The organism is Larkinella sp. (assembly GCF_965227735.1).
Taxonomy (GTDB): Bacteria; Bacteroidota; Bacteroidia; order Cytophagales; family Spirosomataceae; genus Larkinella.
In genome coordinates, this window is sequence record NZ_OZ245776.1 from 2,075,918 (window position 1) to 2,191,260 (window position 115,343).

At 51.9% G+C, this 115,343-nt stretch carries 94 protein-coding genes and 1 CRISPR repeat array (2 of these 95 running past the window's edge); of the genes, 52 read left to right on the forward strand and 42 right to left on the reverse strand.

The annotated features are described in order from the left end of the window. From ACO064_RS07860 to ACO064_RS07890, 7 genes are all read left to right on the forward strand, one after another. Positions 1-767, forward strand: the 3' portion of a protein-coding gene (locus ACO064_RS07860) for a proline iminopeptidase-family hydrolase (protein ID WP_421826839.1). Its footprint begins 292 nt before the window's first position; 767 of the gene's 1,059 nt are visible here — the last part of the coding sequence; the start codon falls outside the window, past its left edge; its stop codon occupies positions 765-767. A 28-nt stretch (positions 768-795) separates the two neighbouring features. Next, positions 796-1,299: a RidA family protein gene (locus ACO064_RS07865; protein ID WP_421826840.1), complete on the forward strand. Its 504-nt coding sequence runs from the start codon at positions 796-798 to the stop codon at positions 1,297-1,299. Positions 1,300-1,408: 109 nt separating this feature from the next. Continuing rightward, a complete protein-coding gene (locus ACO064_RS07870; protein WP_421826841.1) occupies positions 1,409-2,653 on the forward strand; it encodes a DUF1624 domain-containing protein in 1,245 nt (414 codons plus the stop codon). A gap of 29 nt (positions 2,654-2,682) precedes the next feature. After that, the gene (locus tag ACO064_RS07875) at positions 2,683-3,219 is read left to right on the forward strand and encodes a GNAT family N-acetyltransferase (RefSeq protein WP_421826842.1); all 537 of its coding nucleotides are present in this window, start codon (positions 2,683-2,685) and stop codon (positions 3,217-3,219) included. Between the two features lie 83 nt (positions 3,220-3,302). Continuing rightward, on the forward strand, positions 3,303-3,707 hold the full coding sequence (locus tag ACO064_RS07880) for a hypothetical protein (RefSeq protein ID WP_421826843.1): 405 nt from the start codon (positions 3,303-3,305) through the stop codon (positions 3,705-3,707). A gap of 22 nt (positions 3,708-3,729) precedes the next feature. Further along, positions 3,730-4,239, forward strand: coding sequence for a YybH family protein (locus ACO064_RS07885; RefSeq protein ID WP_421826844.1), 510 nt, complete (start codon positions 3,730-3,732; stop codon positions 4,237-4,239). A gap of 28 nt (positions 4,240-4,267) precedes the next feature. Further along, the gene (locus tag ACO064_RS07890; RefSeq protein ID WP_421826845.1) at positions 4,268-7,564 is read left to right on the forward strand and encodes a histidine kinase dimerization/phosphoacceptor domain -containing protein; all 3,297 of its coding nucleotides are present in this window, start codon (positions 4,268-4,270) and stop codon (positions 7,562-7,564) included. A 258-nt stretch (positions 7,565-7,822) separates the two neighbouring features. On the opposite strand, the gene ACO064_RS07895 is transcribed toward ACO064_RS07890, so the two are convergent. From ACO064_RS07895 to ACO064_RS07925, 7 genes are all read right to left on the reverse strand, one after another. Then, positions 7,823-9,193 carry an FAD-dependent oxidoreductase gene (locus tag ACO064_RS07895; protein WP_421826846.1) on the reverse strand — a complete coding sequence of 457 codons (1,371 nt, stop codon included), beginning with the start codon at positions 9,191-9,193 and terminating at the stop codon, positions 7,823-7,825. A 13-nt stretch (positions 9,194-9,206) separates the two neighbouring features. After that, complete coding sequence (locus ACO064_RS07900) at positions 9,207-10,451, reverse strand: Gfo/Idh/MocA family protein (RefSeq protein WP_421826847.1); 1,245 nt, start codon at positions 10,449-10,451, stop codon at positions 9,207-9,209. 109 nt (positions 10,452-10,560) lie between these two features. Then, the gene (locus ACO064_RS07905; RefSeq protein ID WP_421826848.1) at positions 10,561-12,015 is read right to left on the reverse strand and encodes a SusD/RagB family nutrient-binding outer membrane lipoprotein; all 1,455 of its coding nucleotides are present in this window, start codon (positions 12,013-12,015) and stop codon (positions 10,561-10,563) included. A 16-nt stretch (positions 12,016-12,031) separates the two neighbouring features. Beyond that, positions 12,032-15,418 (reverse strand): SusC/RagA family TonB-linked outer membrane protein, encoded by a 3,387-nt coding sequence (locus tag ACO064_RS07910; RefSeq protein ID WP_421826849.1) that lies wholly within the window; start codon positions 15,416-15,418, stop codon positions 12,032-12,034. Positions 15,419-15,632: 214 nt separating this feature from the next. After that, complete coding sequence (locus ACO064_RS07915) at positions 15,633-16,709, reverse strand: FecR family protein (RefSeq protein WP_421826850.1); 1,077 nt, start codon at positions 16,707-16,709, stop codon at positions 15,633-15,635. Between the two features lie 146 nt (positions 16,710-16,855). After that, positions 16,856-17,464, reverse strand: coding sequence for an RNA polymerase sigma factor (locus ACO064_RS07920; protein WP_421826851.1), 609 nt, complete (start codon positions 17,462-17,464; stop codon positions 16,856-16,858). A 146-nt stretch (positions 17,465-17,610) separates the two neighbouring features. Next, positions 17,611-18,045 (reverse strand): DUF1810 domain-containing protein, encoded by a 435-nt coding sequence (locus tag ACO064_RS07925; RefSeq protein ID WP_421826852.1) that lies wholly within the window; start codon positions 18,043-18,045, stop codon positions 17,611-17,613. Positions 18,046-18,155: 110 nt separating this feature from the next. Here ACO064_RS07925 and ACO064_RS07930 point away from each other — a divergent pair, with 110 nt between their 5' ends. Beyond that, positions 18,156-18,470, forward strand: a complete 315-nt coding sequence (locus ACO064_RS07930) for a hypothetical protein (protein WP_421826853.1) — start codon at positions 18,156-18,158, stop codon at positions 18,468-18,470. A 41-nt stretch (positions 18,471-18,511) separates the two neighbouring features. Here ACO064_RS07930 and ACO064_RS07935 read toward each other — a convergent pair whose 3' ends face one another. Beyond that, the gene (locus ACO064_RS07935) at positions 18,512-18,682 is read right to left on the reverse strand and encodes a hypothetical protein (protein WP_421826854.1); all 171 of its coding nucleotides are present in this window, start codon (positions 18,680-18,682) and stop codon (positions 18,512-18,514) included. Positions 18,683-18,927: 245 nt separating this feature from the next. On the opposite strand from ACO064_RS07935, the gene ACO064_RS07940 reads away from it, so the two are divergent. From ACO064_RS07940 to ACO064_RS07980, 9 genes are all read left to right on the forward strand, one after another. Continuing rightward, positions 18,928-20,931: a TM1802 family CRISPR-associated protein gene (locus ACO064_RS07940; RefSeq protein ID WP_421826855.1), complete on the forward strand. Its 2,004-nt coding sequence runs from the start codon at positions 18,928-18,930 to the stop codon at positions 20,929-20,931. Positions 20,932-20,951: 20 nt separating this feature from the next. Continuing rightward, positions 20,952-21,956, forward strand: coding sequence for a type I-B CRISPR-associated protein Cas7/Csh2 (gene cas7b / locus ACO064_RS07945; RefSeq protein ID WP_421826856.1), 1,005 nt, complete (start codon positions 20,952-20,954; stop codon positions 21,954-21,956). A gap of 8 nt (positions 21,957-21,964) precedes the next feature. Then, complete coding sequence (cas5, locus tag ACO064_RS07950) at positions 21,965-22,735, forward strand: CRISPR-associated protein Cas5 (RefSeq protein WP_421826857.1); 771 nt, start codon at positions 21,965-21,967, stop codon at positions 22,733-22,735. Continuing rightward, positions 22,732-25,188 (forward strand): CRISPR-associated helicase Cas3', encoded by a 2,457-nt coding sequence (cas3, locus tag ACO064_RS07955; RefSeq protein WP_421826858.1) that lies wholly within the window; start codon positions 22,732-22,734, stop codon positions 25,186-25,188. Before cas5 ends, cas3 begins: the two co-directional genes overlap by 4 nt. A 13-nt stretch (positions 25,189-25,201) precedes the next feature. Further along, positions 25,202-25,891, forward strand: a complete 690-nt coding sequence (locus ACO064_RS07960) for a CRISPR-associated endonuclease Cas6 (RefSeq protein WP_421826859.1) — start codon at positions 25,202-25,204, stop codon at positions 25,889-25,891. Positions 25,892-25,943: 52 nt separating this feature from the next. Continuing rightward, complete coding sequence (gene cas1 / locus ACO064_RS07965) at positions 25,944-26,951, forward strand: CRISPR-associated endonuclease Cas1 (protein WP_421826860.1); 1,008 nt, start codon at positions 25,944-25,946, stop codon at positions 26,949-26,951. Positions 26,952-26,955: 4 nt separating this feature from the next. Further along, positions 26,956-27,246: a CRISPR-associated endonuclease Cas2 gene (gene cas2, locus ACO064_RS07970; protein ID WP_114405117.1), complete on the forward strand. Its 291-nt coding sequence runs from the start codon at positions 26,956-26,958 to the stop codon at positions 27,244-27,246. A gap of 36 nt (positions 27,247-27,282) precedes the next feature. Beyond that, positions 27,283-27,855, forward strand: a complete 573-nt coding sequence (gene cas4, locus ACO064_RS07975) for a CRISPR-associated protein Cas4 (RefSeq protein WP_421826861.1) — start codon at positions 27,283-27,285, stop codon at positions 27,853-27,855. Between the two features lie 197 nt (positions 27,856-28,052). Beyond that, positions 28,053-29,845: a CRISPR direct-repeat array (repeat unit 37 nt; unit sequence CTTACTGAGTACCATCCAGTTGAAGAAGGATTGAAAC). A gap of 219 nt (positions 29,846-30,064) precedes the next feature. Further along, positions 30,065-30,940, forward strand: a complete 876-nt coding sequence (locus ACO064_RS07980; protein WP_421826862.1) for a DUF808 domain-containing protein — start codon at positions 30,065-30,067, stop codon at positions 30,938-30,940. A 63-nt stretch (positions 30,941-31,003) separates the two neighbouring features. Here ACO064_RS07980 and ACO064_RS07985 read toward each other — a convergent pair whose 3' ends face one another. Beyond that, a complete protein-coding gene (locus ACO064_RS07985; protein ID WP_421830998.1) occupies positions 31,004-32,167 on the reverse strand; it encodes a glycoside hydrolase family 43 protein in 1,164 nt (387 codons plus the stop codon). A 366-nt stretch (positions 32,168-32,533) separates the two neighbouring features. On the opposite strand from ACO064_RS07985, the gene ACO064_RS07990 reads away from it, so the two are divergent. From ACO064_RS07990 to ACO064_RS08000, 3 genes are all read left to right on the forward strand, one after another. Beyond that, on the forward strand, positions 32,534-36,397 hold the full coding sequence (locus ACO064_RS07990; protein ID WP_421826863.1) for a hybrid sensor histidine kinase/response regulator transcription factor: 3,864 nt from the start codon (positions 32,534-32,536) through the stop codon (positions 36,395-36,397). A gap of 293 nt (positions 36,398-36,690) precedes the next feature. Then, positions 36,691-39,993 (forward strand): immunoglobulin domain-containing protein, encoded by a 3,303-nt coding sequence (locus tag ACO064_RS07995; RefSeq protein ID WP_421826864.1) that lies wholly within the window; start codon positions 36,691-36,693, stop codon positions 39,991-39,993. Between the two features lie 97 nt (positions 39,994-40,090). After that, entirely contained in the window at positions 40,091-42,928 is a 2,838-nt protein-coding gene (locus ACO064_RS08000) for a putative Ig domain-containing protein (protein ID WP_421826865.1), read from the forward strand. Positions 42,929-42,947: 19 nt separating this feature from the next. Here ACO064_RS08000 and ACO064_RS08005 read toward each other — a convergent pair whose 3' ends face one another. Continuing rightward, the gene (locus tag ACO064_RS08005) at positions 42,948-43,370 is read right to left on the reverse strand and encodes a response regulator (protein WP_421826866.1); all 423 of its coding nucleotides are present in this window, start codon (positions 43,368-43,370) and stop codon (positions 42,948-42,950) included. 206 nt (positions 43,371-43,576) lie between these two features. Here ACO064_RS08005 and ACO064_RS08010 point away from each other — a divergent pair, with 206 nt between their 5' ends. The 7 genes from ACO064_RS08010 to ACO064_RS08040 all read left to right on the forward strand — a co-directional run bounded on the left by ACO064_RS08010 (position 43,577) and on the right by ACO064_RS08040 (position 54,291). Next, a complete protein-coding gene (locus ACO064_RS08010; RefSeq protein ID WP_421826867.1) occupies positions 43,577-44,014 on the forward strand; it encodes a response regulator in 438 nt (145 codons plus the stop codon). 478 nt (positions 44,015-44,492) lie between these two features. Next, positions 44,493-47,855: a SusC/RagA family TonB-linked outer membrane protein gene (locus ACO064_RS08015; protein WP_421826868.1), complete on the forward strand. Its 3,363-nt coding sequence runs from the start codon at positions 44,493-44,495 to the stop codon at positions 47,853-47,855. A gap of 18 nt (positions 47,856-47,873) precedes the next feature. Beyond that, on the forward strand, positions 47,874-49,661 hold the full coding sequence (locus tag ACO064_RS08020; RefSeq protein WP_421826869.1) for a RagB/SusD family nutrient uptake outer membrane protein: 1,788 nt from the start codon (positions 47,874-47,876) through the stop codon (positions 49,659-49,661). A 23-nt stretch (positions 49,662-49,684) separates the two neighbouring features. Further along, positions 49,685-50,476, forward strand: coding sequence for a glycoside hydrolase family 16 protein (locus ACO064_RS08025; RefSeq protein WP_421826870.1), 792 nt, complete (start codon positions 49,685-49,687; stop codon positions 50,474-50,476). Between the two features lie 291 nt (positions 50,477-50,767). Continuing rightward, on the forward strand, positions 50,768-51,172 hold the full coding sequence (locus ACO064_RS08030; RefSeq protein ID WP_421826871.1) for a T9SS type A sorting domain-containing protein: 405 nt from the start codon (positions 50,768-50,770) through the stop codon (positions 51,170-51,172). Between the two features lie 192 nt (positions 51,173-51,364). Further along, complete coding sequence (locus ACO064_RS08035; RefSeq protein WP_421826872.1) at positions 51,365-52,591, forward strand: PQQ-dependent sugar dehydrogenase; 1,227 nt, start codon at positions 51,365-51,367, stop codon at positions 52,589-52,591. A gap of 410 nt (positions 52,592-53,001) precedes the next feature. Beyond that, entirely contained in the window at positions 53,002-54,291 is a 1,290-nt protein-coding gene (locus ACO064_RS08040) for a GAF domain-containing sensor histidine kinase (RefSeq protein WP_421826873.1), read from the forward strand. Positions 54,292-54,342: 51 nt separating this feature from the next. Here ACO064_RS08040 and ACO064_RS08045 read toward each other — a convergent pair whose 3' ends face one another. Further along, positions 54,343-54,747, reverse strand: a complete 405-nt coding sequence (locus ACO064_RS08045) for a hypothetical protein (RefSeq protein WP_421826874.1) — start codon at positions 54,745-54,747, stop codon at positions 54,343-54,345. A 121-nt stretch (positions 54,748-54,868) separates the two neighbouring features. Beyond that, positions 54,869-57,736 (reverse strand): PVC-type heme-binding CxxCH protein, encoded by a 2,868-nt coding sequence (locus tag ACO064_RS08050; RefSeq protein WP_421826875.1) that lies wholly within the window; start codon positions 57,734-57,736, stop codon positions 54,869-54,871. A 471-nt stretch (positions 57,737-58,207) separates the two neighbouring features. Here ACO064_RS08050 and ACO064_RS08055 point away from each other — a divergent pair, with 471 nt between their 5' ends. From ACO064_RS08055 to ACO064_RS08080, 6 genes are all read left to right on the forward strand, one after another. Next, on the forward strand, positions 58,208-58,891 hold the full coding sequence (locus ACO064_RS08055; protein WP_421826876.1) for an MCP four helix bundle domain-containing protein: 684 nt from the start codon (positions 58,208-58,210) through the stop codon (positions 58,889-58,891). Between the two features lie 170 nt (positions 58,892-59,061). After that, a complete protein-coding gene (locus ACO064_RS08060) occupies positions 59,062-59,799 on the forward strand; it encodes an OBAP family protein (RefSeq protein WP_421826877.1) in 738 nt (245 codons plus the stop codon). A gap of 108 nt (positions 59,800-59,907) precedes the next feature. Further along, positions 59,908-60,801, forward strand: coding sequence for an ROK family protein (locus tag ACO064_RS08065; RefSeq protein ID WP_421826878.1), 894 nt, complete (start codon positions 59,908-59,910; stop codon positions 60,799-60,801). Between the two features lie 61 nt (positions 60,802-60,862). After that, on the forward strand, positions 60,863-61,423 hold the full coding sequence (locus tag ACO064_RS08070; RefSeq protein WP_421826879.1) for a D-sedoheptulose-7-phosphate isomerase: 561 nt from the start codon (positions 60,863-60,865) through the stop codon (positions 61,421-61,423). A gap of 422 nt (positions 61,424-61,845) precedes the next feature. Continuing rightward, entirely contained in the window at positions 61,846-63,621 is a 1,776-nt protein-coding gene (locus ACO064_RS08075) for a 7TM diverse intracellular signaling domain-containing protein (protein ID WP_421826880.1), read from the forward strand. Positions 63,622-63,737: 116 nt separating this feature from the next. Continuing rightward, on the forward strand, positions 63,738-64,010 hold the full coding sequence (locus ACO064_RS08080; RefSeq protein ID WP_421826881.1) for a hypothetical protein: 273 nt from the start codon (positions 63,738-63,740) through the stop codon (positions 64,008-64,010). 64 nt (positions 64,011-64,074) lie between these two features. On the opposite strand, the gene ACO064_RS08085 is transcribed toward ACO064_RS08080, so the two are convergent. Further along, the gene (locus tag ACO064_RS08085; protein WP_114408835.1) at positions 64,075-64,785 is read right to left on the reverse strand and encodes a sulfite oxidase-like oxidoreductase; all 711 of its coding nucleotides are present in this window, start codon (positions 64,783-64,785) and stop codon (positions 64,075-64,077) included. A gap of 72 nt (positions 64,786-64,857) precedes the next feature. Between ACO064_RS08085 and ACO064_RS08090 the strand changes: the two genes are divergently transcribed. Both ACO064_RS08090 and ACO064_RS08095 read left to right on the forward strand, forming a co-directional pair. Then, entirely contained in the window at positions 64,858-65,733 is an 876-nt protein-coding gene (locus tag ACO064_RS08090; protein WP_421826882.1) for a LytR/AlgR family response regulator transcription factor, read from the forward strand. A gap of 111 nt (positions 65,734-65,844) precedes the next feature. Continuing rightward, entirely contained in the window at positions 65,845-66,585 is a 741-nt protein-coding gene (locus tag ACO064_RS08095) for a hypothetical protein (protein ID WP_421826883.1), read from the forward strand. A 282-nt stretch (positions 66,586-66,867) separates the two neighbouring features. Here the strand turns inward: ACO064_RS08095 and ACO064_RS08100 are convergent, their stop codons facing one another. Further along, complete coding sequence (locus tag ACO064_RS08100; protein ID WP_421826884.1) at positions 66,868-69,402, reverse strand: YfhO family protein; 2,535 nt, start codon at positions 69,400-69,402, stop codon at positions 66,868-66,870. Positions 69,403-69,489: 87 nt separating this feature from the next. Continuing rightward, a complete protein-coding gene (locus tag ACO064_RS08105) occupies positions 69,490-70,398 on the reverse strand; it encodes an LEA type 2 family protein (RefSeq protein WP_421826885.1) in 909 nt (302 codons plus the stop codon). Between the two features lie 70 nt (positions 70,399-70,468). On the opposite strand from ACO064_RS08105, the gene ACO064_RS08110 reads away from it, so the two are divergent. After that, a complete protein-coding gene (locus ACO064_RS08110) occupies positions 70,469-71,059 on the forward strand; it encodes a Uma2 family endonuclease (protein ID WP_421826886.1) in 591 nt (196 codons plus the stop codon). Positions 71,060-71,064: 5 nt separating this feature from the next. On the opposite strand, the gene ACO064_RS08115 is transcribed toward ACO064_RS08110, so the two are convergent. Then, positions 71,065-73,488, reverse strand: a complete 2,424-nt coding sequence (locus ACO064_RS08115; RefSeq protein WP_421826887.1) for an endonuclease MutS2 — start codon at positions 73,486-73,488, stop codon at positions 71,065-71,067. A 179-nt stretch (positions 73,489-73,667) separates the two neighbouring features. Between ACO064_RS08115 and ACO064_RS08120 the strand changes: the two genes are divergently transcribed. Further along, positions 73,668-74,549 carry a hydroxymethylglutaryl-CoA lyase gene (locus ACO064_RS08120; protein WP_421826888.1) on the forward strand — a complete coding sequence of 294 codons (882 nt, stop codon included), beginning with the start codon at positions 73,668-73,670 and terminating at the stop codon, positions 74,547-74,549. 12 nt (positions 74,550-74,561) lie between these two features. On the opposite strand, the gene ACO064_RS08125 is transcribed toward ACO064_RS08120, so the two are convergent. Next, positions 74,562-75,086 (reverse strand): hypothetical protein, encoded by a 525-nt coding sequence (locus ACO064_RS08125; protein ID WP_421826889.1) that lies wholly within the window; start codon positions 75,084-75,086, stop codon positions 74,562-74,564. A gap of 207 nt (positions 75,087-75,293) precedes the next feature. On the opposite strand from ACO064_RS08125, the gene ACO064_RS08130 reads away from it, so the two are divergent. Further along, positions 75,294-75,587, forward strand: coding sequence for a HesB/IscA family protein (locus ACO064_RS08130; protein WP_421826890.1), 294 nt, complete (start codon positions 75,294-75,296; stop codon positions 75,585-75,587). 82 nt (positions 75,588-75,669) lie between these two features. Next, on the forward strand, positions 75,670-79,410 hold the full coding sequence (locus ACO064_RS08135) for a sensor histidine kinase (protein ID WP_421826891.1): 3,741 nt from the start codon (positions 75,670-75,672) through the stop codon (positions 79,408-79,410). Positions 79,411-79,439: 29 nt separating this feature from the next. On the opposite strand, the gene ACO064_RS08140 is transcribed toward ACO064_RS08135, so the two are convergent. Beyond that, on the reverse strand, positions 79,440-80,027 hold the full coding sequence (locus tag ACO064_RS08140; RefSeq protein WP_421826892.1) for an HNH endonuclease: 588 nt from the start codon (positions 80,025-80,027) through the stop codon (positions 79,440-79,442). A gap of 359 nt (positions 80,028-80,386) precedes the next feature. On the opposite strand from ACO064_RS08140, the gene ACO064_RS08145 reads away from it, so the two are divergent. Then, positions 80,387-80,749 (forward strand): CoA-binding protein, encoded by a 363-nt coding sequence (locus tag ACO064_RS08145; RefSeq protein WP_421826893.1) that lies wholly within the window; start codon positions 80,387-80,389, stop codon positions 80,747-80,749. A gap of 93 nt (positions 80,750-80,842) precedes the next feature. On the opposite strand, the gene ACO064_RS08150 is transcribed toward ACO064_RS08145, so the two are convergent. The 7 genes from ACO064_RS08150 to ACO064_RS08180 all read right to left on the reverse strand — a co-directional run bounded on the left by ACO064_RS08150 (position 80,843) and on the right by ACO064_RS08180 (position 86,672). Next, the gene (locus ACO064_RS08150) at positions 80,843-81,844 is read right to left on the reverse strand and encodes a 3-oxoacyl-ACP synthase III family protein (protein ID WP_421826894.1); all 1,002 of its coding nucleotides are present in this window, start codon (positions 81,842-81,844) and stop codon (positions 80,843-80,845) included. Between the two features lie 21 nt (positions 81,845-81,865). After that, on the reverse strand, positions 81,866-82,117 hold the full coding sequence (gene purS / locus ACO064_RS08155; RefSeq protein ID WP_114408823.1) for a phosphoribosylformylglycinamidine synthase subunit PurS: 252 nt from the start codon (positions 82,115-82,117) through the stop codon (positions 81,866-81,868). A gap of 50 nt (positions 82,118-82,167) precedes the next feature. Continuing rightward, positions 82,168-82,851: a CDP-diacylglycerol--serine O-phosphatidyltransferase gene (pssA, locus tag ACO064_RS08160; protein WP_421830999.1), complete on the reverse strand. Its 684-nt coding sequence runs from the start codon at positions 82,849-82,851 to the stop codon at positions 82,168-82,170. 125 nt (positions 82,852-82,976) lie between these two features. After that, on the reverse strand, positions 82,977-83,966 hold the full coding sequence (locus ACO064_RS08165; protein WP_421826895.1) for a 2-hydroxyacid dehydrogenase: 990 nt from the start codon (positions 83,964-83,966) through the stop codon (positions 82,977-82,979). A gap of 153 nt (positions 83,967-84,119) precedes the next feature. After that, positions 84,120-84,971, reverse strand: a complete 852-nt coding sequence (locus tag ACO064_RS08170) for an aldo/keto reductase (RefSeq protein WP_421826896.1) — start codon at positions 84,969-84,971, stop codon at positions 84,120-84,122. A gap of 124 nt (positions 84,972-85,095) precedes the next feature. Continuing rightward, positions 85,096-86,091, reverse strand: coding sequence for an alpha/beta fold hydrolase (locus ACO064_RS08175; RefSeq protein WP_421826897.1), 996 nt, complete (start codon positions 86,089-86,091; stop codon positions 85,096-85,098). Continuing rightward, positions 86,088-86,672 carry a hypothetical protein gene (locus ACO064_RS08180; protein ID WP_421826898.1) on the reverse strand — a complete coding sequence of 195 codons (585 nt, stop codon included), beginning with the start codon at positions 86,670-86,672 and terminating at the stop codon, positions 86,088-86,090. The genes ACO064_RS08175 and ACO064_RS08180 overlap by 4 nt, the downstream gene beginning before the upstream one ends. A 198-nt stretch (positions 86,673-86,870) precedes the next feature. On the opposite strand from ACO064_RS08180, the gene ACO064_RS08185 reads away from it, so the two are divergent. Both ACO064_RS08185 and ACO064_RS08190 read left to right on the forward strand, forming a co-directional pair. Continuing rightward, positions 86,871-87,557, forward strand: coding sequence for a flavin reductase family protein (locus tag ACO064_RS08185; RefSeq protein WP_421826899.1), 687 nt, complete (start codon positions 86,871-86,873; stop codon positions 87,555-87,557). After that, positions 87,558-87,698, forward strand: coding sequence for a DUF2256 domain-containing protein (locus tag ACO064_RS08190; RefSeq protein WP_114408815.1), 141 nt, complete (start codon positions 87,558-87,560; stop codon positions 87,696-87,698). Between the two features lie 12 nt (positions 87,699-87,710). Here the strand turns inward: ACO064_RS08190 and ACO064_RS08195 are convergent, their stop codons facing one another. From ACO064_RS08195 to ACO064_RS08205, 3 genes are all read right to left on the reverse strand, one after another. Beyond that, positions 87,711-88,355, reverse strand: coding sequence for a DUF2306 domain-containing protein (locus ACO064_RS08195; protein WP_421826900.1), 645 nt, complete (start codon positions 88,353-88,355; stop codon positions 87,711-87,713). Positions 88,356-88,419: 64 nt separating this feature from the next. After that, complete coding sequence (locus ACO064_RS08200; RefSeq protein WP_421826901.1) at positions 88,420-88,821, reverse strand: group III truncated hemoglobin; 402 nt, start codon at positions 88,819-88,821, stop codon at positions 88,420-88,422. Positions 88,822-88,843: 22 nt separating this feature from the next. Next, positions 88,844-89,191: an ArsC family reductase gene (locus tag ACO064_RS08205; RefSeq protein ID WP_421826902.1), complete on the reverse strand. Its 348-nt coding sequence runs from the start codon at positions 89,189-89,191 to the stop codon at positions 88,844-88,846. Between the two features lie 165 nt (positions 89,192-89,356). On the opposite strand from ACO064_RS08205, the gene ACO064_RS08210 reads away from it, so the two are divergent. Together ACO064_RS08210 and ACO064_RS08215 are read left to right on the forward strand one after the other, a co-directional pair. Continuing rightward, entirely contained in the window at positions 89,357-90,640 is a 1,284-nt protein-coding gene (locus ACO064_RS08210; protein ID WP_421826903.1) for an alpha/beta hydrolase family protein, read from the forward strand. Positions 90,641-90,725: 85 nt separating this feature from the next. Continuing rightward, positions 90,726-92,615, forward strand: a complete 1,890-nt coding sequence (locus tag ACO064_RS08215; protein WP_421826904.1) for a YgiQ family radical SAM protein — start codon at positions 90,726-90,728, stop codon at positions 92,613-92,615. 306 nt (positions 92,616-92,921) lie between these two features. On the opposite strand, the gene ACO064_RS08220 is transcribed toward ACO064_RS08215, so the two are convergent. The 4 genes from ACO064_RS08220 to ACO064_RS08235 all read right to left on the reverse strand — a co-directional run bounded on the left by ACO064_RS08220 (position 92,922) and on the right by ACO064_RS08235 (position 96,616). Continuing rightward, positions 92,922-93,095, reverse strand: a complete 174-nt coding sequence (locus ACO064_RS08220) for a DUF2264 domain-containing protein (protein WP_421826905.1) — start codon at positions 93,093-93,095, stop codon at positions 92,922-92,924. Then, on the reverse strand, positions 93,092-93,970 hold the full coding sequence (locus ACO064_RS08225; protein WP_421826662.1) for an IS982 family transposase: 879 nt from the start codon (positions 93,968-93,970) through the stop codon (positions 93,092-93,094). Before ACO064_RS08225 ends, ACO064_RS08220 begins: the two co-directional genes overlap by 4 nt. 41 nt (positions 93,971-94,011) lie before the next feature. After that, positions 94,012-95,130 (reverse strand): DUF2264 domain-containing protein, encoded by a 1,119-nt coding sequence (locus ACO064_RS08230; RefSeq protein WP_421826906.1) that lies wholly within the window; start codon positions 95,128-95,130, stop codon positions 94,012-94,014. A gap of 265 nt (positions 95,131-95,395) precedes the next feature. Beyond that, positions 95,396-96,616, reverse strand: a complete 1,221-nt coding sequence (locus ACO064_RS08235; protein WP_421826907.1) for an NADP-dependent isocitrate dehydrogenase — start codon at positions 96,614-96,616, stop codon at positions 95,396-95,398. Positions 96,617-96,785: 169 nt separating this feature from the next. Between ACO064_RS08235 and ACO064_RS08240 the strand changes: the two genes are divergently transcribed. Then, entirely contained in the window at positions 96,786-98,450 is a 1,665-nt protein-coding gene (locus ACO064_RS08240) for an amidohydrolase (protein ID WP_421826908.1), read from the forward strand. A gap of 6 nt (positions 98,451-98,456) precedes the next feature. After that, complete coding sequence (locus ACO064_RS08245; protein WP_421826909.1) at positions 98,457-99,044, forward strand: Crp/Fnr family transcriptional regulator; 588 nt, start codon at positions 98,457-98,459, stop codon at positions 99,042-99,044. 64 nt (positions 99,045-99,108) lie between these two features. On the opposite strand, the gene ACO064_RS08250 is transcribed toward ACO064_RS08245, so the two are convergent. Next, the gene (locus ACO064_RS08250; protein ID WP_421826910.1) at positions 99,109-99,345 is read right to left on the reverse strand and encodes a hypothetical protein; all 237 of its coding nucleotides are present in this window, start codon (positions 99,343-99,345) and stop codon (positions 99,109-99,111) included. A 242-nt stretch (positions 99,346-99,587) separates the two neighbouring features. Between ACO064_RS08250 and ACO064_RS08255 the strand changes: the two genes are divergently transcribed. Both ACO064_RS08255 and ACO064_RS08260 read left to right on the forward strand, forming a co-directional pair. Further along, positions 99,588-100,376: an alpha/beta hydrolase gene (locus tag ACO064_RS08255; RefSeq protein WP_421826911.1), complete on the forward strand. Its 789-nt coding sequence runs from the start codon at positions 99,588-99,590 to the stop codon at positions 100,374-100,376. Between the two features lie 189 nt (positions 100,377-100,565). After that, entirely contained in the window at positions 100,566-101,030 is a 465-nt protein-coding gene (locus tag ACO064_RS08260; protein ID WP_114408801.1) for an Lrp/AsnC family transcriptional regulator, read from the forward strand. On the opposite strand, the gene ACO064_RS08265 is transcribed toward ACO064_RS08260, so the two are convergent. The 5 genes from ACO064_RS08265 to ACO064_RS08285 form a co-directional block, all read right to left on the reverse strand. Beyond that, positions 101,024-101,641: a trimeric intracellular cation channel family protein gene (locus ACO064_RS08265; RefSeq protein WP_421826912.1), complete on the reverse strand. Its 618-nt coding sequence runs from the start codon at positions 101,639-101,641 to the stop codon at positions 101,024-101,026. The two genes, ACO064_RS08260 and ACO064_RS08265, sit on opposite strands and share 7 nt — an antisense overlap. A 72-nt stretch (positions 101,642-101,713) precedes the next feature. Next, complete coding sequence (locus ACO064_RS08270; protein WP_421826913.1) at positions 101,714-102,679, reverse strand: nitrilase family protein; 966 nt, start codon at positions 102,677-102,679, stop codon at positions 101,714-101,716. Positions 102,680-103,129: 450 nt separating this feature from the next. After that, entirely contained in the window at positions 103,130-105,151 is a 2,022-nt protein-coding gene (locus ACO064_RS08275) for an SUMF1/EgtB/PvdO family nonheme iron enzyme (RefSeq protein WP_421826914.1), read from the reverse strand. 467 nt (positions 105,152-105,618) lie between these two features. Further along, entirely contained in the window at positions 105,619-106,590 is a 972-nt protein-coding gene (locus ACO064_RS08280) for a dihydrodipicolinate synthase family protein (protein WP_421826915.1), read from the reverse strand. A 136-nt stretch (positions 106,591-106,726) separates the two neighbouring features. Continuing rightward, complete coding sequence (locus ACO064_RS08285) at positions 106,727-108,325, reverse strand: sodium:solute symporter (RefSeq protein ID WP_421826916.1); 1,599 nt, start codon at positions 108,323-108,325, stop codon at positions 106,727-106,729. Positions 108,326-108,526: 201 nt separating this feature from the next. Here ACO064_RS08285 and ACO064_RS08290 point away from each other — a divergent pair, with 201 nt between their 5' ends. From ACO064_RS08290 to ACO064_RS08300, 3 genes are read left to right on the forward strand one after another with little or no spacing between them, the layout of a single operon-like run. After that, positions 108,527-109,393 (forward strand): AraC family transcriptional regulator, encoded by an 867-nt coding sequence (locus ACO064_RS08290; protein WP_421826917.1) that lies wholly within the window; start codon positions 108,527-108,529, stop codon positions 109,391-109,393. 54 nt (positions 109,394-109,447) lie between these two features. After that, positions 109,448-110,818: a DUF3748 domain-containing protein gene (locus ACO064_RS08295; RefSeq protein WP_421826918.1), complete on the forward strand. Its 1,371-nt coding sequence runs from the start codon at positions 109,448-109,450 to the stop codon at positions 110,816-110,818. Positions 110,819-110,872: 54 nt separating this feature from the next. After that, entirely contained in the window at positions 110,873-111,400 is a 528-nt protein-coding gene (locus tag ACO064_RS08300; RefSeq protein ID WP_421826919.1) for a hypothetical protein, read from the forward strand. 214 nt (positions 111,401-111,614) lie between these two features. On the opposite strand, the gene ACO064_RS08305 is transcribed toward ACO064_RS08300, so the two are convergent. After that, positions 111,615-111,974: a hypothetical protein gene (locus tag ACO064_RS08305; protein WP_421826920.1), complete on the reverse strand. Its 360-nt coding sequence runs from the start codon at positions 111,972-111,974 to the stop codon at positions 111,615-111,617. Next, entirely contained in the window at positions 111,971-112,747 is a 777-nt protein-coding gene (locus tag ACO064_RS08310) for an HNH endonuclease (RefSeq protein ID WP_421826921.1), read from the reverse strand. Before ACO064_RS08310 ends, ACO064_RS08305 begins: the two co-directional genes overlap by 4 nt. 279 nt (positions 112,748-113,026) lie before the next feature. Between ACO064_RS08310 and ACO064_RS08315 the strand changes: the two genes are divergently transcribed. Beyond that, entirely contained in the window at positions 113,027-113,380 is a 354-nt protein-coding gene (locus ACO064_RS08315; protein WP_421826922.1) for a hypothetical protein, read from the forward strand. A gap of 6 nt (positions 113,381-113,386) precedes the next feature. On the opposite strand, the gene ACO064_RS08320 is transcribed toward ACO064_RS08315, so the two are convergent. After that, positions 113,387-114,211 carry a glycosyltransferase family 2 protein gene (locus tag ACO064_RS08320; protein ID WP_421826923.1) on the reverse strand — a complete coding sequence of 275 codons (825 nt, stop codon included), beginning with the start codon at positions 114,209-114,211 and terminating at the stop codon, positions 113,387-113,389. A 33-nt stretch (positions 114,212-114,244) separates the two neighbouring features. Continuing rightward, a protein-coding gene (locus tag ACO064_RS08325) for a TlpA family protein disulfide reductase (protein WP_421826924.1) crosses the window boundary here: on the reverse strand, positions 114,245-115,343 show its 3' portion. 575 nt of this gene lie beyond the right edge of the window; only the last 1,099 of its 1,674 coding nucleotides appear in the window; the start codon falls outside the window, past its right edge; its stop codon occupies positions 114,245-114,247.

Genomic DNA, 115,343 nt, shown 5'->3' on the forward strand with positions numbered 1-115,343 from the left:
TGTTCGAGAGTTTTCTGCCTAAAGAAGGCATCGAGTTCATTTATTACGACCAACTCGGCGCGGGTAACAGCGACCGCCCAACCGACAAGAGCTTGTGGGTGCTACCCCGTTTTGTCGACGAACTGGAGCAGGTTCGGGTCGCATTAGGGCTAAATAAAGACAATTTCTACCTCTACGGCCACTCATGGGGCGGCATTCTGGGCATAGAGTACGCACTCAAATACGGGCAAAACGTCAAAGGCTTACTTATCTCAAACATGATGAGCAGTGCGCCCGCCTACAGCCGCTATGCCAACGAGGTACTGGCCAAACAAATGGACCCAAACGTGCTGGCCGAGATCAAAGCACTCGAAGCCAAAGGCGACTTCGCCGACCCGCACTATATGGAACTGTTGCTGCCCAATTATTACGAAAAGCACATCTGCCGTATACCAGCTTCGCAATGGCCCGAACCGCTGAACCGGGGGTTTGCCAAAATCAATCAGGAGCAGTATGTGACCATGCAGGGACCAAGCGAGTTTGGCATGGCGGGCAATGCCAATCTGAAAGACTGGGATCGTAGCAAAGACCTGCCCAAAATCACCGTGCCGACGTTGGTTATCGGGGCCACCAACGACACAATGGACCCCAAACACATGGAGTGGATGGCCGGGCAAGTGAAAAACGGCACGTTTCTACTATGCGCCAACGGTAGCCATTTCTCCATGTATGACGATCAGCAAACGTATTTCACGGGGCTGAATTCCTTTCTGAAAAAAGGGAATTGAACCGAATCAATAAGCCAACCAAATCCCAATGAAAGCCAACCAATTCACCATGATGCCGGCCGCTTTTGCCGCCCTGATTCTGTTTGCCGTCGGTTGTAATACCGCTCCCCAAAAAGTAGATGAGAAACCAGCGGCTCAATCCGATGCGCCGGAGTATTTTCTGTTACGCCCCGAACTCGAGAAAGCGTATGGCTATTCCCATGCCGTTCGGATTGGCAATGAACTCAAAATATCGGGTGCGGTCAGTATGGACGAGAAAGGAAACCTGACGGCGAAAGGTGATCTGGGACAACAAATGAAAAATTGCTACGCCGATCTGGACAAAATTCTGAAGCACTATGGCTACACCTGGGACGACGTTGTGGTTGAGAATATTCTGACCACGAACATGCCCGAATTTGTGAACCAGTCGGCTTACCGAAATACGATCTACAAAAAGCAGTTTCCGACCGGGTCGTGGTTTGGCGTAAAGGAATTAGCCTTGCCCGGTCAGTTGATTGAGATTGAGTTAGAAGCCTATAAAGTGCGCTAATTCAGTTAAGCGGATTCGATGATGAGCCTCATTCTTTTTTTCAGATTCCTGCCTGGGGTTAGCCCAAATCTTCCATGACACATAGACGCGTTTTAGCCGCTAGACCGAAATGACTTTTGCGCTCCCCCATAAATCGGCAACCGCAGCCTCCCTCAATCCAGCGCCTTCATTCATCAAAAACCGTATCGAGTCCATCGACGTACTGCGGGGGCTGATTATGATCATTATGGCGCTTGACCATACGCGCGATTTCTTCCACGGCCAGGCCTATACCGACGACCCGCTCAATCTCGATACCACCACGCCGGTCCTGTACGTCACCCGCTGGATTACCCACTTCTGCGCCCCGACGTTTGCCTTGCTATCCGGTACGTCTATCTACCTGCAGGGGGTACGAAAATCGCGTAGGGAGTTGAGTCTGTTCCTGCTGAAACGGGGTCTATGGCTCATTGTAGCCGAGGTACTCCTGATTGCGCCAGCGGACACGTTTACCCTGTTTAATCCCATCACGCTGGCCGTTTTCTGGTCGCTGGGCATCAGCATGGTGTTCATGGCCGGGCTGACGTGGCTACCGTTCCGGGCCATACTGAGCCTTGGTTTAGCGATCGTTTTAGGCCATAATCTGCTGGATGCGGTGGAACAGGCACCGGGTTTTACATCGGGTTTTTGGTGGGCGCTGTTTCATGGGGGTAGTCACCGTGTGTTCGAATACGCGCCAGATCGGGTCATTAATGTACTGTACCCGTTTTTTCCCTGGCTGGGGCTAATGATGCTGGGCTACTGCCTGGGCCGGTTGTTTGCCCCAGCAGTTTCGGCCACGAAGCGTCAACGGTGGCTGGTTTATCTCGGTGCCGGAGCCATTGGGTTATTTGTGGGGCTGCGTTTGCTGAATGAATACGGCGACCCCTTCCCCTGGAGCGTCCGGGAAGATGGTCTCACCACGCTGTTCTCGTTCCTGAAGGTACATAAATACCCCCCATCGCTGCTGTATATGTGCATTACGGTAGGGCCGGGACTGCTGGGACTGGCGTTGCTGGAGAATGTACACAACCGCGTTACCGGCGTGCTGCGAACCTACGGACGAACGGCCTTTTTTTATTACACGCTCCATTTTTATCTCCTGCATACCCTGCGCATGATTGTCTTTTTTGCCGCTGGCCATACCATGACGGAGGCCGATAAATCACTGCAAACCATACCGATGCGGTTTGTGCTGCCCGGCGATGGAGGCTACAGTCTTGGCGTGGTTTACCTGATCTGGATAGCCGTTGTCGCATCGTTGTATCCCCTGTGTCGCTGGTATGATGCCTACAAGACTACACATGAAGAGCAGTGGTGGCTGAGCTATCTGTAGAAAGTAAACAATCAAAACCCAGTCAGGAAATGAACAAAAGTGAAAAAGTAAAAACAAGAACGGTTGTCATTCCTGACGACCTGGAAGCCGTAAAAAAATTATGGTTTGACTATTTAGTTTGGGGGAACGACAAAATGCAGGAACTCTACGGCGTGCATCCCCATAATCCCCAGGAAGCGGTTGAACAGGACATCCAACAGATTGGCAAGTTTCAACCGCCTTACGGACAGCTAATCCTGGTTAGTTATGACGGTAAACTATGTGGACTTGGAAGCCTGAAACGGATCAACTCCGATATCGGTGAAATAAAACGAATGTTTGTTGATCCAGCTATCAGACGAATTGGGGCTGGACGAGCGATCCTCCAAGAACTTCTACTTGAAGCGAAAAAAGTCGGTTATAAAAAACTTCGGCTTGACAGTCCCAAGTTTATGGAAGCAGCTCATTCCTTGTACAGAAGTGTTGGATTCCGTGACATTGAAGCGTATCCGGAAATGGAAATTCCCGCCGAATTTAAAGACTATCTGTTGTTTATGGAATTGGATTTAACCGACGGCACTACATAAATCCGAATATATAAACATAGAGAAGGCCAGCCTATGCGGCTAATGAATCGATCTTAAACCAGTCAAACCAAACAATCAAACCCATGAAACAACTCCTGATTACCCTATCTTCTCTTTGGCTGCTGGTTAGCCTCGGCATGTCGGCCTCTGCACAGGCTCAGCAAACGTCAACGACTCAACTCAAAAGTATCCACCTTTTCGATATGCCAGCGGGTGTAACGGAGGCCCAGCTGTCGACGATGATTGGCGAGATGAACACGGTCATTAAACGCCTGGGCTACAGTAACGCCGGATACACACTCTACAAAGTAGAAGGAAAAGGAGCCGACAAATACCGCTACTACTTCGAGGGCAATTGGCCCAATACCAACGCGTACCAGAAAATCCACGACGACAAATCGTTTCAGGAAGCAGATAAAAAACTGGGTACGGTGTACGAGAAAATTAAAGCCGTTGAAATCTACCGTCGCTTGGTGAGGGTGCCTTAATCGTCTAACCATCAAAAACCCAATGAAAACAAATCCATTTACCCTACTTCTGGCCGTTGTTGCCATGACATCTGTCTGCGTTACTGGTTGCAACGCCCCCGCCAAAAAAGAAGCTACCACTGAGCAGGTAGCTGCTAAACCCGATATGGCCGCCATCAAAACGGAGATTCAAGCCATTGAAACCGAATGGGCCAATGCCACAACCGTCAAGGACATTGACAAAATAATGGCACTCTATGCAGACGATGCCATAGAAATGGCCGATGACGAACCCATGTGTGTGGGAAAGGCTGCAATCCGGCAGGTGTTGCTCAAAAGTATGAAAGCGCGCAAGGCCGGGACAACGGTTTCCTACGAGACGATGGACGTATACGGCGATGACAAACTAGTGACCGAAGTCGGTAAGACAACGATCAAAGACGCGGCTGGTAACGTAGTGAGCACCGGCAAGTACATGGGAATTTTTGAAAAACGCGACGGAAAATTCATCTGCATCCGCGATATTAACAACGAAGATCAGAAGGACAAGTGAAGTAGAATGGGCTAACAAACCGGTCAACATGAATGGATACGTTGTATTTAGGTGGCTCCTCCTGCTCTTGTGCCTGTCCGCGTCCGTCGGGCAGGCACAATCCACGGTACTTTACTTCAACGAACCACCCAAAGAGACGCTGGGCCGCAACCGAAATCAATTAACCATCCATCGATTCTTTACCGACCGCGACGATTTTCTCTGGTTCGTCAGCGGCAATGGCCTCAGCAGGTACGACGGCCATGAGATCGTAACGGTGGGCTCCAATCCGGTGGATTTGAACTCCCTCTCCTCGGCGCGGGTGGCGGATATGGTTCAGGACGAGCGTGGCACGTTCTGGATAACCACCCGCGACGGGGGCCTGAATGCCTACAATCAGCAAACGGGCAAGGTGGCCCATTTTCACCACCTGCCTACCAACAAAACCAGTTTATCTTCAGATAAGCTCCGATTTCTTCAACGCGATGAATCCGGTTATCTCTGGATCGGGAGCGATTGGGGCATGAATCGGTTCGACCCCAAAACGGGCCTTACTGTCCGTTTTTTGCCCAAACCAGGCGAGTCAGGGCAGTTGCAGGGCAATCCGCTGTCGCCTATTCTGGTGGAATCGCCGGGCCGGGCCACGCCGGGCCAATCCAGGCCGGGCGATGTTTACGTTTGCACAACGGCCGGGTTCGAGCAGTTTGACCGAACCAGTAACCGTTGGCGGTGCTTTCCGACTGTAAATAAATTAGGGGTGCCCGTCATTAACGCCACTGACGGTCTCAATGTGATTAATGGCCTCTGCAAAGATCGTCGGGGCCTGATCTGGATGGGTGTTCCGGACCAAACCGGGTTGCGGGTTTTTAATCCTAAAACCGGGCAGATCAATTGGTTCGATAGGCGAACGGCCGACGGCAAACCCATTCCGTTTCCAAAAGTGATTCTGGAAGATCGGGCGGGGCGGCTTTGGCTTTGCTGCGACAACGACATCTTCCGCATATCAGCCGACCGGACCGTCGTGGAGCAATGCACGCCCGTAGCCATCAGCAATGGGGAACAACTCAAAGAATTGGTAACGCTGTATGAAGATAAACAGGGGTTAATCTGGCTGGAGAGAACAAGCGACAAAAATCCACTTTTTTTCGACCCCCGCCAGGAAAGTCATCCCAATATTCAACTGCCGACGTTGGACATCCCCTCCGGCGCGTCTGCCGGTGCAGTACCAGCCCGGCCCGTGACCGAGGGTCTGATGCCCGACTCGGTCGGTTTCATCTGGATTAGTACCGATCTGGGGCTGATTCGCTATAATCCGGGCCACGTCAGGCCGGGCCAATCCAGGCCGGGCCAGGAAGCGATGAAGATTGTACTGAAACAACCCTTTACTTATTTCACCTGCCCACTGCCAGCTGCAACCGGAACCAGCTCCGATCGCTACCTGCTTGTAGGCGCGGAGGCTGGCCTGTTCGTTTACGACAAAAAAACGGGTCGTCTCACACCCGTCCGTTTAGATAAGACTGGTCGTAATACGATCCCGAATGCCATCGCTTCGGCCCTTGATCGGGATGATGACCTCTGGATTTCAACCTGGGGGAAAGGACTTTTCCGCATTCCAAAGGGCAGCTTATCGGTCGAGACAGGGCTGGTGAGTACCTATGAACAGTGGAAAAACGACCCTACCAATGCCAATAGTTTATTGTCGAACACGCTGCAAAAGATTGCGGTCGATGCGCACAACACGGTGTGGGTGTGCGGAGCCGCTCACGGCCTTAGCCGGGTAAACAAACGAACCCGGCAAGTACAGCGGTTTGTGCTCCGGCAAGGCGACCCCTATGGACTGGCCAGTAACTACACCTTTGCGCCCCTGATTGATAAGCAGGGCGATGTGTGGGTAACGAGTGGGTATGCAGCTCCCTTACAGAAGCTGTCGGTCAAAACGGGGCGATTCAAAAAATATGGCATCACCAACGGGTTTACGGATGATTATTTTGCCCACGCTACCCTCGACAGGACTGGCAAAATCTGGTTCAACCAACATCAGGTGGTATCCTGTATTGACCCCCTTACGGAGCGCGTAACCACGTTTCCGCAGTTTGTCGGCAACTCGGTTTACTCAACGCCCATTATAGCACTGCCTAAAACCGGCGAAGTATATTACGGTTGTCAGACCTATTTACGGCGGTTTGGGCCAAACGTCACCGCCCAGATCATTCCCAAAGCTTCGTCGCCCCTGAGGCTGGTTGGAGTCTCCTGCTTCGACATCGACGGGACGCAAACCATGCGTCTTCTGCCCCCGGATCGCTGGCGAGCCAATGAGCTGGCATTGTCGCACCGGGAAAACACCTTAGAACTAAAGTTTGCGCTGCTGGATTACCGTAACACCAGCAGTCGTGACTATTCCTATTCCCTGACCGGACCGAAGGACGAACCACAATGGGTAAGCATCGGCCTGAAAAACACAGTCAATTTTGCCCAGATGAAGCCAGGAACGTATCTGTTTCACCTGAAAGCCCGCAACAGCGACGGGGTCTGGAGTGAACTGGCAATACCCCTGCGCATCGGTATCAGCCCGGCCTGGTGGCAAAGCCCCTGGGCTTATGGGGTTTATGCACTGTTTCTGTTACTCGGTTTTTGGTACCTGATGAAGGCCCGTCTACGGGAACAAGCTCGTGAGCTGGCCTTGCAGGAAGCGGTAGTCATTAAACAGCAGCGCGACGAGATTGCTCAAAAAAACGCCCAGAACGAACTCCTGCTGAAAGAGATCCATCATCGGGTCAAGAATAATCTGGCCGTGGTGTCGGGTTTGCTGGCGTTGCAGTCGGCTAAAGTTACTGACCCCAACGTAAAGGAAGCCATGCAGACCAGTCAGAATCAGGTGCAGAGCATGGGTATCATCCACCAGAAACTTTATCAGGGAAACCAATTAGGGGCGATCGAAATGCACGATTATTTTAACAACCTGAGCGAAAGCATCCTCCATTCGTTCGATGCTGCCGGCCGCATTACCATCGATTGTTCGATGCCTGAACTGGTGCTTGATATTGACACTGCGATTTCAGTAGGACTCCTAACGAACGAGTTACTGACTAACTCGCTTAAATATGCGTTTGTCGGCAAGAACAACGGCACCATTCGCATCAGTCTGACGCGGATGGACAACGATTCATTGCTGCTGCAAGTGGCCGATAATGGTATTGGCAAACAGCCCGCCGAGGCCGCTAAAGAAACGGGCTTCGGGAAACAGTTAGTGGACTTGCTCGCCATCCAGCTCGGTGGTATTCTGACCTACGAACACCAGGACGGGACGCTAGTCAAACTCCACTTCAAAAGGTCGGCCTCTGTCTGATTTCAGCCAAATCCGGACCTTGGCCTGGATCCTTTGACAATCAGGTATACAACGGCAATTATTTGGGCTACAAAGCCGTGCTTCGTACCTGCTTATGTGTTGGCATCCACCGCCATTTTCATCCCACTCATAATTAAGATTACACGAACATTGGGCGCTAGACAATCAATTAATGGATACCGTCTCAAAAACCATCAACTTCTAGAAGTCATTTAATCTTCGAAACGGTACCAACAAAAGTTTACAATCCTCTCTGTTTTAGGCCTTGTTTACTTCCTTCCATTGCACTTCATGCGCCAATCGATTGGTGAGAGATGCCTTCGCGGCTACTTTTCCGGCGGCTTCCCCCATAGCGACGGCGTTGCCCGTTACGCGATAGCTGGCGTGGGCGAAAAAATCCCCGCTGATACATCTACCAGCCATCATTAATCCGCCTACTTCGCTGGCAATCAGCGAGCGCAAGGGAATGTCATAAGGCTGCACTTTTATTCCCTCACTGCCGTACCCTTTATCACCCTTCCCATCCACAGAATGGATGTCCACGGCAAACTTCACCCGACAAACCGCGTCGTCAAAACGCGAGCCTTTGATAAGATCCTCCCGATTGACCGTGTATAAACCTTTGATCCGCCGTCCTTCTCGCAGGCCAATTTGCTCCGACGTGGCCACGATTCGTAAATCACTCCAGATACCGCCTTTTTTTCGAAGTTTGTCGACCATGTTATAGACCTCCAAACGAGACTCTATGGTTGCCTGGGTGATGTCCTGTGCATCCAGCGAATTCATGTTGTACTGATGATTCGCCATCATCGCAAACAAATCATCACGAATCAAAAACAGGGTGGGCATTCCATACGAGGGGTCCATGCCGACGCTCCTGATCTCTTCGCGAAGATTGATTTTATGTTGCGAACCCTTTACCCCCGCCTGGCTAATCAGGTTACTACGCACCATGTCGTACTTGGTGATTCCGGTCAGGATGGCCATCATGGATGCGGGTTGCGCCAAACCGGTGCTTGGATGCCCTTTCACAAAACTACATCCGGCCTGGGCCGCCAAATCGCCATTTCCGGAGGTATCAATGAACGTCTTGGCCCGCCAGGCTTCCCGTCCCGACTGGCTTTCGGTAACAATCGTTTCCAGCCTTTTTTTACTGTTGGTATAAGCCGCTACGACACGGGTGTGCAGTCTGACGTCAACTCCCGCATCCTTGCACAACTGGTCAAGAATTACTTTCATCGCTTCGGCGTCATAGTTGGTTGCCGATACCTGCGCGCCGGACTGAGTCAGTGCATCGAGGATTTCCTGCATTATTCCGCCCTTATTTTCATGTTCGATCAGGTTGCTCAGCAAACCCACCGTCCAGATTCCACCCAGGCACCCGTGGAACTCAATGAGTCTCGTTTTTGCTCCGTTCCGGGCCGAGGCAATGGCCGCAGCCACGCCGGCCGGGCCACCGCCACAGACAATCACGTCAACGTCTTCCACCACGGTTAATTTTTTGGAAGGTTCCTGAAAAACGGACGCACCTTTTTTACCCGATTCGTGACCCCAGGTTAGTCCGGTAGAGGATGCTACCGGCAGCATTGAGCCCATGATGCCAAGGCCCAACAATTCTCTTCTTTTCATGCTAGCAAGCTGTTTAGTTATACGAATCTGACCACTTTATGATTGCGTTTTTTTGGATGGCTTCATTGGCCATGTCGACTGATACCGCTGATCGATGCCCGGTTTCTGCGTTGGAGAAAGGTTTTTTCCCTTCGCGGATGCACATCGCAAAATGCGCCAGGGCTCCTTCCGTGGGAAGTGTATCGTCTCTGGCCGGATTTTTTACGCGGATGGGAACGCCTTCGTGATTATCCCAGGCCAATTTGGTAGCGCCCGACACCCCGTCGACCGCTTTTTCCGTCTCTGTATTCTCCGCATAGATCTTCGCCCGATGCCCATCCTCTCCCATCACCTCTATCGACCCTTTATCGCCCAGAATCCGGATGGAGTACCCCTGCCACGCATTCGTCGTCAGGGACGTAAAACTCGCCTTTACCCCTTTGGTATACTGCACCAGTAAATGCACATTGTCGTAGGTGTCGCGCCCATCCTTCCAATAATCGATGCCGCCAAGGCCGGTGATACGATCCGGTTTGTCGTCGAGCAGCCAGTTGAGGATGTCCATCTGGTGCGAGCAGAGTTCCGCCACCAGCCCACCCGAGTATTTTTGATACATGCGCCAGTTGATCAAATGTTCCAGGTCCGGATAATCGGCATTGCCCCGAAACGACACGTCGGCGGGCAAGGGCCTTCGCCAATCACCGTGACGGTTCCAGGTGCATTCCACCCGCTCGATCCGGCCACAATATTGTTTTTCCAACAGGAACTTGATTTCGGCATAAACCGGGTTGAACCGATGCTGGTAACCGACCTGAAAGACGGACGGTGAGTTGGCCGCCAGCTTCCTTAAGGCGAACGAATCGGTTCGGTTGTGCGTCATGGTTTTTTCACAGTACACGTGTTTCCCGGCCTGCAAGGCGGTTTTGGCCATTTCAAAATGGAGAAAAAGTGGCGTCGCGATGATAACCGCCTGCACCTGTTTATCGTCCAGCATTGGGCGGTGGTCGCCATAAACGGCGACTTTTTTCCCCATTTCTTTCTGGCAAGCTTCGCTATTGGCTTCCAGAAGATCGCAACAAGCGACGACATCGAATGCGGGCAGAGACGACGCGATTTTGGCAAGCCACTTCCCCCGGGCACCGGCACCGATGAGACCCACACGAATCCGATCATCGGTGTTCGGAACGACAGACGCGTTGGCGGATGGCCAGTTGTGCGCCACCAAACCGGCCCCCACGCCCATTTTTTTGATAAAAGATCGCCGGTTCAATTCCATCATGATGTTGTTTCATCCATTTAACAACTGGTATTCATCCGTTTCATTGACCGGTTTTATGAACACTTATTGCCCAGACTTCCGGCCCGCCCCTCCTTAAAACCGCTTCTGCTCATTTTGCCCAAAACAATTTGGTTGAGGAGTCAAAAAGCGTCGTGAGGTTGACATTCCTGGGAACTTGCGGGTTTCTGGTAATTTCCGAATCCGGATAGGGCACCCGGTTGGCTAAACCGCTCGGATCCGTAATCGTCATAAACAACTCCCGGCGAACATCATTATAGGCCTCCAGGGGCTGATCGTAAAACAGATAAATGTACTTCTGCAACAGGATGTGCCGGAGCGTCAATTGGGCGGCCGTTGGCGACACCTTCGGCAAAGCCAGGTACGCATTGATTTTTTCGGTGGAAAGAGCGGTTGCCGGATTGAAAAGCGACGCTTGTTTCAAGGCCGTCTGCACGGCGGTTTGATAGGCGGCATAAGCGGCTGTTCGGTTGTTTAACCGCAACTGGGCTTCTGCTTCAATGAATTTCAGTTCGGCATAAGTGGCCAGCGGCTGTGGAGAATTCAGCAGTTTTAAAACGGCGGGCTTTGAATAAAACCGGCCATCCAACCGGGGCTCCCCAAAATCGCCACCGGCGAGTCCGTTCGGCGCCGGTTTTATGGCTCCGCTGATTCGTGAAAACCAGATAGCGGTTCGCGGATCATCTTCCACATTCGTGCCCGAACTGAACCACGCCAGCGCGTTGTAAATACCGTTGCCCATCGCAAATTCGGGTTGTGACTGCTGGGCCCCGGAATAGGGATTCTCGTAATTGCGGTTATCGGCATACTGCTTAAAAACAAAGCCTTCTGTATCATTGGCAAATGACTTATCGAGATGACTCAACACGTTGTTGGCTGACCCGGCGGGGTCGATATTGCTCAACCGGTTGAACAGCCTGATTTTTAACGCATAGGCGGTTTTTTTCCAGGAAGCCATATTACCGGCAAAAACCAGGTCGTCGCTGCCCGGCCTGACCGGGGCGGCTGCTCCTTTGTCCAGATTGGCAACGGCCTCATCCAGAATAGCTTGCAGGTTTTTATAGACCTCCTGGGCGTTGTCAAACTTCGGCTGACGAATGACCCCGGCCTGCAGCGCTTCGCTCATCGGAATGTCACCGTACAAATCCACCAGGTTAGCGTATGAGTAAGCCGTCAGAACGTCCGCGATACCCGCATAACCCCAGGCCTCTGCGGCCACCGCCTTCTCCTTCAGCAGCTTCATGTCGTTCAGAGCCGCATAAGCCCCCGACCAGCCTCCCGAGTTGTAGGAGGTCATGGTGTTATAAATGCCGCCCATGCCCAGAACATTGGTATGGTGCTCAATGTAATAAGAGGTCAAACGATTGGACGAACTCCCCGCGACGGCTTTGACGTAACCCATCGTTGCCTGCGGTAAACGCGTGTTGAGCGGGGCGTCATTCACCTGGTTGGGGTTTTTGTCAATTTCATTCATGATGCTCTCCGAACAGGAACCCATCGTAGCCAGTAGCATGGCAATTGCAATCACTAGTCTGTATAATTTCATGGCGTCCGGTTTTTAATTATAGGGAAATTTTAAGGCCTCCACCGAAGCTTCTGGTCTGAGGAGTAATACCGCTGCGACCGTATCCGGCGACGTTGTTTCCTCCCTCACTGAAATTCACTTCAGGGTCCGAGAAAGCGTCGGAAATCAGGAATACATTTCGCGCTGACAAATAAACCGACAGGGATTTCGCCCATTTCAAGCCTAATTTCGACACTGGTAATGCATAATTCAGCGTCAACTCGCGCAACCGTACAAAGGAAGCATCCGATAACTGTGACTCATAATTGGTCCACAACTGGCTGTAATAAGGATATTCTTTCTTGATCTTAATGGTGTTGGGGCCTTCTACTACCAATTGGGTTCCGTTCCAGCGTCCCTGCACACCCTCCAGCACGACATCCTGCTCCCGATCCAGTGTTCCCGCCGATAGCCCCCGCCAGTTGGCTTCGGCCAAACCGTGGTTCCAGAAAACGCCCCCCTGCCGCCAATCGAGCTGCGCACTCAGCGACAAGCTCTTGTACCGTAAGCTGTTGGAAAAATTCAGTTCAAAATCCGGCACCGTGCTCCCAATTACCTTCAGGTTGTTGTCGGTCAATGGAAAACCGTAGGTCGACGACCTGGGGTCATTGTTGATCACGAGTTGCCCGCTGGCGGGGTCCCGCAGGTACGACCGGCCGTAGATGGAAGGATAGGCGTAACCGGCTTCGGCTACGATCGGGTCAGACAAAACGATCCGATTGACACCCTCCGCCAGACTTTGTACGGTGTTATCAAACGACGTAAAGTTAATTCCCAGATCCCAGGTAAAGGCAGACGTCGTGACCGGGGTGAGGCCTAACACCACTTCGTGACCTTTGGACAACATTGATCCGGCATTGCGGATTTCCGCCGAAGCACCGGTGGAAAGCGGCACCGGAACGCTGTAGATTTGTCCATCGGATTTGGAATTGAAATAGGTGTATTCCAGCGAAATCCGGTCATTGAAAAACTTCAGATCGGCACCCAGCTCGATGGTTTTTGTATTCTCCGGTCTCAGGTTGGGGTCAATCCGCGTCGAACTTTGGGTGAGACCCGTCAGCCCGTTAAAGGGAAAAACAAAACCGCCCGGACTCCCTTTTACAAAACCGGCATTGTTGACAAAAACCGGCCCCACCTGCCCTACTTCGGCGTAGGAAGCGCGTAATTTAATCAACGAAACCGTCCGTTTTTGAAGGGACAAGGCATCAGACAGGATGAAACTGCCGCCGATGGACGGATAAAAAAACGAGCGGTTGCCGGTGGGCATGTTGGAGGCAACATCGTTCCGGCCCGAGGCATTCAGGAAAAGAAGCTTGTTCCACCCCAGATTCAGGTTTCCGTAAAACCCCACTACCCGTTGTCTTGATATGGAGTTGCTGCCGACCACATTGGTGGCATTATTGAGATTGGCCCAACCACCGGTTACAAAATCCGATCCTGCCGTCCGGTCATTGCTGCTGTTGATGTCATAGAGTTCATTCCCCACAATGACATTCAGATTCAGTTTTTCGCCAATATTCCTGTCGTAGGTCACAAACAGGTTGGAATTGATCTGGTTCTGGCTGCCGTTATTGATGGTCACGCTACCGCCACTCGGCGGAAGGGTGCGGCCCCGCGTTGCTGTCCCCAACTCCTGAAAATCGACCTCCTTGGTGCTGAAGTAATCCATTCCAACCCGATAGGTAACCGACAGTTCCGGCAGGATGTCATACTGAAAAAGCAGGTTACCAAAGGTCCGGTTGGTTTTGTTCTGGCGCGAGTTGTGGTTTACCACCCAGTAGGGATTGTTTTGCCCAGCCCGGTAATACACCTGCTGATACGGATTGGCAGGGCTTGCATACCGTTTCCCTTTCAGGTTGTAGGAGGGCGGCACGTCGGTGAGTCCCCGAAAATAATTGTCGTTGCCTCCCAGCTCCGGGTAATCATCCACCGTTAAATCCGAATAGTTCAGGGAAAGTCCTACGGTCACCTTTTTGATTTTGGTCATCTCTCCATTGAACTTGATGTTGTAGCGTTTCAGCCCCGAGCCTTGAACAATGCCGGTTTGACTGGTCTGCCCGGCTCCGATCATGAAATGGCCATACTCCCCACCGTCGGCCAGTGACAGGTTATTGGAAACCGTATGGCCGCGCTGATAAAAATCCCGGTCGTTGTCATACGCACGGGCCACTTCCTGCTCCCCGAACTCATTGGTATAAGTTCCGATTCCATCGATTTTGGCACCCCAGGTCCAAATCTGGTTCAAATCGAATTTTCCGTTTAAGCCCTGGGAATATACATCCTGCATTTTAGGTAAACGGGCCACCTGGTCCACATTGAAATGCGTGTCGAAACTAAGGGTTGGCTTGCCCGAGCGGCCACCACTTTTCGTTTTGATCACCACCACACCATTCGAAGCCCGCAAACCGTAGAGTGCCGAAGCCGCCGGTCCCTTCAAAATATTCATGGATTCGATGTCGTTGGGATTCAGGTCATTGACCCGAACCCCGCCCGCGACGGGAAGGCCATCAATGACATACAGCGGCTGGTTGTTGCCCGTAATGGAGCGATTCCCCCGGATCGTGATTTGGGGTGCTTTGCCGGGCATCCCGCTGTTCAGACGGACCGATACCCCGGCCACTTTTCCCTGAAGACTATTCAGCACATTGGGATTCCCCACTGAGGTGAGCTGGGCACCTTTTACCTCCTGGGTGGCATAAAACAAGGCTTTCTTTTCCCGTTCAATTCCAAACGACGTCACCACGACCTCCTCCAGCGATTTCGCGTCTTCTTTCAGCGTCAGGTTGATGGCGGTTTGATTGCCGACGGTTATCTCCTGACTGACGTATCCGACGTACGAAAAAACCAGAACGGCGTTACCATCCACGACCGATTGGCGGAATTTACCGTCAGCATCGGTCGTGGTACCCTGTTGGCTTCCTTTGACCAGAATACTGACGCCCGGTAATGCCTCGCCTTTCTCGTCCGTCACCCGGCCGGTAATGATTCGGTCCACCTTCTCGGGATTCGGAAATTCAATTGAATTCGTTGTTTCGATCTTACCCTGCTCACTCTTCACCTCCCCAACACGCGTTAAAATTACCTGGTTGTTATTGATAACCCTATAGTGTATACGTCGAGGTGTCAAGACCTGTTTCAGAACGTTATCGACCGTTTCTCCCTGGATCGTCAGGTTTAGTTTTTCGTCTAATTCGATCACGCCTTTCTGGTAAGAAAAAACGACGTCGACCTGCTGTTCGAGGCTTCGCAGAAATAACCGGAGGTTACTGTTTTTTAAGCTGACCGTAACCCGCTCCTTCAGTAGCTCCTGGGCTACAACGGGATAGGCGAGTGCATTGCACGCAATCACCCCTACGAGAATTAATTGGGCTAAAGTGATTTTCATGAGCGTGAAAACCTCTTTTTTGGTAAAAGATTTTGACATACTTTTGACTGGTTTTGTTCTAATCAGGACATGACAATTGCAATCAGCTACTGGATAAGTGCTGGTAAATTCCAGAGAAGGTGTGGCAGCATCTTCTCTTTTTTTTGTAAGTGGGATTGGAATGCTTTATCGCATAAGATTTCAGGGTTTAGGATGCCATTAGGTGGTCGTATAATTACGGACAGCCCGTAGCCTCAATGACTAACTGAGCGTCCATTTCTGTATAGGTAGCCCCTATTGTTTGACAGATTACTTCTAACTGGTCTTTCAGGGGCTGGTTACTGAGTGTGGTCGTAATAATACAGTGGGAAAGCAGCTCTTCATCGTATAATATATGAACGCCGTAGCGTCGCTCCAAGGTCTTTAAAACCGTCGTAGCCGGAACTTCCTCAAAGTATTGCTTTTCACTCGCAGCAAGCGGTTGAACGGGCAGGGGCTCTGCAACCAATTGCTTCGAAAGCCTTTCGGTTTGGCGATTGAAGATGACTTGTTGATTGGGCAACAGAACGAGGTTCTGCCGTTCGTCACTGACTAATCGAATCGGTTTCTGGTTGTAAACCGACACGCGTCCGGTGCGTACTTTGACCTCAACCTGCTGGTCGTCATCAAAGGCTTTAATGTCAAAACTCGTTCCCAGGACCTGGGTCACCAACTCATTGGCGTAGACATAGAACGGTTTTTTAGGATTGGGGGCAATTTGAAAAAAGGCTTCCCCACTTAAAAAAGTTTCCCGCGATTGGGCCGTAAAATGGGCCGGATAGCTGAACCGGCTATTCTTCTTCAGGTAAACGACGCTTCCATCTTCAAGCTTGATTTCCAGGGGAGTATCATTCCGATTAACCTTTTCGATCAACGTGTTTTTTTCGGCAGCTTTTGTGATGAGCTTCGTGTAAACGGTTTTTGAGGTAGATTGATCAACCCAGTTCCAGATGATAAAAACCAAGGCCAGGGTGCATAAAACCGCTACCCCGGTCCACTGACGTTTTCGGGGCCATCCCACCAACGGATCCGCATCGAGGGTCGCTGAACGGATTCGCTTCCAGGTCTTCTCTTCATCGACGGGTAAACTGCGGTTGACCTCCGCCTGTTGAATTTGCTGAATGAGCTGAACCGCTCCCTGAATGATTTCCTGTTTGGCCGGATAATCCTGCCGCACCTGCTGCCAGTATGCGTCCTGCTCATCATAGAGAACCCACCTGACAAACGCGTCATCGTTCAAAAAATCCTGCAATGTAAACTCGTTGTACAGCATGGTTCACCAATTAGGTCCCTCTCTACTATACAGAGTCGCATTTTTATAGAAATTAATCACCTGAATTGAAATATTTCCCTCTTTTCTATAAAAAAACTCTTCGGACACTTTTTACACCTGAACTGGAATAATGCGTTAATGCGGTTTTACGGATATAAAGGAGAAAGAAGTAGGGTCAAGAGAGAAAACACGCCTTTCAGAATGATCCGTAACATCGAATAGGCTTTAAAGAGGAGATTGCTGACAACCTGTTTGGAAACGCCCATCAGTTCTGACGACTGATCAAGGTTCATCCCGTGAAAAAAGCGAAGATTCACGGCCTCCTGTTGACGTGGACTTAATCGCGCTATCGCACCCTGTATTTGTCGGGATCGGTCAAAAACCGTTTCCTGTTCAACGGTTGTTTGTTCGTCTGAGAGGGAAACTAAGCAGTCCAGAAATTCATCAATATCTTCAGCTTCATCAAAAATGCTGTTTCGGGTATTTCGCTTCAATTGATTTCGGAGGGCGGTCAGCAGATAAAATTTGGGTTCAGCAACAGCAGCTAATTGTACTTTTCGGCGCCAGAGGTAGGTGAATAAGTCCTGGATGGCATCTTCCAATAACAAGGAATCGGATGTTAATCGGGAGCCGTAATTAACCAATATTTTAAAATAATGGCGGTATAGAATTTCAAATGCCTGTTGATTTCCCTGGGCCAGTGCCTCCCAAAGCGCTTTCTCATCGTAGTTCTTGAACAAATCAGCAGCAGGCATACAATACGTTCCGGTTTAGGTATAGCCATACGAATTGGCGCTAAATTAAATAAAAATAATAGAAAATATGATTTTATCGACCCAATTTTACAATTTTGGTTGGGCTCGCCGTCTCCGATTTGTAATAAGAAACGCGCCGGTGACTGCTATCCTTCGCTGGCCTGAATCCGTTCCAGGGTTCGGGGATCCCTCAAGCCGCTAAAGTACTTGTCCAAAACCTGCTGAAATACCGGGTTGGTGTTTTTCGGCAAACTGAATAAGGTCATACTGGATCGAAGTTTCAAATCATCCGGACTGCCCAGCATCTGGTTAGCGGTTTTTCCTACAATTCCCAGCAGGGCGTTGGAAATTTCAATAAGCCGACTCCCCAAAACGGGATGATCCAGATACGCCCGGGCTTCTTCCAGGTTGTGAATCGCGTAAAACCGGGCCATTTCACTAAAGCCCAGGCCCGAAAGTTGAGGAAAAATGAACCACATCCAGTGTCCTTGCTTCCGGCCAATTTTGATTTCGTTCAGGGCCTGGAAATAAACCGGTTGTTGAGCGTCCAGAAACCGTTTTAAGTTGTCATCAGCTTTCATCGGGATCAGTATTTTGGCCGACAAATCGGGTCAGGTGTGGAAGCTGTCCCGTAGTTATTCATGCCTATTGTCATCCTAAATTTAAATATACATGAATAAAGTAAATTCAGGTGGACACGGTTTGTCACTACCGGGGTGCCGGTGAACCGCTGGATTTGTTCGGCTGGGCGGGGCCGCAGAAAAAAACCGTCGAATTGTCGCTCACCCATCGGGCCTATCGCCTGTTAATTGAAGACTACCCGTTGGCACGTGCGTATACAGGTAAGCGTAACGATACCGGTTTCCCCTATTTTTTCAAAGGTGAAGTCCGGGATTTTCGGGGGATCGGGCGGTTCGTACTCGGGATTCCGGGAGAGGTCCGAATCGATGAACCGGAGGAGTTTCGGGGGTATTTGCGGGGGCGGATTGGGGAGTTTGGGGTGTGAAGTTAAAAAGTTGAATGAAAGATAATCAACACCATGCGGGATTACTTTTTATGCTTTGCTTCCAGATGGGCTTCTTTCATTCGACGCAGGGCTTCCTCTTGCGACAGTCGTTCCGTGGGCAAGCCTAGAATTTCCTCCCAGGTCATTTCACGGATGGTTTTTCCGGTGATGGTGTTTTTGATAGTGCTGAAATCTTTTGATTTCTTGTTCATCGGCTATTTTGACCAGAAATGGTATATGTATGGGGTCGTAATTCAAAGATATTAGCAAAAACCGGGATTTGTTGTTCTAGCAAAATACATTCACTCCTTTCCCTTAGTTCTACAGTTAGATGTCCCAAATTTGACAGTCAATTTTCGGGCAAAAACGCACTTTTGCCCAGTTGACAAGGGCATCTGATCCTCTCACCATAATCTTACTGCCATGCTCATTCATATTTTTTTATAAGGCAAAACATATGTTACAAACTCTGATTCGCATAGGCCAGCAACTCAGTCAAAATCGGGGTGACTGGGATGATATTCTGGACAGTCCAAAGATTGAAACGGAAACCAAGAAAAGAGACCCTATTACCAACTATGTAATACCGCTCATTTTCAATCTGGATGAGCGCCGGGTTGAAGTTGGCGGTCTATTAGAGTATGATCCTGACGAATCTCCTGAACGGTTTTTCAATATTAAAATTCAGGGCGGCAATAACAAAGCCGTCTATACGTGTGCAGAATGGAAAAAAGTGGAGCAACTGCGCAAGACGTTCTTTGGGATTCCCGATAAGAGAGGTACAGAACCAGATCGGGGGCAGTTTACGGATGCCATCGAAACGGGTTTTTCTGATTTACGGACCACACCTCTTTACGAAACACTCAACGAAATTTTCACACTTCGTACTGAATTCGAAAACCGGTTTGATTTATTGAATAACACCAAGTTTACTGATGCCGACAAAGAAAAGCTATCGGACGATGAAAAGCGGTTTTTGAAAGCAATCACCTTACGCCCATCAGAGCGGTTTGCATTGGTCGTGGCACAGGTAATATGGACAGCAAAAGGGTGGGCAAAGCCCGTATTATTTAGCCAAATTGATGGCTATAAGACGTTTCTGAAAAGAAAATTCATCGGCGAATCTGTAGAAAATAAAACTGATGAGCCAATTGAAAAACTTTGCTATGCCACAGGTCAACGCACTATGGAAGTGGGCGAATTGGATATTTCGGCTCGCTACAGTTTGAATAAAATGTTCGTTACGACGACTGTCAATTACGCTAGTAATTGGGAAAACGGAGCATTTCAGAAAAACTATCAGGTTGATAAACAAACACAGTCGTACCTGGAACGGGGGTCGAAATACCTGCTTGATAAGTATAAAACGCGGATTGCGGGTATCGATCATTGCGTGATTCCTCAATTGCTCAGTCAAGACAATACTGATATAGAAACGACCCTAAAAGGACTAATCCGGAAATCCGATCTACTTTTTCAGTTCAATACATATCAGGAAATTGTTGGTGATATCAGTGTGGAAACTGAAAATCCTTACTGGATCACTTTTTTAGGATTTGAATCAGACGGTAATTTCTTCAAGACTATTAGCGTAATCAAAGACGTCAGCCGAACGCACTTTGAGCAATTAATTGGTGCTTTCCGCAAGCTTACTACTGATTGGAAAACCGTACCGGGCGTCAATTGGACAAGTATCATGAGTATGGGTAAAGAACAGATTCCGCTCGACTTTAACTTGTTCACGGTTTATTCAATGATACCGGTTCGGAGAGACAAAGAAAAGAAAAATGAAGCACTCAATTTGTTCAAACAGGTACTCGAAAAACGTCCAGTTGAGCGAGCAAAACTCTTTGGCTATTTTAAAGAATTGATCCTATGCCATTACTACGGGAGATACGCCGGTTACACCAATATTCGTGAAAATACCGAGTTCGATTTTGCCATTCGTAATGCGGTATTTCAGTACCTCGCCTTTATCCAGATTCTTAAACAGTTTAACCTAATCAATCCAATGGAAGAGGATCAACTTGATGACCTTGAAGAGATTACCCTTGATGCTGCGCCGGAAGAGCAAATTTTACCCGACTATCAACAAAAAATAGAGGAGTTTTTTGGACGCATGAGTTACAAACCGGAGCATAAAGCTCTTTTTTATTTAGGGCGTGTACTCAATACGGTAGCGCAAACGCAGTACAAAAAAGAACACAAGACAAAGCCGGTCCTCAAAAAACTGAACTACAATGGCATGGATCGGGATGACATCCGGCGGTTGCATCGAGATTTGGTCGAGAAGACGCAACAGTATAGCATTCACCGATTGACCGAGAGTACATTAAGCCGCTTTATGATGCTCTTTAATCACGAAAACTGGACAATGAAACCTGACGAAGCTCTTTTTTTCATTCTGTCGGGCTACTCATTCTTTGCCGGTTCCAAGAAAAAAATGATAACCAACGAATAACCTAAAACTCTTTACAATCAATGGCAACTCTTATTACGAATAATGCTGATTTTTTGTTTCTATATGATGCAACACAGTGTAATCCCAACGGTGATCCCGATCAGGAAAATAAGCCCCGTATGGATTATGATACTGATACCAATTTAGTAACAGACACCCGCCTGAAACGCTACATTCGCGACTATCTGAAAATGACCGGCACTGAAATTTTTGTTGATATGGAGGATGGACGTAAAGTAAATCCAGAACAAAAGTTGGAAGCTGTTGTAAAACGTGCATTAGCGAATGACGAAACGATTGGCGAACTGTTTGCCGAAAACGAATCGATGGGAGATGCGCTGGCGAAAATTATAGATACCGAGAAAACACCGGAGAAGATTTTTAAGAAGCTACAGGACAAGGCAAACCGGTCATTGAGCGTCTATTTATTGGCGCAGATGGTTAAGCAAAAATTTGTAGACATCCGCTTGTTCGGAAGCGCATTTGCTGTTGAGGGATTTTCCCGAGCCTATACGGGACCTGTTCAAATCAACTGGGGGTATTCGCTGCATAAAGTTCAATTGATGGAGTCGAGTTCGATCGTGACGACGATGAACGACGATAGCAGCACTTTCGGTAAAGATTATCGGGTTCATTATAGCCTGTTGGCTTTCAATGGGACCATTAACAAGTTTGCGGCTCAAAGTACCGGCCTGACTGATGCAGATATTGAGACGTTCCGAGATGCGGTTTGGAAGAGTGTTCCTGCTATGCCGACGCGGTCAAAACTGAATCAGTATCCTAAACTCTACGTCGAAATCACGTACAATGACGGTTTTTTCAACGGTAATTTCGGCGACTTGCGCAATTATGTCAAGGTATCTCCAACCGATCAATTAGAAGAAAAGCAGATTCGGCGTTTTGAGGATTTGACGCTGGATGTGTCAGCCCTCCAAAATTTGTTAACTGAAAATACGGGCCAAGGAAAACCCATTAAATCGGCCTATATCAAAGCAGCTACCGGTATTACACTATCCGCCAACTAACCGGTTATATGGAAGTACTGCAAATCGATGTGGGTGGTAAACTCGCCCACTTTCGCAAATATTATGCGAATAATACCGCCATGAGTTTCAGCATACCGCCCCGTACGACCTTGATGGGTATGCTGGCCGGTATGTTGGGTCGATCCCGCGACAGCTACTACGACGAACTGGCTTCGGAGCGTATTAGGATTGGCGTCCGCGTGATGCAGCCGATCAAGAAAACGTTTCATCGGCTTAATCTGCTGAAAATTGTCGGCAAAGGTGATTTTGACGGATCAAATGGTCGAATTCAAACACCATTTGAAATCGTAAGTGGATTAAGTATCAGCCGCGACATGGTGGTCTACCGGCTTTATGTTGCCTGCCACGAAATTGGTGATGAGACTTTCCAGTCGTTGAAGCAGGCAATATTAGAACGTCAGTTTCAGTATGCCCTCACATTTGGCACTGCGAATTTTACGGCATCCCTACTTTCGGCAATTCTTATTTCAGATGTCCAACTGACAGACTCGGATGACTGGGTGCTCGTGCATTCGGCCATGCCTTCAGAAGCAGTTGATGAACTGGATTTTGACCGGCAACGAACGGAAGATACGCTTCAATCAATTGAAGAAGAACTGCTACCCGGTGACTTTGCGGCAAATTTCGACCGCGAACTCCGGCGGATGGATCGGATGTTATTTTCGACTACTGCATCGGGAGTACGGGTACGGCTAAACAAACCGCATTACAGATTGATTCAGGCTGGCGAAATCCAGCATATCCTGTTTATGGAATGACTATCTTCTACTCACATAGCAAGCAGAATCCAGACGGTACAACGTATGGCTCTAAGCATCTTGTCGACCACACAATGGCCGTAACCGACAAGGCCTTACGGTCATTTCACACACACATAACGATGCAAACTAACCAGCCACTGACCGATGTATTACGGCTGGTTGGTTTGTATCATGACCTCGGTAAGTATACCACTCACTTCCAAAACTATCTGCTCAAATCGGGGGGATTCAATCAGGAGTTGAAGCAACACGCCAAGTTTGGCGGTTTTGCACTTTATCAGAAGTACAGTTCGCTGGGTCTCGATAATGTAGCTCTGTGGGCGGCCTACCTGATTTTTCACCACCATAAAAGTCTGACAGATATCAATGATTTAAAAGGCTATGCAGTGGAGGACAGTACTGAAGAATACATTTTTAATCAGCAAGCTAAAACGATTCAATCCGCATTAGAGCAGATTGCGGTTGAGTTGAACGAGCCCGCTTTAGAAAGTTATCTTAAATACCCCGATAAAAAACTGATCAAAACCGTTCGGGATTTAGAGCGAAAACCGAATATTCAGAATTACTTTCTAATAAGCTACTTGTTTTCATTACTCATTGAATCCGACAAGTTAGATGCTTCTGACACAACACTCTACACCCGCAAACCACTCCCTTCAACCTTGGTCGATCTGCGGCTAAAACCAGTATTGTTTCAGCCGTATACCCCAGAAGAACTGACAACCCTGGGCCAAAATGAGTTGCGCAGTTATGTACGCGGGGCGGTAATGCAGCATTTAGAGAAGTCGGATATTCTCGAAAAGCGGTTGTTCACTCTGACTGCCCCAACCGGTATAGGTAAGACGCTAACAGCCCTCGACTTTGCGCTCCGGCTTAAAGCGAAAATACGTACCAAGGAGCAGTATGAAGCCCAAATTATTTATGCGTTGCCCTTTATCAACATCATTGAGCAAGCCATTGCTGAATACAAGCAGGTGATCGGCGATTACGGGCAAATATTGGCTCATTATCAATTTGCAGACGCTCTTGAGCAGTTATCGAATAAAAAAGATGATGAAGAAAATCAGGGTTGGAATCAGAAAACGATGCTACTTGATACGTGGCAAAGTGATATAGTTATTACGACGTTTGTGCAGTTTCTACAAACACTGATTGGCAATCGGAATAAATTATTGAAAAAGTTTCACCACTACGCCGGTGCCATTGTCATTCTGGACGAAGTGCAAACAATCCGGCTGGAACAGTTACCGCTAATTGGAGCTGCGCTGTTTTATGCCACCAAGTTTCTGAATACGCGAGTTATCCTAATGACGGCCACAAAGCCTAAAACATTTGAACTGGCTAACCGTGAAATCATTGCGAAGGAAGGTGATGTACTTAATGTAACAGAATTGCTGACTGAACACCAGGCCGTATTTGCCGCATTTAAACGAACGAAGATCATACCTTTGATTAGTGATCCTATTGCTGATGAAAACGAATTTGTTGAAGACTATTTTACCCCTAACTGGTCAGTGAACAAATCCTGCCTGATCGTCTGCAATTTGGTCAAACGATCAGTAGATTTGTTCACAGCCATTCGGGAGTACTTAGGTGATAGAGGCTATCAGAATAAAATCTATTATTTATCGACTAATATCGTTCCTTCCCATCGTCTCCGCGTCATCGACCAAGTTAAACTCGATCTTAAGGCCGGTTTTAAACCCATTCTTATTGCTACTCAGTGCGTTGAAGCGGGCGTTGATCTGGATTTCGATATGGGTTTTCGGGATGTCGGCCCTATTGATTCCATCGTGCAGGTAGCTGGCCGTATTAACCGGGAAAATTCGGCAGATCGCAACCACTCACCTTTATATGTAATCGATTTTAACGATTGCGAAAGTATCTACGACCGAACAACGGCTACGCAATCACGGCAGGCGCTAACAAAAAGTGCCATTGAAAATAACGGTCAGATTCCTGAAGAAAAATACCTGACCCTAATCGGCGAATATTATGACAATCTATCTGCCGACGGTATCAAGTCTTTTAAAACAGCCCGTGAGATTTTTGGTAGTATGAAGCGCCTGAATTACGATAATGATGATAAAAACACCCACCCGGTTTCGAGTTTTCAGGTAATTGATCAGAAAGGTTTTGCCGTGTCTATATTCATTGAAATTGATGAAGAAGCCTTAAGTGCTAAAAATGCTTTTTTAGCACTTATTTGTAGAAAGATGAGTAAAGAAACTTTTGACACCAACTATAAACTAGCTTTCAATCAGAGAATTATAACCGTACCGAAGTATTTATCAAAAGTAAAAGAACTGCAGATGGACAAAAATTACAATCAATTAGTCGAAGGCTTATTAATTGTTAACCGAGGTGAAGTGCAGAACTATTACGATGAAATAACCGGCTTTGACCGGCGCAAAGAAGGTGCATCCGCAAACGAAACTTGTTTTTTCTAATCGACATAATTGTATGACCCCCACCCTCTCCCAAACCCTCCTCCCCCTCACCACCGTCACCTTCCCTGAAATCGCGCTGCGCACCCGCGACGGACACAAACTCCGGGGGTATTTCGGCGAACTGTTCCGCGAACACTCGCCCATGCTGCACAACCATTACGAAGACGGCAGCCTGCGGTATGCCTACCCGCTGGTGCAGTACAAAGTCTTGCAGAAAGTGCCCACACTGGTCGGACTCCAGGACGGGGCCGCGCTCCTGGCCCGGTTGTTTCTGCAGATGCGGGAACTTGATCTGGACGGGCAGCGCATCCCGGTGCTCAGCAAGCACATCCGCCACGAGCAGGTTGCCCTTGGCATGAGCGACGATTTGCACCAATACCGCTTCGAAACGCTTTGGATGGCCCTCAACCAGGATAATTACCGCGACTACCGCAACCGCAACGAAGCCGACCGGAAAGCCCAGCTCAAACGGGTGCTGACCAACCAGATTCTGATGGTGTTCAAAGACCTGGGCCTCTGGCTCGAACCGACCGACCGGATTATGCTCGCTCTTTCGGTTCAGGAACGCACCACGCAGTTTAAAAACCAGACGATGGTGGCCTTCGCCGGGGCGTTTACCGCCAACGTCCTCCTGCCCGACGGCCTGGGCCTCGGCAAGCAGGTCGCCCGCGGCTTTGGGTCCATTGAGCGAATGAGTGATTGAGCGATTGAGTGCCAATTCACACATTCACTCAATCACTCATTCGCTCCATAAAATGCAGCTTCACATCAATACTTACGGCACGTATGTCCACGTCAAGGACCGGATGTTCGATATTCGGTTGCGGGAGAAAGACGGTCAGATAAAAAGTACGCCCTATTCTGCCCAGAAAGTGACGCACATCATCATGAGCACCGGCACCTCGCTCAGTACGGATGCCATCCGGCTGGCGATGCAGCATAACGTCGATATTGTTTTTGTCGAACAAGACGGCGATCCCATCGGGCGGGTGTGGCATTCGAAACTGGGCAGCACCACCAAAATCCGGAAAGCGCAACTGGAAGCCAGTTTGTCGGCCGTGGGTGTGCGCTGGATCAAAAGCTGGTTGCTGACGAAGATGGACAACCAGCTTTCGCTGGTAAAAGACCTCAAAAAACACCGCCCGCAACATGCCGATTTCCTCAACGACAAGCTCACCCGCGTGGAAGCCCTGTGTGTGTCGGTCAACACGCTGGACGCCGGGCGCGTGGCCGACATCGCCGAAACGCTGCGGGGTCTGGAAGGAACCGCCGGGCGGCTCTATTTCGAAACCCTCAGCCATGTGCTGCCCGCCGAATACCGGTTTCAGGGTCGCAGCAGCCGACCGGCCCGGGATGCCTTCAACGCGTTTCTGAATTACGCCTACGGTATTCTGTACAGCAAAACCGAGAAAAGCCTGATCATTGCCGGAATTGATCCGTACGTAGGCTTTCTGCACCGCGACGATTACAACCAGTTGAGCATGGTCTACGACTTTATCGAACCGTACCGCATCTACGCCGACGAGGTGGTGTTCCGGCTGTTTTCGGGCAAGAAAGTCAACAAAGCCCACACCAGTCCGCTGGCGAACCGGAACGGCGAGCCGGGGGCCACCCTGAACGCGGAAGGCAAGGCCCTGCTGGTGACGGCTTTCAACACATTTATGGACAACGACCCGATCCGGCACCGGGGCCGTAACCTGTGCCGCAGTCACGTGATGCAGTTGGACGCTCATCAGTTTGCCAACAGCCTGATCGAACCTTAAGACCATGATTATCTGGGTACTATACGACATTGAAAAGGACAAAGCCCGCACCAGGGCGAGCAAGCTTTGTTTGCAGGCCGGATTATACCGGGTGCAGTTTTCCTGCTTTCTGGGGTCGCTCACCCCAAATGCCAAAGACACGCTCCGGCTTCAACTGGAAGAGTTGATCGACGAGACGAAAGACCGGGTCTACATTTTCCCGATGAGTCGGGACGAATTGCAGCAAACGGATTTACTGGGACAAGCCTTCGATAAGAAGCTGGTGACGGACGAAATCCGCGCCCTCTTTTTCTGACCCCACCCAACTCTTAACTCTTAACTCTTCATTCCCGTGACGCTCACGCCTTCGCATCTGATCGAATATTTGTTCTGTCCCCGGTTTACGTACTTTGAGTATGTTTTACAGATTTCGCAGCACGAAGAAAAGGATTACAAAGTGATGCGGGGCCGTCACCTGCACGACGAGAAACTGGAGCAGAACAAAGACTACCTCCGAAGGCGGTTGGGCGTCGTCAACAAGTATCTGGACCAATACCTGACCAACGACCACATCCGGGGCCGCATCGACGAGGTACTGGAGCTGGCCGACGGCACGATGGCGCCACTGGATTATAAATTTGCGGAATACAAAGACCGGATTTACGAAACCTACCGGACGCAGTTGTATTGTTATGCCTGGCTGATCGAAGAGAATTTTAATCGAAAAGTGACGCGGGGGTATCTGGTGTATACCCGGAGTCGGAACAAGGTAATGGAGGTTCCGATTGGCGAGACGGAGTTGGGCGAGATTCGGGCAGCGGCCGAGTCGGTTTACCGCATCATCGATCAGAATTTTTATCCGAAAGCGACCAAATACAAAGCCCGTTGTGTAACTTGTACGTATCGGAATGTTTGTATCCGGTAAAAGGCGTTCCGGCGGGGAATTTATTTAACGTTGGCGCAAAAAAGGCCGTAAGCATCTGATTATTTACCGTTTACGTTTTCGGAAAAACCTATTATTTATGTACAAAACCCGTTATTTGACGTCCTGTGAAACTAAAAAAGAGCAAAGCAGATTTGCACCTAACCTGCTATCTATAAGCGGCTTAGCCAGCCAGACGACTTACTGAGTACCATCCAGTTGAAGAAGGATTGAAACATGATGAAATAAAGACCGATCAAACCAATTGCTATACTTACTGAGTACCATCCAGTTGAAGAAGGATTGAAACATTGGCTCAATTGCCTTACTGAATGATACGTAATGCCTTACTGAGTACCATCCAGTTGAAGAAGGATTGAAACACGTCGATTCAGACCGCTTTTTCTTCTGCCTGGACAAACTTACTGAGTACCATCCAGTTGAAGAAGGATTGAAACGAACTCATGTTTGAAAAAATGCTGGTCAGGGCTTGCCTTACTGAGTACCATCCAGTTGAAGAAGGATTGAAACAAGACCATTATTTCAACCATTATTCACCCATTCTACTTACTGAGTACCATCCAGTTGAAGAAGGATTGAAACGATTAAAAATACCTTGTAACCTGTTGATATTCTTTCCTTACTGAGTACCATCCAGTTGAAGAAGGATTGAAACAAGATCGCCCGGCATCCGCCTGCCAGTGCCCACTTGCTTACTGAGTACCATCCAGTTGAAGAAGGATTGAAACTTGACCATGAAAGTCAGGTTCAGAATGCGAACCCGCTTACTGAGTACCATCCAGTTGAAGAAGGATTGAAACTCGACAAAAAAGCGTGTGTATCGTCGGTTCTTTTTCTTACTGAGTACCATCCAGTTGAAGAAGGATTGAAACACGACCTCAAGGCTGTCCTGTCTCTTTTGCTCGGGGCTTACTGAGTACCATCCAGTTGAAGAAGGATTGAAACCCTGATTACTAGGTAATTATTACACTATTTCGTAAATCTTACTGAGTACCATCCAGTTGAAGAAGGATTGAAACAGACTCCCGGTCTATCTCCCGGAAAAGGGTACAGAACTTACTGAGTACCATCCAGTTGAAGAAGGATTGAAACTCGGTGCGTTTCTCGGATGGGATTTCAAAGCCGATCCCTTACTGAGTACCATCCAGTTGAAGAAGGATTGAAACTTCGGTACGGCGGAGAGTTGGTTAGTTCTTCGGTTTCTTACTGAGTACCATCCAGTTGAAGAAGGATTGAAACACGCGAAACACCCCCTTTTTGGCTTGATTCGGCTACCTTACTGAGTACCATCCAGTTGAAGAAGGATTGAAACGAGTCGGCATCTTTGATCTGGCACGGCGCATCAAAGCTTACTGAGTACCATCCAGTTGAAGAAGGATTGAAACCATGAGCTACCGCGACAAAATAGCCTTCACCCGGACTACCTTACTGAGTACCATCCAGTTGAAGAAGGATTGAAACCCGTAGGGCTCACCGCGCCCGAGTTCGACGCGTTGACTTACTGAGTACCATCCAGTTGAAGAAGGATTGAAACGCATTGTAATCAATGCGTTTAGGGTAGTCGTTTGCGCTTACTGAGTACCATCCAGTTGAAGAAGGATTGAAACCGATCTTTCGGGTTACAGCTTCCAATTCGGGACTGTCTTACTGAGTACCATCCAGTTGAAGAAGGATTGAAACTTGATCGTTTGCTCTGTAACCCCGAAGAAAAGACCACTTACTGAGTACCATCCAGTTGAAGAAGGATTGAAACGATGTTGACTTTTGCCGGTACTGCTTTCGGGTTTTCTTACTGAGTACCATCCAGTTGAAGAAGGATTGAAACAACCAACGATAGCAATGCCTCTCACCAAACAGCAGTTCTTACTGAGTACCATCCAGTTGAAGAAGGATTGAAACGTCGCTATCCAGGACATGATCAGCACGACTCCACCGCTTACTGAGCACCACCTGATTGAAGAAGAATTGCAACCTGACCTCCCCGCTGAAAACCAGCCCTTTCTGAAGTAGATGGTTGGGGCAATTTCCCGGTACTTCACCCACCTCCCAATCGCTGTGACGAACGCCAGGTTACCGCCGGATGGACTTAGTTTTTATCCAAACAATCAGATAATGGATGCAGGCGGTACTTTAGAGGCAATCTATCTCTATCTTTCAGCCATAAAAAGTTTTCGTATAATCCACTCTACAAATGGCCTCTGGTTTTTTTGCAATTTTAGATGATATTGCTGCCTTAATGGATGATGTTGCTTTAGCAACAAAAGTAGCCACGCGGAAAACCGCCGGGATATTGGGCGACGATCTGGCGGTAAACGCGGAAAAAGCGACGGGATTCCTGGCCGACAGAGAATTGCCCATCCTGTGGTCTATTACGAAAGGCTCATTCATCAATAAACTCATTATTGTTCCGATTGCCCTGCTGCTGAATGCCTTCTTTCCGGTCGCCATCACCGTCATCCTGCTGCTGGGCGGTTGTTACCTGGCCTACGAAGGGGGCGAAAAAATAATCGACTACTTTGGTAAAGAAAAAGCACCCAAACACCAGGCAACCCCGGATGACCAGCAAGCTACTCCTCCTGCCGACCAGGAAAAAGTCAAAGTAAAATCCGCCATAACGACGGATTTTATCCTTTCTGTAGAAATTGTTATCATTGCGCTGGGGTCGGTTGCCGGACAGCCCTCCATGATACAGATTTTGACGGTGTCCGTGGTAGCCCTGCTGGCGACGGTTGGCGTCTATGGCCTGGTAGCGCTCATTGTCCGAATGGATGATGCCGGTTACAAGTTGATTAAAAGATCGAACCATACGGGTTTCCTTTCCAAACTGGGCCATGTTCTGGTTGGCGCGCTACCAATTATCGTCCGTATTTTAAGCGTGGTGGGGACGTTGGCTCTTCTGCTGGTTGCGGGCGGAATATTTGTGCATAACATCCACTTCCTGCACACCTTATTTCCCAACCTTCCGGCCATACTGAAAGAATTTGGGGTTGGTTTGGTAGTCGGATTGGTGCTGGCCGGTCTTGTGGCCGTTTTCAAGTCGCTTCGGCGTTCCTCTAAAGAAGGATAAGCTCAATCGGCGTCTACGTCGGTTTTGTGTCGGGGTCGCCCACCCATAAAACGACAAATGCGTCTACTCTTTTAACGCTTTTGCTACGCCGGAAGGGCGTTTCTGGGGCGTCGTGGTAGGCCCGAAAATGGTGATTTTTCCGTTTTTTACCGCCATGCGGTCGATGCAAACCACGCGCTCTCCCCCGGTTTTGGCCGTTCTGGCGTGGTATACGCAAAACATTTCCCGACCGTCCGGCGAATAGGCGATGCTGTTATGCCCGGTGCCTGTAACCGAACCTCCCTGGTCGGTATTTTTCTGCAATACCGGATTGTTAGCGGCTTTTTTGAAGGGCCCCAGGGGAGAGTTGGATGTGGCGTAACCAATGGCGTAAAACTGACCGCCGAAATGGTTGGCCGAATACATCATGTAATACGTATCGTCTTTTTTAAACGTAACGGAGCCTTCCGTCCACCGACGGTTTACTTCGCGGGCCGTCACCGAGCGACTTTCCCATTCGGCCTGCTTGTCGTTGAGCTGAACCGGGGGACGCAGCAACAAAACCGGTTCGCCAACGACACCGGAAAAATCCGCTTTGAGTTCGACCCCATACACCCAGCTTTCTTCAATTTCATTGTACCACCCTTTTTTTCGGGCGAAATCGGCTACTTCGCTCTCGACCGGGTGTTTATAGCAGCAACGCGAATAATAGAGATAGGCTTTTCCGTTCGGATCGAAAAACACATTGGCATCGATGATGGGATACCCCGGATCAAAAATGGGCTGGTCGGTCAGATCAATGAAAGGCCCCGTAGGTTTGTCGGCAACGGCCACGCCAATCCGGAAATTTTCCACTTCCCGCGTGGGGTTTACCTTCCATTGCGCACTGTAAAACAGGTAAAATTTCCCCTTCACCTCGTAGACCTCAGGAGCCCAGTACGCCCCGCCCCAACTGGCTTTGGGATCACTCCAGCCATTTTTGTTCGTGTGAAAATACACCTGCCCCTCGGCTTTCCAGGAAACCATATCGGTTGATGAATAGGCGGCAAACCCCTTATCCGCTCCACCGCCCGTGCCGTACATGTAGTAGGTACCCTGGGTGTATAAAATGTAAGGGTCTCCAAATTGGATCGGCAGGGGATTGGAAAAAGTAGCGCTTGCCGGGCCAGCGGCCGGGACCGTCTGTGCCCGTGCAACGCGTAAAAAGAGGGTACTAAAAAAAAGGAGCAGGAGGAATACGGGTTTCATGGGATTGATCTTTTTGACACAAGTCAGGACCTGATGAACGAATACCGGATTGTGCATTTCTTCATGCAAACCGGAAAGCACGAAGGTAAACGGTAAATCTAACATTCCATAAACGCCCCTAAAACGGCCGTCCAGCGAACCCGGTTTTTCAAAACCAGCTTCGTTCATACTACGTTCAGTAAAAAGTATGTCTACGAATAGTAACATATCGAAAAAGAATTCTTATTTCGTGGTGAGGGTAATTCAAAGGTGTGAATGAAACAGATTGACAGTCACTTGATTCTGTTAAGGTGGTTGATTTGGGGATGGCTTTTCAACCCTTGTCCTTTCTTATTTGCACAACCTAAAAAACTCTCCGCGCCCGAGTTGATCACCGACCGGCAAGGGCTGCCCCAGGCGTTTGTACCGTCCATCGTGCAGGACAGGCAGGGGTTTATCTGGATGGCAACCCGCGACGGCCTGGCGCGCTACGATGGTAACCAGTTCAAAGTGTTTCAGCCCGATCCAAACGGACGCCCCTCGCTCTCAACCGCCGAAGTAGCCCAGATTCAGGTAGATTGGCACGGAAAGCTCTGGATTTCCAATGAAATGAACGATCTGGATATTTTCGATCCGGTTACCGAACAGTTTACAAACCTCTCAAAACAGCCTTATTTCCAGCCTCTTAAGTCGAAAGAAGTTCTCTTGGCGCGTTATTATGTCGATCGACATGACCAGCTCTGGCGATCGTCGATGAATAACGGGTTGATTTGTTTAGACCTCCGAACCAGGCAGATCCGTCGCTTTCAGCATGATCCGCAGCAGCCTCAATCCCTCAGTCACAATTATGTGATTGGAATTCGGGAAGGGCACAACGGTAACCTTTGGGTAACAACCGGTAAAGGACTCGACTGTATTGACTGGAAAACGCATTCCATCCGGCATTATTTACAGCAGCCGGTCTTAGAATCCACTATAAGCGGATTTTGGGTCTGCCACTCCGGTGACGTTCTGCTGACGACCGATCATTGGTTGTGGTTGGTAAGGCATGATTCCGGACAAATTCGCAAATACCCGCTCCCTGCTTCCTATACGCCTGGAGGCTATTCGCATTTTACGGAGGATCGACACGGAAATATCTATCTTGCCCATCATGGTGCTATTTTTGGGTTTAACGATCAGCAAGGCCTTCAGTTGCTCGAAGCAGACAATGGTCAGATCCAGAGCACGAGTCAGTGCTTGTTTGTGGATCAATCGGATGTGCTCTGGGTAGGGACGTCCGGTATGGGCGTCAGAAAATACGATCTTCGAAGCAATCCTTTTCAAACGGCCCCATATCAAAAAGAATTCGTCCAGGATTTGCTATCGCCAACCTGGCTGCGGATACCCTCCCAATCCGTATCTCTCCGCATGGCAGGCCTGAATAGTTACAATTTTCGCTACACGCTCGATCAGGGAGGCCGTCTGTGGTATAACCTGGGTAGCTCCGACTTCAATCGCCTTGATTTTCGAACAGGGAAAACCAACCCGATCCCGTTCCCAATTCGTTTCCGGAGTGAGACCATCGGCTATCTAACCTGCCCAATGGCTACGGATCCGAAAGGACGGGTGTGGGCAGTGTTCGACACCACCGCGTTCTGGTACGACGAGCGGCAGATGCAGTGGCGGACATTTCCCTACGCCGTTCCGCACCAGCCGAATAATACCCATCAGATGCTGGTCATCGATAACCAGGCGCTCTGGCTGTCCACATCATCCAGCGGTTTGGTGCGGATCGACCTTGCCGACGGACAGACGAAAACCTACACCCACATTCGCAACAACCCGGCCACCCTCAGCAGCAATGCCCTGCTCTCTATGGCTTCCGATCCTGATAACCCCGATCTGCTCTGGATCGGAACCTTTGGCAGTGGCATTTGTATTTTCAACAAAAAGACCGGTTTGACCAAGCGATTGTCGGTGGTCGACGGCCTGCCTAATAACGTTATTTATTCGGTGATTCCCGATCAGCACGGCGACGTGTGGGCGGGCACGAACAAAGGCCTTTGCCGCATCAACCGGCGAACCCTGCACATCCAGATCTACACGACCGAAGACGGCATTCTGGCCGATGAGTTCAACCGGTTTCACTTTTTACACTTACCCGGACGAGGGACCGCCGACGACCGCATCCTGATGGGTGGACTGGAGGGCATTACGGCTTTTTATCCGGATCACATCCGCCCGGATTCGTTTCAGCCCGCCACCGAGATCACCACCCTTTCCATCAACAATAAACCGGTCGTTCCGGGCCCGGATTCTCCCCTGGGCGAATTACCCGTTCAGGCCATCCACGAACTGCATTTACCCGACAACCAGAACTTCCTGACCATCGGGTTTGCGGTTTTGCAGTTCAACAAACACGACAAAAACCGGTATCGCTATCAACTGGTCGGCCTGGACCCCACCTGGGTTGAAAGCCAGCGGCCCGAAGCGGTTTTTACAGATTTAAGGCCCGGCACGTATACCCTGCGCCTGAACGCAACCAATTTGACCGGCGTCTGGAGCCCGAAAATCCGAACCCTGCGCATTGTCATTCATCCGCCCTGGTGGGCCACCTGGTGGGCATACGCTTTCTACACCATCGTCGGGGTCGGAATGGCCTACGGCCTGTTTCGGAATTACGTCAACCGGCTCAAAATGCAGCAATCGATGGCACTGAAAGAACACGAAGCTGCAAAACTCCGGGAACTGGATGAAATGAAAAGCCGGTTTTTTGCCAACGTCACCCACGAGTTTCGAACGCCCCTGACGCTGATCCTGTCGCCCGCCGAACAGTTGCTGCAACAGCCGCTCGAACCCGGAATTCAGCGCCGGGTTTCGATCATGGAGACCCAGGCGCGTCACCTGCTGCGGCTCATCAACCAGTTGATGGACTTCTCCAAACTGGAAGCCAACCTCATGACCGTCAACGCGTCGCTTGGGGACCTGGGCCAGTGTGTTGATCAGTGGCTGCTGCCGTTTCGGGAACAGGCTTCGGGGCTGGGCATCCATCTGGTTTTCGAAAACAGTCTGGTATCCCACTACTGGTTTGATGCCGATAAGCTCGAACCGATCGTCTATAACCTGGTGTCGAATGCCCTGAAGTTTACGCCAAAGGGAGGGCAGGTTCGGGTGCAGGTTTACCCCCTGCAAGGAACGCAGGAAGGAATCGAACTCGTGGTGAGCGATACGGGTATTGGCATTCCACCCGTTAGTTTACCATTGATCTTTGACCGGTATTATCAGGTGGAAACGAGACCAGAATACCTTCCAAACCGACCGTCGGGAACGGGCATCGGGCTATCGTTGGTCAAAGAACTGGTGGAAAGCCAGCAGGGGCAGATCACGGTGGAGAGCCGGGAAGGACTGGGCACGCTTTTCCGGATATGCTTGCCGGTTCGGGTGGCTCAACCCATTGAAAAAGGCCGATTGACCGATGAGGGACAGGCAATCGCATCCAATGAAAACGGGCAGGACGAACGGGTTCGGGTTTTGGTCGTAGAAGACCACGCCGAACTGGCGCAGTTTATCACCGAGAGCCTGCCCGCCGGGTATGAAGTGGATCAGGCCCGCAACGGACAGGACGGGTTGAATCTGGCTCTTGAACGGATGCCGGATGTCATCATCAGTGATGTCATGATGCCGGTGATGGATGGCCATACGCTGTGTGACCACCTGAAAAGTGACCTGCGGACCAGCCACATTCCGGTGGTGCTGCTGACGGCCAGGGTCGCCTATGAGGATCGGATTGAAGGTTTGACGCGGGGAGCCGATGCGTACCTGACCAAACCGTTTCATGTGCAGGAGTTACAGTTGCAGGTGCGGAATCTGCTCGAGAACCAGCGTCGGCTGCGGGAGCAGCTTCAGGTCGGGTTGGCGCAGCCCGAACTCCCGCAACCGGCACCCGTCGATCGGTTGCTGGCCGACATTACCCAACTCATTGAAACCAATCTGGACAACGCAGCCTTTCGGGTCGAAGATATTGAGAAGTATACAAACCTGAGCCGGATGAGCCTCTACCGGAAGATGAAAGCGGTGGCCGGGGTAACGCCCGGTGATTTCATTCGGGTACACCGGCTAAAGCGGTCGGTTCAGTTGTTGAAAGAGGGAAAAGCAGTGTCGGAGACGGCCTATCTGGTGGGCTTTGATTCTCCGGCGCATTTCACCAAGATGTTTCGGCAGCACTACCAGGTGACCCCGAGGGAGTATCAGGCGAAAGAAAAATCATAGCCTGACAGGAAACTCCCTGACACTGCGCCGGTTTTCCCCCGCACGATCCAAAACCCGCCCCAACCAGGCGGGTTTTGGATTTTTGTCGGGTTTACCCTGCTTTTTGGAAAGATGGGAAGATCGCTATACTAATTGGGAAAAATGCGATAGTCCGATTGTAAATCGGAAACTACGTTTGGGGCGTATCTGACCCGGCATCAGACCGGGCAGGTGTAACCTGTATACGCACGAATCCAATTCCCATTATGAAAAAACCACTACCCCTTCGCAGACCGACCCCCAACCCAATTGGTTTGCGCCTATTCGCAGTCAGTATGCTGCTGCTCTTTCGGGTTCTGACCGCTTCGGCTCAGGTGTATGTCACCCCGACGGGGGGAAGTCCCCAGAATGGCAATTCCTGGGCGACGGCCTACGATGGTGCAGCCTTGCAAAATCTGCTGGCAACCTCACCCGCGGGTACGACGGTTTTGATCGGCCAGGGATTGTATAAACCCACTGCAAGTGCTGACCGCACCCAGTCGTTCACCATCGCATCCGGGGTCCAGGTCTACGGTGGTTATAACCCTTCAAACGGAAGCCGTACTACCAACCCCTCCAGCACAACCCTCTCGGGCGACATCGACAATAACTCTACGCTGGATGACGGCAACAGCTACCACGTCGTGCGGTTTTACGGTGTCAATGACCAGACTCGCCTGGATGGTTTCGTTATCACCGGTGGGCGGGCCAACGGAACAGATTCGGATGGATGGGGAGGGGGTATTCTCAATCTGGAGCTGACGGACAACGAACAGCCTTCAGACCCGACCATTGCCTATTGTACGTTTACACTAAACTCGGCGGCTGCTTTGGGCGGAGCAATGATGAACAAAGCCTTCCTGCCCGGGAGCAATCCGGTTATTACCCATTGCGACTTTACCGAAAATAAATGCGATGATCGCGGTGGAGCCATCTTTAACGATCGGGCCGGTGACGCCACAAACCCCATTGCCATCAGTCATTGTACTTTTACCAGCAATTTGGCTTCAGCCGGTGGGGCTCTCTACAACAATTCATCGGGTGGTGGAACCAGTAATGCGCGGATTAGTGACTGCACTTTTTCACAGAATTACGCCAATTTAAGGGGCGGAGCTATCTATAATTCGGGTTCAAGTGGCGGAACTTCCAACCCCCGCATTGAACGTTGTGATTTCAGTTTGAATAAAGCGGAAGTTCATGGAGGTGCCATCGTCAATGACGGAGAATACGGTACCAGTAGTCCTGCCATTATTTCCTGTCGTTTCAGTCAAAACGAAATTCCCACAACCGGCAGAGGTTTTGTTAAAGGGGCGGCAGCCATCCAAAATAACGGAAGAAGTGGTAATTCGAATCCGACCATTACCAATTGCAGCTTTACCAAGAATAAATCCATTGGGTGGGGGGCTGCTATGTATGTCGACGCTGAAAATGGTGGCACCAGTACCCCCGTACTTACCAATTGTAGCTTTAGCCAAAATAGCGGAAAAGATAACATTGGTGCCCTTTTTGTCGATTGCGGTGGACCCTATACCCAAATTGGCATCGCTACCCTGACAAACTGCATCCTGTTTGACAACGGAACCAATCCGATTGCTACTTTTTACGGTATCGTCGTTGCAACCAACAGCCTGTTCGATGCGCCGTATGCTTACACCACAGACCCCACCAACCTGACGGCAACCACCTCGCCCTTTGTGGATGCCGATAATGAGAACCTGCAACTGGTGGCCTGCTCAATACCGGTCAATACCGGCAGCAGCAGCGCCAATGGTCTGACGGGTATCACCACTGATCTGGCGGGCAATCCGCGATTTGTCAACACTGTGGACATGGGAGCCTATGAATATCAAGGCATTACCATTACCGGCCAACCTGCGTCGGCTTCCGCTGTGTGTGCCGGAAGCACGATCAATCTACCGGTTTCCGCTACCGGCCCCGGTGCTTTAACTTACCAGTGGTTCAAAGAGGGCAGCCCCCTCAACCCGCCCCAGACCACTGCAACACTCAGCCTAACCAATGTGCAGGCAGCCGACGCGGGTAGTTATCAACTCGTTATTACCTCAACCTGTAATTCTCTGACCACCAATGCCTTTTCGCTCAGCGTCAATACCGGACCGGCTCCGGTACTGACGCTGAATCCGGCAGTTACCCTGCCCATCTGGCAAAACACCCCTTATGTAACCGTCAATGTCACCGGCTGTGAAGGCGGATCGGTCAACTGGAAAGGGTCCAACGGAACCAGCGGCAGCGGCACCGTCATCAACGTTCCGACAGCCACCGTGACAACAATTGGGTATTCGGCCACCTGTACGGTCGGCAGTTGTGTTTCCCAACCCGGTAGCACCTCCGTCACCATCAGTGCTTCGGAGGTAACCGGTTCCTTCGACGGTTTTGTCAATGGTGCCGACTGCGCCACCTTCCGCGGATGGGCCTGGGACCGCAACAAACCCAACACCGCCATTTCGGTCGATATTCTTGACGGCCCCAACGTCATAGCGACCCTGATGGCCGATGTCTTGCGCCAGGATTTACTCGATGCCGGCAAAGGCAATGGCCGACACGCCTTCCGGTTCACCATCCCTGATAATCTCAAAGATGGCTTGCCCCACAACCTCTCCGCCCGCGTCAGCGGCAGCAGTTTCATCCTCAAAGATTCCCCCAAAGCCCTCATCTGTCAGGGAACCGGAACGCCCGCCAACAAAGCCCCCGTCCCTCCCTCACCCACCATCCTCATCGCTCCCCTGACGGCCCAGGTTGGGGTACCCTTCGCCGGAACACTGGTGGCCTTTACCGATCCGGAAGGCCAGCCGCTGACCTACGCCCTGAGCGGTTTACCCGACGGTTTAGCCATCAACATGACCAGCCGGGTCATTGCCGGTACTCCCACCCAGGCGGGAACCTTCGTGCTGATCTATTCGGCCAGCGACGGCGTGTTGACCAACTCCGTGAGCTTCCCCCTCACCGTCAATCCACAATCCACAACCACGGTCACGGGCAACTTCGAGGGCTATCTCGACAAGCTCGACTGTGGCGGTATTCGCGGCTGGGTCTGGGATCGGAACAAACCCAACACCCCGCTGACGGTCGAATTCTATCTGGACGGATCGGGGACGGTTTTAGGCAGTACGGTGGCGAACATCTACCGGCAGGACCTGAAAGACGCGGGCAAGGGCAACGGCGCCCATGCCTACAACTTCAGTCCGCCGGGCAGTGTGACCAACGGCACGTTGATCCGGGCGCGGGTGCTGGGCAGCACCTACGACTTGAAAGGCTCACCGAAAGCCTACCAGTGTGCCCCGGCGCGGTTGTCGGCCGAAACCGCTTCGCAGCTTGAGGTGACGGTGTTGGGCAACCCGGTTTCGGATCAGGTGGCGGTCGAAATCCGGGGGGCGGAGGGCCAGCCGCTGCGGTTGCAACTGACGGATGCCAGCGGGCGACTGATCGGCCAGCGGCACATTGAAGCGGCAAAACCGGTAGAGCGGCAGACCGTATCGGTTCTGGGACAACCGGCAGGCTTACTGTTCTTACAGGTCAGTAGTGGCCCGAAAAAGGTCAGTCTGAAAATCCTGAAGCAGTAATCGGATAAGTGATCAGATCGGTAAGGGAACGGGTTTCTGTTCGGTGCCAGCGCCCGACAGCCCGTTCCCATTGATCAAAACCAACTACTATCGTATCATGAAAAACGCTCTATGGATGCCGTTTAATCGCCGGTGGTTGCCGGTGCTGTTCTTCTTCGTAAGCATCGGCCTGCAGGCACAGGTCACCAAAGTTTTTGATAAAACCATCGGTGGCAATGAGTTTGACGAGGCCAAAGTCATTCTTCCAACCGGCGACGGCGGTTTTCTGCTGGGCGGAAATTCGTCCTCCTCGATTAGTGGTGACAAAACCGAAGACAGCAAGGGTGCTAATGATATCTGGCTCGTCAAAGTCAATGCCAGTGGTGGTAAGCTCTGGGATAAAACCATCGGCGGCAGCAATTACGAGTCCTTAATGACCATCGTGGCTACACCCGATGGCGGTTTTCTGCTGGGCGGTTCCTCCGACTCGAATGCTGGCGGGGATAAATCGGAGAACGGCCGGGGTTACGTCGACTGCTGGCTCGTAAAAATCGATTCGGATGGCACCAAACGCTGGGACAAGACCTTTGGGGGGGAAATGCAGGATCAGATTATGGATATTGCCGTGCTTCCGAACAATCAGGGATATCTGCTGGGGTGCCTGTCGTCATCGCCCCCGGGGCCGGATAAGACGGCACCTCTGAAGAGCGCTGGCGATTACTGGGTGATTCGGGTTGATCTGGACGGAAACAAAATCTGGGATAAAACATATGGCGGATCCGAATTTCAGTATTTGACGAATATTATTCCAACTTCGGACGAAAAATTTGTGCTGTTCGGTTCGTCATGGTCCAATGCCGGGGGCGATAAAACCGATAATGTTCGCGGGACCAATGATTACTGGCTGGTCAAGATTGACGCCGACGGGAACAAGATCTGGGATAAAACCATCGGGGGAGACCAGGACGATAACGCACTATCCGGTACGGCCACTACGGATGGCGGAGTGGTGGTGAGCGGAGCGTCCTCGTCCACCAAAAGTTTTGATAAATCGGGAGATTATTTCGGGGTTTCCGATTATTGGGTGGTTAAGGTCGATGCCGACGGTCACAAAAGCTGGGATAAGACCCTGGGAGGAATATACGGCGATTACCCCACCAAAATCATCGCTACTGCTGACGGCGGTTATTTGGTCGGGGGATTCTCCAATTCAAATCGCAATGCCCTCAAGTCGGAAGATAGCCGGGGAGACCGCGATCTCTGGGTGGTTAAACTGACTTCGCAAGGGGAATGGTCGTGGGATAAGACCCTGGGGGGCACGGATTATGATGAACTGGCCGGGATTAGCCAAAGTGCCACTGGCGACTTTTATCTTCTGGGTAGCTCGTATTCAAACGCCGGTGGGGATAAAACCGAGAATGTAAAAGGCATATTGAACTACTGGCTGGTTGTCTTGCGGGAGACGCCATGCACCACGCCAGCACTGACCTATCAGCTCAATAGTACCACCACTCCCATCCTCCAGAATACCCCGGAAGTTATGCTGACGGTCAATGGCTGTGAATCCGGGCAGATCAGTTGGAGTGGCCCCAATGGGGTTTTGGGCGCTGGTCCCTTCATTCCCCTACCGACTTCCATCATTGGTACAAAGATGTATTCAGTCACCTGCACCCGAGGTAGTTGTTCGGCGACAATTACGCCGACCGTCGAGGTTGTCGGCTCATCGGTTTCGGGCGCGTTCGATGGCTATGTGTACGGAGCCGACTGCAGCACCTTCCGGGGCTGGGCCTGGGATGGCAACAAACCCAACACCCCCGTTTCGGTCGAGATTCTGGACGGACCCAATGTGATCGGGATGTTGGTGGCCGGTGAATTTCGGGCCGACCTCCAGAAGGCGGGCAAGGGTAATGGCAACCATGCCTTCTATTTTTCCATTCCGGAACGGCTGATCGATAACAATCTGCACCTTTTAACAGCCCGCATCCGTGGGAGTAACTTCATCCTGAAAGGCTCACCGAAGGCGCTGGTATGTCGCCAGGGGGATTTTCCGGAAAACAAACCTCCCGTTGCACCGACACCAACCGTTCTGATTGCGCCCGTGGTGGCCCAGCTAAACGTTCCCTTCTCGGCCACGTTGGTGGCCTTTTCGGACCTGGAAGGTGCCGAACTATTTTACTGGCTGGATAATTTGCCCAACGGCCTGTATTTCGACCCGTTCGAACGGATTATCTACGGTACTCCCAAAGCCGAAGGTACGTTTGTTATCGCTTATCAGGCTTCGGATGACTACGGCAATACCAACAGTGTCAGTTTCAACCTGACGGTGCTTCCGGCATCGACGAGTGCGGTAACGGGCAGTTTCGATGGCTACCTGGACAAGGTTGAGTGCGGCACCATTCGGGGCTGGGTCTGGGACCGCAACAAGCCGAACACCCCGCTGACGGTCGAATTTTATTCCGAGAACAGCCCGGGGGATGTCACCGTCTGGGGAAGTACCTTGGCCAATATCTACCGTTCGGATCTGAAGGACGCGGGCAAAGGTAACGGGGCGCATGCCTTCAGTTTTGAAACACCGGCGGCCCTGAAAGACGGTACCCAGCGTGTCATCCGGGCGCGGGTTCAGGGGTCGGGTTACGAGTTGAAATGGTCAGGCAAACCGTTGACGTGTAACGCTCCCGGGCGCTTGTCGGCCGAAAGTACGTCAGAGCTTCAGGTGCGGGTGTTGGGCAACCCGGTTTCCGATCAGCTTCAGGTGGAGATCCGGGGGGCAGAAGGCCAGCCACTCCGGCTGCAACTGACGGATGCCAGCGGGCGACTGATCGGCCAGCGGCACATTGAAGTGGCTCAAAGGATTGAGCGACAGAGCCTTTCGGTTCGTCAGCAACCGGCGGGGCTCCTGCTGTTACACGTAACGAACGGATTAAAAAGCGTGACAATCAAAGTGGTGAAGCACTAGCCGATCAACAAACAAAGCCTCACCCGATGCAGCGACCGATCAGCCATTGTTTTCGCAACGTCAGGATTAGCTGGTTATATTCTTTCAGTAACAGAGGTTTGGTTACAAACCCGTTTGCGCCCAGTTCCAGTGCCCGCTGCTGGTCAACGGCCTGGTTGGAGGTTGTCAGGATGACTATTGGCAGGCTATCATATTTTGGCTCTTTTCGAATCAACGCCAGGGCTTCCAGGCCGCCCATAACGGGCATGTTCAGATCTAACAACACCAGAGCGGGCAACACCTCGGCCGTTTCCAGGGCTTCCAGTAGTTCAACCCCATTGGTGATTACGTTAATCCGACACTCCGGGCTATGGTGGATAAAGACGTGCTGAATCAGAAACTGGTCGTCTTCATCATCATCGACCACAAAAACACAGGGATTTTCACAAACAGGATATTTCAATGTCTATGGTTTAAATCTTGAGCAGCTACATAACCCCTTTCAGGGGGTAAAAAATTCCCGGCCAGGGCAAGAAATCGTTCGGGATGTAACCGGATTGTTCCTTCAATAATCGTTCCGGAAAGGCCGTATACTCGAACCGCAGGTTTTATCAAACACTTGGGCGGCCCCTCAGTTATGTTCTGGTAAAAACATACGAAAAGGAAAGCATGGAAACGAAGGGGCCAATTGTATTAATCGATGATGACGAAGATGACCACGAAATTTTAGTACCAATCCTCAAACAGATCGCTCCCCATAATCCGGTCGTGGTTTTTACCCGGGGGCAAAACGCCATCGATTTTCTGCGCACCACCGATCAACGCCCTTTTCTGATTATCTCGGAAGTGACGATGAACACCATGACGGGTCTGGAACTTCGACGGCAGATCGAGCAGGACAAGGTTTTGCGCAAGCGGGCGATCCCCTTCATCTTTTTTACCCACCCGGTTTACAAGCACCTCGTCGAAGAAGCTTACGATCTGACCATTCAGGGTTTTTTTGAAAAAAAGAACAACATGGCCGACATCACAACGCAACTGCAAGCCATCATCGATTACTGGTCAAACTGCCTGCACCCCAACCGGTTTGCCTCCCGGGACCTTTGAACCGGGTTATACACCTATTCAGTGATCGCGTGTAATCGCGGTTTCTCGGGCCGATAAACCCGCGCCATATAGGGGCGTTGGCCGAAGGCCTGTACCGTCCACCCGTGCCATTCGCGGGTGGACGTTTTTTTTAAAGAGCAATTTGCTATTCAGGAATAGTTAAAATAGAAAGTTGCAAATTAAACGACAAATTCTGCAAATTTTTTGTCAAAAAAATGCTTTACAATCATCGTATTTTGCTACTAAGATGCGGAATCTGAATGTATTTTCGGAGGCCGCACCGACTACGCACCCTTCAACCCTGTCCGTATGAACCGCCGTCCGTTTCTCAGTCGGAGCCTGCACGCTTCGATGAGAATTCCAACTGACTTACCCCGATTGTGCCTTGCTACGGTGCCCCGCCAGTCTGAACCCGCCGATTTGTAGTGAACCAGTGACCTAATTGACCTAATACCTTTAACCAATCAACCCATCCAGTATGAAGCGATCTATACGTTCTCTGATTTTGCAGTATGGCCGACCGATCGGCTTGCTGTGCCCCCTTCTCGGCCTTTGCCTGGCAACCGGGTCGGTTGTGGCGGCTCCGGCGGGAAATGGCCCGTTGATCCTGCGGTCGTCGGCCGCGGAGGAAACCATCACCGGCTCCGTGACCGACGAAACCGGGAAAGGACTCCCCGGTGTCAGCATCCAGGTGAAAGGCACTACGCGCGGCACCACGACCGACGCCGACGGAAAATACCGGATTGCTGTCGATCAGGGGGCCACGCTCGTCTTCTCATTTATCGGTTATACCCTGCAGGAAATTGCCGTGGGCGCGCAAACAACCGTTAACGTGACCATGGCCCCCGACATGCAGGCCCTGAGCGAAGTCGTCGTGGTGGGGTATGGCACCCAGAAAAAAGTCAACCTGACGGGTTCGGTGGCCACGGTGTCGGCCAAAAGCATCGAAAGTAGGCCGGTCACCAACGTTTCGTCGTCCCTAGCGGGTCTGGCACCGGGCGTCTTTGTGCGGCAGTCGTCCGGAAAACCGGGTTCCGACGGAGCCACCATCCGGATTCGGGGAACCGGTACGCTCAACAACAGCGACGCCCTGGTCATCATCGACGGGGTACAGGGGTCGATGGACGCCGTCAACCCGAACGACATCGAATCCATGTCGATCCTGAAAGATGCGGCTTCGGCGTCCATCTACGGGTCACTGGCCGCCAACGGTGTTATTCTGATCACGACCAAAAAAGGGTCGGCCAAGAAAACGACCGTCACCTATACCGGCATCCTCTCGTCGGCCCGCCCGAGCAACGTGCCTGAATTTATCTCGGACTACGTTCGTTACATGCGGTTATTCAACGAAAGCAACCGGAACGTGGGCGTGGCGGAAGTCTATTCGGCCAACACGATCCAGACCTGGGAAAACGCCAACAAGGACCCCAACGGCATCAGCGCGGGGGGCGTTCCCAACTACGTGGCCTATCCCAACACCGACTGGGCCAGTTGGGTGTTTCGGAATGAGATTGTTCAGAACCACAACATTGCGGTCAGTGGCGGGGGCGACAAATCACTCTACAACATGTCGCTCGGCTACCTCGACAACCGGGGCGTGATGCAGAATACGGGCATCAAACGCTTCCAGCTTCGGGCCAACATCGAGTCGAAAGTAGCGAAGTTCCTCACCCTGGGCGCACAAACGTTTGCCTCGACGCAGTCGGCCGGAAAAGCCAATACCGATCTGGCCTTCCAGTATTTGTGGCAAACCAATCCCGGCATTTATCCCTATTACAACGGGAAATACGGTTTTCCGGTAGCGGTGGAAGAACCGACCACGGTCAACAACATCTTCTCGTATCTGGACGGCACCGGCGGACTCGACCGCACCACCCGGTTCAATACCACCCTCTATGGCATCATAACCCTGGCCAAAGGGCTTACGCTGGAGCCAAAAGTCAACTACCAGACGCGCTTCAACGAAGGCAATTCCTACGCGCTGGCCGGGCCAGCCGAACGCTGGGATTTTTCGACCAATACGCTGAAAGTGCAGTTGACCCCCGCCGACCAGTTGACGACCGGTTATTCGTTCAACCGGGATTACCTGCTGACGCTGGACAACGTATTGCGCTACAGCACGACATTCGGAAGCGACCACGATTTTGGTGCTCTGGTCGGTTACAACCAGTTCAACTTCCGGTATTATGATTTCAATGCCTCAAAACGCGGGCTGATCGACTACTCCACGACCACGCTGGGCTCGGCCGGTGAAACCTCGAACACGGCTGGTGGACAGGAATATAACCGCGCCATGCGTTCGTATTTCGGGCGGGTCAACTACGCGTACCAGTCGAAATACCTGTTTGAAGCCAATTTGCGGTACGACGGTTCGTCGCGTTTTGCACCGGAAAGCCGCTGGGGGGTCTTCCCTTCCTTCTCGGCGGGCTGGCGGCTTTCGGAAGAACCGTTCCTGCGCGGGCTGAATGAAAAAATTCAGGGCCTGAAACTGCGGGCATCCTGGGGTAAACTCGGAAACAACGGCGCAAACAACAACGTCATCTATGCCGCCGGGGCATCGGGCGATTACGACTACCAGGCGGTTTATGGCAAGGTACCCTATTCATTCAACGCAGTTGCCACCACCGGTTTGGTGCAGGCCAAATATGCCAACCCGCTGCTGCTCTGGGAATCGACGAGTGTTACCGACATCGGTCTGGAAGGTGCCTTGTTCAAGGGCCGGATGAATTTCGAACTGGACTGGTACCACAAACTGACCGACGGTATTTTGACGACCCCGCCCATTTTTCTCACCGCCGGGACGAAAGGGGCTCCCACCCAGAATACGGCAGGCGTGCTTAACAAAGGGCTGGAGTTGACGCTCGGCTGGCGCGACAAAATTGGAGAAGTCGATTTTTCGGTGAGCGGCAACGTGGCGTATAACATCAACCGGGTGACCAATTACCGGGGTGCTCTGGCCGAAGGCTACACGACCGATGCCGCCGGTAACAAAGTCTATAGCTCCAACATCGGCCAGGTGTCGAGCGGGGGAGACACGCGCATTCTGGAAGGCCATCCGATCAACGAATATTACCTTCTCGATGTGTACAAGGGCGATGGCAGCCATTCCAATTCCGACGGAACGGTCAACATCAACGGCGGACCAACCGACGGCATGATCCGGACGCCGGATGACCTGGCGTGGGTGCAGGCGATGATCGCCAAGGGGTATAAGTTTCAGCCAGTCGGCACCATCGGAAAAGGACAATTGTACTACGGAGACCTGATTTATGCCGATATCAACGGCGACGGCACCTACGGAAACAATTTCGACAAGCGGTTTTCGGGCGTGAGCAGCACGCCGAAATTTATCATGGGTCTTTCACTCAGTGCATCCTGGCGCGGGTTCGATTTCTCGATGCTCTGGGCCGGAAGTGCGGGCATGAAATACCTGTATAACCAGACGGGTGTCAACGGAACGCGCACGACGCTGACCAATTCGATCGGCACCCGGATTGCCGATGACCACTATTACTACAACGACGCCAATCCGAGCGACCCGGCCAACAATACCGGCGGCACGTTTCCGCGGTTGAAATACAACTCGGACAGTCAGACGAATATCCCCAGCAGCTACTGGTTGTATGATGCTTCGTACGTGAAGCTGAAAAACCTGCAGATTGGTTACACGATTCCGACGGCCTGGGGTGCTAAAATCGGGATGAGCCGCGCCCGGGTGTTTTTGTCGGGCGAGAACGTCTTCATGATCACCAAGTATCCGGGCCTCGATCCGGAAGTGGGGGCAAACGTCTCCTACCCGACCATGAAACAGTATGCCGTGGGCCTGAACGTAACGTTTTAATCGCTACCCTCCAAGACTATGAACTTCCTTCAATTGATAAAAAATATTGGCAAAAGGGGCATCAACAAAGCAGGCCTGGGCCTGATAGTGGTGCTCAGCCTCGGCAGTTGTGAAAACGATCTGCTGGACACGACTCCCTACGGCTCGATCAGTTCGGCCAACATGTGGGTGAGCGATAACCTGACCGACCTCGGCGTTACCGGGGTGTATAACGCCCTGCGGCTGGGCATTCAGACCGGGGGGGCTTCCGACCGGGAGTTGTACCAGATGGACGGCATGGGCTTTACCTCCTCAAGCCGCGGGGGCAACGACATGATCAATGCCACCTCGACCACGTCGAGCGGGCGGTTTTTGAACACCTGGAAAGAACTCTACGAAGGCGTCCACCGCGCCAACGACGCCATTACCAACATTGCGGCCAAGTCGCCCTCGGCGGCTGAAAAAAAGGCACGGCTGATTGCGGAGTGTAAATTCCTGCGGGCCTATTTCTACCTCCGCCTGAATCAGCTCTATAAGGGCGTTCCGGTGTACCTTGAGCCCGTTACCGTTCCCGAAATGAACCGCCCCCGCGAAACGGAGGCCAAGGTCTGGGAAGTGGTGATTCAGGACCTGACCGATGCCATCAACGAACCGAACCTACCGGCCAAATACGCGGCCAAGGCGGCTAATTACGGACACGTCACGAAGGGCGCGGCCTATGCGCTGCGGGGCAAAGCGTACCTCTACCAGAAAAAATACGCCGAAGCCGCGGCCGATTTTGCCAAAGTGAAAGATGCCGGGTACAAACTCTTTGCCGACTACAGCAAGCTCTTCAAGGAGGTCAACGAACAGTCGGACGAAATGATTTTCTCGATCCAGAACACGGGTGTCGACACCTACGGTTCTACCACCCAGTGGTATTGCGGAACGCGTTCGTCGTTCGGTTCGTGCTGGAACAACTATTACGTTTCGACTTCGGTGGTGGATCTGTACGAAAACAAGGACGGTTCCAAATTCAACTGGGACGCCATCATTCCGGGTTTCAGCAGCATGCCTGCCGACAAACGCGAGGTGTTCTTTTACCGGAACGGCCTGACGGCGGCCGAAATCACCACCGGCACCAACAAGGGCCTTAACATGGCGCTGTATCTGCCGAACGGCAACGAGGAGCGGATTGCGAAAGCCTACCAAAACCGCGATCCCCGCCTGCTCAGCAACGTCATTGTGCCTTACGCAACCTACCTGGGCCGTCCGCAAAACGGAGCCGATCAGGTGTATACCAACCGCTGGCCGTCGCGGAGCGAAACCCCGCCGGTGCTTGACTTATTCACCGACTCACGGAGTCAGTTCTTTTACCTGCACCGCAAGTTTGTCTACGAAGGCTCGACCGAGTTGCTGAACCGCCAGTTTGGCCCGATCGATTTTCCGATCATTCGCTACGCCGACGTGCTGCTAATGTGGGCCGAAGCCCTTAATGAGCAGAACAAAACAACGGAAGCCGTGGCGCTGGTGAACGAAGTACGCGCCCGCGCCGGGGTTGGTTTGCTGAATTCTTCGGCGGCCACGACGGTAGCCGGACAAGCCGATTTGCGCGAACGGATTCGCAACGAACGCCGGGTCGAGTTTGTCAACGAAGGCGTCAACTACTTCGACGAACTCCGCTGGGGATCGCTGAAAGACAAGGTGTTTACGCCGGGCAGCGGGGTAAATCAGATCTGGGGCAGCATCACCATTCCGTATACCTGGAAAGACAACATCACCGTCTGGCCCATTCCGCAAACGGAAATTGAAATGAATCCCAAACTGATCCAGAATCCGGGCTGGTAAGCCCCCGGCTGGTAAACGATACCGTGAAAAAAATCATCCTTTTGGCGCTCTTGGGGTGGTCTTGTGCGAATCCTGGCACAAGACCACTGGTTTCCGGCACGTCCGTTGAAGACAGTCCGCTGGCCCAAACGTTTCTGAACCAGGGCTATCAGGCGGTTTGGCGGGATGAATTCAACGGCGCGTCGCTGGACCTCACCAAATGGGAATACCGTCAGTTGGGCGTGGTGCGCAATCGGGGGCGGGTGGCGAAAGAAACCGTCCGGCTCGACGGTCAGGGAAACCTCCTCATCGAATTACAAAAAGTGGGGAATGAATACAAAATCGGCCAGTTGGGTACGGAGAAATTCTACAAAACGAAGTACGGTTATTTTGAATCCCGCGCCCGAATGAACCACGAACTGGGGCCACACGTGGCTTTCTGGCTGCAAACCCCGACGATGGGCAAGGTCATTGGCGATCCGGTGAATTCCGGCGTCGAAATTGATATTTTTGAATACCACCGCAAAGAACCCGCCACGATTCACCACAACCTGCACTGGGACGGCTACGGCAGCGACCACAAAACCGTAGGCAAAAAAGTAACCGTGCCCGCAATTGCAACCGGTTTTCATACCTTTGGTCTGCTGTGGACGGAGAAAGAATATATTTTTTACGTGGATAACCGGGAAACCTGGCGCACCACCACCGCCGTTTCCCAAACGGAAGAATACCTACTCCTGAGCCTGGAACTCACCGGCTGGGGTGGTGACCCCGCGCTGGCCACGCTCCCCGACGATGTGGCCTACGATTACGTCCGGGTTTACCAGAAAAAATAACCGGGTTATTTCGATTAGGAATTACATCTGACAATTCTGTTACACTCACGAATTGCCCCTAAATCCCCTAAAGGGGACTCGGACGCAGTTTAATCCAGATGCTAAAAGTCCCCTTTAGGGGATTTAGGGGCAAAAAGCGAAAGTCCTATCGTTGTTGAAATCCTCCCTTTCTCTAATTCCTCCCCTTTTCCCAAAAATAGCAGCTATCGACTCATTTGTGACAGTCTTTTGTGCCGTTGATGCCGACCTTTGATTCATTCAAACAGAAACAAAAATCAAACATCATACGCCATGAAAACGCTCATCAAATCCCTGCTCGTTGCCTTTACCCTGACCGCCGTAACCGTCTCGGCTTCTGTAGCTGACACCAACAAGCCCGCTGGAAAACCCAAAACCGCAGCCGCCTTCAAAAGCAGCATGTACAAAACGACGGAAGGCAAAATCCAGATTGCCCTGCAAAAAGAAACCGGCGGAACGGTGTTCGTTCGACTAACCAACAGCGCGGGCAAGGAGTTCTTCGTGCAGCAATTCGGCAAACGCCAGGAAGCGGCCCGGGTGCGTCTGGACGTCAGTGCGTTGCCCGACGGCGTCTATCAGGTCGCCATCAGCAACGGAGTTGAAACCACCACGCAGGAATTAACGCTGGCCACAACTCCGCAGACCCAGGCGGCTCCCCGACTCGTCGCTATCAACTAAGAACAAACCCTCTCTTCCTAAACCTGAAAAAAACCGGCTCCAATGGGGTCGGTTTTTTTCAGGTTTAGGGGAGATTCCGGGCCGTACGCTCGCTATTCTCCCCTTTTCAGATCATACACATTGGCTTTTCAGGTTAGCATGATCAAAGGATGATAATTCCCTATTCACGCAACGTTCACAGCCCATTTGAAAATGAAGAATCTACATTTCACGTCTTTGCTGGCCGGCCTGGTCGGATTAGCCTTCGCCAGTTCCTGCACCAAGGACCATCTCATTGATGCCAAAATTCCCGAAACCAACAAAGAACCCACGTCGGCCAGTATTCAGGGGAATGTCTTTGAACCCGCATTGGTCGACGCCACCGACGCTCGCGTGGCCCAATTGAAGCTCCCGGCGGGTTTCAGCATCGCCAAGTTTGCCGACCAGCTCGGCAAGCCCCGGATGTTGGCCGTCAGTTCGTCGGGAAATGTGTACGTCACCAGCCGCGAAGCGGGAACAGTTACCCTCTTGCGCGATACCACAGGTGATGGAAAAGCGGATCTAAACCAGGTGGTCGCCAACATCAAGGCCGTGCATGGCCTGACGATTCACATGGATAAACTGTATCTGGTAACGGTGAAAGAAGTGTACCGGGCCGATCTGAATTCGGATGGCACGCTGGGCACACCACAGCAACTCATCAACAACCTGCCCGATGGCGGTCAGCACCCGAACCGGACCATTGGGTTTGGTCCCGATGGGTTGATGTATATCACCGTCGGCAGCACCTGCAATGCCTGCGCCGAACCCAATGCTGAGCATGCGACGATTCTGCGGGCCAATGCCGACGGCAGCAACCGCATCATTTTTGCCAGTGGACTGCGCAATACCATCGGTTTTGGCTGGCATCCCGAAACCAAGGAACTCTACGGTTTTGACCACGGCATCGACTGGCTCGGCGACGAACAACAGAAAGAAGAGCTGAACCAGATCAAACAGGGTGCTTTCTATGGCTGGCCGTACATTTACGGGGATGGCAACTACAACCCGCATCCCCGGCCGATGGGCGATACCACCTACGCGCAAATCCTGGCCAAAACGACCTTACCGACACTCTCCTATGAAGCCCACGCGGCTCCCCTGGGCATGGTGTTCTACACAGGTGGTACCAACGGTTTTCCAACGGACTATCAAAATGATGCCTTTGCCACGATGCGCGGCTCCTGGAACCGGTCCCAACCGTCTGGTTATAAAGTGGTACGAGTCCATTTCGAGAACGGAAAACCAACACGCATCGATGATTTTGTAACGGGTTTTCTGGTTAACAACAACCAGGCACAGTTTGGCCGCCCGGTCGGTATTGCGACGATGCCGGATGGCTCACTCCTGTTCACGGACGATAACAACGGCGTCATTTACCGCGTGAGTTACAAACCGTAAGGCAAAGTCGGTCAGCTTTTATCCAAAACCTGCTTTCCTGAAGGGTACAAAAAAGTGATAGCACTTTTTTGTACCCTTCTTTTTTCTCCAGGTAACCCTATAGTTAACGCAAACTGTGAGATTATTAACCCCGGAGGGGTCCAATGTTACCAGCAAATGATTATTTTAATAGTTCCAAAGCGTGCCGATACGTACGCAACTAAGCCTATAATCTTGCGGTTTAAAACAAACCGGTTGAAATGCTGGTTAGGTGCTGAAGACAAAGCCTAAATTTGTTCATTAATCGATTCATTCATAGAAAATATCCTACCAAAACGCTACCAGACTGCTATTTACTGATGCCACCGACTTTTTCGCCTGAAGAAATCAACCGAATTAATGCGTTAAAAGCATACCATATCCTGGATTCTTTGCCCGATAGTGACTACGATGCCATTACCAATCTGGCTTCCCAAATCTGTCAAACGCCCATTTCCCTCATTAGCCTGATCGACGACAAAAGGCAGTGGTTTAAATCCAACCACGGGCTCGATGTGCGGGAAACACCGCGTGAACTGGCGTTCTGCACCCACGCCCTGCAAAATCCGCTGGAAACCTTCATTGTAACCGATTCCAGAACAGACGAACGTTTCGCGGGCAATCCGCTGGTTACCGGCGAACCGCATGTTATTTTTTACGCGGGCGTTCCCCTCGTGGAATCAAACGGTTTTGCCCTCGGTTCGCTGTGCGTCATTGATCACGAACCGAAAGTGCTGGATGCGCACCAACTGGATGCATTGAAGATTCTGGCGAAACAGGTGGTGAACCTGCTGGAATTGAGAAAAGCAAACCACGAGCTGAGGGAAAACGAGGAGCGTTTTCAAACGCTGGTCAGCAACCTGGAGGAACAAGTTTATGAACGCACCCGCGAACTGGAAGAGGTCAACAAGGAACTGGCGGCTTCCAATAAAGAACTGCTGAAATCCAACGAGCGGTTGCTCCAATCGAACAACAGCCTGCAGGAGTTTGCCTATGTGGCATCCCACGACCTGAAAGAACCGCTGCGAAAAATTCAGTCCTTCAGCAGTATGCTATCGGATCAGTACGGTTCGGTGCTGGAACCTTCCGGTCTGGATTTGCTGAACCGGATGAAGATGGCGGGCGAACGGATGTCTACTTTGATCACGGATCTGCTCAACCTCTCCCGTTTGTCGACCCAGCGGGAGGTCGATATTCCCGTTTCGCTCACGGCTCTGGTGAATCTGGTGATGACGGATCTCGATGGCGTTATCTCGGAATTGGGGGCCAAAATAGACCTCGATCCACTGCCGGTGGTGCTCGGCGATTCCCGGCAGCTCCGGCAACTCTTCCAGAATCTGCTCAGCAATGCGCTCAAATTCCACAAGCCTTCCGATCCCCCGCAGATCCGGATCAAAGCCCGCTGGGTTGCGGAGGAGAATCTGCCTGATGGCGTTCAGACGCGTGGAAAAGCCATTGCTTACCATTGTATCGATGTCATCGACAACGGCATTGGTTTCGATGTCCGGTATGCGGAACGGATTTTCCAGGTTTTCCAACGCCTTCATGGCCGCAAAGACTATGCCGGCACCGGGATCGGTCTGGCCATTTGTGATAAGGTGATCAAAAACCACGGCGGAGCCATTGTGGCCACCAGCCAGGTGGGTCAGGGCGCTACATTCAGCGTTTTTTTGCCCGTTTGAGTTATTCTTCTGCGGCCAGCCGGAATCGTCATCAGACTTACTACTTCCACATTATAGACTCACTTTCAGCCATTTCAAAGTTTGCATCCCTCCATAGGCCACCAGCAGACCAAGGAGTGATCCAACACCGCCCCAACCAATATCGGCCCAGCTAAAGTGCCGGTGTGGCATCGTGATCTGTCCCGCTTCCGCAATGGCCGCAATACCGGTGAGGCCCACCAGCGTTGCCAACCACCAAACCGGCGATTTCCGTAGGCGAAAGAGCCAGATACCCGTGATCAGCCCCAGAAACACGAAGGGAACCGCCGTGCGTAAATCGCCATTGGCCCGGGCGTCGGTCCAGTTCGCGATCCAGTCCGGTACAAACCAGACCAACGCCATATCCGGATTCGGTACCCAACTCAAATAAAAAACCAGGGCAACACCAAGCGCAACCAATAGAAAGACAACCCGCATACGTTCAAATGAAATTTATGATGAATGTAGGCGGTATATTTTACTTTTCCACTCCCGGTAAATCGCGAATTGATCCAGTCAAAGAAAACGCTGGTAAAGTACCATCGGTTTTTGGATGGAATTAATCCTCCAGTGCCTTCGCCAGCACCTGCTGAATTTCGTGATTCTCGTGCGAATGCTCCATTTTTCCCAACCGCCCGTTCAGTTCTTTCAGCACTTTTTTCGAGTCATTCGACCCAATGGCACCAATGCGTTGAACCGCATACGGCATGATTTTCGGGAGCTTGGCTTTCTCGGCCATCTGCAGCAGCCGTTTGGCGTCCACAATAGCCAGCGGTTCGGCGGCATACCACACCATCAGCGGCAGGTTAGGATCGTCTTTATCCTCGGTTTTTTGAACGAGGGCTTCCAGCACGTCCCACCGCTGCGCCGGTTCCAGACGCAGCATCGCCGAGGTCAGGTATAGCCGCACCAGGGCCGAATTGTCATTCCGGGCCAGGGTCGCAAAGCGTTTCAGGGTTTCCGGCGACACGGTTTTGTCCTCCGCCAGCAGTTGAATCGCCCAGCTTCGGACGTACTCGCTCTCATTGGCAAGCAGGTCTGCCAGCTCTTTTTCGGTCAGCCCTTTCGTGACGTGCAGCGCCCACAGCGCCCGGAGTTTCCGGGTAGCGTCCGGGTTTTTAGTCAGTATTTCCTTCAGCGCTTTGTGTACTTTCTTGTTGGGGCCGCGCTCCTGCAAAATCGTGCGCGCCTGTCTGACATACCACTCGTTCGGATTGAGCTGCTGATTTACCAGTTCCAGATCCGACGCTTTCGACAGATCGACCTGCACCCATTTGTCATTCTCGTGGGTAATCTTGAAAATCCGGCCCATCGTTTTGTTGTGCACATCCGGGTTGGCGCTGTGGCACTGGTTCTTATCATACCAGTCGATGGCAAAAACCGATCCGCTGGGGTCGTATTTCATGTTCAGCCACTGCGACCACGAATCGTTCATGGCCAGAAAATCCGGTTTGTGTTTCACCACATAGCCCGATCCGGAGCGGGTCGGATGATCCTGGTTCAGCCGGGCGCCGTTGATGTTGTTCATAAAAATATCGTTGCGGTATTCCTGCGGCCAGCTATGGCCGAGGTAGATCATGGCCCCGGCGTGGGCGTGCCCCCCTCCCGCTGCCGCCGACCGGAAATTGCCGGCATGAGGTCCCCGTTTGCCCAGCCAGTGAACGTGATCGGCGTGGGTTTTGATGTCGTCGTAGGTATACGGATTGAAATGTTTACCGGCCTGCCGGAAATACCGCCCGCCCTGAATCATGTGATACATGTGCGGAATGACGCAGGCCGTGATAAAGGCATGTCCGTAGTCGTTGAAGTCGATACCCCAGGGGTTGCTGGTGCCTTCGGCAAACAGTTCAAACTGGTGGTTGGTCGGATGATACCGCCAGACCCCGGCGTTCAGTTTGGTCCGCTCCGAATCCGGTGCGCCCGGTTTTCCGACGTTCGAGTGCGTAAAGACGCCGTGGTTGCCATACAGCCAGCCATCGGGACCCCAGCGCAGGCTGTTGAGGGTTTCGTGGGTATCCTGCGTACCCCAGCCGTCGAGCAGTTTCTGGACCGGACCGGTTGGTTTATCGGTTTTGAAATCCGCCGGAATGAACAGCAGATAGGGTGCCGCCCCCAGCCATACGCCCCCCATGCCCACTTCCATCCCACTGACGAGGTTCAGTCCTTCGGCAAAAACTTTTTTCTTATCCAGCGTTCCATCGCCGTTGGTGTCTTCAAAAATCAGGATGCGGTCCCGGCCCTGGCCTTCGGGTGCCGGAACCGGATACGTGTGGGATTCGACCACCCAAAGCCGCCCCCGCCAGTCGATGGTGAAACAGATCGGTTTGATGATGTCGGGTTCGGCGGCTGCCAGCGTAATTTTAAATCCTTTCGGCAGGGTCATCACCTTAGCCGCTTCCGTACCGGACAGCCCGGCGTGTAGGACGGGATCGAGGGGTGGCAGAATGATGATGTCCTTCTGATCCAGCTCGTTCGGAAAGGTGGGACGGGTGGGATAAAACAGAAACGCATCAAAATTGATGTGCGCCCACTTGTCGTTCGGAATATACGGAATCTGGGAAATACCGGTTTCATTGTCGATAATCCGAATGAAAATATCCTGGTTCAGATACGGCTGCAGATCCACGACGGCGGGTTGGAGCGTGGCCCGGCCCTGTCCGGTAATGTGGTAAATAATCTTGTTGGTTGCCGCCTGAACGAGTTCGACGCGCGTATCCTGCAACGCCCCGCCCGACACCCGGAAAGCCGCAAACGGCTGGGTCACTTTGAACGGTACGGAAGTCAGCGTGCCGGTTTGTTTGTAGTTCGCCGTTCCTCCGCTGCTTAGGAAATACTTGCCTTCAAAACCGATGTTCATTTCCTTTTCGTGCACCGGCGACGGATCGGCGTCAAAGAGTGGGTTGGCAAATGCGTCGCCCGTGGCCGTCCAGTCTTTCAGCGTGCCGGTTTCAAAATTCAGGTTGAGCGGCTGGCCGTCCTTCATCGGCACTTGTCCGGCAATGGTGGCGTCCGAAATCACGCCCTCCACCACCTCGATGGCTCCCACCATTCCCGCGGCCCGGTGGCCCGGAACGGAGCAGTAATACGTATCATTCTGTCCGGCCGTAAACGTGATGCTGGTGCTGGATCCTTTTTCGAGGATCGTCTTGCTTTTCACCTTGAGTTTTTCCAGCGCAATGTCGTGCGTCATCGTCTCGCCGTTGGTAATCGTAATGCGAACCCGGTCGCCTTTGTTGGCCCGTAAGGTGGGATTTCGGGCGCCGTTTTTGCTAAAAAAACCGGTCATGTTCGCTTCCAGCGCATACTCACGGTCAATCTTCGTGGTGTCCTGAATGGATGAAGTGGGCGAAATTCGTGCCGCAGGATCCGGTTGGGTTATGGCAAGAATGGCAAAAACGAAAGGGATGAACAACAGGAGTTTGTACATGAGAACAAATCATAAGGGTCTAGGAATCTATACGTTAAAAGTAGGAGAAAATCCAATGTCTCCAACGTTCTGTCTCCACCAAATTTAGGCCCGTTGAAACAGAATCAGCGCTCAAACTTTGTTAGCGCTTTGACTTTTTACTCCTCAATCCCCTCATTGATTTAAACGAAATAACCGCCGGATTCACGTTGTGGCTTATCAGCCCACCGCTAAAGCGGTGGGCTGATAAACATTTACTTCGGCGGTTATTTATTCGAGAACTTTTAGCATCCGAATTAATCCGCGTCCAAGCCCCCTTTCAGGGCAGGGCTGTTAAGTTCTGTAAATTAGGGGGTTGGGGACAAAAAGCGAAAGTCCTATCAATGACGCCCTACAGCAAGGATGAAAAAGTATATAGAAAAAATCTTATTTTCGTTAATTAGTAGAGAATAGGGGAACGGTATTACCCTCAAAATTTAGTCTGTACGGGATATGAAATGGTCATTTGTTATTCAGCAAAAAATGAAGGCCGCACTTCTTCTGAGCGGAATTATGGTATTGATTGTCCTGAGCACGTTTCTTTCCCGCAGCAACATCAACGACATCGATAAATCCTTCTCTTCCATCTACAAGGATCGGCTTATTCCGGCAGTCGATATGGTTCATTTAATCGAAAATCTGTACATCAAACGGCTTGTGGTGGAGAAACACCTCATGGCATCCACTCCTTCCACTCCGGCCGAAATCAAAGCCCAACTTAAAACACAAAACCAGTCGATCGATTCACTCATCCGGAATTTTGAAAAGACTTTTCTGATTACGGAAGAAGCCAAAAGTCTGCACGATTTTAAAAACCGGGTTAGTGACTATGCGATCCTCGAAAACCGTATTCTTCACCTGAGCGAATCCGGAAATAAAGAAGCGGGCCGTAAATTGTTCAACGGCAAAGGCTCCCAAACGTTTCAACGGGCCATTGCTTGTCTGAATGAACTAACGCAAATCCAATATACTGAGGGTCAGAGCCTGGTTAAGGAATCAAAAACAGAATCCTCGCAATTTAACCTCATCTCCTCTCTCCAGATTGCCGTCGCTATTGTGATCGGTTTGCTGATACTGGGCCTGATTTATAACTCTAAAATCATCCAGCAGGACCGACAACCTTTTCATTTAAACTAGTCACAATCGATTTTATATACAAACAACAACCTCCTCATATAAAAAATTAAACCGCCCTGGCAATCGCATATCTTTTCCAAAAAAGTAACTTCCCCGGCAAAATTACCTCGAACAAATCCTGCGAACGAAAGTTGTGATGTTTGTAGAGGAACGCATTTTTTTCTGTCACAATGATCAAATTGGGGTTTTATGTACTGGGAGCGGTCCTGCTACTGGCTTGTGGAGGAGACGATACGTCATCCGGTGCACCCTCAACCCCTTCGTCCGAAACAGGTCGGGCCAAGACTAAAACCGCACAAAAACCGACGAACCCCGCACAGCAACTGGCGCTTTATCTCAACAAATTTCAATTTTACAACGGTCGGCGGGCCAGCCAGTTCGAGGCCCATCACTATTGCAGTACGCTCAGCGAAGACCTGACGCAATGCGTTATTTTTGACGGCAACGGGGCGAATGCCAAATTGATGGGTGTGGAATACGTCATTTCGGAGCGCCTGTTTAAAACCCTGCCGGACGATGAAAAAAAACTCTGGCATAGCTACCGCTACAACGTGAAAAGCGGGATGCTGGTGGCTCCCGGTTTAAGCCCAAAGGCCGAGCACGATCTGATGAGTACGCTGGTTACGCGGTATGGCAAAACCTGGCAACTCTGGCACACCGATCAGGACTCGTCGCTTCCCTTCGGTGGCCCGGCGCTGGTGATGGACTTTACGAGAGACGGCCAGATCGACCCCGGCCTGCTGCAAACCCGCGACAAGCGATTGAAGGTCTCAACGGCAGAAAAGCGGCAGTTGCGATCCGACATTCTGGGACGCCCGCCCGTTTCGGGGGCCGACGCCTGGCAAAATGGCCCCGGCATCCAGCTTCCGGCGCTCACCCGACGAAATTATCCCCATCTTCAGAAATGATACCCTCCGGTAATTTTTTTCTTCTTTACTTTGCCGGACGACTGTGTTTCTGACACATCGCCTGACCATCTATTCCTACGCATGGCGGATTGAGTTTCGCCCAACAGAATGAATCTTGGCATTGAAATTGGCGGTACCAAACTGCAACTTGTAGCGGGTGAAGCAACCACCCTTCGACACCATTTCCGGTTTATGGTCGATCAGTCCCGCGGGGCCGCCGGAATTTTAGCCCACATCGACGACACCCTCCAGCAACTTCCCGAACCCATTCAAACCATTGGCGTTGGGTTTGGCGGACCAGTCGACACCCAAACCGGCCGGATCGCGACCTCCCACCAGATCGAAGGCTGGGCCGGTTTTGGTCTGGGCGAATGGCTGCGGCAACGGACATCGGCCCCACGGATTCGGGTGGAAAACGACGCCAATGTGGCGGCTTTGGGCGAGGCCCTGCACGGTGCCGGACGCGCATTCCGGCAGGTTTTCTACGTAACCCTCGGCAGTGGCGTTGGGGGTGGCCTGGTGATCGACGGGCAAATTTACCACGGAATGCCACCGGGCGAAACCGAAATCGGTCACATTCGGCTCGATAAAACCGGCACCACCCTGGAGTCGGTCTGTTCCGGCTGGGCCGTTGACCGCGAAATCCGCGAAGCGCTGACCAATCTGCCCCCGGACTCGATTCTGAAACAAATGGTTGGCCCGGCACAAACCGGTGAAGCCCGGTTTTTACGGGAAGCATTCGACCGGGGCGACCCGACGGCCCGGCGAATCTTCGGGCGACTGGCCGACGATCTGGCGTTTGGACTCTCACACGTCGTACATCTGTTGCATCCGGACGTCATCGTGCTGGGTGGTGGCCTGTCGCTGACCGGTGAACCCCTGCGGTCGGCGGTCGAGAAACGGTTGCCCGCCTATTTGATGGGCGCTTTTCAACCCGGCCCGGCGATCCGGCTGGCGGAACTGGGCGAAAATACCGTGCCCATTGGCGCATTGAGCTTATAAATGACTAACCGGGCGTTCGTTCGGTTCAACAACCCTCTACTATTTCAATCTTATACTTGGTATGCAAACGTATTTTGAACAGTATCTTGCTCATCATCAGGCCGCTATCGATTCCATTCCGGTTGCGCGCGTGGAGCGCATCGTCAAGCTGCTGAAAACCTGCTGGGAAGAAGACCGCCAGTTTTTTGTTTTTGGCAACGGCGGTAGTGCGGCCAATGCCTCCCATTTCATTACGGATCTGGGAAAAGGAGCCTCCGACCGGCTCGGCAAGCGGTTTCGCTGCCTGTCGCTGAACGACAATACCGCCTGGATTACGGCCCTCGGCAACGATTATTCCTACGATGATGTGTTTGTGGGGCAGTTGCAAAACTACGCCCGGCCCGGCGATCTGGTGCTGACGATGAGCGTCAGCGGCAGTTCGCCCAACCTGGTGAAAGCCGTGCAGTGGGCCAACGAGCACGAACTGACGACGGTGGCCCTCGTTGGCGGCAAACGCGGCACCCTCGCCGACCTCGCCCACGAAGTGATCGCCATTGACTCGGTTCACTACGGCCGCGTGGAAGACGCCCACATGACGATCTGCCACATGCTGTGTTACGCATTTATGGAGAATAGCATTTGAAGAAAGAAAGCGGTTTTGCGGAGTTGAACGGAGAAAACCGCTGCGGACTCCGGACTGATAAAACCCTGCGGTTTTGTTGTGCACAGACGACAAAACCGCAGGGTTTTCGGTTTTAAATTGCGGACAATAGGCTGGTTACATTAAAGGTCGGACGTGTTGCCCGTTCGTTGATTGTGTCACAAACCTTCTCTCTGGCGCAAACCGGCTATAGGTACCCTTTTAAATTTATCAGAAAATAGTTGGACTTTTCATTGTGTCCGGCGTTAAGTTTAGGGGCAATTCCGTTTAAAAGCGGTTCTGTCAACTTTAGCACCGTCACAAGCATGTCTTTCAGGCGTACCAATGGGTTCAACAAGGCGTATGAGACCGCTTTCCGGGCAACTGACTCAGTGGCTTTTCGGGAGTTGACAAATCAGCTATCCTTGAAGAACAGGTTTCTGTTTGTTGTTTTTTTATTCAGTACCGAGTGCGTCCTGGCCCAGCCGCCCTACACCCTGACCAATCGCTCTGCTGCCCAAATTACCAGCTACGCGGTTTTGCCCGATCAGGGGTATTCATTGGATGAAATCCGTACCGATACGACACTTCGCTTCATAACCGGCGATTCGCTCCGCCCTTCGACTTCCCCTCAATACTGGCTTAAGTTGGTCATAATCAACCCTTCTTATTACGACGAACCGTATAACCTGACCGTAATTCCATCACTGAACAATACGCTGTACTATTTTGACGCCAATGCCGGGCAGTGGATTTCCCACCAGGCCGGGGTCACTATTCCCTATCCGAAACGCCGGAACCGGAGTTTGCTAGCCTTCTTAGCCACGGGAAAAACCGCAACGACTCTGTATATAAAAGTTGATTTAACCTTATTTCAGGCAGTGCCGAAGGCAATCAAACCGGCGATACTCCTTGAGAAAAAGGCGACAACCGACCGTCGGTACAACCTGATGCTCATCACCTGGATTACGTCGCTGACGGTGTTGTTTCTGTTTTTTTTAAACAACCTGTTTATCTACTTTAACTTCAGGGATAAAATCGTTCTTTATTACCTGCTTTCGCAGGTGGGCGGGATGGTTTATCTTACGGATTTCAAACAGTTTTTTCAACTTCTTTTTCCCTGTCCGGTTTTCACCGTGGGGTTTTCGGCGGAGGGTCAATTCAACTATTTTGATCTGGGTCATTTGCTGCAGCATCTTGGCATTGTTTTGATTCTGTATGGCCAGGTGCAACTGACACGAGCTTACCTGAATACGTCCATTGCATTACCGCGACTGGATGCTGCTCTCAAATACGGTTTGTATGGCTACAGCCTGTTGTCGCTTGCCATTGTGATCATCAACAGTTGCTGGGTTTATCTAGAAAACTATACCTTGTGGTACCATAATATTGTTTCACTGCTGGTAATTGGCGGAATCATGAGCGCCTGTATCCTCGGCTACGTCCGCGGACTCCCGGCAGCCCGGCCTTTCCTGCTGGCCAATATTCTTCCGCTCGCGTTCATGCTGGGCATTGCCTTATACCACGTCTTTGTCACTTACTCGAACACCGATGCGTTGTTTCTGCCGGATTTGGCCATTCTTTCGCAGGCTCTCGCCTTCTCGATAGCCCTCATTGCCCGAACCAAAACCATTCAGAAAGAATTAATTGCCCGGAAAATCGAAACGCAACAGCTTGGGTTCGATATGCGGGAAATGGAATTGAAGCACCGGTTGAGCGAACTCGAAAACCAGAAAATCAGTGCGGATATCCGGCACGAAAAAACCAGAAACGAATGGCTACAGGAAAGGCTGGATACCAACCAACGGGAGCTAGCCTCCACGACCCTGTATCTGGTTCAGAAAAACGAGTTACTTTCTGACCTCAAATCGCAGCTCTTGAAACTGAATAAACAGTTTCCGACGGGAAGCCAGCAGGGGCTGAAAGGGATCGAGTCGATCCTGCAAAGCAGCCAGTATCTGGATGCCGACTGGGCGAAATTTAAAATTCATTTTGAACAGGTTCACCCGGATTTTTTTGAAAACCTGCTGGCGAAACACCCTTCTCTGACTAAGTATGAAATCCGGCTCTACGCCTATTTCCACATCAATCTCTCGACGAAAGAAATTGCCGCTTTACTCAACATTGATCCGGCCAGCGTGCGCCGGGCCAAAACCCGCCTGTACAAAAAAATGGCGATTACGTCTTCAGTAACCTCCTGACAGTAAAAATAGTACAACCCCTGTACACACTTTGTCTACGGATCATTTTAGGACATTGGCCCGACAAAGGGTTAGTTTGTCGGACTAACACATCTGTCCATACTAACCCAAAGCCCATGTATATTTCACCGGAAGACTACGATTTGCAACCCTTGCTCATTAAACAGGGTGCCTTGATTTTGTGGGGAGTATCGCTACTCCGTTGGGCAGACCGTGGTTACGTTCATCATCTTTACCAGCTCAATGATTTCTATGCTGAAATGTGTTATGATGAAACTACCGGCCACCTGACGGAAATTGCCACCTTCAGAAGCAAGCACCAGCTAGCCGCGCATCTGGACCTGATGACCATTCAGCGATTGACTGTCAGTTCGGAAGCTAAGGGCTAACAAAACCGGCCTCTTTCCGGGTGGTAACGATCCGTCGACCCCGTGCAAAGCCGCCGGATCGTCTTTAACTATACCGATCATTCCGCCACGGATAGGCCGTGTTGGAATAGCCACGTTCTTCCCAGAAGCCCAGGCGGTTCCCGGCCAGAAACTCGATGCGTTTGATCCATTTGGAGCCTTTCCAGGCGTAAAGCTGGGGCGTAATCATGCGAACCGGCCCGCCGTGTTCGAGCGGAAGCGGCTCCCCCTCAACGGTGTGAACCAGCAGCACGTCGGATTTGAGGGCTTCTTCCAGCGCGATGTTGGTCGAGTACCCATCAAAACCGTAACACATGACGTGCGTAGCGGTTTCTTTCGGCATCACCAGCGCAGCCAGATCCGCAAACCGGACGCCCACCCACGGCACATCCAGCTTCGACCAGGTCGTTACGCAGTGAAAATCGCTCACATCCTCCGTTTGGGGCAGCGCCATGAAATCTGCCCATTTCAGCCGAATCGGCTGCTCAACTTCGCCGTCGATGGCCAACTGCCACTTGTCCAGCGGAATGTTTGGTTGGTAGCCCAGGTCGAGAACCGGCCATTTTTTCGTAACCGTCTGGCTTTTTGGTATCTTCGGCATCCCGTGGCGGTTCGGCGGTCCGGACCCCAGCGGTTTTTCGTCGGTCATCGACGGGGTATTCTGAATGGCTTCCTCAAACCGGCGTTTCAGCTTCATGCGGGCGTCGATGATGCGGTCGAGTTTATCAGCATTCGGGGCGGTTTCGTTCGGCTCCATGCGTTTTTAGTTTGATGATCAACGGCCGTGAGCCGTTCTGTTTTTATAGTACAAAAGACAATTGAAACCATCATGGAGCCGTTAAGCCGCCGACAACACGGTTTTTTGCTGCTGATTCTGGTCCCGCTTCTGGCAACGATCGCGTCGCACGTCGTTTTTTACCGGCATTTTCCGTGGCAGTCGGCCTATCGCTTTCCGACGGCTTATTTTCTGACGGTTGCCACCGTCATGCTGTCGTGCTGGTCGGTCAATGTACTCATTTTCCGGCATTTCGACCGCCGGTTGCCGTTTTCCTACAACCCGGCCCGACGCATCGGGCGTCAGTTTTTGGTCGGCGGTTTGGTCACGTTGCTGACGTTTTCGGTGGTTTTCCCCGGCGCCATCCGGCTGTATTCCGGTTTCTGGCCCAATTCGGTTCACCTCACCTCCGGTATATTTGTCTGCATCACCATTGCCACACTGGTCAACGGCGGCTACGTCGGGCTGTATCTGCTCCAGGCATTCCGGCTCGAAAAACAATCGGCGACGGAAGCCATTAATCTCCGATTAAACCACGTGCAACCGCCTGTTCAACCGGTTTTTGATGCTGCCCTTTTGATCGATGCCGGTTCCCGCCAGTTCCGGTTGCGCCCCGACGAAATTGCCTATTTCTTCTCGACGCAGGGCGTGGTGCTGCTGGTCAAAACCGATGGACAGCAACTGACTACGAATTACAACTCTTTTTCCCGGCTGGAAAGTTTACTCCCCGAAGGCTATTTTTTCCAGTTGAACCGCCAGTTTATCGTGTCGCTGGCGGCCATCCGAACGGTGCAGGACGACAGCAACCGCAAGCTCCGGGTGACGCTGACCCCGGCTTTGCACCGGAACCAGCCCGAAGAAACCGTGACGGTCAGCCGCTACCGGAACGCCGAGTTTAAGAAGTGGCTGCAACCGCTGACCACGGGCTGACCTTTCATCCCCGGTTTCCGTACCATTCGTTGAATCGGGCTCGTAAACCGTTCCAAAAACCGTTTTTGCCGCCTTGCTTTGCAGCATCCAACCAAAAAATGGTCATCAACGATGCTACGCAATCTGTCACACCTTTCCGACAATCCGCCCCTCTGGCTGAGCCTCTGTTTCGGCGGAATTCTGATCCTCACCTTAGCGGTTTTCTATACCGCCCTTCGCCAAGCCGTCCCGACCAAAGCCGGTTTTATCCTCATGGGTATGCTATTCTGGCTGACGGTTTTGCTGGTGCTGGCCCACCGTCAGTTTTTCCTGAACATCGACGCCGTGCCGCCCCGGTTTTTGCTGGCGATTGGCCCACCGCTGCTGGTCATTCTGGGGTTGTTTCTCACGAAACCCGGACGTGCTTTTCTGGATCGGTTGCCGCTTCCAACGCTGACGTTTCTGAACACGGTCCGGATTCCGGTGGAACTGGCGTTGTACGGTTTATTCGTTTATCAGCAAATTCCGGAAGTCATGACGTTCGAGGGACGCAATTTCGATATTCTGGCGGGCATCACGGCTCCACTGGCGGGTTACTGGGCTTCGAAAAACCGACCAGCCGACCACCGGAAGCTCCTGATTTGGAACCTCCTGGCGCTGGTTCTCCTGTTGAATATTGTCGGTCATGCCATCGTTTCGGCCCCCACCCCCTTTCAAAAACTGGCCTTCGATCAACCCAACGTTGGCGTATTGAAATTCCCGTTTGTGGGTTTGCCCGGCCTGGTGGTGCCACTGGTTTTGCTCGGGCATCTGGTTTCGATCCGTCAGTTGACCCAAAAAATGAAGAATGCTTCAGCCATCATTGCCGTTTAAACCGGCCAAAAATACCGTAAGGCATGACCATTTTGTAGAAAAGATGGTCTAAACTGATCAGAAATGCCGGTAGGCATGACCATTTTGTAGAAATTGCACTACGTTACCAAATAGTAAGTTCCGTAGGAACGATTCATTTGACTAGTGCACTAAATGGGCCGTTCCTACGGAACTTGCAGGTTTTTCTTCCAGGCCTCTGCTACAAAATGGTCATGCCTAACGGCATTTCTGATCGGTTTAAACGGTATCGAAAAGCGTTTTAAACCGACCTCGCTCCGATTTTTATACCGGTTTTTTCCGGTTTTCGATAAAAACCGCCGTTCCGATAAACGCGATGATCAATAACGAACACACCAGATCGACCACTTTACCGACGCGGATCGAAACCGGATCAAATTTGAAAACAATCGTGTGTTTTCCGGCCGGAACGCGCATCGCCCGCAACACGTAATTCGCCCGCAGGTGCGGCACTTCCTTGCCATCGATGGTGGCCTGCCACTCCCCGCGAACGTTGTAATAGATTTCGGAGAAAACCGCCAGTTGCTCGCTGGTTGCGTTGCTTTCGTAGATCAGTTCGTTGGGTTTGTAACTGGTCAGGCGAATCGAATTGGCCGCCGAATCGGGCTGGATTTTCAGCCCGGTCAACTGTTCGGCAAACCGCTGATCGACCACGGCGGCTTTGGCGGTATTCAGGCTATCGAGGGCTTTCATTTCCTCGTTGGCATTCGGTACCAGCCGGTAAGTCTCCACGAACCAGGCATTGCCCAGCGCCCCCGGATTCCGTTGCGCCACCGGCGGCCCCGGTGCCTGCTGCGGGTTAGCGGTTTGAAGCTGGGTGATGAAATACTTCGTATTCAGCATGTTGATGACGTTCATCGCATTGGGTGCCGACTGGGGTTCCCGCAAATTCCGGTAAAGCTGAAACTCCGCCAACTCCTGGTACCGGCGCAGTTTGGCCGCGTGATAGCCCCCCAGCGACTTGTGGAAATACGACGCTTTGGCGTCGCTCATGAAACTGGCGGTGAGGTCGAGCACCCGGAAATCGAGGGCTTTGTCGGCCAGAATCTGCTCGTCGGCGGCCGTTGGCGTAATCGTTTCCTGAATGGCCTGTTTGCTCACAAAATCATCGTTATTGAAATACCGCTTGTCGACGTTGAAGAGGTCAAAAATCATCAGCGCCAGCAAAACCGGGTAGAAAACAAGCGGTTTGATGCGATCCCGGACAAACAGCCAGATCAGCCCGCCCACCAGCAAAATCAGAATGGCTGACCGGAACGCGTCGGAACGCAACATACCGATGCGGTCGTCGACCATCGCGGCAATCACCTGTTCGGCCAGTGGTTTACTTTGCAGACCCTGTTCCAGATTATTCAGCATCATCTCGTCGTTGTTTCCCCGAAAGCTTTGAAAAACCGTGGGTGCCAGGGCCATCAGCAGCGAGAAACCGGCGGTTGCGCCCAGACTGATCAGCAGCGGGCGGTTGAGTTGAGCCGCTGAATATTTTCTGTCTACAATCTCTTTCAGGGCCAGAATGCCGAGCAGCACCAGTGGCAACTGCGCCAGCGTGAGCGTCATCGTGACCGCCCGAAACTTGTTGAAAGCCGGGAAATAATCGAAAAAGGCGTAATTGAAGGCTGGAAAGTTTTTGCCCCACGCCCAGGCGATGTACAGAAAAGCGATGCCGAGCGCCCACCATTTCAGCCGACCGGGAACAATCAGCAAACCGAGTACGAACAGAAAAATGACGATGGCACCCGCATAGGCCGGGCCGCTCTGGCTATACAGATTTCCGTGATACATCGGCAATTGCTGCACAAACTGTTGCGCATTGCCCGGATCGACGCCGATGCCGGTCATTTTTTTGTAGGTCTCCGAGTCCGTCGTGAGCGAACTGACGGAAGGGCCACCGGCATAATTGGGAATAAGAAGCGTGAAGGTTTCGCCAATGCCATAGCTGTACTGAAACGCGTAGTCTTTCCCCAAACCGTCTTCCGGCGTCGTGGATGCAGCCGCAGGGGCACCGGGTTCCGCTTTGGGTGTTATGGTCAGTTCGGATTTTCCACGCGTGGTGACGGTCACATAATCAGCGGCATTCCAGAGCCGGGTGGTATGCGTCCCAACGGCAAGAATTGCCGCAACGCCCAGTGCCGACAACGCCAGCAGCAGTTGGCGGATGCGCCCTTCGCGGATGGCGACCACGCTCTCGATCAGGACGTAAATGATGATGCCAAACGCCAGATAATACGTAATCTGCACGTGGTTGGCGTAGAGTTCAAGCCCCAGAAACAAAGCTGCCAGCGCAGCCCCGGCGAGGTATCGGCCCCGCAAGGCCAGGATGACGCCCCCCAGAATGCCCGGCGCGTAGGCCAGGGCCAGGATTTTTGAAACGTGACCCGCTTCCAGACTCAGCAGGGTATAAGACGCAAAACTATAGGCAATGGCTCCCAGGGCCGACAGCCAGACGTTGACGCCCAACGCCAGCATGAGCACAAAACCGCCCACCATCATCAGCCAGATGTAATTAGCCGGATCGGGAAGCAGCAAATTGATATATTGACCGAGTTTGTGGGTGAGGCTGGTGGGATAGTCGCCGGAAATCATGTAGGCGGGCATTCCGCCGAACATGCTGTTGGTCCACCAGGCCCATTCGCCGGTTTGTTTGTGGTAGTCGACCACTTCGCGACCGGCCGCAACGGACTGAATGATATCGTGTTGGTTCAATCGTTTGCCCTTTAAAACGGGCGAGCAATACAGGACGGCCAGAACCGCAAACCCAATGACGGCGACTAAATGAGGAAGAAAGCGTTTGAAATTCATACAATCGTTAGGAATACGAAGCGCAGCGCAGCGATGAAATAACGAGTAAAGAAACGCTTTTTTCCAACACGGCGGAAACTCCGCCCGTCACTTTTTCAGTTCCTTGAGGTCCGCCAGGGTGCCTTTGATGCGGTTTACGATTCGGCTATCGTCCAGGGCGCTGTTACCATCCGGGCTAATCAGCTTACTCCGGAAGACTACCAGAAAGGTGGTATTTTTCTTGTCGAACAACGCCTTCAGGGCGACGTTGTCGAATTTTCCGGGTTTGAGCGTCACCGGAAAAACCACGGGCGTAACGGACTGTTCCTTGATGAGGATGGGTTCGGGCTGGCTCCCTTCCGCAATGACATCGCCATCGATGCTGACCACATACTGCGACTCTTTGAAACTGAACGGGATTTTGTTGCGGTTACTGATGTCGGCTTTAACGGCCAGCTCAGTTTCTTTAAAACCGATTTTACCAAACCGGATGTCAGTTAGTTGAACAGTTGGAATATAGAGCGTTGGCAGTTTTTTGTCAGTTTTGACCGAAAACGTCCGCTGTCCCAACACCGGCACGTCCAGATCGAAGGTGGACCGAATCGTATACACCGTGCTATCGACGTTTTGCCGGTCCAACTGCTTCAGAATATTCGTAAACCGCTTGTAGAGCAGCTTGACCGGAAGCGTAACCAGGGTGCTGTCACCAGCCTCCAGTTCGACGGTTTTGCGGTAGCTGTCTTTCATCACCAGTGCCGTGTCGATATACACTTCATAATCGACGCGCTTTGCTTTGAAACCGACCGGCAACGGATTGTCGATCAGCAGCTTCATGTTCATCGTAAGCTGATCGTCGTCGATGTCGGTAATCAGGAAAGAGGCCAATTCCAGCCGGGGGACCAACACGGTTCCGTGGGGTTCATCGGCCGCCCGTTTCTGCTGACGCTGGTACCAGATATAGGCACCGATAAAGCCGATCAGCAGCAGGCCCAGCGCAATCAATCCTCCTTTTTTCATCGTGTTGCGTTACTTGTCGGGTACTAAACCGTCCTAGTATGAGACTGTTTACCAAGTATTCATTATTTTTATGGAAGCAAGAAATTACGAATTTTCGATGGTCACGGGGACAGAGAAGAAAATATACACCTTCGAGGAATACGAAGCACTGGAAAGAGAAGAAGGCATTCGCTATGAATACGTTGATGGCGAAGTCTTTGCGATGGCCGGAACGACCAAAAGGCACAACACGATCGTTCAAAATGCAACCTTTGCATTACGAGCCGTTGCAAAAAAGAAAGGATGCAGTGTTTACTCTGAAAGCGTTAAGCAAAAACTGAAAACCGGCGAAAAATACGTCTATCCTGACGTGATCTACACCTGCGAACCCGCCGATCTGGCCGATGATTCAGAAACCGTTGTGCAATCGCCCAGCCTATTGATCGAAGTAGTTTCCGAATCTACACAACGGTACGACATCCGCGAAAAACGACTTGAATACTTCAAAATCCCGTCACTCCAGTATTATTTGCTCGTGTCTCAAAAGCACTACTGCGTTGAACTCTATGAACGCTCGGCCGATTTCTGGAAATACACGATTTATGACGGTCTGGACGCCAAAATCGAGTTGGAGAAATTGGGGGTTACAATGTCGCTGGCAGAGATCTACGAAGGTATCTGAACGTATCATTTCATCTTCACCACCGTCACCCCAGCCCCGCCCCGGTCGACGTGCTCGTCCTGCATGGACGTGACCTGCGGGAAGGTTCGCAGGTGATTCCGCACCAGCGTCCGCAGAATACCGTCGCCTTTGCCGTGCACGATCCGGAGTTCGGCGTAGCCCAGCATCAGGCCGTTGTTGATAAAATTGTCCAGTTCCACCATCGCTTCTTCGCCCCGCTGCCCCCGAATGTCGAGGTTGAAGCTAAAGTTCATCATCTTCTCGTTCAGGTCGATTCCCTGCATTTTAGGCCGGGCGGTTTCGCCAACGGCTTCGCGGTAGACTTTCCGGCTGACTTTCTCCAGCCGGTTGAGCTTGATGGTTGATTTCAGGTCGCCAATCCGAATTTCGACGTCTTTTCCGCGCAACGCCAGCACCTCGCCAATGGTCGATTGCCCTTTGATCTGCACGAAACTGCCCACGGCGATGGCCCCGGATTCGGGCAAAAATTCCTCCGGCTCGACCTTTTCCGGTTTTTTACGTACTTCCTCCACCAGCGTTTCCGGCTTCAGTTCTTTTTTGTCAAACTGCTCCAGTTCCTGCCGAACCAGCCGCGTCATGTCCCGCTCGGCTTTGTTTTCCTTGATTTCCCGAATGGTGTTTTCAATCCGCTGATTGGCCTCGGCCACCAGGGCTTTGGCTTTTTGCTTGGCTTCGTTCAGCAACCGTTTCTGGTCGTTGTCGAGCCGGGTTTTCAAGGCGTTGGTTTCGGCCAGTTGCTGGGCCAGTTTGCGCTGATTGATGCCGACTTCCATGTTTTTTTCGGCAAACACCCGCTTCTCGATGTCCAGCTCTTTCAGCAGTTTTTCGAGGTTCACCTGCTGCGAACCCAGCTTTTCCTTGGCCCGGTCGATCAGCGGTTTGGGCAGTCCGATTTTCGAGGCAATTTCGAACGCAAACGAGCTACCCGGTCGGCCAATTTCGAGTTCATACAGTGGTTCGAGGTGTTCGCCGTCAAACCGCATCGCGCCGTTGACCAGCCCCGTCGTTTTGTCGGCAAAAAGTTTGAGGTTGGTGTAGTGCGTGTTCACAACGCCATAAGCACCCGATTTGGTGAGTTCTTCCAGAATGGCTTCGGCAATGGCCCCGCCCAGACCAGGTTCGGTTCCGGTACCAAACTCATCGATCAGAAACAGCGTTTTGCGGTTTGCAAACGTTACAAACGCCTTCATGCTGGTCAGGTGCGAACTGTAGGTACTGAGGTCGTTTTCCAACGATTGCTCGTCGCCAATGTCGATGAACAGATTCTGAAAAACCCCCGCCGTGGAGCCTTCAATCACCGGAATCAGCAAACCGCTCTGGATCATGTATTGCAGCAGGCCAATCGTCTTGAGCGCCACCGACTTCCCGCCCGCGTTGGGTCCCGAAATAATCAGAATCCGCTGGCCCGAATCAAGCAGCAAATTGAGCGGAACCACTTTTTTACCCTGTTTCTGAAACGACAGATGCAGCAGCGGATGCCGCGCCTGGAGCCAGTCGACCAGCGGCTGATTGACCAGTTTCGGCATCCCGGCGTCGATTTGCAGGGCAAACTTGGCTTTCGCCCGAATGAAGTCAATCAGTCCTAGGAACGTAGTAGCGCGTTGTAATTCAGGCAGGTAGGGACGAAGCAGGGCGGTCAGCTCGCGCAGGATGCGGGCCACTTCGCGCCGTTCTTCATACTCCATCTCGCGGATTTCGTTGTTGGCATCGAAAACCTCCGCCGGTTCGATAAAAACCGTCTGCCCCGTGGCCGACTCGTCGTGGATGAAGCCCTTCAACCGCCGTTTGTGTTCGGCCGAAATCGGAATCACGACGCGGCCATTTCGGATTGTGAGCGAAATATCGTCCGGCATCCAGCCCTGCTGGCGGGCGTTTCGCATGATTCCGTCCAGCTTCTTGCGCAAACCGGCCTGTTCCGAGATGATGCGACGGCGAATGGTAGCGAGTTCGGGTGAGGCATTATCACGGACGTGGCCCCGGTCGTCGATGACGCGCTCGATGGCTTCGGTCAGCTTTTTGTCCACCGTGATGGCGTCGGCGAGTTCGTTCAGATACGGGTAGACTTCTTTTTCTTTTCCCGCCAGAAACCGCAGGCACAACTGAATGGTTCGAAGCGTTAGTTTCAGGTCAAAAAACTCTTCCTCGGTGAGCATCATGCCTTCGATCCGGACTTTGGCCAGTTGCGGACGAATGTCGAGGTAATTGGACGACGGAAATTCCGGTTCATACTGCACGATGGTCTTGAACTCGGCCACCTGCCGGAGCATTTTGTCGATCAGTTGGAAATTATCGGAAAACCGGATTTTATCAACATACGACTGCCCCAGCGGGCTGATACAAGCCTGCCGCAGCAAGTCGCGGATTTTATCGAAACCTAATTTTTGTTCAAATGAATCGGGATAGAGCATTTGTTGTTCTTCTGATTGTTACGTACCTGCGACCGGCGCGTCGGGGGTACGTGAAATAACACCGGCGACGGAAAAGCAGTTCGATTCTTTTTTTTGTAAAAACCGCAAAACTACACATTGAACGGCAATTACCGGTTCTGAACCGGCTACCTTTCGTTCAATTCTACCATCTTGCACCCATGAATTCGTTTAAATTGATCGAATGCCCACGCGACGCAATGCAGGGCCTTCCCGGTTTTATTCCGACAGCCGACAAAATCCGGTATTTGAACGCGCTGTTGCGGGTGGGATTCGACACGCTCGATTTTGGCAGTTTCGTGTCCCCTAAAGCCATTCCGCAGCTACGCGACACGGCGGAGGTGCTGGCGGGTCTGGATCTAAGCGAAACCCAAACGAAGTTGCTCGCCATCATCGCCAACGTGCGCGGGGCGGAGCAGGCGGTTTCGTTTCCCGAAATTCAGTACCTCGGTTTTCCGCTGTCGGTCTCCGAAACGTTTCAACTCCGCAACACCAACAAAACCATCGAACAGGCGTTTGCGGAGGTAGACGCTATTCAGCACCTGTGCGCTGCCCACCAAAAGCAGTTGGTCGTCTATCTGTCGATGGGTTTTGGCAATCCGTATGGCGACCCGTACAATCCCGAGTTGATTGGACAATTTACAGAACGGCTGATTCAGACCGGCATCGAAATCATTGCACCTTCCGATACCGTCGGTTCGTCGACACCCGAAAGCATCGAGACCTTGTTCCGGTATTTGCTGGCCACGTTTCCGGCCATCGAGTTCGGCGCCCACCTGCACGCCCGACCGGAGCAGGTTACCGAAAAAGTGCGGGCGGCTTTGCGGGCGGGGGTTCGGCGCATCGACGGGGCCTTGCACGGCCTGGGCGGCTGTCCGATGGCGTCGGATAACCTGACCGGCAATCTACCAACGGAACATATTATTTATTTAGCTGAAAAAGAAGGAATTGAAACCGGAATTAATCAAAACCGCCTGGCCGAAGCCCTGGTTTTATCCTCCAAAATTCTCAATACCCACGAACCGCCGGGCGGCCCCGTTTAGTGCGTAAATACGTTACAGAAAAACCGCCTGCACCTCATCCTTGACGGCTTTGAGACCGGCCGCCGTGGGCTGGCTATTCTTCTGGATTACAATGTCGAAAATCTTTTTGGACAACTCCAGGGCGGGCGATTCGGGCGAAACTTGCCCGGCGGCTTCGTTGATGAGCATAATCACCTCATTCATGGCGTTCTGCACCTCTTCCCAAACAGCCTGGCTCATATAAATTTGTTGGGAGACGTTGTGATTGTATTCTTCCCGGATTTCGCGCAGCAGCAGTTGTTGCAGATCCAGCGCCACCACGGCCTCTCCGCTCAGCCGCAACAGCAGATTGGCGGGCGTGATGCGTTCCAGAAACAGGGCCATTCGTTCGTAGGCCTGGAGCCGCAACGGGGTTACCTCGCTGGCATACCGGTTTTTCTGATCGCCACGTTGTTTTTCGGCTTCGCGTTCGAGCATCAGTTTGACGGTTACATACATTCCGTACAAAACCAGACTGGCCGGAACCAGTAATTTTACTAAATCAGGAATAAAATCCATACGTAATTTTCAAGCGTCGTTGATCGGCTTTCCGTTATCCACCACCGGAGCCTGTCCCGCAGGCAGCGTTGCCAGGCCGGTGGCGAAGGCCACATTCTGAAAACTGGCAATGGGTGGCTATATTGTGGGGTAAAGTTTGTAAATTTCAGTCAGCAAACGGAATTTTTACTTAGTATGTTTATTGAAAGGATTAAAAATCCGGTTCGTTTGACGCCACAAGCCATTGATCAGATTCAGGAGACGTTCCGGGCCAACAAAATCCCGGACACCTATGGTTTGCGGGTTGGCATTCGGGGCGGAGGCTGTGGGTCATCGTGGGTGCTGGGTTTCGACCAGCCCGGCCAGGCGGATGAGGTATTCGACATCGATACCATTCGGGTCATCATCGACAAAAAACACCTGCTTTACGTGCTCGGGGTTGAAGTCGGGTACGAGAATACGGAGGCCGAACGCGGTTTCACCATTCAGAAACCGGAGGAGACCGTATCCGAACCTCAGTAATCGACCTGGGGACTATGCCGGAAATTTTGGCATGATTTTGGGGTTATAGCAGGTAAGGAAAGCCTTTTCATCCATTTTTGTTGTGAGTATACTCAACAAGCATATCTTCCTGATTCTATCGATTCTGGCACTCGGGCTGTCAGTTTTCTTCTATTCCGTGCTGGAAAGGGGCGCAATCAGTGCGGCCCACGAACAGTATTTGCAGACAACCCAGGAACGGATCAAAAATGAACTGAACACCAGTTCGGAAGAACTCCAGGCCGTCGGCGAATTGCTTCGGGAGAAAGCACCACCCACCTTTGCCGGCCTGAGCCGGGAAACGAAATATCCGTATTACATCTTCCGCAACAGGCAGCTCCTCTACTGGTCCGACTACCGTTTTATCCCTGATTATCAACAACTAAAGAGCATTCTATACCCCCGGCTCATGTCGTTTCCGCAGGGCAAATACCTGGTCAGCCGGCAGTTTGTCAAACGGGGTACGGATTCGCTGGAGGTGTTTTCGCTTGTCAATGTCTACCGCCATTACCAGACTGAAAATGGTTATCTGCGCTCGGGATACAACCCGGATCTGTTTTCGCTGACACCGCAGGAAATCTCTGTGGAAAAAAGCAGCATTTACGAAAGCATGTATGACCAGACGCCAGTGTTTCTGTTTTCGGTCATTCCTCCGAAAATGGAGGGCTATCAAAACCAGACGTCACCCGTCAACACGGTCATTCTGGCCCTGTTATCGGTCTTTTTCATGGGCATCTACCTCGTTCGCCGAACCCTGAATTTACGTCGAAGTCGACATTATGGGGCGGGTTTTGTGATTCTGGCCCTGTATTTGATCGTTCTTCGGGCGGTGATGCTGTATTTTGGCGTTCCCTTTTTGTTTTTCGAAACCGATCTGTTCAATCCCGGCTATTTCGGTTCGTCGGTGGTGGCGCCTTCCCTGGGCGATCAATTGCTGAACTGCATCGTGATGGTCATTCTGGCGTTGTATCTGGCCAGCACGTTTTACCGTACCCGCTCCTACTACTGGCTTCTGCGCCAGTCGGATGGATTGAAGGCCGTCGTTTCGACGATCACGGTTGCTCTCAGCTATAGTGTCTTTTACGGATGTTTCCACGAACTGAATACCATCTACGAGAAATCCGGTTTTACGCTCGACATTACGCTCAGCCTTTCCTTTTCCAGCCTAAAAATGGCCTGCCTGCTGGTTTTTATCGGCATATCGACGGTTTTCTTTCTGCTTCAGTATGTTTTTTCCAGTCTGTTCATCCGCCTGAATCTAACCCTGTGGCGGGGCATGCTCTGGTTCCTGACAGGCACCATTCTATCGGTCTTGCTTTTCTGGCAAAGCTCCACACCAATGCCCTGGATGTTAGCGATTCAGGGGATTTATTTTATGGTGCTGTATGTGAGCCGTTTTCCGCGCGCGCTGTATTCATTCCGGTATAAAACCACCCTCTACCTGTTTTTTACGGCTTTTGTCTGTGCGTCCGTAGCGACATATGTCGTTTACAATCAAGGACTTAAAAGAGACCTTGTCAACAAACGGGAATTTGGCAAACAGTTGCTGGTCGAAAATGATGCCTTTGGCGAGTTTCTGCTCAACAAGTCACGAACTGCCATTACGCAGGATGCCGAAATTCGGCGGGTAATGATCAGTGACACCCTGCTGCTGCGCGAACGAATCCAGCAGCGGGTCAAAAATGTTCACCTGGATAAGTATTTTGAACGGTATTCGATCGATGTTATGGTTTTCAACTCGGGTAATCCGCCGGCAGAAACCAATTATCGGAATTACGCCGAGCGTTTCCGGCAGGATCACTACCGAACCCAATACCCTGGTATTTATTTCATCAACGACGCCGGTAATAACTTTATCAAGCAATACGTCCAGTTTTTCGATTTCAAACTGGGTGAAAACCGGGTGGGGCATGTTGTGCTCGATCTTAAATTAACCCGAAATCAGCCCGGACGACTGGATCCCGGCCTGCTGACTGACAAAAAATTCATTCAGGCCCCCGAAACACAAATTTACAATTACGCCATTTACAGCCCCGGAAAGCGAATGCTGTACAATTCGGGGGAATACAACTACGACCGGAAGTTGCCGGCATCCCTGCTGAGTGACAGTGTTTTGTTCGACCAGGGCCTCTCACATGAAAATTACAAACATGTCGGTTTGCAGGACGAAAGTGGCCGGATTGTCGTCATCTCATCCCGAGACTACCCGATTCGCAACCTCTTTTCCAACTTCTCCTTTCTGTATCTGGTTCTGATTCTGTATATCCTGATTCTGATCCTGATTTATTCCATCCGGTTTGGCTTCTCCCGGTTTTATATCAATTACTCGACTAAAACGCAACTCTACCTCAACGCAGCCTTCTTTTTACCGCTGGTGCTCGTTGTCGCCATTACGTTTGGCGTAATCAGTTCCAATTATGATGCGTATCAGCAAACTACCTACCTGACCAACGCCAAGAACATCAGCTCCAATTTCCGGGGCGACTGGACCAGCTTTTTGCAGGGAACAACCAGCAAAGCGTATCTCGAAGAAGAATTGAAGAAAATCACGCAGGATGACGATATCGAGATCAGTATTTTCGACAAAAACGGAACGCTGTTCTGCTCGACCCAGCCGCTGGTCTACGAAAGCGGTCATCTGTCGAAACGGATCAATCCGGAAGCGTATATCCACCTGGCTGAAGGGCAAGAAAACCAGGTTCTGCTGACCGAGTCGCTGGGAACGAAGCAATACCGCACGGCCTATGCCAGCATCAAATCCTACGACGGCGCGTTGCTGGGCATGCTGGGCGTTTCGCATTTCAATTCCGAACCCGAACTCGAACACCAGATGATCGATGTCGTTTCCACGGCACTGAGCGTGTTTACGGGTCTGTTCATGGTCTTCCTGCTCGTTTCCTACTGGGCTTCCAACGTATTGACCAAACCGCTCAAAATCATCACGCAGAAAATCCGCAAAACCAACCTCGACCGGTTTAACGAGCCGCTGGACTGGAAATCGGACGATGAAATCGGGTTGCTGATTGGCGAATACAACCGGATGCTGGTGAAACTGGAAGAGAAAAAACAGGCGCTGTCGCAAAGCGAAAAACAGTCGGCCTGGCGGGAAATGGCCAAGCAGGTTGCCCACGAAATCAAGAATCCACTGACACCGATGAAGCTGACGCTGCAGCACCTGCAGCGCACGCTGCAATCCGACAATCCGACGGCCCGGCGGGTGCTGCAACGGACGCTGGAGACGCTGCTCGACCAGATCGACAACCTGAGCGACATTGCCACGTCGTTTTCCGACTTTGCCAAGATGCCGTTGCCAAAAAATGAGCTGTTCGAGATCACCTCGGTGATCAACAAAGCCGCCGATCTGTACGCCGACGATGGAAAAATCACGCTGATTCGGGACATCTCCCCGTATCCGGTGATGGTCATGGGCGATCGGCAACTGATCGGCCGCATCCTTACCAATCTGATTATCAATAGTGTGCAATCCGTTTCGGCCGACCGAAAGCCGGTTATTAAACTACGGCTAACGGTTACCGACGATCACATCAACATTGAAATCAGTGACAACGGGGCAGGGGTTCCCGAAGCCATTCGCAGTAAAATTTTCCTGCCCAACTTCAGCACGAAGGAGGGCGGCTCCGGCCTGGGGCTGGCCATTGCCAAACGCGGGATCGAACACGCTGGCGGCAGCATCTGGTTTGAAACCGCAACCGGGGAAGGAACCACCTTTTTTATCAGTTTACCCCACATTCCGCCCATCGGTACGGGCAGCGGGCTGAAAGGCGAAAGCATCGGACTCAATTAACAACGCTGAACACCCGGCAAAAACCGCCTTTAGTTTTTCTCACCCTGAACGTCATCGTCAATCGTAACGTGCTTCCAGTTCTCACCCGAACGGATCCGGTTCAGTTGGGTGTGGGTAATCCCAAACTGCTTGGCGATCATTTTCAGGCGGTTCTTCTCATTCTTCAGTAGCTTTTTGATCATCTTCACCTTCGACTCGGTCAGTTTGTAATTCCGGGTCCGGCGCGGGATTTCGCGGTTCAGAATGTTCGGGCTGGTGCGGTTGTGCTCAATCATTTCGTCCTTCGTTACCCACTTCAGGTTCTGAAAATGATTGTTTTTTTTGTCGTGGTCGAGGTGGATGACGTACTTCTGCTCCGGGCTTTCGCGGTTCAGAAAAAGTTCGGCAATCAGCTTGTGAAAATACCGGTTGATTGTTTTTCCGCCGGTACGGATGTTGAGCGAACGATAGCCCTGAATGATCGATCCATTGATGAGCGTACCATCCTTCGGGTCGTTTTGAAAACTCTTCAGTCGGCCATAATTCGAAACTTCATAGCGGGGTGGGTTCTCAACTCCCTCAAAGTTGATCGCCACCCATTTCTCATTCCAGTAATTGCTGGTCCTTTTCTCGGGCATGTTTAGGCTAATTCGGTTAGTCATCGGGCGTGTTTGTTGAATGAACAATTAACAAAGTAGACAGGGAAGCCGGGGATAAATATGGTTGAAAATGTCAATAATTCATTGAAATAGACAAGTTGAGAACAATTTAGTCAAACTTAATCGTTCCCACAAATTTTATTTTGTTTAACATTTTTAATTTTTTGTTAAACAAATATAGGCGCATTTTTTGGCATAGCAAGTAGATCAGAAAAGTAACAATTGAGATGGAGTGGCCGGAATGGTATATACGCAACAGAGCCGGATTAGGATTTGAAATAGAAACTAAACTATCATCCTGATAGTTTTCAGGAAAGAGTCGAATAAAACAAGCAGTGATGAAAAGCAAAACATTAGTCATTGGGGCTTCCGAAAACCCGGAGCGCTATGCCAATAAGGCCGCCAATCGCCTGGTGCAGCATGGTCATGCCGTCGAATTACTCGGTCTGCGGTCGGGAACGGTTCGGGGCAATCCCATTCGGACCGGGCAACCGGAATTGAACGATATTGATACCGTTACCCTCTACGTCTCGCCCAAAAACCAGACGGGATTCTACGAATACATCAAAAAATTGAAACCCCGGCGGGTGATTTTTAATCCGGGAACGGAGAACCCCGCTTTTGAGAGGGACCTGCAACAGCAGGGCATCGAACCCATCGAAGCCTGTACGCTGGTGATGCTGGCCATTGGGCAGTATTGATCTTTTTTAGAATAGAGAGGTGAGACAAGAGAATAAAGACAAAAAGCCGTACTGTCTTTATTCTCTTGTCTCACCTCTTTATTCTACAATAATTCACCACTTTATCAGCGCGGAGGCCCAAGTGAAACCGCTGCCGAAAGCCGCCAGACAAACCACGTCGCCGGGTTGAATGCGGCCCTGTTCCCAGGCTTCGGTCAGGGCAATGGGGATGGATGCGGCCGTGGTGTTGCCATACCGCTGAATGTTGTTGTATACTTTTTCGGCGGGCAGCTTTAGTTGCTGGCGAACGTAGTCCGAAATGCGAATGTTGGCCTGGTGGGGTACCAGCAGCGAAATGTCTTCGGGGCCATAACCGTTCGCTTTTAGTGCTTCGTTGATCACTTCTGCAAACCGCACCGTGGCGTGTTTGAAAACCGCATTGCCGTTCATGACGACATCAAAACCGCCTTCGTCGACCATCTCTTTGGTGGCCGAGCGCGACGGCCGGCTGCTACCCGGATCGCGAACGTAGAGGTCTTCGGCATAGCGCCCATCCGCGTGCAGGTGGGTAGACAGAACGCGGTGTTCCGGGTCGTCGGTGGCCTGCAAAACGGCGGCTCCGGCCCCATCGCCGAAGATCACGGCCACGCCCCGGCCCTGGTTGCTTTTGTTGATCCAGGTCGATTGAATTTCGGAACCCACCACCAGCACGTTTTTGTACATGCCGGTTTTGATGAACTGGTCGGCGATGGACAGGGCATAGACAAAGCCCGAACACTGGTTGCGGATGTCGATGACGCCGATGCCCTCCAGCCCCAATTCGCGCTGCATCAGGAAGCCCGAGCCGGGGAAGAAATAATCGGGCGTGATTGTCGCAAAGACAATCAACTCAATGTCAGCCGTTTGTAAACCCGCGCGATCGATGGCCATGCGGGAAGCAGCCGCGGCCATGCTGGCGTTGGTGTCTTTTCCGTAAGTAAAATACCGCCGTTGCTCAATCCCGGTGCGTTCCCGAATCCATTCGTCCGACGTATCCATGTACTGCGTCAGATCCTGGTTCGTGACAACGTTTTCGGGGACGTAAAACCCCAGACCGGTGATGGTGGAATAGGTCATGAGAAGGGAAAGGCCGATTGACTACACACCCTGAATCGAAAACGTGTATTCTTCCATAATCAGGTTGGCAAGCAGTTGGCGGCAGGCCGTATCGACCGTTTCCTTCGCTTTTTCTTCCGACTCCGCTTCGACTTCCAGACGGATGTGTTTGCCAATCCGGACGTCTCCCACCGAATCGATGTGGAGGTTGTGCAGTCCCAGTTTTACGGCTTTGCCCTGTGGATCCAGAATTTCCTTCTGGGGCATTATGTCAATTTCAGCAACGTATTTCATGTTTGAAGAAGATAAGCAGTGCGGGAATTTAGCGGTAAAAATTCAATCCGTCACGTCTTGTTTTTAGCAAAGTATGAGATCAAAATGTATAAAGCGATCACCAGCGGTACGGCTGCGAAGTGCAAAAATAACAACAGAATTGCCGATCCGATCAGAAAACTGAATTTTATGCGGTTTTCACGCCAGCCGAAGGATTTGAATTTGAACGCCAGCAAGGGCAATTCGGCCACCATCATAAACGAAAAAACAATCAGAAGAAACAGCGTGATGGGGTTTTGCCACAGAAAAGCAAACTGCGGCTGGTAGTGGGCCATGAGCGGAAAAGCCGCAATGAAGATGGTGTTGGCCGGAACCGGCAGACCAATAAACTGATCGGACTGGCGGGTGTCGATGTTGAAATTGGCGAGTCGCAAGGCGGCTAAAACCGCAATGGTGAAGGCCAGATACGACCAGTTTCCCATCCCCAGCGACCACAGGGCCTGATAAACCAGCGTGGCCGGCAAAACGCCGAAGGTCACGACGTCGGCCAGTGAATCCAGTTCTTTCCCAAACGGCCCCGACACATGAACCAGCCGGGCCACAAAACCGTCGCCAAAATCGAGCACACCGGCCAGCAGGATGAGCCAGGCTGCCGTGTCGGAATGGCCGCGCAGGGTCATCACCAAACCAATGCATCCGCACAGCAGGTTGCCGCAGGTCATGGCATTAGGCAGGTGGCGAAGCAATTTCGTAATGGATGTGATGGCTAAGTGAAACACGCTCGTCCGAAAACGATGGTGTAAAGCTACACGAGAGAGTTGTCAACTCAAATTCTGGCCGAAAGAAAAACGAATCTGTGTGTGCGGTTTTCCGAAACCGGTCACATCGACAGCTTGCTGATGCCTTCCTGCCGACTATTCTGGTAGAACGAAATCTGGAGGATCAGCCGGTGGGCAATCTGCTGCAGTGCTTCCTCGGTCAGAAATCCCTGGTGGGCCGTCAGCAACACCCTTGGGTGCGTCCGCAAGCGGTTGAGCAGGTCGTCGGTGATGGGCTGACCGGAAAAATCCCGGTGAAACCACTTCTTCTCATTCGCATACACGTCAGCCGCATACCCGGCCAACGCGTTGGCATCCAGCGCATCCAGCACCGCTGCGGTATCGACCAGCCCACCCCGGCTGGAGTTGACCACAATGGCCGTCGGTTTCAGTTGCGACAAAGCCGGTGCGTTCAGAAGTTGCCGGGTTTGGGCGTTCAGGGGACAATGCAGTGAGATCACGTCGGATTCGGCCAGGAGCGTTGGCAGGGCAACGTAACGGACGCCCGCGTTGAGCAGCGGCTGATGAGGTTTGATATCGAACGCGAGCACCCGACAACCAAACCCCAGCATGATCTGGCAAAAAGACTGTCCAATATGCCCCGTACCGATCACACCGACGGTTTTTCCGTGTAAATCCTGGCCCGTCAGTCCATTGATGGAAAAATTGCCCTGCTGAACCCGTTCGTATGCCTGCGGAATGTGCCGAACCAGTCCCATCAGCAACGCAACGGCGTGTTCGGCGACGGAATAGGGCGAATAGCCCGGCACGTGTAAAACCGTGATGCCCAGTTCGTCAGCGGCTTCCAGATCGACGTTGTCCAGCCCCACGCAACGCATGGCAACCAACTGAATGCCCAGCGACCGGAGCGATTCCAGAACCGGTTTGCTCAAATCATCTTCCACGAACGCACAAACCGCTTCGTAACCGCTGGCCAGGTGACAGGTTTGTTCGGTCAGAATCTCGTCGATAAACGTGATGGTGTGGTGCGCCTGGTACCGGATAAACCAGTCCCGTTCGTAAGCGGCAGTGCTGAAAAAAGCAATTTTCATAACTCGTGGATTTTATGCAAAAGTACGGTAATTAGCGTGGATGCCGCATGACTTTCCTCATTTCGACGAATGACCCTGATTGCCAAAATCCCCGGGTAGTGGAAAAAACCGTTAGCTGGTAGACGCTGAAAACGCACTCAGACGGGCTGCGATTTATTCCGATAAAGCCGCGAAATCATCGTCCGACAACACAATCTGGTCGGCAGCAAGATTCTCATTCAGGTGATCGAGCGAGCTGGTGCCGGGAATCAGCAGGATGTTGGATGAGCGTTTCAGTAACCACGCCAGGGCGATTTGCGCCGTGGTGGCCTCGTGTTTCTCCGCGATTTCCCGGATTTTGGCGGCCAGTTTCTTCGGCCCGGACGCCAGGGGATACCAGGGAATGAACGCCATGCCGCGCTGAATGGTGTAATCCAGAACGGCTTCCCACCTCCGGTTGCCGAGGTTATACAGGTTTTGGACCGACACGATTGGCAGCATCTTTTCGGCCCGTTCAATCTCCCTGATGCCCACTTCGGACAAACCGACATGGCGAATTTTTCCCGCCTGAACGGCTTCTACGACCGGCCCGAGGGTTTCTTCAACCGGGATGTCGGGGTCAAACCGGTGGAGCTGCCAAAGGTCGATGCGCTCCAGTTTCAGCCGCTGCAGGCTGCCGTCAATCGCCTGCCGGATGTGATCCGGATCGCCGTTGATCACCCACTGATTGGGGCCGGTTCGGTCAAAACCGCCTTTGGTGGCAATGATCAGTCCTTGCTGATACGGATGCAGGGCATCGGCAATCAGTTTTTCATTGGTATGCGGGCCGTACGAATCCGCCGTATCGATAAAATTCACGCCCGACTCCACGGCTTTTTGCAAAACCGCCTTTGCCGTTTCCCGATTTGGTGCATCGCCCCACACCCCAAAACCGGTCAGTTGCATTCCGCCGTAGCCCAAGCGGTTGATTTCCAGATCGCCCCCAATTTTGAAGGTCGATGCTGCTTGTTCTGTTGTGTTGCTCATGGTATGGTTTGTTGATTCATTCCACCACAACACAAGATCGATCCGGTTCGCGTTCCAATTCGGGGCGAAAATTAGCCTGTGAACCTTCCAACCAAACGACAAAACCGGGCGTCCGGGCGACTTTTTACCTGACAAATTTCAACACTTCGGCCACAAACCGGTCGGTTTCCGATATAAATGGTTCATGGTACGACTGATCGAACGTCACAAACGTCGGCGCGGTTTTGGTCAGCAACTCCCGGGTTTCGTAGCCAATTTCGATGGGAACCACGCCATCTTTTTTGCCCCAGAACAAGGCCACCGGAATCTGGATGTTCTTCAATCCTGCGCTCCGGTCATATCCCCGGATGGTCGTTTCGCCGTATTCGGTATAGGCTTTTGGATGCGAGAATTGGGCCAGAGCGGTGTTGGGTGAGGCAAATAAATAATTGATTACAAACTTCGTATCGTCGTAAATCGAAACCGGATTACCGTCCAGGTCGAGCATTCGTTTGTAGAGTTCGGGCCACTCGTAGGTTCCCAGATTCTCGGCGGTGATAGGCCGGGCCTGAACGTACTGCTCGATGGCGGTATTTTTTTGCAGCCGCGCTTCACGCAACACCCACTCCCGCATCTGCACCAGCCAGCGGTAGGTCGAAAACGTCCCGTTAACCGCGATCAAGCCACTGACCAGCTTCTGGTTGTCATTCGTCGTCAGAAATTGCCACGCCAGTTCCACGCCGAAACTATGCGCCACCAGATAAATTCGGGTATTGGGATATTGTTCTTTCAAAAGCTTCACAACGTAATACGCATCTTCGCCGAACTGCTCATACGTCAACGTTTTCACATCCACTTTCCCCGACGACGACCCGGCAATCCGCTGGTCCCAATAGGCCACAGCCACATCGTTTTCCAGCCCTTTGAGGTAATGCCGGTAACACATGGCGCAGTCGCCGGGACCGCCGTGCAAAAACAGAACCAGTTTGTTCGACGCCAGATTGCCGCGCACCCAGATGGGCATATCCGCGCCTTTGTGCCGTAAATAGAGCGTTCGGTCGGTCGTCGTTTCGTCGTCTTTTTCGCAGGCAACGAGCGAAACCGCCATGAATAGAAACAGGTATTTATAGATCGTTTTCATTTGTTTTTCAAGGGTTTGCGAATACCACATTCGATTCCAAAGCGCATCAAAGTTGATGCGTTGTAGGGCCGTTGCTGCATCAGGTTCAGCTTGGCATACCAGGCGAGTGAGCGGTTTTTCCGAATCGACAAATCGCGTCCGAAACCGACCGAAACCGTTGGCAGATAAGCCCCGCGACCGGCCATTTTGACCCGCCGAAAGCCGCCGTTTTCGTCGACCTCGAAGGTTTTTCCCGCCAGAAAATACCGGAAATAGGCGTTGGAAAGCCCGACTTCAAAGGTGCCGCCCCGCCGACCCGTCCGCTGGTAGGCCAGTTCGGGCGAAAGGATGAGGCCCACGTGGTTGTCGGGGTGATTGTAGACCGCCAGTCCGGGTGTCAGCAGAAATTCTTTCCGCGCCGAATTGCGGGTTTTGATGCGGGAAATGAGTGGGTATTCGTAGGCCACTTTCAGCCCGTAGTGGGTGACGGTTTCGCCGAAATAGGCCACCCGCAGTTGCTGGGCGCGGGCTTCCGGGCCGGGCAAGCCCGCGAAAACCGCCAGAAGCAGGAACCCGGTTCTGGTGTAATGTTTCATGTTCATGGTATGGTGTTGTTTATCAGGCTGTAAAGTTCGCTGATTGACTGCGAATGGAAGGTGTCAGAAGATGCAAAAAACCGATCAGAAGGCGACAGGTTTCCAGATTAATCAAGTAGATTTTAAGCCAGGCTCAAGATTTACTTGGTTAATGACTTTTGAATATGTTAGAAATTCGCCACAATGGGGATCAACTAACGCCAAATGCGTTCTACATTTGTTAGCTACCTTACAACCGTGAACATCATGCACCTGACCAAAGCAGACCTTGAAACCACCGAGCGAATCAAACGTCTGAACATCATCAACTCCGTTACCGGCATCAAACCGGCCAACCTCATCGGATCGGTTTCGAACGAAGGGCAATCCAATCTGGCCATTTTTAGTTCGGTGATTCATTTGGGAAGCAATCCCGCCCTGCTGGGGTTCATCCTGCGGCCCGACCGGGAAGCGGGGCAGCATACCTACGAAAACATTCTGGAAACCGGTTTTTACACCATCAACCACGTTCACGAATCGTTTGCGGAACAGGCCCATTATACCTCCGCAAAATTCAAACGCGACGAGTCGGAGTTTGACAAATGCCGCTTGACGGAAGAGTACCTTTCCGGTTTTAAAGCGCCTTTTGTCAGAGAAAGCAAGTTGAAACTGGGCCTGAAGTTTTTGCAGGGCATTCCGATTGAAGCCAACAACACAATGCTGATCATCGGCGAAATCGAGCATCTGATCGTGCCGGACGAAGCCGTCGATGCGCAGGGACATATTGACCTGAGCCACGTGGACGATGTGGGTATTTCGGGCTTGAACAGCTATTATAAACTGGCAAAAATCGCCCAGTTTCCGTATGCCCGCCCGCAGTCGCTGCCCAATTTCGCCGGAGAAACTGACTAGATGAAAAAGCAGGATTTGCCCACAAAAATCTGCGTGGTTTGTGGAAGGCCGTTTAGCTGGCGAAAAAAATGGGAAACCGTCTGGAGCGAGGTGAAATATTGCAGTGAACGCTGTCGGCGAAACAAAAATACCGGATTATAGGACGTTGCTCATTTAGCCATTCCAGACCACACCGGCGGTATTGGCCCGATTTCTTCGCGATAGCCACCACTCCACCAAAACCAGATTTGGCACCCAGCATAACCAGGCAACAATGGGATACGCCATCGAAAACGGCAGGTGAAAAACCGCCAGTTCGACGGGTAAAATGATTCGGAGTGTTACCGCCGATAATGTGGCCGCATAACTGCGGAACATCCATTCCTGATGACGGCGAATCTGGCCCTGACGAATCGCCCGGTAGGCCCGGAACGTCGTGTAAAACCAGGCGATGGCCAACCCGGCAAACCCCACAGCCGCCACCCAGCCCGTGCTGGCAAACCAGGCTGCACAGAATGCGGCCACGCTCGCTACCAGGATGCTGAACACGTAGAGTTTCCCCAGTCGCCGGTGTAACCCGACCCGGCGCTGGCGCAGTTGGCGGGAAAATTGAAACGGCCCCAGACTCAACGCAACAGCACCCAAACCCACATGGGTGAAGAAGACCGTTCGCCAGAACAGGTTGCTCACCGGCTTGCTGGTGAGAAAACCGGGTTGGTAGCCCGGCAGAAAATAGGCCAGGGCATAGAGTGCCACGCCAAAAATCAGGAAATACCCTAACCCGGTGGTGACCTTGCTGAAGAGCGTTTTCAGGCGCATCGTGTTTTATTGCTGGTTCAGGCGGGTAGAATTGCTGGTTCAGATTTGTAATCTCGACCAGCGATCAGCCGCCCATATGCGAATCGTTGTTGATGTACTCGAATTTATGATTCCAGACCAGCGCAATCTGCGTAGCGCGCTGGCGGGTTAGCTCGGCATTGGTTCCCTCAAAATGTTCCGTGAGCGTTTCCGAAAACAGCATCAACCACCGTTCAAAATGGTCGAGCGTCAGCGTATGTTGCTGATTGATGAGCAAATGGGGCCGAAACGGATGGCCGTGGTAGGCGTCGTTACCCAGAATAATGTTTTCCCAGAACGCGTACATTTTGGGTAAATGCTTCGCCCAGTCGACGTGGGCGACATCGGTAAAAATGGGGCCGATGAAGTCGTCGGCCTGTACTCTCTCATAAAATGAATCCACCAAAAACCGGATGGCTTCCGGCGAATCCAGCGTTCGTTTGCTCATCAACTCCCGGTTTTATACGTTACTACGCTGAGAACACATTTTCGTAGACTTCCGGTTTAAACCCGAGCGCAATAATCTGATTTTCTGTTTCGATTAGCGGCCGGCGAATCACCGACGGTTTATCGATCATCAGCGCAATGGCGTCTTCCATTCGGGTCGGTTTTTCAGCATCCGGCAGTTTTTTCCAGGTTGTTCCGGCGCGGTTCACCAGTTCTTCCCACGGCTTTTGCGTCAGCCAGTGTTCAATCGTTTTCCGGTCGATGCCCTGTTTTTTGTAGTCGTGAAACTGGTACGCAATACCGTGTTCAGCCAGCCAGACGCGGGCTTTTTTCACGGTATCGCAATTCGGAATGGCGTAGAGAATATACATGAATGGCGTTTTGTTGACCCGCAAAAGTAGCGAATTTGCGGGTTGGAATCAGCGGTTTTTGCAGAGTAGTTTGGCTCCGGGTTTCTCTTTCAGTAGAAGCTCATCCAGCCACCGCGACGGGGCTTCCCCGCACAGAAACGATTCCGTACAAACCAACTTGTTACCTTGAAAAATCTGCTCCTCGTTCTGTTGCTGGGCGTCAGCCTTCTGACCCACGCTCAGCCAGCCACCGACGCCTTTCTACCCGGTGACCTCCTGCCCGACGCCCCGGAGCTGGCTCCGCGCGGCCCCCACGCCGTCGGTGTTCGAACCTTGAAACTCATTCACACGGCCCAGGTCGATGTACTGCATACCAAAGAAGGCAAAAGTTCGCTCTATGATCGGCCACTAACGGTTGAAGTGTGGTATCCCGCCAAACTACCGGCGGGGAAACCGCAACTCGTCACCTACGAAGACGCTCTGGGCCGCGCAAACGACCCCAAACGTCCGCTGGTGCCGTTTACGTTTGGCGGCCGGGCCTTGCGCGAAGCCGATCCCGATCCGGCCGGTGGCACCTATCCGCTGGTGATTGTGTCGCACGGGTATCCGGGTTCGCGGCTGTTGCTGACGTATCTGACGGAGAATCTGGCATCCAAAGGTTACGTCGTCGTGTCCATCGGCCACACTGAATCGACGTACCAGGATCTGAGCGGTTTTCCGAGCACCCTGCTGAACCGCTCACTCGACGACCTGTTTGTGCTGAACGAAATGGCGCGGCTCAGTGCCAAAAATTCCAACAGTTTTCTGAGCGGTTTGGTCAATACCGACAACACCGCCCTGATCGGCTACTCGATGGGGGGCTACGGCGCGCTCAACGTGATGGGTGCCGGGTATAGCGCGCAGGCCGTCAAATTCTTCGGTCAGTTGGCGGGGGGCAGCACGGCCCTGCAAACCCGCACCCTGAGCGATCCCGGCTACAAAGCCACGATTGATCCGCGCATCAAAGCCACGGTGGCGTTTGCGCCCTGGGGCATGGAACGGGGCGTTTGGGACGCCGAAGGGCTGGCGGGTCTGACCGGGCCGACGCTGTTTGTGGCTGGCAGCAAAGACGACGTTTCGGGCTATGAAAAAGGCATCAAAGCCATTTACGACGGTGCCGTCAATGCCGACCGGTATTTGCTGACCTACGTCAACGCCCGGCACAACGTGGCCCCCAATCCGCCCCCGGCCGCTACGCTGAAACCCGGCCAGCCGCTCGACGATTACCAGCATTTTTCGGAACCCGCCTGGAACGAACGCCGGATCAACAACATCAACCAGCATTTTGTCACCGCTTTTCTGGGCATTCACCTCAAGAAACTTGATTATGCAAAGTACCTGAACCTGCCGGAAACCTCCGAAACCGAACCGTGGGCGGGTTTTAAACCCCGGACGTCGGTGGGGCTGGAAATGCGGCACGCCAAGCCGTAAGACCGTTGCAATCCACGATAGATTAGGGCTTTGAATGAATTATTTCGTAATTTCGATGGTTCTGAGATAGCTAATTCACGTGCTCATGATTGAAAGACCCCTGACAGACTGGTTGCCTCTAACGATGAAAGAAGTCGAAAAAAGAGGCTGGGATGAAGTTGATATTGTGCTTGTTTCAGGGGATGCTTACGTAGACCATCCGGCTTTTGGAACCGCCGTGATTGGCCGCATCATGGAAAGTGAGGGCTTTCGGGTCGCCATCATTGCCCAACCCAACTGGAAAGACGACCTGCGCGATTTCCGGAAGTTTGGCAAACCCAAATACTTCTTTGGCGTTACGGCAGGTTGTATGGATTCGATGGTCAACCACTACACGGCCAACAAGCGCCTGCGCTCCAACGATTCCTATACGCCCGGCGGTGAAGCGGGTTTCCGGCCCGACTATGCCACCATTGTCTATACCAAAATCCTGAAAGAAATTTACCCCGATGTGCCGGTTTTGCTCGGCGGCATCGAGGCTTCGCTGCGTCGGGTAACCCATTACGACTACTGGCAGGACAAGCTGATGCCGTCGATTCTGGTGGATGCCGGGGCCGATATGCTGGTGTACGGCATGGGCGAGCAACCCCTCCGCGAAATCCTGAAACTGGCGCGACAGGGCGTGCCGTTTTCTTCGATGCGGAACATCAATCAGGTGGCTTTTCTGCACGATGCCAGCACCGAACTACGCGATTACAATGAGTGGAGTTCGGTTGAACTGGCAAGCCACGAGGTCTGTCTGGAAGATAAAATCAAGTATGCGGCCAACTTCAAAATTGTGGAGGTGGAGTCGAACAAGTGGCAGGCCAACCGGATTCTTCAGAAAGTCGGCGACCAGATTCTGGTGATCAACCCGCCGTTCAAGACGATGGAGGAAGCCGAAATCGACCAGTCGTTCGATTTACCCTACACCCGTCTGCCGCACCCGAAATACAAAAAACGGGGGCCGATTCCGTCCTACGAAATGATCAAGTTCTCGGTGAACATGCACCGGGGCTGTTTTGGCGGCTGTAGTTTCTGCACCATCTCGGCGCACCAGGGTAAGTTCGTTGCTTCCCGGAGCGAGAAATCGGTTTTGAAAGAAGTCGAAGAAATTACGAAGCATCCCGAGTTCAAAGGCTACATCTCGGATCTGGGCGGCCCATCAGCCAATATGTACAAGATGAAAGGCAAAGACGAGTCGATCTGCGCCCGGTGCCAGAGCCCGAGTTGCATTCACCCGGTGATTTGCTCGAACCTCGATACCTCGCACAAGCCGATGACGGAGTTGTATCGCAAAGTCGACGCCCACCCGGCCATCAAAAAGGCGTTTGTGGGTTCGGGCGTGCGCTACGATTTGCTGGTCGATGATTTCAATAAAAACAACGCCGACGGCAACCACGACGAATACATGGAGCAACTCGTTACGCGCCACGTGTCGGGTCGGTTGAAGGTCGCGCCCGAGCACACGTCCGACGATACGCTGCGGGTAATGCGGAAACCGTCGTTCAAGTACTTCAGGCTCTTCAAGGAGAAATACGACAAGATTCAGGAAAAATTTAACCTCAAGCAGCCGCTGATTCCGTACTTCATTTCGTCGCACCCCGGTTGTGAAGAGCAGGATATGGCCAACCTGGCGGCCGAAACCAAAGACCTTGGCTTCCAGCTCGAACAGGTGCAGGACTTTACGCCCACGCCGATGACAGTGGCCGAAGTGATCTATTACTCCGGCGTTCATCCCTACACGCTGAAACCGGTGAAAACCGCGAAAACCCGGGAGGAAAAGAAGAACCAGAATAACTATTTCTTCTGGTACAAACCGGAATATAAAAACTGGATTCGCGACCGGCTGACCAAGCTCAACCGCCCGGATTTGCTCGAACGGCTTTTGGGAAGTGCCAAAAAAGAAAGCACCAACCGATACAAGGGAAATTACAACGGCCGGAAGCGGAAGTAAAGCGGTTTGCCTGCTATAGCCTATTCGTCGGTTAATCCAAAAAGCCGACCTAGCCTAAAGGTGATTTTTGCAGCGGTTTCATTAATTCGATCACCATTTTACCCCGAAGGGGTTTTCTGTCAATAGCTACGCAGGACCAGCCCGTGGGGTAAGCCCCGGGAGGGGCGGCCTCAAACACCGAAATAGCCATTAGAACGCCCCTTCTGGGGCTGAAATGACAAAGAATAAGAAGTCTCTATTGACAGAAAACCCCTCCGGGGTAAGCCTGACCATCGGTTTTCTGCTAAAAACCTTGCCTTAAATGGGTTACCGCAAATCCACGCTATGATCATTGGGGAAATCTTCGCCACTCCAGATGCGCTGTGAACTCCATTTGACCGGTGCATCGGCCCAGAACGGGTCGGAATCGGGCAAACCGAGCGGCAGGAAAAGGGCGGTGCAGAGGTACGGACTGCCCTGATTATTATAAATGCGAATCAAGAGATGAAAGCCATCATGTACAGCCCTGCGGCCAGCCTACCCAGACAGTGCAGTAGCAACCCTTTCTGAGAACGAACTTTGGAAGCCGTTTGGATGTGAGTTTTTTCAATTAGCCAATTAAAGAACGATTCCACCGGCTGACGGATCGAACTGACATAACTCGAATAAAGCTGGTCGGCGGCATCCAGCCGTTTTTGACCCTTTTTAAGTTTAATGGGCGTCACCATTTCGACCTGCTGCTGACAAAGCTGCGCTTGCAAAGGGGCCGAAGCATAGATTTTGTCTCCGACCAGGATCCGTTGCTCTACATAGGGCAACGTGGTCTGTTTGAGAACCGTCAGGTCATTGGCCGATGCGGGAGTAAAGTAAAAATGCTCCGGCAAAGGAATCGTCTCCCGGCGATCAAAGCCCACAAAGTGCAGTTTAAGGCCGTGGTAGTACAGCTTTTTAGTCGCGCAGAATCCTTTATCGGCCCAGTCCCGAGCTACTTTAGCTTGATAAGGCCGTTTGGAGACAATGATCGGCAGGGAATCGACCAGGCTAATGTGGTGATGACAAGGTCGGGTCTGCAACTGATGAACTAGCTCATCGATCAATACCTCGAATTGCCAGCTCACTTGATTGAGTCGGTAGTTGAAGGCTTGATAAGAGGGTAGTTTAGGAAACCAATCCAGCCAGTGATCCACGATGTAATCATAACTCTGTCGCATGGTGTAGCGTTGTTTAAGCAGCCCAAACAGATAAATCGTTATCAGTTCCTGGTCAGTAAAATCGGGTTGTCGATTATTACTTTGCCGTTGGAAATGTAAGCACAAGTGCCTATCATAGCACCGGCAAACGTAGTCGTAGAGAGCAATAAGTTGTAGTTGTAGCATTCTACAAACTTACATCTCAGACTGCGTTTGTCCATTTTAGTCTAATTCAACTCTTGATTCGCATTATAAACGTCGGCAATGTCCGGCTGTGATCCATACAGGCCGAGCGTCAGCCAGCCATTGCGATACGTCGAAGGACTCTCCAGCGTTTTTGTCAAAACCGCCGTCAGGGCACCGCGAACCTGCGCCGGTTTGAGTTGTTCGGGCAGGGCTTTGCGCCAGGCCATGTCTGCCAGGTGATGAAAAGCCGCACCCCGGTAAATGATCGAACGGCCCGTCGCGGGAAAGGTACCATCTGTATTGATCAATCGCTCCTGAATCACGGCATAGCGTTCATTGCGCTTCTTTATTTTCAGCGTCATGTCTTTGTATGACCCATTTTTTCCGTTGATGATCCCGGTAATCGCAGCCAGATAGGGCTGCATGACGTAGCTGTTGTAGTAGTCGAACGCAAAGTGCGTCCCGTCAGAATACATCCCATCCCCCACATACCACTGCTCCAGTTGTTGGAGGGCATAATCGACGCGCATGGGGTCCCACTCGTAGCCGTACTTGCAAAAAAAGGCTTCGGTCATCGCCGAAAACAGCAGCCAGTTCGAAAAACCGGGGCGATACCGGCGGGTCGTTTTAAATCCGTTGACCAGGCAGTTTCGGGTGGTTGTATCCAGGTTTTCCCACAGCCAGGGTGCCCTTACGAACGCAAAAGCCAGAAACGAAGCATCGACCAGTTGCTGGGCGGCCACATCAAACCGCATATAATCCTTCTTTGTCGAATCCAGCGCGTTCGACAGCCCTTTCAGCGTCCACTGCCGGTATTGGTTGCGCAGCGCCACCTCTTCCGCCGTTCCGCCTTCCCCTTGCAGCCAGGGCGCGATGCCGCTCAACACCCGCCCCAGCACTTCCAGATACTGCACCTGAATCCGCTGCGCCTTGTTGTCGACCCGTTGGGAGGTGATCTGGGGCATCACGATACGGAGGCTGTCGTGCGCCAGACTCCGCAAAACCGGGCGAACCATTTTATCCATTTCGGCCAGCCAGCGCTGACGATCACTCAGCAATGGGGCTTTTTTAACAGCGGTTTTTTTCTGCGTAAAACCGGGATTGGCCAGCGTCGCCAGCAGCAGCCACAGAACCAGAGAGGTAGCGGTGTTTCTTTTCATACGGTTTGGCGGGTTTAGGGCACTCTGCGGGTTGAATTTGGCGAAAAATACAAAAAAACACCTGCAAGGTTTTTGAAACCTCACAGGTGTTTTGCTCAGGACGTTTTTATATAGGACTTACGTCTGATAATTCTTTATACTTTCGCTTTTGCCCCTAAATCCCCTAAAGGGCGGTCGGCCGCTGCCGGACTTATAGCATCCGAGTTAAGCTGCGTCCAAGTCCCCTTTAGGGGATTTAGGGGCAAAAGCGAAAGTCCTACTATAATTAACCCAGTTTCACTTTCAGATTCTGATCCAGTGCTTCCAGGAAATCTTCGGTATTGAGGTAGTGTTCGCCAGCGACGAGTTTGGTGCCACTCGGGAAAGCCGACAACGCCAGATCTTTCGTCATTTTTCCGCTCTCCACGGTTTCGACACACACTTCTTCCAGCGCCAGGCTGAAGTCGATCAGCGCCTGGTTGCCGTCCAGTTTACCCCGGAAAGCCAGACCGCGCGTCCACGCAAAAATCGAGGCAATCGGGTTGGTCGAAGTCGGGTTGCCTTTCTGGTGTTCGCGGTAGTGGCGCGTCACCGTGCCGTGGGCCGCTTCGGCTTCCATCGTTTTGCCATCGGGCGTCACCAGCACGGACGTCATCAAACCGAGTGAACCGAAACCCTGGGCTACGGTATCCGACTGAACGTCGCCGTCGTAATTTTTACACGCCCAGACAAAGTTACCTTCCCATTTCAGGGCCGATGCCACCATGTCATCGATCAGGCGATGTTCGTAGTGAACGCCTTTCGCCTTGAATTCGGCTTCGTAAATTTCCTGGAAAATATCCTTGAAACGACCGTCGTATTTTTTCAGGATCGTGTTTTTGGTCGACAGGTACAGCGGCCAGTTTTTCTGCAACGCCATGTTGAAACACGCATGGGCAAAACCCCGGATGGATTCGTCCACGTTGTACATGCCCATGGCCACACCCGGCCCCTGGAATTTGTACACTTCGTATTCCTGCACGGTGCCGTCTTCGCCTTCGAACTTCATCGTCAGCTTGCCTTTGCCCGGTACCAGAAAATCCGTCGCCCGGTATTGGTCACCGAAAGCGTGCCGACCAACGATGATCGGGGCCGTCCAGTTGGTAACCAGACGCGGCACGTTTTTGATTACGATGGGTTCGCGGAAAACCGTACCGTCCAGAATGTTCCGAATGGTGCCGTTCGGCGATTTCCACATTTGTTTCAGATTGAATTCTTTGACACGGTCTTCGTCGGGCGTGATGGTGGCGCATTTGATACCGACACCGTATTCTTTGATGGCATTGGCGGCATCGATCGTCACCTGGTCGTTGGTCTCATCGCGGTATTCTACACCCAGATCGTAGTATTTAATGTCAACATCGATGTAGGGTAGGATGAGTTTGTCTTTGATAAACTTCCAGATAATTCGGGTCATTTCGTCACCATCCAGTTCGACAACCGGATTTGCCACTTTAATTTTCTCCATTTGTTTTCTATCAATCAAGTGAAACGATACAGGAAATCAGCCGCAAAGGTAACAATTCTGCCAATACCGGGAAATGAAAGTTAACGAACAAAATAGAACGCACTTATGCATTTATGCCGTATATTTAAACGCTTTATCGACTAATCTTCAAATAAAATTTGGCTATTCCATGAAAAACTTTACAAAAATCTTTTTTTTGCTTCTGGTGACGCCCGCGTTACTTTTAGCACAATCGAAAAAAGCCAAGGCTCCCGACAAACTGGAGCGCCTGAAACAGGAAGCCGTCGCCGACATCGACAAGCGGAAAGACCAGGCGCAGCAAATCAACGACATGCTTTTCAGCTTTTCGGAACTGGGTTTTCAGGAAGACGAAACCTTCAAGTACCTGACGACTTTGCTCGAAAAAGAAGGCTTTAAGGTACAGAAAGGCATTGCCAACATGCCGACGGCCTGGATTGCGACCTGGGGAAGCGGCAAACCCGTCATCGCCATCGGTTCCGACGTCGACTGCATTCCGAAAGCCAGCCAGAAACCGGGCGTGGCCTACCACGATCCGCTGGTCGAAGGTGCACCGGGTCACGGCGAAGGCCACAACTCCGGTCAGGCCCTGAACATCGTTGCGGCCCTGGCCGTCAAGCAACTGATGGAACGGGAGAAAATACCGGGGACGCTGATGCTCTGGCCGGGAGTGGCCGAGGAGCTGGTGGGTGCCAAAGCCTTCTACGTTCGCGACGGTTATTTCAAGGATGTGGATGCCTGCATTTTTACGCACGTTGGCAACAACCTCGGCGTGTCGCACGGCGATGCGGGTAACAATGGGATCGTGTCGGTAAAATTTACGTTTGAAGGACAGGCGGCTCACGCAGCCGGTGCGCCCTGGCGGGGCAAAAGTGCGCTGGATGCTGTTGAACTCATGAACATCGGCTGGAACTTCCGGCGCGAACACCTCGAACTGACCCAACGGTCGCACTACGTCATTTCCGACGGTGGTGACCAGCCCAACGTGGTGCCCTCAAAAGCCGCCGTCTGGTATTATTTCCGCGAGCGGTCATACCCCAAAATCAAGAAACTTTACGAAACCGGCGTTAAAATTGCGGAAGGTGCGGCCTTGATGACGGATACCAAGTTCACGTACGAAATTCTGGGTTCGGCCTGGCCGGGGCACTTCAACAAACCGATTGCGGAAGCCATGGACGCCAACATCCGGAAAGTAGGCTTGCCGGTTTGGTCGGAGGAAGACCAGATGCTGGCCAAAGCCTCGCAGAAAGAATTGCAGGCGCCCAAAGTGGAAGGGCTGGCGATGAAACTGGACAGCATGAAATCGCCCTCGGCACCAACCGCCATGATGGGCGGCCAGATGATGACCTCGATGGGGGGCGGTTCTGACGACATTGCCGACATCGCGTGGTCGCTGCCGACGGTTGTGTTGCGGTATCCGTCCAACATTCCGGGCTTGCCGGGCCACCACTGGTCGAACGCCATTTCGATGGCCACGCCGATTGCCCACAAAGGCGTCGTAGCGGGTGCTAAAGCGGAAGCCATGACGTTGCTGGACATGTTGCTGAAGCCCGAAATCATCAAAAATGCGTGGGACTACTACACCAAAGAACAGACCAAAGAAATCAAATACACGCCCCTCATTTCACCGAAAGAATACCCGGCGGTGTATCTGAACAAGGAGATCATGACGAAATTCAAGCCGGAATTGAAGAAATACTACTACGATCCGACCAAATACAAAACCTACCTGGAGCAGTTGGGCATCAAATACCCGACCCTGCGCGACGACCAGCGAGCGGAATTGATGAAGGAAAAAGAATCGAAAGGAAAGTAACCGGCAATGACGGAAATCGATTTACTGGGTTATGCCCTGAACCAGTTTGCGGGAATGGACGAGGAAGCCTTCGCCTTGTCCATTCCCTATTGGCAAAAGAAACACTACCGGAAAGGCGAGTTTTACAATGAGTACAAGAATGTCTGCAAACACCTCGGTTTTATTCTGGACGGCGTTTTCAGGACGTATTATGTGAATGAGGAAACCGCTGAAGAAAAGAACGTTTTCTTTTTTACGCAGAACCAGATCGTCGTTTCCTACAAGAGTTTTGTCAACCAGACGCCCTGCAATTATTACACGGAGTCGATGGTCGATTCCACCATTCTGTACATTCACATCAACCACATCAACCAGCTCTACGCGCAATCGCAACCGTGGGAGCATTTTGGAAGGCTGGTGGCCGAGCGGGCGTTTAATCTGGCGATGGAGCGGGCGGAAGATTTTCTGTTTAAAACCCCGGAACAACGGTATGTGGAACTGATTGAACAGCATCCGGATCTTTACAACGCGATTCCGCTCTACCACATTTCGTCGTACCTCGGGATTCAGGGACCGTCGCTGAGCCGCATCCGAAAAAGAATGGTCGGGCGCTGACAACGGGGTAATTCACCAATCAGCTTTCAAAAAAATTCGTATAAATCACTGATTCGGAATCGATTCAGTGCGTATTGGAAATCAGTGCGCGGGTTTTTATGCGGGACACATGGGACGCATCCGGGTCAGGAATAAAGTAATCGTGTTCGTCGACCCATTCCGCCGATTGAACAATACCGGCCGTTATGCCCAGCCCGGCCGCAATCAGGCCGCCAAGAATACTCCAGATACCACTACCAGCGATAGAAGCCAGAACGAAAAAGAGGGCCAGGGCGGCCAGAGCAAGGGTTGATTTTCTCATGGCAATAAGCAAGGTTGGTGGTGTGAATGTCCGTCTCTCGGCTTTCTATAAGGTTGGACGAAGGAAGTTGGAAGAAGTCACCTATTCCGGTAAAAAATTTGGGTTGTTTGCTCCAAAAAGTTTTTTCGCCCGGTTTCGCTTTCTTAACCCGGGTTAAAAATATTGATTGCGATCCTGCCGAATTTTGTCCTGTTCAAATCGCTGAACGACAAACGAAAACATACCTTCTAAACAATACGATCATGAAAGCCAGTAAAACCAAAACCGTCCTGTTTATTACCGGAGCCTTCGTCGCCAACAGTGGCTGGGATGAATGGAAAGCCTATTTTGAAAGCAAAGGCTACAAAACCATCGCCCCGGCCTGGCCCTACAAAAACGGCACGGCAGCCGAATTGAGAAACCGCCAGCCAAACGACACCGACCTGGCCGCCCTGACCCTGGGCGAACTCGTTGACCACTACGCGGCTATTGCCAAAAGCCTGCCCGAAAAACCGATCATTATCGGACACTCGCTGGGCGGTTTAATCACGCAGATTCTGGTGAGCCGCGATCTGGCGGCTGCCGCCGTCGCCATTCATTCCGTGCCGCCACAAGGCGTATTTCCCTACGAATTTTCGTTTCTGAAAGCTGGCTGGAAAGCCCTCGGGTTGTTTACGTCGCTCAAGAAAACCTACCTGATGTCTTTCAAGGACTGGCAGTATGCTTTCGTGAATAACATGCCGCTGGCCGAGCAACAAAAAGCGTACGACGAAAACACGATTCCGGAATCGAAAACCGTTGCCCGCGGGGGGCTGACCAGTGCCGCCAAAGTGGATTTTGCCAAACCGCACGCTCCGCTCCTGCTTACCTCCGGCGAGATCGACAACATCATCCCCGCCCATTTAAACTACCGGAATTTTAAAGCGTATAAGCCTAACGGTTCGGTGCTGGATTACAAGGAATTTCCGGGGCGCAACCACTACGTACTGGGCCAACCAACCTGGAAAGAAGACGCCGATTATATTCTGGACTGGCTCGCCAAACATGCCTGATAGCCTGACGCAAGGGGCGGCTCCTTCCCCTGCACCAAGCGGTTTACTTTGTTGTTGAACGATAATTCGACAGACTTTTTTTAGGAATTCGTGAAATAAATCAGTTAATTCTGTTGTGATAAGAGAGTTGATAAGATAGTATTGCTGAATTGAACGAGTTTATAAACTGGAAAAAGAAAAATTTTCGGCATGGAACAACTGGATGAAATCGACAAAAAACTGCTGCGGCTTTTGCAGGAAGACGCCAAGCTGACCACCAAAGAACTGGCCTCACAACTGGGCTTGACCCTCTCACCGGTTTACGAACGGATCAAACGGCTGGAAGGTCTCGGTTTTATCAAACAGTATGTGGCGGTTTTGGATAAAAACCTGCTGGGCCAGCCGATTACCACGTTTTGCCAGGTGTCGATGCGGTATCACGACAAAGCCTTTATCAACAAGTTTGAAGAAGAAATCAAAAAGCTGGTTGAAGTCCAGGAGTGTTACCACATGGCCGGGCAGGTCGATTTTCTGTTGAAAATCCACGTCGGCAGTTTAGACGAGTACCACAACTTCGTAAAATACAAACTGTCTGAAATTGAGAACATTGGCACCCTAAACAGCACCTTTGTGCTGAAAGAAATCAAACGCAACCTGGGCTATCCGATTCACTGATTGTTGATGCGGGGCAATGACCAGCCTTTCCGGATGGCCAGCAGCCGAATCAGGGTGATGGTTCCGGCGGAAAGCAGGAAGTTGACGGTTAGGTCCAGTTCCAGCGTATGCCCGATCAGGTAGATGATGGCACCGGCCAGGCAGGCGGTGGCGTAAATCTGCCGGTCGAAAATCAGAGGCAGGTCGTTCACCAGCGTGTCCCGCAAAACGCCCCCGAAGAGCGCCGAAATCATGCCCAGCAGAATGGCAGCCCAGTGGTTGACGTCCAGACTCAGGGCTTTTTGCATACCGAAAATGGTGTAAATACCGATGCCCAGCGTATCGAAGAACAGCAGTGCGTTCCGCAGTTTCCCGAGCCACCACCGACGGCCTAAAACCGCCACGCCGACGCTGCCCATGATCACGATCAGGTAATTCGGGTCTCTGATCCAAGGGATGGGATAGGCTCCCATCACCACATCACGCAGGGTGCCGCCACCGGTAGCGGTCAGGAAGCCAATAAAAAAGATCCCGAACAAATCATGGTACATTTTTTTGCTCAACGCCGACAGGGCGCCCGAAATGGCGAAAACACTCGTCCCGACGAGGTCGATCAAATACCCGGTTGTCATGTTTCAAGCGAGTTAAACAAAAGATGATTTTATCCGGTAAAGGAAGTCCAGTGGCTGCGTACAGGATCGGCTTTAGGATGCCGAATCGGCTTCGGTATTCAGCCAGACGACTTTTTGTTCCGATTGATGTTCCTGCCCGATAATGTCCCGGTAGAGTTCGGGTCGGCGGGCCAGTTTGTAGCGATAGCCGCCCGCCCGCGTCAGCTTTTCCGGGGTGCAAAGCGCAATCGCCAGATCATTGCCGAGCGCCCGGCATTCGGCCAGCACATCGCCAAAGGGGTCGATAATCATCGAGCAGCCGTTTTTGAGCTGATCGTCGTCCATGCCAATCGGGTTGGAAAAAACCACGTAAATGCCGTTGTCGTAGGCCCGCGCCGGGAGCCACTTCATCAACCAGGCGCGGCCTTTCATGCCGTCAAATTCCAACCGCAGCGACGTCGGATCCTGCTCCCGGTTTTGCCAGAGTGCCGGATCGACAAAACCGGCACCGGGGCGGGTCGAGGGTGTTCCCATTGTGACGTGCGGCATAAAAATGATGTCGGCCCCGAGCAGGGTCGTGGCCCGGACGTTCTCGATGATGTTGTTGTCGTAGCAGATCAAAATGCCACATTTCCAGCCCTTGATTTCAAACACGACGTATTGATCACCCGGCAACACATGCGGATTGATGAAGGGATGGAGTTTGCGGTATTTGGCAACCAGCCCGTTTTCATCCACGCACACGTACGGTTTATACAGGCGATTTTGGTCGTCTTTTTCGAACAAACCGGCCAGAACGATAATCTGGTGTTCGCGGGCAATATCGGTCAGCGCCCGGATGCTGTCGCCGTCGGGTACGGGTTCGGCCAGTTCCAGCATTTGTTCCCGCGACAGGTGCCGGGCGTGGGTATAACCGGTAATTGAGCATTCGTGAAAAGCGATGACGTCGGCACCCTGTTGGGCTGCCTGCGCGGCTAACTGGCGGATAATCGAAAGGTTATAGTCCTTATCACCGTTGCGGTGTTCAAACTGGGCGGTGGCAATGCGAAGCGGTTCCATCCCGCAAAAGTAAAACGAGAATCATATTTCGGCTAATGAATACCGCCCCGGTTTATCAGAATTCAAGAAATAACCGTTCGGTTTGTTCCCCGTTAGGGGCTCCACAGCGTAGCGTCGGTAGTCAAGACGGTTTTGTTACGTTTCCGCGTGCCGTGAGGTACGCGACCACCGTCTTGCTAAAATAGTTGCGTGCCTGACGGCACGCGGGAAGGGGAAAAATCACCTTATCTACCGACGCTGCGCTGTTCAATCCCTCCGGGATTTTTGGATTTAATAATCCAGGAGGGATGACCCATGTTGTAGCGGTGGGGTTTAGCCCACCGAATCACGGGAAGATCGAATGCATGAAATCCCGGAGGGATGACCCATGTTGTAGTCTATTTCAGAGAACGATTATCCCTTGAATCTTAATTAACAGTGAGCGGTTTTGTTCAACCCAACGACAAACTTCTACGGCTTGGCCACTTCCTGCACCATTTTCTGCTGCAGCCACGCCAGATTAAACCGGTAATGAATGCTGCTGCTGATCAGATGAATCAGATTGTCAGGCGTTTGCGTAAGGGCCAGATACCCGCGCGGTTCGGCATTTGTTGCGTTCATTTCAAACGCACCCGTCCAGGCTCCACCGTTGAGGTAGCGGTATTTCCCGTCGGTTAACAGCTTTTTCACCGGCCAGGTTTTGCCTTCGTCAAAGGAAAGGGCCGCATACATGCCGTAGCTTTTGAACGGTTTTCCGCTGGCATCGGTCAATACCATGCCTTTCTTCGTCTCGTCGGGTTCTTCGGGGTGGTGCGTAAACGCAATCAGCATCAGCGGGCCTTCGTTCAGCCGGTAGAAAATCAGCCGCTGTCCGCCCCCAATCGGCGGAAATTCCGAGGGCGAATACGTCCAGGTTTTGCCCATATCCTTCGATACACTCATCGGCATTTTGGGGATTCCGTCGGCCCCCGAAACGTTATCGTTGCGGCCAAATGCCATCAAGCTGCCGTCTTTCAACTGCGTCACCCCCGCGTGAATCCCGGCAATCAGTCCGCCGGAAGCACCGGTTTTATAATCCGGTTTTTGCGGGTCGGTATACGGTGCCACCCAGGTTTTGCCGCCATCTTTGCTGACGTGAACCGCCGTTCCGCCCGACGAACTGGGGTCCGCATCACAGGCCTGCACCAGCCAGCCTTCTTTCGTCTGAAACAGCCCGGCAATCACCTGATGCCGCTTTTCATGTTCCGGAGCCACCAGTTGCGGGGCCGACCAGGTCGCGCCGTTGTCGCGGCTGATGCGCAGAACCATCGCCAGATTCTGCCAGTCTCCGCTGGCTTCGACGCCGTTCATGTGGTAGATCGTTCCTTTGCCGTCGTGGAAAAGCGAGCTGCCCGTCATGTTCCGATCCGGCACTTTGAAAAATTCGGAGGGTGCATCCCAGCGTTGCTGTCCGGCGCGCAAGCGACTGGCCACCACCGTCATTTCTCGCCCGGATTCCCGCTCGGTCGAGAACCAGATTGCCAGCAGATCACCGTTCGGACACCAGCTCAGGGCGGGTTGGTGGTTGTGCGAATAATACGTCACCCCGGCATCACAAGCCGGTTTGTTGGCGTAGCGAATCGGTTCCAGAAAAACCGGTTGCGAGGGCGACACGGTTTTCCACGAAAACGGTTTTTGGGAAATGTTCTGCGCGTTGGCTTTGGCTGGCAGGGCCGGAAGCGGCTGACCGACCGGTTTTTCGGCCTGCACCACCCGAAAGCCCACCAGCCAGTGTTTGTCGTCGGGAATCATGCCCAGGCGGTTGGTCGCCCGCAAATAATTCATCGGAGTGCCGTGGCTTCCTCCACGCGTCACCCGGAACAAACCGGCTGCCCGGCCCACAGGATCGCGCTGTTCGGCGGCTTCGTAGGGACCGTACCAGTCCGAGCACCACTCTTCGACGTTGCCGTGCAGATCCTGCAAGCCCCATTGATTCGCAGGATTTTGCCCCACTTTCAATGATACTACCACCGGCGTCCGGTCGGTTTTCTGACTTTTCTGGTAACTGTTGGGTAAAAACCGCCCCGTCGAAAAATCGGTAACGGTGCCGGCATGACAGGCGTATTCCCATTCAGCTTCGGTCGGCAGCCGATACAGTTTGCCTTCTTTTTTACTGAGCCAGTCGCAGAACGCCACCGCTTCGGCGTAGTTCACAAACACCACGGCTTCGTCATCTTCTTTGGAAAAACCGGCTTTTCCGCGCAGCTTTTTATGTTCAGGGTCAAACGCTTCGTACTGCGCATTGGTCACCTCGGTGACCGCCATCCGGAACGGTTTGCTGATCGTCACGCGGTGCACCGGTGCTTCATCGGCGTTTTCGCCTTCTCCCTCCGATCCCCTATAATACCGCCCGGCGGGAATGGTCACCAGCTTCATGCCGACGGTATTTGTTTCCTGGGCAAAAGCGGTTTTTGAAAGCAGAAGGAATAAGATTAACAGACGGCTTGGTTTCATACGGGCTTCATACTTTACTTTGGAAAATAAGGCTTCATTCAACGCCTGGAAAGTGCCGTCAGGCACAGTATCTGGATCGTAAAGATAGAAGGTCAAGCGAGTTTTTGCCCCGTTAGGGGCTCAACAGCATAGCGTCAGCAGACCTGGAGAAACCGAGCCACTCCTGCCCCGTTAGGGGCTCAACAGCGTAGCGTCGGTAGCTCAAAACAATCAATGGCCCAACGTGCGTGCCGTGAGGTACGCGACTGCATTGTAGAGACCAATTGTTTCGTACCTATCGGCACGATGGAACCGGGAATTTGTCTCTATCTACCGACGCTGCGCTGTTGGGCCCCTAACGGGGCGAAAATGGCCCGTTTTTTCAAGCTTCATTATAAACACGATAGGAACACGGATGCAACGGATTGAACGGATCAAAACGGACTAAAATCTGTAAAAATCCGTTTTGATCCGTTCAATCCGCGTTCCTATCCGATCAATTTTCCAACGAAAACCGACTCGATTCCCAATTCCAGTTGGAGTTGGTTGGCGGTTTCGACCAGCACATCCATGTCGCGTTGCAAGGCCGGTGTCAGGAGATCGACGTCCCGGCGGGTGTACAACGAAATGGGTAAGCCGCGTTTTTGCAGGGTATATTTGGCAATGGTCGGATAGGCTGTGTGAACCAGATCCATACAATCTACGAAAAACTGCTGCACCCGCTTGACATCGTCCTGACGCGCCGGGTTATTGTAGTTGTTGGCCAACCAGACCACCAGTTCCGGAAACTCATTGCCCTGAATGCACGACAATCCAGCCGCTCCGGCCCGCAACGACGAAACCGCATTGACCATGTAGGCATCGTATAAACCAAACTGATACCCGGCACCAACGGCAATCCGGCGGGCTACTTCAGCATCATCCAGGCAGGTGTCTTTGTGGTAAATAAGTCGTCCGGTCGGCATCAAGTCTTTCAGGATCTCGCTGCTGATCAACCGCTTATACGGAACCGGGCATTCGTAAAAACCCAGCGGAATGTTTTCGGTCAGGGCGATCAACTCGTGCATCCGTTCCAGAAAAACCGCATCCGATTCGTCGGCGTCGGCAATTAGGCTGGTGATGACGATCACGGCCTGAACACCGGTATCGTAGATCCGTTTGACGAAGTCGGCCTGCTGAGCGATGGGACCACCGAACGTGCCCGTGGCGACCACCGGAACCCGACCGGCGGTTTGGTCCACAACCAGTTTGGTAACGGCCAGCCGTTCATCTTCCGTCAGTTCATACATCTCGCTGGACAGACAGTTGGCAAATAGGCCCGCAGCGCCCGCTTCGATGTAAAATTCGGTCAATTGGGCCAGCGTTGCCAGATCGACGGCACCGGTTTCCTGAAAAGGGGTAAGCATGACGGGGATGAACCCACGGGGTAACGACCCGACTGAAGGAGTGGAGGATGGCATGGTTAGAGGAAAGAAGGTAAAAAATATCAGTGCCCTGCCCACCGCCCCTTCAGGAGGGGCGGTGGAGGACGGGCTTATTAAGGGTTAGGGTTTAAAAACAGTCAGATTCTTCAATCGGGTTCGTCAAGGGGAATAGCTACTCAGTAATGACGCTATTGTTGGGCTTCAGTTCAGGAACGGGTTCGAGCTTTTTGCCCCGGATTCGGGTGAGCAGCAAGCCGACCAGAAAGATCGTCAGCGTTCCAACCACCATGACCATGTTCAGGTGAAAGGTGCTGCGGAGAGCCGCGTATTCGTCGGGAATCTGGGGCGAAAATGTCATCCAGACAATCACCAGCACGCCGACCAGGGTGGCCGCCAGTGCTTCGGCATTCCGGGTTTGCCGGGAAATCATGCCCAGTAGAAACAGCCCCAGCATGCCACCGGCAAAAATTCCGGACAGTTGCCACCAAATATCCAGCACGCTTTTTACGCCAATCATGGCAATGCCGGCTATCATGCCCAGCACCCCAAAAACCGTCGTGGCAATGTATAACAACCGCAGCGATTGCCCGTCCGTCATCTTCGGGTTCAAATACCGCTGGTAGATATCAACCGAAAAAACCGTGGCCGACGCGTTCATGCTCGAACTGATGGTGCTCATGGCCGCTGACAAAATGGCCGCGACGATCAGGCCGACCAGCCCGGCCGGTACCTTATTCACCATGAAATGCGGCATCACTTTATCACCATAGTCAGCCGGACTCAGGGTAGCTGCCAGTTGCCGTATGGCGTCGGGGCTGCCGTTGGGCAATCGTTCGCCCGCAACCTGCATCCGGATGGCGTCGAGCAGTTCCGGGTCGGTTTGATAATAGGCGTAGAGACACGAACCGAGCACGAAAAACATCAGCGAAACCGGCACATACAGGTAAACGCACAGCCAGATGGACCGCGCGGCCTCTTTAATGGATGTCGTGGTGTGATACCGCTGAACGTAGTTCTGATCCATCCCGAAGTTGTTCAGGTTCATAAAAAAACCGTACAGAAAAATCACCCAGAAGGTTGACTGCGAGAAGTTTGGTGCGAAACTTCCCAGGCTAAATTTATCGTCGACTTTTCCGATTTCAATAATCTTATCGACCCCGCCCGGCATGCCGTCGACCACCAGATACAGAATGATCAGTGCTCCGGCGGTTTTGATGACGCCCTGCACCACTTCTGTCCAGATTACCGCTTCCATGCCGCCCATCACCGTATAGAGAATGATGCAAATGCCGACCACGATCATGATCGTCGCCATCGGATACCCCGTCAACGCCTGCAAACTGAGGGCAATGCCGAAGAAAATGGACCCCATGCGGGCGAGTTGGGTCAACAGAAAACAGACAACGGCGTAGGTCCGCGCCCAGGCTCCAAACCGGTGTTCGAGGTGGGTATAGGCCGACACCTCGCCGGTATTGCGGTAGAACGGAATAAAATACCGGGCCGCTACCCAGGCCGACAACGGCATCGCCAGACTAAAAACGAACGAATTCCAGTTGCTGCCAAAGGCTTTTCCCGGTACGCCCAGAAAGGTGTTGCTGCTGAGAAAGGTCGCGTAAATCGACATGCCGATGGCCCAGCCCGGAATCTTGCCGGAGGCTTTCGTAAATTGATCGGCACTTTTGTTGTTGCGGGAAAAATAAACCCCCACGGCAATCATCCCGACCAGATACGCTACAATGACCAGCAAATCGACAACGGGAAGGGTTTTCATTGGGGGTACGATAAATTATAAGAATTATTTTTTATTCTTCACTGAAAATAAATGCTTCTTGATTAGCTTGCGGAGGCACTTTTATGACTGCGCAGGTATTTTATTTCATTTTACTAGCAAAAGTACGCGATAAAGTGATAATACCGGTATGTGGATTTTTCCAATTAATGTACGAATTTATCATATCCGAGTAATTCCTGAATGAAACCGCAATTTCACAAAGTACCCCTGAATGCCCAGGATTCGTTCAGCATCCGGCACGAGGTCAAAGCCAGTTTCGGGAACATCTGGCATTATCATCCCGAACTGGAACTGCACTACGTGATTCGGGGCGAGGGCGTCCGGTTTATTGGGGATAACGTCAGCAATTTTTCGGCGGGCGAAATGCTGCTGGTGGGCGAAAATCTGCCGCATACCTGGCGGTGTAACGAAGCGTATTTTCGGGAAGACCCCCACCTGCCGGTCGAAGCGATTGTGATGCAGTTCCGGCCCGATTGCCTGGGTCGCGACTTTCTGAATCTGACCGAAACCCAGCCCATCCGGCGGCTCTACGAAAAGGCGCTGCGGGGCTTGCTGATCAAAAGCGAAACCTGCGAAAAAGTGGCGGCTTTGCTGCGTAGCGCGGTGGAAGCCCAGCCCCTGCAACGGCTGATCGTACTGCTGTCAATTCTGGAAGTGCTGTCACATTCCGCTGATTTGGAGACCATTACGTCGGAGCGGGCGTTCTACCAGTCGAACGAACTGGAAACCGTCCGGCTCAACAAGGTCTACAGTTATACCCTGTCGAATTACGCCAAAGACATCGGTCTTGAAGAAATCGCGTCGGTGGCCAGCCTGAGTGTAACGTCGTTTTGCCGGTATTTTAAGCTGATGACGCACAAGACCTACCACGAATTTCTGACCGAGATTCGGGTCAGTCACGCGTGTCGGGCGCTGATCGAAAACAAACTGAGTGCGGAGGCCATCTGTTTTGAAAGCGGTTTTAACAATCTGTCGAATTTTTACCGGCATTTCAAGCGCGTCAAAGGCATTACGCCCCTTGAATACAAACGAAATTATTTGCAATAGACGATTGACCATTGTCCATCGTCAATGGTCGATCGTCAATCCTCCACCAAATCCATGAACTCCCGAATCGGCTGGCTTCTTTTTGGCGCAGGCCTGCAAACCTGCGCTCCCAAACCACACACCACCATGACTTTTACGGAACACCAACTCACCTTCGACACCAAAGGACACACGATTCACAACAACCAGGCTTTTTCGCCCGCCGACGAGTGGCTCGTGTATGACACCCGGAACCAGGACGGCGGCATTGGCGGCACGGCGGCCATCGAAATGGTGAACGTCAAAACCGGCGAAATCCGGCTACTTTACCAGACAACGAATCAAACCGAATTTGGTCCCGGCGTGGGCGCAGCCACCTTTTCGCCGACGCAAAACCGGGTGCTGTTTATCCACGGCGTCCGGAATGCCAACCAACAAAAACCGTATGATTTCGACCGCCGGACGGGCGTGGCCATCGCCATCGACCAGCCCGGCAAACCCATTTTTCTGGACGCCCGCAACGTCAAACCGCCCTTTACGCCGGGTGCTTTGCGGGGCGGTACGCACGCGCATTACTGGAGCGCGGACGGGCAGTGGATCAGCTTTACCTACAACGATCACCCCATGAATGTGCTGAGCAAAACCAATCCGGCGGTGAAGGATTTGCGTGTGGTGGGCGTGATGGCTCCCTTCGGAAAAGTGAACGTGCCCGACGACGGTTCGCTGGAAAACAATCCGGGCGAGCTGTTTTCGGTGGTGGTGACAAAGGCCACTGAAACCCCCAAACCGGGCAGTGACGAGATTGACAAGGCGTTTGATGAGGGCTGGATTGGCAGCAACGGCTACCTGAAACCGGACGGAACCCGGCAGAAACGGGCGATTGCGTTTCAGGGTAATGTGCGAAACAATGAGGGAAAAACCGTCACGGAAATTTTTGTGGCCGACCTCCCCGACGACCTCACGCAAGCCGCTGACGGTCAGCCACTGGAAGGCACCGAAACCACCCGCCCAAATCCGCCGAAAGGCGTTCGGCAGCGCCGGATCACGTTCACGGAACACGGTGCGGAAGGCCCCCGCCACTGGCTCCGGACCCCGCCCGACGGTTCGGTGATCGGTTTTCTGGCGAAAGATCCCAGCGGAACGGTTCAGATTTTTGGGGTGTCGCCCAACGGCGGCCCAATCCGGCAACTGACCCGCCAGCCGTTTTCCATCCAAACCACCTTCAATTTCAGCCCCAACGGCCGCTGGCTGGCCTATGCCGCCGACAACAGCGTGTTTATCACGGATCTGCAAACCGGCGACTTCAAGCGTTTGACGCCCCGCTCATCGGACGACGCCAAACCCTGGAACGGCATCGTGTGGTCGAATAAAGGGGATCAGATTGCTTATAATCGGTATGTGACAACGGAAAAAGGGCGGTTTTTGCAGTTGTTTTTGTTGAAATAGCTTGGGTATTCAAAAAATACCGTGTTTTTTTAAACCGAAAGATCATGCGTTATTATGACTGCCGAAGATCAACCCTTTGTTTGTCCGACCTGTGCCTGGCGCGGCACGGAAAATGAGCTAGACTGCGACTATTCTCTGTTTGGCGAGTATACCGAGAAAACATGTCCAAAATGCAGCACCGTCCTTCAGACGGTCCGCAACTACCTGACCGCGGAAGAAGCTCAACAACAAGCAGATGCGGGGAATGTCTGGCTTCAACAGGCGATCAGTTACCGTTCTCGCATCGAGCAGTCCCAATTGAAATCCCTTGATCAGTTTCCCGAGTTGGCAGATCGATCCGAACTTGAATTGGTCTGGGAATGTGTCAACATACCGGAAGAAGGGCGGCAGGAATCCGTTTGGATTATCATTCGATTGGCGACCGGTGAGCCGATCTGGCGGGAGCGTTCGTATTACGGAAACCAGGCTCGTTTTTTTGAAATGAAAGAATTACTCAGCCTGAAATACGGGGAACGTTTTAAATCGCTTGAACGCGACCGCAGCGATCATTTGTACACGTCTTTGTACTGGTATGGCGATTAGAGACAATGTGATCATCCTGACGACCGATAGCGGTTTCCTGCTGGCCGGTTCTTCGTTTAGATTATCTGTCCTCGATGGCCATTACCCTCAGTTTGGGAGGCTTAACAAAAAACACGTCCGGGAGGTTGATGCATCGACGCTCCTTCCGTCCGAAACACCGGCGAAAGGAAGCGGGTAATATGGCTGATGTACATACCCCCCAGCAGCGGAGACACTATGGTTCAAATGAATATTCTTCCAACTTATCTTTTTCAAGTTTATAGAACTGGTTTCCTTTCAAAGAATCAAATAAAAAATCAGCGATATCTACATCACTTGTCTTACGCTTTGTGGTAATACCTATCCATTCGATTTCATGCCAAAGATGATCTAATTCAGAATCAAATCTTTTAAAATTTAACCTCTTAACACCACAACGATCAGGATCAAACCAAAACTTATCAATAAACACTATTTGTATTAAATCCCTAATTTGCCGAATGGTTAGATTATTTTTATTCTCAAAAACAATTCGATGGCGTAACTTATTATTACCCGCATCTCGATACATATATTCCATTTCAATTTTATTCATGCAATGAATATATTTTGGTAGTGATACGAAAGAAATTCTGCGGATGGTTCAAACTTATTGGGTAATTTTATAAATTGATTATGGTATCTTTTAAAATACTCACTTTGCCATCCAGAATTTTCACCAAAAACCCTTGAAGATATCTGAATTTTATATTCTGGAGTAATCGACAATAATCCACAATCGAATGCCTTGTCATGTAAAGCATTTAAAGCTAAACCATTACGTGGATTAAGACGGTTTTTATCATCCATACTCCAGGGCTTGATATGACTGGCAATCAACAAATTTTTCTCGCTAATACCGGTTATGCAACATTTATTCTCATAGGCCGACATTACCAATTGGCGAAATAAACTTTGATTCGCCCTCACAGCAATAGTTTGCATTCTGGTTCTTCCTTCAGGTATTACAAAATCATCAGTAACAGATCCTTGCTTTACAGTTACTTCCTCAAAATCAATTGTATTACCTAAAAGCCTCTCGCTTTCTGCGAAAAGGCTATCCCAATTATTACTAAATTCAGCCCATACGAGTTGATCTAATTTACTAGAATTTGAGGCCCCTTTTTTACCTTGGGAGGTTATTTTAGGATCAATACTTGCGATATTAACTAATTTATAAGCAACTGACCCGGGAGTTCTTCCTATACGAGAAGCTAGTTTAATAACATCCTTATTTTTTTGGTGCAATAATCCAAATGTTAGTTTTGAATAAAGGTTAATAACTAAAAGTAACTCATTTCGGGTCCACAAACGCTGATCTTCTCTCATGTAATCCCTGGTTATTTTATAGAGTAAAAAGCAATCGGTTCCTCACAAGGAGAGCCTCAAATATAGGAGAAAAATCAATTTTTTAGCCATTTTCTCAAGTTCTTCACTGCCCAATAAAAACAATTCACATGTTTATATTGGTAGAAGGGACAAACCTTACAACATTCTCCTTACTGCGAGTTCGGTGATTGAAAATTGATTACTACCTTCAACAAAAGAATCCCCCTCTCCCAACCTTTTCCCCACCAAATGCGTCTTACTACCAAAACCAGTACATCCATGAAGACGCTACCTTTGATTTTCGGCCTGCTGATGGTGGCCTGCCAGCCCAATTCCTGGGAGCATGAAGTGGCCGTCAGTGCCGACTGTGCGGCCTATGCGGAATGGAAAAAAACCGCCGAACTGCGCGAAGTGCCGGGGACGGTGGTCAACGAATCAGAGACCTCCCAAACCAGTACGTGGCTCTACATCCGGACCAGCGACAGCACACGCTATTTCGCCTGCAACCTGCCGACCTCAGTGCAGAAAACCGGTACGAAAGTCGTTTTCAACGCCGACGAGTTTGCGCCCCCGCCGAACGTCCGGCTGGCCGGCGTTCCGGTTAAACTGACCAAACTGCGGACGGCGCCCTGAAACGGGTTAGGCATGGAGTTGGGCGATGACACGCTGGTCGGCCTGACGAATCAGTTTTTTAACGCTCCTTAAGGCCCGAAGGATCAACCGAATGCGAAAATACAGAACAATGGGTTGGGGAAAATGCTTGCGCGCAAACAACAGGCTGCACTGGTGATAACTGCCGTTGAAAAACTTCTCCTCAACGCCCGAATCGACCCCGCCCTGGTGGCTGGCGTGGTGGATGAGCGCGGCCTTGGCGACGTAACCCATGCGGCAACCGGCCCGGAAAGCCCGCAGTCCAAAATCGGCATCTTCGTGAACGGCAACCCCCGCAAATCGCTCATCGAACGGGCCGATCTTGTCAAAAACCGGGCGTGATACCGAAAAATTAGCGCCAGTTACCACATTCACCGGCCCGTCGGTCGGGCAATCGTCCCCCCCCGTAAACTTCAGATACCAGGTCAGCCACAACGGGCTCGACTGGGGCGACACGTGCGTCTCGATAATACGGCCCTGCACCACCTCCAGCCCGCGCTGGTGAGCCTCAAAATGCGCCTGAACGAAGGTCGGTCCAAATTCCGTGTCGTCGTCAATGAAGATAACAACCTCGCCCCGAGCATGTTGAAGGCCCAGATTCCGGGCGGCTGTCAGCGACGGTTTTTCGCTCCGGATCAATCGAAACCGGGTTTGGTGCTCGTCCAGAAACCGGCTTGTTTCCGGCTCATGCTGACGGGTTTGGTCAACGACAATGATTTCGTAGCGGTCAAAATCCTGCCGGAACGCGCATTGCAGGCATTGCACCAGCAACGCTTCCCGGTTGTAGGTCGGAATAATCAGAGAAACAAGCACAAAAGTTACGGTATAGGTACGCTGGAAACGGTTCTACAATTTTTCCCGAATGAGTTTCAATACTTCCTCCGGTTTAGACGGCAACGGAGCATCGCGTTTGATAAATTTGCCATCGCGGCCCAGCAACCCGGCGGCCGGAATGTATTCGGCCCGGAGTGTTCCAATCAGGTCGCCAAGCTGGTCTCCGTCCACAAAAACGTGCAGACCTTTGGGCTTATTTTTTGCCACCCACTCCCGCCAGAGTTCCATCGAATTTTCACTGCTGCACACATAGGCAAACAGCACATCCCGACTGCCAAGCTGGTCCTGAATGGCCCGGGCCGCGAGGGCTTCCTGCCGCGACGGCTCCACCTCAGTCGACCACGCCAGCACGTAAACCAACCGCCCCAGCGCCTGTTTCTGGAGCTGTTCGAGCAGGTCTTTGCCGTAGCGGCTGGAGCGCATCAGGGTCACCCCCGACAACACCTCGACCGGTTCATCGACCTGATTGGTAAACTTTTCTGCCACCTCCCGCACCGTCGCGCTGTCTTTGACTTCCAACCGGTACAATTCCTCCAGCGAAAGCCGGTAGCGCGGATCAGTCACCTGAGGCATGATGTGCTGGTATAAAAGCTGCTGGTTTTTCAACTCAATTTCGGGCAAAATGGACTCCAAAAAATTGGCTTTCAGGTAATCCATTCCGGTGGTGTCCACGATTTTCCGGTATTGCGACATCTCCGTTTCGTAGACCAGCAGTTTCGCCAGCGTGTCCTGGTGGCGTTGCAAAATCCGCTGCAACATCGGCATATCGCGGCTCACGGCGGATTTTCCGGCCTTCAACTCGTCCACCCGCGTCCGCTCCGTAGGCGACAGATCCCGGATATACTGGTCCACCAGCCGGGCAAACGTACCCACCGGGACCCCGCGACCGGCCTGGTCAGCGATTCGTGAATTGGCATAAGCCGCAAACCGTTCCATAGCCGTTGTCCGCTGAACCGTCAGGAAAAGATCGTCGGCGGGTCGCAGACTGACGCCGGAGGGCAAACCCGTTTCCAGGCGCGTGTCCTGCTCGGCCAGCGCCCGGTCATAGAGGTAGGTCGACACTTCGTATTTGATGCCCGACCGGATGTACTGATCCAGCAGCGGCAACACC

Coding starts and splice junctions, on each gene's coding strand:
- ACO064_RS07865 (WP_421826840.1), top strand. CDS start 796: ATGAAAGCCAACCAATTCACCATGATGCCGGCCGCTTTTGCCGCCCTG.
- ACO064_RS07870 (WP_421826841.1), top strand. CDS start 1,409: ATGACTTTTGCGCTCCCCCATAAATCGGCAACCGCAGCCTCCCTCAAT.
- ACO064_RS07875 (WP_421826842.1), top strand. CDS start 2,683: ATGAACAAAAGTGAAAAAGTAAAAACAAGAACGGTTGTCATTCCTGAC.
- ACO064_RS07880 (WP_421826843.1), top strand. CDS start 3,303: ATGAAACAACTCCTGATTACCCTATCTTCTCTTTGGCTGCTGGTTAGC.
- ACO064_RS07885 (WP_421826844.1), top strand. CDS start 3,730: ATGAAAACAAATCCATTTACCCTACTTCTGGCCGTTGTTGCCATGACA.
- ACO064_RS07890 (WP_421826845.1), top strand. CDS start 4,268: ATGAATGGATACGTTGTATTTAGGTGGCTCCTCCTGCTCTTGTGCCTG.
- ACO064_RS07895 (WP_421826846.1), bottom strand. CDS start 9,193: ATGAAAAGAAGAGAATTGTTGGGCCTTGGCATCATGGGCTCAATGCTG.
- ACO064_RS07900 (WP_421826847.1), bottom strand. CDS start 10,451: ATGATGGAATTGAACCGGCGATCTTTTATCAAAAAAATGGGCGTGGGG.
- ACO064_RS07905 (WP_421826848.1), bottom strand. CDS start 12,015: ATGAAATTATACAGACTAGTGATTGCAATTGCCATGCTACTGGCTACG.
- ACO064_RS07910 (WP_421826849.1), bottom strand. CDS start 15,418: ATGAAAATCACTTTAGCCCAATTAATTCTCGTAGGGGTGATTGCGTGC.
- ACO064_RS07915 (WP_421826850.1), bottom strand. CDS start 16,709: ATGCTGTACAACGAGTTTACATTGCAGGATTTTTTGAACGATGACGCG.
- ACO064_RS07920 (WP_421826851.1), bottom strand. CDS start 17,464: ATGCCTGCTGCTGATTTGTTCAAGAACTACGATGAGAAAGCGCTTTGG.
- ACO064_RS07925 (WP_421826852.1), bottom strand. CDS start 18,045: ATGAAAGCTGATGACAACTTAAAACGGTTTCTGGACGCTCAACAACCG.
- ACO064_RS07935 (WP_421826854.1), bottom strand. CDS start 18,682: ATGAACAAGAAATCAAAAGATTTCAGCACTATCAAAAACACCATCACC.
- ACO064_RS07940 (WP_421826855.1), top strand. CDS start 18,928: ATGTTACAAACTCTGATTCGCATAGGCCAGCAACTCAGTCAAAATCGG.
- cas7b (WP_421826856.1), top strand. CDS start 20,952: ATGGCAACTCTTATTACGAATAATGCTGATTTTTTGTTTCTATATGAT.
- cas5 (WP_421826857.1), top strand. CDS start 21,965: ATGGAAGTACTGCAAATCGATGTGGGTGGTAAACTCGCCCACTTTCGC.
- cas3 (WP_421826858.1), top strand. CDS start 22,732: ATGACTATCTTCTACTCACATAGCAAGCAGAATCCAGACGGTACAACG.
- ACO064_RS07960 (WP_421826859.1), top strand. CDS start 25,202: ATGACCCCCACCCTCTCCCAAACCCTCCTCCCCCTCACCACCGTCACC.
- cas1 (WP_421826860.1), top strand. CDS start 25,944: ATGCAGCTTCACATCAATACTTACGGCACGTATGTCCACGTCAAGGAC.
- cas2 (WP_114405117.1), top strand. CDS start 26,956: ATGATTATCTGGGTACTATACGACATTGAAAAGGACAAAGCCCGCACC.
- ACO064_RS07980 (WP_421826862.1), top strand. CDS start 30,065: ATGGCCTCTGGTTTTTTTGCAATTTTAGATGATATTGCTGCCTTAATG.
- ACO064_RS07985 (WP_421830998.1), bottom strand. CDS start 32,167: ATGAAACCCGTATTCCTCCTGCTCCTTTTTTTTAGTACCCTCTTTTTA.
- ACO064_RS08000 (WP_421826865.1), top strand. CDS start 40,091: ATGAAAAACGCTCTATGGATGCCGTTTAATCGCCGGTGGTTGCCGGTG.
- ACO064_RS08010 (WP_421826867.1), top strand. CDS start 43,577: ATGGAAACGAAGGGGCCAATTGTATTAATCGATGATGACGAAGATGAC.
- ACO064_RS08015 (WP_421826868.1), top strand. CDS start 44,493: ATGAAGCGATCTATACGTTCTCTGATTTTGCAGTATGGCCGACCGATC.
- ACO064_RS08020 (WP_421826869.1), top strand. CDS start 47,874: ATGAACTTCCTTCAATTGATAAAAAATATTGGCAAAAGGGGCATCAAC.
- ACO064_RS08030 (WP_421826871.1), top strand. CDS start 50,768: ATGAAAACGCTCATCAAATCCCTGCTCGTTGCCTTTACCCTGACCGCC.
- ACO064_RS08035 (WP_421826872.1), top strand. CDS start 51,365: ATGAAGAATCTACATTTCACGTCTTTGCTGGCCGGCCTGGTCGGATTA.
- ACO064_RS08045 (WP_421826874.1), bottom strand. CDS start 54,747: ATGCGGGTTGTCTTTCTATTGGTTGCGCTTGGTGTTGCCCTGGTTTTT.
- ACO064_RS08050 (WP_421826875.1), bottom strand. CDS start 57,736: ATGTACAAACTCCTGTTGTTCATCCCTTTCGTTTTTGCCATTCTTGCC.
- ACO064_RS08055 (WP_421826876.1), top strand. CDS start 58,208: ATGAAATGGTCATTTGTTATTCAGCAAAAAATGAAGGCCGCACTTCTT.
- ACO064_RS08060 (WP_421826877.1), top strand. CDS start 59,062: ATGATCAAATTGGGGTTTTATGTACTGGGAGCGGTCCTGCTACTGGCT.
- ACO064_RS08065 (WP_421826878.1), top strand. CDS start 59,908: ATGAATCTTGGCATTGAAATTGGCGGTACCAAACTGCAACTTGTAGCG.
- ACO064_RS08070 (WP_421826879.1), top strand. CDS start 60,863: ATGCAAACGTATTTTGAACAGTATCTTGCTCATCATCAGGCCGCTATC.
- ACO064_RS08080 (WP_421826881.1), top strand. CDS start 63,738: ATGTATATTTCACCGGAAGACTACGATTTGCAACCCTTGCTCATTAAA.
- ACO064_RS08085 (WP_114408835.1), bottom strand. CDS start 64,785: ATGGAGCCGAACGAAACCGCCCCGAATGCTGATAAACTCGACCGCATC.
- ACO064_RS08090 (WP_421826882.1), top strand. CDS start 64,858: ATGGAGCCGTTAAGCCGCCGACAACACGGTTTTTTGCTGCTGATTCTG.
- ACO064_RS08095 (WP_421826883.1), top strand. CDS start 65,845: ATGCTACGCAATCTGTCACACCTTTCCGACAATCCGCCCCTCTGGCTG.
- ACO064_RS08100 (WP_421826884.1), bottom strand. CDS start 69,402: ATGAATTTCAAACGCTTTCTTCCTCATTTAGTCGCCGTCATTGGGTTT.
- ACO064_RS08105 (WP_421826885.1), bottom strand. CDS start 70,398: ATGAAAAAAGGAGGATTGATTGCGCTGGGCCTGCTGCTGATCGGCTTT.
- ACO064_RS08110 (WP_421826886.1), top strand. CDS start 70,469: ATGGAAGCAAGAAATTACGAATTTTCGATGGTCACGGGGACAGAGAAG.
- ACO064_RS08115 (WP_421826887.1), bottom strand. CDS start 73,488: ATGCTCTATCCCGATTCATTTGAACAAAAATTAGGTTTCGATAAAATC.
- ACO064_RS08120 (WP_421826888.1), top strand. CDS start 73,668: ATGAATTCGTTTAAATTGATCGAATGCCCACGCGACGCAATGCAGGGC.
- ACO064_RS08125 (WP_421826889.1), bottom strand. CDS start 75,086: ATGGATTTTATTCCTGATTTAGTAAAATTACTGGTTCCGGCCAGTCTG.
- ACO064_RS08140 (WP_421826892.1), bottom strand. CDS start 80,027: ATGCCCGAGAAAAGGACCAGCAATTACTGGAATGAGAAATGGGTGGCG.
- ACO064_RS08145 (WP_421826893.1), top strand. CDS start 80,387: ATGAAAAGCAAAACATTAGTCATTGGGGCTTCCGAAAACCCGGAGCGC.
- ACO064_RS08150 (WP_421826894.1), bottom strand. CDS start 81,844: ATGACCTATTCCACCATCACCGGTCTGGGGTTTTACGTCCCCGAAAAC.
- purS (WP_114408823.1), bottom strand. CDS start 82,117: ATGAAATACGTTGCTGAAATTGACATAATGCCCCAGAAGGAAATTCTG.
- ACO064_RS08165 (WP_421826895.1), bottom strand. CDS start 83,966: ATGAAAATTGCTTTTTTCAGCACTGCCGCTTACGAACGGGACTGGTTT.
- ACO064_RS08170 (WP_421826896.1), bottom strand. CDS start 84,971: ATGAGCAACACAACAGAACAAGCAGCATCGACCTTCAAAATTGGGGGC.
- ACO064_RS08175 (WP_421826897.1), bottom strand. CDS start 86,091: ATGAAAACGATCTATAAATACCTGTTTCTATTCATGGCGGTTTCGCTC.
- ACO064_RS08180 (WP_421826898.1), bottom strand. CDS start 86,672: ATGAACATGAAACATTACACCAGAACCGGGTTCCTGCTTCTGGCGGTT.
- ACO064_RS08185 (WP_421826899.1), top strand. CDS start 86,871: ATGCGTTCTACATTTGTTAGCTACCTTACAACCGTGAACATCATGCAC.
- ACO064_RS08190 (WP_114408815.1), top strand. CDS start 87,558: ATGAAAAAGCAGGATTTGCCCACAAAAATCTGCGTGGTTTGTGGAAGG.
- ACO064_RS08195 (WP_421826900.1), bottom strand. CDS start 88,355: ATGCGCCTGAAAACGCTCTTCAGCAAGGTCACCACCGGGTTAGGGTAT.
- ACO064_RS08200 (WP_421826901.1), bottom strand. CDS start 88,821: ATGAGCAAACGAACGCTGGATTCGCCGGAAGCCATCCGGTTTTTGGTG.
- ACO064_RS08205 (WP_421826902.1), bottom strand. CDS start 89,191: ATGTATATTCTCTACGCCATTCCGAATTGCGATACCGTGAAAAAAGCC.
- ACO064_RS08215 (WP_421826904.1), top strand. CDS start 90,726: ATGATTGAAAGACCCCTGACAGACTGGTTGCCTCTAACGATGAAAGAA.
- ACO064_RS08225 (WP_421826662.1), bottom strand. CDS start 93,970: ATGCTACAACTACAACTTATTGCTCTCTACGACTACGTTTGCCGGTGC.
- ACO064_RS08230 (WP_421826906.1), bottom strand. CDS start 95,130: ATGAAAAGAAACACCGCTACCTCTCTGGTTCTGTGGCTGCTGCTGGCG.
- ACO064_RS08235 (WP_421826907.1), bottom strand. CDS start 96,616: ATGGAGAAAATTAAAGTGGCAAATCCGGTTGTCGAACTGGATGGTGAC.
- ACO064_RS08240 (WP_421826908.1), top strand. CDS start 96,786: ATGAAAAACTTTACAAAAATCTTTTTTTTGCTTCTGGTGACGCCCGCG.
- ACO064_RS08245 (WP_421826909.1), top strand. CDS start 98,457: ATGACGGAAATCGATTTACTGGGTTATGCCCTGAACCAGTTTGCGGGA.
- ACO064_RS08250 (WP_421826910.1), bottom strand. CDS start 99,345: ATGAGAAAATCAACCCTTGCTCTGGCCGCCCTGGCCCTCTTTTTCGTT.
- ACO064_RS08255 (WP_421826911.1), top strand. CDS start 99,588: ATGAAAGCCAGTAAAACCAAAACCGTCCTGTTTATTACCGGAGCCTTC.
- ACO064_RS08260 (WP_114408801.1), top strand. CDS start 100,566: ATGGAACAACTGGATGAAATCGACAAAAAACTGCTGCGGCTTTTGCAG.
- ACO064_RS08265 (WP_421826912.1), bottom strand. CDS start 101,641: ATGACAACCGGGTATTTGATCGACCTCGTCGGGACGAGTGTTTTCGCC.
- ACO064_RS08270 (WP_421826913.1), bottom strand. CDS start 102,679: ATGGAACCGCTTCGCATTGCCACCGCCCAGTTTGAACACCGCAACGGT.
- ACO064_RS08275 (WP_421826914.1), bottom strand. CDS start 105,151: ATGAAACCAAGCCGTCTGTTAATCTTATTCCTTCTGCTTTCAAAAACC.
- ACO064_RS08280 (WP_421826915.1), bottom strand. CDS start 106,590: ATGCCATCCTCCACTCCTTCAGTCGGGTCGTTACCCCGTGGGTTCATC.
- ACO064_RS08285 (WP_421826916.1), bottom strand. CDS start 108,325: ATGAAAACCCTTCCCGTTGTCGATTTGCTGGTCATTGTAGCGTATCTG.
- ACO064_RS08290 (WP_421826917.1), top strand. CDS start 108,527: ATGAAACCGCAATTTCACAAAGTACCCCTGAATGCCCAGGATTCGTTC.
- ACO064_RS08295 (WP_421826918.1), top strand. CDS start 109,448: ATGAACTCCCGAATCGGCTGGCTTCTTTTTGGCGCAGGCCTGCAAACC.
- ACO064_RS08300 (WP_421826919.1), top strand. CDS start 110,873: ATGACTGCCGAAGATCAACCCTTTGTTTGTCCGACCTGTGCCTGGCGC.
- ACO064_RS08305 (WP_421826920.1), bottom strand. CDS start 111,974: ATGAATAAAATTGAAATGGAATATATGTATCGAGATGCGGGTAATAAT.
- ACO064_RS08310 (WP_421826921.1), bottom strand. CDS start 112,747: ATGAGAGAAGATCAGCGTTTGTGGACCCGAAATGAGTTACTTTTAGTT.
- ACO064_RS08315 (WP_421826922.1), top strand. CDS start 113,027: ATGAAGACGCTACCTTTGATTTTCGGCCTGCTGATGGTGGCCTGCCAG.